This window comes from Pseudonocardia xishanensis (assembly GCF_039541715.1).
Taxonomy (GTDB): Bacteria; Actinomycetota; Actinomycetes; order Mycobacteriales; family Pseudonocardiaceae; genus Pseudonocardia; species Pseudonocardia xishanensis.
In genome coordinates this window covers 1-102457 of record NZ_BAABGT010000014.1, presented here as the reverse complement: position 1 = coordinate 102457, position 102457 = coordinate 1, and the positions used below count along the sequence as shown (strand labels likewise).

At 73.9% G+C, this 102457-nt stretch carries 107 protein-coding genes and 4 pseudogenes; 52 read left to right on the top strand and 59 right to left on the bottom strand.

Annotation, left to right across the window (positions count from 1 at the left end):
- Together ABD993_RS05010 and ABD993_RS05005 are read left to right on the top strand one after the other, a co-directional pair.
- Positions 1-199 (top strand): annotated as a pseudogene (locus tag ABD993_RS05010) (bifunctional 5,10-methylenetetrahydrofolate dehydrogenase/5,10-methenyltetrahydrofolate cyclohydrolase); the annotation flags it as partial.
- Between the two features lie 98 nt (positions 200-297).
- On the top strand, positions 298-2151 hold the full coding sequence (locus ABD993_RS05005) for an ABC transporter ATP-binding protein (RefSeq protein ID WP_345413172.1): 1854 nt from the start codon (positions 298-300) through the stop codon (positions 2149-2151).
- Between the two features lie 33 nt (positions 2152-2184).
- Here the strand turns inward: ABD993_RS05005 and ABD993_RS05000 are convergent, their stop codons facing one another.
- Positions 2185-3057, bottom strand: coding sequence for a TetR/AcrR family transcriptional regulator (locus ABD993_RS05000; RefSeq protein ID WP_345413170.1), 873 nt, complete (start codon positions 3055-3057; stop codon positions 2185-2187).
- Between the two features lie 141 nt (positions 3058-3198).
- Here ABD993_RS05000 and ABD993_RS04995 point away from each other — a divergent pair, with 141 nt between their 5' ends.
- Entirely contained in the window at positions 3199-4395 is a 1197-nt protein-coding gene (locus ABD993_RS04995) for an FAD-dependent monooxygenase (protein ID WP_345413169.1), read from the top strand.
- Positions 4396-4467: 72 nt separating this feature from the next.
- Here ABD993_RS04995 and ABD993_RS04990 read toward each other — a convergent pair whose 3' ends face one another.
- On the bottom strand, positions 4468-4965 hold the full coding sequence (locus ABD993_RS04990) for a bifunctional nuclease family protein (protein ID WP_345413167.1): 498 nt from the start codon (positions 4963-4965) through the stop codon (positions 4468-4470).
- Positions 4966-5051: 86 nt separating this feature from the next.
- Between ABD993_RS04990 and ABD993_RS04985 the strand changes: the two genes are divergently transcribed.
- Together ABD993_RS04985 and ABD993_RS04980 are read left to right on the top strand one after the other, a co-directional pair.
- The gene (locus ABD993_RS04985; RefSeq protein ID WP_345413164.1) at positions 5052-6155 is read left to right on the top strand and encodes a DUF2332 domain-containing protein; all 1104 of its coding nucleotides are present in this window, start codon (positions 5052-5054) and stop codon (positions 6153-6155) included.
- Positions 6156-6198: 43 nt separating this feature from the next.
- On the top strand, positions 6199-7425 hold the full coding sequence (locus ABD993_RS04980; RefSeq protein ID WP_345413163.1) for an MFS transporter: 1227 nt from the start codon (positions 6199-6201) through the stop codon (positions 7423-7425).
- Here the strand turns inward: ABD993_RS04980 and ABD993_RS04975 are convergent.
- Positions 7352-8299, bottom strand: coding sequence for an AraC family transcriptional regulator (locus ABD993_RS04975; protein WP_345413161.1), 948 nt, complete (start codon positions 8297-8299; stop codon positions 7352-7354). The genes ABD993_RS04980 and ABD993_RS04975 overlap by 74 nt on opposite strands.
- 136 nt (positions 8300-8435) lie before the next feature.
- Here ABD993_RS04975 and ABD993_RS04970 point away from each other — a divergent pair, with 136 nt between their 5' ends.
- From ABD993_RS04970 to ABD993_RS04960, 3 genes are all read left to right on the top strand, one after another.
- Positions 8436-9029 carry a Rossmann-fold NAD(P)-binding domain-containing protein gene (locus ABD993_RS04970; protein ID WP_345413159.1) on the top strand — a complete coding sequence of 198 codons (594 nt, stop codon included), beginning with the start codon at positions 8436-8438 and terminating at the stop codon, positions 9027-9029.
- The gene (locus ABD993_RS04965) at positions 9026-9445 is read left to right on the top strand and encodes an anthrone oxygenase family protein (protein ID WP_345413157.1); all 420 of its coding nucleotides are present in this window, start codon (positions 9026-9028) and stop codon (positions 9443-9445) included. The genes ABD993_RS04970 and ABD993_RS04965 overlap by 4 nt, the downstream gene beginning before the upstream one ends.
- 104 nt (positions 9446-9549) lie before the next feature.
- Positions 9550-9825, top strand: coding sequence for a hypothetical protein (locus tag ABD993_RS04960; protein WP_345413155.1), 276 nt, complete (start codon positions 9550-9552; stop codon positions 9823-9825).
- A gap of 53 nt (positions 9826-9878) precedes the next feature.
- Here ABD993_RS04960 and ABD993_RS04955 read toward each other — a convergent pair whose 3' ends face one another.
- Positions 9879-11624, bottom strand: coding sequence for a helix-turn-helix domain-containing protein (locus ABD993_RS04955; RefSeq protein ID WP_345413153.1), 1746 nt, complete (start codon positions 11622-11624; stop codon positions 9879-9881).
- A gap of 117 nt (positions 11625-11741) precedes the next feature.
- On the opposite strand from ABD993_RS04955, the gene ABD993_RS04950 reads away from it, so the two are divergent.
- Genes ABD993_RS04950 through ABD993_RS04925 form a run of 6 tightly spaced genes read left to right on the top strand, consistent with a single transcriptional unit; the run spans position 11742 to position 18184 of the window.
- Positions 11742-13226 carry an aldehyde dehydrogenase gene (locus tag ABD993_RS04950; protein ID WP_345413151.1) on the top strand — a complete coding sequence of 495 codons (1485 nt, stop codon included), beginning with the start codon at positions 11742-11744 and terminating at the stop codon, positions 13224-13226.
- Positions 13227-13245: 19 nt separating this feature from the next.
- Complete coding sequence (locus ABD993_RS04945) at positions 13246-14586, top strand: MFS transporter (protein WP_345413150.1); 1341 nt, start codon at positions 13246-13248, stop codon at positions 14584-14586.
- Positions 14586-15767 (top strand): FAD binding domain-containing protein, encoded by a 1182-nt coding sequence (locus tag ABD993_RS04940; protein WP_345413147.1) that lies wholly within the window; start codon positions 14586-14588, stop codon positions 15765-15767. The genes ABD993_RS04945 and ABD993_RS04940 overlap by 1 nt, the downstream gene beginning before the upstream one ends.
- A gap of 7 nt (positions 15768-15774) precedes the next feature.
- A complete protein-coding gene (locus ABD993_RS04935; protein ID WP_345413146.1) occupies positions 15775-16200 on the top strand; it encodes a cupin domain-containing protein in 426 nt (141 codons plus the stop codon).
- Entirely contained in the window at positions 16197-17141 is a 945-nt protein-coding gene (locus tag ABD993_RS04930; RefSeq protein WP_345413144.1) for an amidohydrolase family protein, read from the top strand. The genes ABD993_RS04935 and ABD993_RS04930 overlap by 4 nt, the downstream gene beginning before the upstream one ends.
- Positions 17138-18184 carry an NADH:flavin oxidoreductase/NADH oxidase gene (locus ABD993_RS04925; protein WP_345413142.1) on the top strand — a complete coding sequence of 349 codons (1047 nt, stop codon included), beginning with the start codon at positions 17138-17140 and terminating at the stop codon, positions 18182-18184. The genes ABD993_RS04930 and ABD993_RS04925 overlap by 4 nt, the downstream gene beginning before the upstream one ends.
- Positions 18185-18226: 42 nt before the next feature.
- Here the strand turns inward: ABD993_RS04925 and ABD993_RS04920 are convergent, their stop codons facing one another.
- The 11 genes from ABD993_RS04920 to ABD993_RS04870 form a co-directional block, all read right to left on the bottom strand.
- A complete protein-coding gene (locus ABD993_RS04920) occupies positions 18227-19228 on the bottom strand; it encodes a Gfo/Idh/MocA family protein (RefSeq protein ID WP_345413139.1) in 1002 nt (333 codons plus the stop codon).
- Positions 19225-20688 (bottom strand): peptide MFS transporter, encoded by a 1464-nt coding sequence (locus ABD993_RS04915; protein WP_345413137.1) that lies wholly within the window; start codon positions 20686-20688, stop codon positions 19225-19227. The genes ABD993_RS04920 and ABD993_RS04915 overlap by 4 nt, the downstream gene beginning before the upstream one ends.
- Before the next feature lie 89 nt (positions 20689-20777).
- Entirely contained in the window at positions 20778-20936 is a 159-nt protein-coding gene (locus ABD993_RS04910; RefSeq protein WP_345413135.1) for a hypothetical protein, read from the bottom strand.
- Positions 20937-20982: 46 nt separating this feature from the next.
- A complete protein-coding gene (locus ABD993_RS04905) occupies positions 20983-22293 on the bottom strand; it encodes an MFS transporter (RefSeq protein WP_345413134.1) in 1311 nt (436 codons plus the stop codon).
- A gap of 101 nt (positions 22294-22394) precedes the next feature.
- Positions 22395-23633 carry an alpha/beta fold hydrolase gene (locus ABD993_RS04900; protein WP_345413132.1) on the bottom strand — a complete coding sequence of 413 codons (1239 nt, stop codon included), beginning with the start codon at positions 23631-23633 and terminating at the stop codon, positions 22395-22397.
- Positions 23630-23878, bottom strand: a complete 249-nt coding sequence (locus tag ABD993_RS04895) for a hypothetical protein (protein ID WP_345413130.1) — start codon at positions 23876-23878, stop codon at positions 23630-23632. The genes ABD993_RS04900 and ABD993_RS04895 overlap by 4 nt, the downstream gene beginning before the upstream one ends.
- Complete coding sequence (locus ABD993_RS04890; protein WP_345413128.1) at positions 23875-24519, bottom strand: VOC family protein; 645 nt, start codon at positions 24517-24519, stop codon at positions 23875-23877. The genes ABD993_RS04895 and ABD993_RS04890 overlap by 4 nt, the downstream gene beginning before the upstream one ends.
- Before the next feature lie 130 nt (positions 24520-24649).
- Positions 24650-25360, bottom strand: coding sequence for a TetR/AcrR family transcriptional regulator (locus ABD993_RS04885; RefSeq protein ID WP_345413126.1), 711 nt, complete (start codon positions 25358-25360; stop codon positions 24650-24652).
- 22 nt (positions 25361-25382) lie between these two features.
- A complete protein-coding gene (locus ABD993_RS04880) occupies positions 25383-26105 on the bottom strand; it encodes a maleate cis-trans isomerase family protein (protein ID WP_345413124.1) in 723 nt (240 codons plus the stop codon).
- Complete coding sequence (locus tag ABD993_RS04875) at positions 26102-27736, bottom strand: (2,3-dihydroxybenzoyl)adenylate synthase (RefSeq protein WP_345413123.1); 1635 nt, start codon at positions 27734-27736, stop codon at positions 26102-26104. The genes ABD993_RS04880 and ABD993_RS04875 overlap by 4 nt, the downstream gene beginning before the upstream one ends.
- The gene (locus ABD993_RS04870) at positions 27733-29256 is read right to left on the bottom strand and encodes an FAD-dependent monooxygenase (RefSeq protein ID WP_345413121.1); all 1524 of its coding nucleotides are present in this window, start codon (positions 29254-29256) and stop codon (positions 27733-27735) included. The genes ABD993_RS04875 and ABD993_RS04870 overlap by 4 nt, the downstream gene beginning before the upstream one ends.
- Before the next feature lie 146 nt (positions 29257-29402).
- On the opposite strand from ABD993_RS04870, the gene ABD993_RS04865 reads away from it, so the two are divergent.
- The 6 genes and pseudogenes from ABD993_RS04865 to ABD993_RS04845 all read left to right on the top strand — a co-directional run bounded on the left by ABD993_RS04865 (position 29403) and on the right by ABD993_RS04845 (position 38292).
- Positions 29403-31499 (top strand): hydantoinase/oxoprolinase family protein, encoded by a 2097-nt coding sequence (locus tag ABD993_RS04865; RefSeq protein WP_345413119.1) that lies wholly within the window; start codon positions 29403-29405, stop codon positions 31497-31499.
- Positions 31496-33787 (top strand): hydantoinase B/oxoprolinase family protein, encoded by a 2292-nt coding sequence (locus ABD993_RS04860; RefSeq protein ID WP_345413118.1) that lies wholly within the window; start codon positions 31496-31498, stop codon positions 33785-33787. The genes ABD993_RS04865 and ABD993_RS04860 overlap by 4 nt, the downstream gene beginning before the upstream one ends.
- A 133-nt stretch (positions 33788-33920) precedes the next feature.
- A pseudogene (locus tag ABD993_RS36620) lies at positions 33921-34478 on the top strand (SDR family NAD(P)-dependent oxidoreductase); the annotation flags it as partial.
- A gap of 52 nt (positions 34479-34530) precedes the next feature.
- Positions 34531-35442: a thiolase family protein gene (locus ABD993_RS04855; RefSeq protein WP_345413117.1), complete on the top strand. Its 912-nt coding sequence runs from the start codon at positions 34531-34533 to the stop codon at positions 35440-35442.
- Positions 35443-35663: 221 nt separating this feature from the next.
- On the top strand, positions 35664-36482 hold the full coding sequence (locus ABD993_RS04850) for an MOSC domain-containing protein (protein ID WP_345413115.1): 819 nt from the start codon (positions 35664-35666) through the stop codon (positions 36480-36482).
- Between the two features lie 217 nt (positions 36483-36699).
- Entirely contained in the window at positions 36700-38292 is a 1593-nt protein-coding gene (locus tag ABD993_RS04845; protein ID WP_345413113.1) for an alkaline phosphatase family protein, read from the top strand.
- Between the two features lie 148 nt (positions 38293-38440).
- Here the strand turns inward: ABD993_RS04845 and ABD993_RS04840 are convergent, their stop codons facing one another.
- Entirely contained in the window at positions 38441-39199 is a 759-nt protein-coding gene (locus ABD993_RS04840; protein ID WP_345413111.1) for a class I SAM-dependent methyltransferase, read from the bottom strand.
- A gap of 89 nt (positions 39200-39288) precedes the next feature.
- Here ABD993_RS04840 and ABD993_RS04835 point away from each other — a divergent pair, with 89 nt between their 5' ends.
- Positions 39289-40005 carry a CDP-alcohol phosphatidyltransferase family protein gene (locus ABD993_RS04835; protein WP_345413109.1) on the top strand — a complete coding sequence of 239 codons (717 nt, stop codon included), beginning with the start codon at positions 39289-39291 and terminating at the stop codon, positions 40003-40005.
- On the opposite strand, the gene ABD993_RS04830 is transcribed toward ABD993_RS04835, so the two are convergent.
- Positions 39976-40986 carry a phosphotransferase family protein gene (locus ABD993_RS04830; protein WP_345413107.1) on the bottom strand — a complete coding sequence of 337 codons (1011 nt, stop codon included), beginning with the start codon at positions 40984-40986 and terminating at the stop codon, positions 39976-39978. The two genes, ABD993_RS04835 and ABD993_RS04830, sit on opposite strands and share 30 nt — an antisense overlap.
- Positions 40987-41086: 100 nt before the next feature.
- Here ABD993_RS04830 and ABD993_RS04825 point away from each other — a divergent pair, with 100 nt between their 5' ends.
- A complete protein-coding gene (locus ABD993_RS04825; RefSeq protein ID WP_345413104.1) occupies positions 41087-41653 on the top strand; it encodes a TetR/AcrR family transcriptional regulator in 567 nt (188 codons plus the stop codon).
- Between the two features lie 7 nt (positions 41654-41660).
- Positions 41661-42326: a type 1 glutamine amidotransferase gene (locus ABD993_RS04820; protein ID WP_345413102.1), complete on the top strand. Its 666-nt coding sequence runs from the start codon at positions 41661-41663 to the stop codon at positions 42324-42326.
- On the opposite strand, the gene ABD993_RS04815 is transcribed toward ABD993_RS04820, so the two are convergent.
- Positions 42323-42526, bottom strand: coding sequence for a hypothetical protein (locus ABD993_RS04815; protein ID WP_345413100.1), 204 nt, complete (start codon positions 42524-42526; stop codon positions 42323-42325). The genes ABD993_RS04820 and ABD993_RS04815 overlap by 4 nt on opposite strands.
- A complete protein-coding gene (locus ABD993_RS04810) occupies positions 42527-42748 on the bottom strand; it encodes a hypothetical protein (RefSeq protein ID WP_345413098.1) in 222 nt (73 codons plus the stop codon).
- Between ABD993_RS04810 and ABD993_RS36615 the strand changes: the two are divergent.
- Both ABD993_RS36615 and ABD993_RS04805 read left to right on the top strand, forming a co-directional pair.
- Positions 42651-43013: pseudogene (locus tag ABD993_RS36615) on the top strand (DUF6537 domain-containing protein); the annotation flags it as partial. The gene ABD993_RS04810 and the pseudogene ABD993_RS36615 sit on opposite strands and share 98 nt — an antisense overlap.
- Before the next feature lie 124 nt (positions 43014-43137).
- On the top strand, positions 43138-43320 hold the full coding sequence (locus ABD993_RS04805; RefSeq protein WP_345413096.1) for a VOC family protein: 183 nt from the start codon (positions 43138-43140) through the stop codon (positions 43318-43320).
- 2 nt (positions 43321-43322) lie between these two features.
- Here ABD993_RS04805 and ABD993_RS04800 read toward each other — a convergent pair whose 3' ends face one another.
- The gene (locus ABD993_RS04800) at positions 43323-44537 is read right to left on the bottom strand and encodes a cytochrome P450 (RefSeq protein WP_425568893.1); all 1215 of its coding nucleotides are present in this window, start codon (positions 44535-44537) and stop codon (positions 43323-43325) included.
- Positions 44538-44726: 189 nt separating this feature from the next.
- Between ABD993_RS04800 and ABD993_RS04795 the strand changes: the two genes are divergently transcribed.
- Positions 44727-45353, top strand: a complete 627-nt coding sequence (locus ABD993_RS04795; protein ID WP_345413093.1) for a TetR/AcrR family transcriptional regulator — start codon at positions 44727-44729, stop codon at positions 45351-45353.
- Here the strand turns inward: ABD993_RS04795 and ABD993_RS04790 are convergent.
- From ABD993_RS04790 to ABD993_RS04780, 3 genes are read right to left on the bottom strand one after another with little or no spacing between them, the layout of a single operon-like run.
- A complete protein-coding gene (locus tag ABD993_RS04790; protein ID WP_345413091.1) occupies positions 45346-46197 on the bottom strand; it encodes a 5-oxoprolinase subunit C family protein in 852 nt (283 codons plus the stop codon). The genes ABD993_RS04795 and ABD993_RS04790 overlap by 8 nt on opposite strands.
- Positions 46181-46780 carry a 5-oxoprolinase subunit PxpB gene (gene pxpB / locus ABD993_RS04785; RefSeq protein WP_345413088.1) on the bottom strand — a complete coding sequence of 200 codons (600 nt, stop codon included), beginning with the start codon at positions 46778-46780 and terminating at the stop codon, positions 46181-46183. The genes ABD993_RS04790 and pxpB overlap by 17 nt, the downstream gene beginning before the upstream one ends.
- A complete protein-coding gene (locus tag ABD993_RS04780; protein ID WP_345413085.1) occupies positions 46777-47532 on the bottom strand; it encodes a LamB/YcsF family protein in 756 nt (251 codons plus the stop codon). Before ABD993_RS04780 ends, pxpB begins: the two co-directional genes overlap by 4 nt.
- Before the next feature lie 116 nt (positions 47533-47648).
- Here ABD993_RS04780 and ABD993_RS04775 point away from each other — a divergent pair, with 116 nt between their 5' ends.
- From ABD993_RS04775 to ABD993_RS04755, 5 genes are all read left to right on the top strand, one after another.
- Positions 47649-48587 (top strand): 2-hydroxyacid dehydrogenase, encoded by a 939-nt coding sequence (locus ABD993_RS04775; RefSeq protein WP_345413083.1) that lies wholly within the window; start codon positions 47649-47651, stop codon positions 48585-48587.
- Complete coding sequence (locus ABD993_RS04770; protein WP_345413082.1) at positions 48584-49348, top strand: sulfite exporter TauE/SafE family protein; 765 nt, start codon at positions 48584-48586, stop codon at positions 49346-49348. The genes ABD993_RS04775 and ABD993_RS04770 overlap by 4 nt, the downstream gene beginning before the upstream one ends.
- A gap of 61 nt (positions 49349-49409) precedes the next feature.
- A complete protein-coding gene (locus ABD993_RS04765; RefSeq protein WP_345413080.1) occupies positions 49410-49769 on the top strand; it encodes a VOC family protein in 360 nt (119 codons plus the stop codon).
- A gap of 24 nt (positions 49770-49793) precedes the next feature.
- Entirely contained in the window at positions 49794-50573 is a 780-nt protein-coding gene (locus tag ABD993_RS04760; RefSeq protein ID WP_345413078.1) for an SDR family NAD(P)-dependent oxidoreductase, read from the top strand.
- A 205-nt stretch (positions 50574-50778) separates the two neighbouring features.
- Positions 50779-51330, top strand: coding sequence for a COG4315 family predicted lipoprotein (locus ABD993_RS04755; protein WP_345413075.1), 552 nt, complete (start codon positions 50779-50781; stop codon positions 51328-51330).
- On the opposite strand, the gene ABD993_RS04750 is transcribed toward ABD993_RS04755, so the two are convergent.
- On the bottom strand, positions 51317-51790 hold the full coding sequence (locus ABD993_RS04750) for a MarR family winged helix-turn-helix transcriptional regulator (RefSeq protein ID WP_345413073.1): 474 nt from the start codon (positions 51788-51790) through the stop codon (positions 51317-51319). The two genes, ABD993_RS04755 and ABD993_RS04750, sit on opposite strands and share 14 nt — an antisense overlap.
- A gap of 89 nt (positions 51791-51879) precedes the next feature.
- Between ABD993_RS04750 and ABD993_RS04745 the strand changes: the two genes are divergently transcribed.
- The gene (locus ABD993_RS04745) at positions 51880-52524 is read left to right on the top strand and encodes an FMN-dependent NADH-azoreductase (RefSeq protein WP_345413071.1); all 645 of its coding nucleotides are present in this window, start codon (positions 51880-51882) and stop codon (positions 52522-52524) included.
- Here the strand turns inward: ABD993_RS04745 and ABD993_RS04740 are convergent.
- The 5 genes from ABD993_RS04740 to ABD993_RS04720 all read right to left on the bottom strand — a co-directional run bounded on the left by ABD993_RS04740 (position 52521) and on the right by ABD993_RS04720 (position 55655).
- Positions 52521-53594, bottom strand: a complete 1074-nt coding sequence (locus ABD993_RS04740) for an NYN domain-containing protein (RefSeq protein WP_345413069.1) — start codon at positions 53592-53594, stop codon at positions 52521-52523. The genes ABD993_RS04745 and ABD993_RS04740 overlap by 4 nt on opposite strands.
- A 10-nt stretch (positions 53595-53604) precedes the next feature.
- On the bottom strand, positions 53605-53922 hold the full coding sequence (locus ABD993_RS04735; protein WP_345413067.1) for a hypothetical protein: 318 nt from the start codon (positions 53920-53922) through the stop codon (positions 53605-53607).
- A 71-nt stretch (positions 53923-53993) separates the two neighbouring features.
- Entirely contained in the window at positions 53994-54869 is an 876-nt protein-coding gene (locus tag ABD993_RS04730) for a cation diffusion facilitator family transporter (protein ID WP_345413065.1), read from the bottom strand.
- Positions 54866-55267, bottom strand: a complete 402-nt coding sequence (locus ABD993_RS04725) for a very short patch repair endonuclease (RefSeq protein WP_425568892.1) — start codon at positions 55265-55267, stop codon at positions 54866-54868. Before ABD993_RS04725 ends, ABD993_RS04730 begins: the two co-directional genes overlap by 4 nt.
- A gap of 4 nt (positions 55268-55271) precedes the next feature.
- Positions 55272-55655 (bottom strand): hypothetical protein, encoded by a 384-nt coding sequence (locus tag ABD993_RS04720; RefSeq protein WP_345413064.1) that lies wholly within the window; start codon positions 55653-55655, stop codon positions 55272-55274.
- Positions 55656-55767: 112 nt separating this feature from the next.
- Between ABD993_RS04720 and ABD993_RS04715 the strand changes: the two genes are divergently transcribed.
- Positions 55768-57009 carry a cation:proton antiporter domain-containing protein gene (locus tag ABD993_RS04715; protein ID WP_345413063.1) on the top strand — a complete coding sequence of 414 codons (1242 nt, stop codon included), beginning with the start codon at positions 55768-55770 and terminating at the stop codon, positions 57007-57009.
- Positions 57010-57031: 22 nt separating this feature from the next.
- On the opposite strand, the gene ABD993_RS04710 is transcribed toward ABD993_RS04715, so the two are convergent.
- Complete coding sequence (locus tag ABD993_RS04710) at positions 57032-57448, bottom strand: GNAT family N-acetyltransferase (RefSeq protein WP_345413061.1); 417 nt, start codon at positions 57446-57448, stop codon at positions 57032-57034.
- Positions 57445-58194: a pirin family protein gene (locus ABD993_RS04705; RefSeq protein WP_345413058.1), complete on the bottom strand. Its 750-nt coding sequence runs from the start codon at positions 58192-58194 to the stop codon at positions 57445-57447. Before ABD993_RS04705 ends, ABD993_RS04710 begins: the two co-directional genes overlap by 4 nt.
- A gap of 345 nt (positions 58195-58539) precedes the next feature.
- On the opposite strand from ABD993_RS04705, the gene ppk2 reads away from it, so the two are divergent.
- Together ppk2 and ABD993_RS04695 are read left to right on the top strand one after the other, a co-directional pair.
- Positions 58540-59346, top strand: a complete 807-nt coding sequence (gene ppk2 / locus ABD993_RS04700) for a polyphosphate kinase 2 (RefSeq protein WP_345413174.1) — start codon at positions 58540-58542, stop codon at positions 59344-59346.
- Between the two features lie 13 nt (positions 59347-59359).
- Entirely contained in the window at positions 59360-60250 is an 891-nt protein-coding gene (locus ABD993_RS04695; protein ID WP_345413056.1) for an LLM class flavin-dependent oxidoreductase, read from the top strand.
- Here ABD993_RS04695 and ABD993_RS04690 read toward each other — a convergent pair.
- The 3 genes from ABD993_RS04690 to ABD993_RS04680 all read right to left on the bottom strand — a co-directional run bounded on the left by ABD993_RS04690 (position 60231) and on the right by ABD993_RS04680 (position 63797).
- Positions 60231-60758, bottom strand: coding sequence for a hypothetical protein (locus tag ABD993_RS04690; RefSeq protein ID WP_345413054.1), 528 nt, complete (start codon positions 60756-60758; stop codon positions 60231-60233). The genes ABD993_RS04695 and ABD993_RS04690 overlap by 20 nt on opposite strands.
- Positions 60755-61027, bottom strand: coding sequence for a hypothetical protein (locus tag ABD993_RS04685; protein ID WP_345413052.1), 273 nt, complete (start codon positions 61025-61027; stop codon positions 60755-60757). Before ABD993_RS04685 ends, ABD993_RS04690 begins: the two co-directional genes overlap by 4 nt.
- 61 nt (positions 61028-61088) lie before the next feature.
- On the bottom strand, positions 61089-63797 hold the full coding sequence (locus ABD993_RS04680) for a LuxR C-terminal-related transcriptional regulator (RefSeq protein ID WP_345413050.1): 2709 nt from the start codon (positions 63795-63797) through the stop codon (positions 61089-61091).
- Between the two features lie 115 nt (positions 63798-63912).
- On the opposite strand from ABD993_RS04680, the gene ABD993_RS04675 reads away from it, so the two are divergent.
- Positions 63913-64488, top strand: coding sequence for a dihydrofolate reductase family protein (locus ABD993_RS04675; protein ID WP_345413048.1), 576 nt, complete (start codon positions 63913-63915; stop codon positions 64486-64488).
- On the opposite strand, the gene ABD993_RS04670 is transcribed toward ABD993_RS04675, so the two are convergent.
- Entirely contained in the window at positions 64485-65048 is a 564-nt protein-coding gene (locus ABD993_RS04670) for a hypothetical protein (protein ID WP_345413047.1), read from the bottom strand. The two genes, ABD993_RS04675 and ABD993_RS04670, sit on opposite strands and share 4 nt — an antisense overlap.
- Positions 65049-65178: 130 nt before the next feature.
- On the opposite strand from ABD993_RS04670, the gene ABD993_RS04665 reads away from it, so the two are divergent.
- Positions 65179-67176, top strand: a complete 1998-nt coding sequence (locus ABD993_RS04665; RefSeq protein WP_345413045.1) for an ATP-binding protein — start codon at positions 65179-65181, stop codon at positions 67174-67176.
- Positions 67173-67829 (top strand): response regulator transcription factor, encoded by a 657-nt coding sequence (locus ABD993_RS04660; protein ID WP_345413043.1) that lies wholly within the window; start codon positions 67173-67175, stop codon positions 67827-67829. Before ABD993_RS04665 ends, ABD993_RS04660 begins: the two co-directional genes overlap by 4 nt.
- On the opposite strand, the gene ABD993_RS04655 is transcribed toward ABD993_RS04660, so the two are convergent.
- Complete coding sequence (locus tag ABD993_RS04655; RefSeq protein ID WP_345413041.1) at positions 67808-68503, bottom strand: class I SAM-dependent methyltransferase; 696 nt, start codon at positions 68501-68503, stop codon at positions 67808-67810. The genes ABD993_RS04660 and ABD993_RS04655 overlap by 22 nt on opposite strands.
- A 282-nt stretch (positions 68504-68785) precedes the next feature.
- Here ABD993_RS04655 and ABD993_RS04650 point away from each other — a divergent pair, with 282 nt between their 5' ends.
- Complete coding sequence (locus ABD993_RS04650; RefSeq protein ID WP_345413040.1) at positions 68786-68989, top strand: cold-shock protein; 204 nt, start codon at positions 68786-68788, stop codon at positions 68987-68989.
- 128 nt (positions 68990-69117) lie between these two features.
- Here ABD993_RS04650 and ABD993_RS04645 read toward each other — a convergent pair whose 3' ends face one another.
- Genes ABD993_RS04645 through ABD993_RS04630 form a run of 4 tightly spaced genes read right to left on the bottom strand, consistent with a single transcriptional unit; the run spans position 69118 to position 70513 of the window.
- Complete coding sequence (locus ABD993_RS04645) at positions 69118-69783, bottom strand: alpha/beta fold hydrolase (RefSeq protein WP_486362893.1); 666 nt, start codon at positions 69781-69783, stop codon at positions 69118-69120.
- On the bottom strand, positions 69672-70076 hold the full coding sequence (locus tag ABD993_RS04640; RefSeq protein ID WP_345413035.1) for a DUF6790 family protein: 405 nt from the start codon (positions 70074-70076) through the stop codon (positions 69672-69674). Before ABD993_RS04640 ends, ABD993_RS04645 begins: the two co-directional genes overlap by 112 nt.
- Positions 70077-70130: 54 nt before the next feature.
- The gene (locus ABD993_RS04635) at positions 70131-70343 is read right to left on the bottom strand and encodes an RGCVC family protein (protein WP_345413033.1); all 213 of its coding nucleotides are present in this window, start codon (positions 70341-70343) and stop codon (positions 70131-70133) included.
- Complete coding sequence (locus ABD993_RS04630) at positions 70340-70513, bottom strand: DUF6307 family protein (RefSeq protein WP_345413030.1); 174 nt, start codon at positions 70511-70513, stop codon at positions 70340-70342. The genes ABD993_RS04635 and ABD993_RS04630 overlap by 4 nt, the downstream gene beginning before the upstream one ends.
- Positions 70514-70766: 253 nt before the next feature.
- Between ABD993_RS04630 and ABD993_RS04625 the strand changes: the two genes are divergently transcribed.
- Positions 70767-70892, top strand: a complete 126-nt coding sequence (locus ABD993_RS04625; RefSeq protein WP_345413028.1) for a hypothetical protein — start codon at positions 70767-70769, stop codon at positions 70890-70892.
- Here ABD993_RS04625 and bioD read toward each other — a convergent pair.
- From bioD to bioB, 4 genes are all read right to left on the bottom strand, one after another.
- Complete coding sequence (gene bioD / locus ABD993_RS04620; protein ID WP_345413026.1) at positions 70867-71529, bottom strand: dethiobiotin synthase; 663 nt, start codon at positions 71527-71529, stop codon at positions 70867-70869. The genes ABD993_RS04625 and bioD overlap by 26 nt on opposite strands.
- Entirely contained in the window at positions 71520-72761 is a 1242-nt protein-coding gene (locus tag ABD993_RS04615) for an aminotransferase class I/II-fold pyridoxal phosphate-dependent enzyme (protein WP_345413024.1), read from the bottom strand. Before ABD993_RS04615 ends, bioD begins: the two co-directional genes overlap by 10 nt.
- Positions 72762-72959: 198 nt before the next feature.
- Positions 72960-74237 carry an adenosylmethionine--8-amino-7-oxononanoate transaminase gene (locus ABD993_RS04610; protein ID WP_345413023.1) on the bottom strand — a complete coding sequence of 426 codons (1278 nt, stop codon included), beginning with the start codon at positions 74235-74237 and terminating at the stop codon, positions 72960-72962.
- Positions 74234-75319: a biotin synthase BioB gene (gene bioB / locus ABD993_RS04605; protein WP_345413021.1), complete on the bottom strand. Its 1086-nt coding sequence runs from the start codon at positions 75317-75319 to the stop codon at positions 74234-74236. Before bioB ends, ABD993_RS04610 begins: the two co-directional genes overlap by 4 nt.
- 55 nt (positions 75320-75374) lie before the next feature.
- Between bioB and ABD993_RS04600 the strand changes: the two genes are divergently transcribed.
- Positions 75375-75899 carry a TetR family transcriptional regulator gene (locus ABD993_RS04600; protein WP_345413019.1) on the top strand — a complete coding sequence of 175 codons (525 nt, stop codon included), beginning with the start codon at positions 75375-75377 and terminating at the stop codon, positions 75897-75899.
- Here ABD993_RS04600 and ABD993_RS04595 read toward each other — a convergent pair.
- Together ABD993_RS04595 and ABD993_RS04590 are read right to left on the bottom strand one after the other, a co-directional pair.
- Positions 75881-76522, bottom strand: a complete 642-nt coding sequence (locus ABD993_RS04595) for a response regulator (RefSeq protein WP_345413017.1) — start codon at positions 76520-76522, stop codon at positions 75881-75883. The genes ABD993_RS04600 and ABD993_RS04595 overlap by 19 nt on opposite strands.
- Complete coding sequence (locus tag ABD993_RS04590; protein ID WP_345413016.1) at positions 76510-78483, bottom strand: sensor histidine kinase; 1974 nt, start codon at positions 78481-78483, stop codon at positions 76510-76512. Before ABD993_RS04590 ends, ABD993_RS04595 begins: the two co-directional genes overlap by 13 nt.
- A gap of 110 nt (positions 78484-78593) precedes the next feature.
- Here ABD993_RS04590 and ABD993_RS04585 point away from each other — a divergent pair, with 110 nt between their 5' ends.
- Together ABD993_RS04585 and ABD993_RS04580 are read left to right on the top strand one after the other, a co-directional pair.
- Positions 78594-79403 carry a hypothetical protein gene (locus ABD993_RS04585; RefSeq protein ID WP_345413014.1) on the top strand — a complete coding sequence of 270 codons (810 nt, stop codon included), beginning with the start codon at positions 78594-78596 and terminating at the stop codon, positions 79401-79403.
- 228 nt (positions 79404-79631) lie between these two features.
- On the top strand, positions 79632-80156 hold the full coding sequence (locus ABD993_RS04580; RefSeq protein WP_345413012.1) for a DUF3558 family protein: 525 nt from the start codon (positions 79632-79634) through the stop codon (positions 80154-80156).
- A 162-nt stretch (positions 80157-80318) separates the two neighbouring features.
- On the opposite strand, the gene ABD993_RS04575 is transcribed toward ABD993_RS04580, so the two are convergent.
- The 4 genes from ABD993_RS04575 to ABD993_RS04560 all read right to left on the bottom strand — a co-directional run bounded on the left by ABD993_RS04575 (position 80319) and on the right by ABD993_RS04560 (position 84525).
- Complete coding sequence (locus ABD993_RS04575; protein ID WP_345413010.1) at positions 80319-81074, bottom strand: SDR family NAD(P)-dependent oxidoreductase; 756 nt, start codon at positions 81072-81074, stop codon at positions 80319-80321.
- 1 nt (position 81075) lies between these two features.
- The gene (locus tag ABD993_RS04570; protein ID WP_345413008.1) at positions 81076-82062 is read right to left on the bottom strand and encodes an LLM class flavin-dependent oxidoreductase; all 987 of its coding nucleotides are present in this window, start codon (positions 82060-82062) and stop codon (positions 81076-81078) included.
- The gene (locus ABD993_RS04565; protein ID WP_345413006.1) at positions 82059-83582 is read right to left on the bottom strand and encodes an acyl-CoA synthetase; all 1524 of its coding nucleotides are present in this window, start codon (positions 83580-83582) and stop codon (positions 82059-82061) included. Before ABD993_RS04565 ends, ABD993_RS04570 begins: the two co-directional genes overlap by 4 nt.
- Positions 83583-83691: 109 nt before the next feature.
- The gene (locus ABD993_RS04560; RefSeq protein ID WP_345413004.1) at positions 83692-84525 is read right to left on the bottom strand and encodes a helix-turn-helix transcriptional regulator; all 834 of its coding nucleotides are present in this window, start codon (positions 84523-84525) and stop codon (positions 83692-83694) included.
- A gap of 100 nt (positions 84526-84625) precedes the next feature.
- Here ABD993_RS04560 and ABD993_RS04555 point away from each other — a divergent pair, with 100 nt between their 5' ends.
- Together ABD993_RS04555 and ABD993_RS04550 are read left to right on the top strand one after the other, a co-directional pair.
- Entirely contained in the window at positions 84626-85603 is a 978-nt protein-coding gene (locus ABD993_RS04555; RefSeq protein WP_345413002.1) for an aldo/keto reductase, read from the top strand.
- Positions 85604-86436: 833 nt separating this feature from the next.
- On the top strand, positions 86437-87432 hold the full coding sequence (locus ABD993_RS04550) for a TerC family protein (RefSeq protein WP_345413001.1): 996 nt from the start codon (positions 86437-86439) through the stop codon (positions 87430-87432).
- 3 nt (positions 87433-87435) lie between these two features.
- Here the strand turns inward: ABD993_RS04550 and ABD993_RS04545 are convergent, their stop codons facing one another.
- The 3 genes from ABD993_RS04545 to ABD993_RS04535 are packed head-to-tail and all read right to left on the bottom strand — an operon-like array spanning position 87436 to position 89966.
- A complete protein-coding gene (locus tag ABD993_RS04545; RefSeq protein WP_345412999.1) occupies positions 87436-88209 on the bottom strand; it encodes a class I SAM-dependent methyltransferase in 774 nt (257 codons plus the stop codon).
- Between the two features lie 10 nt (positions 88210-88219).
- Complete coding sequence (locus tag ABD993_RS04540) at positions 88220-89314, bottom strand: sensor histidine kinase (RefSeq protein WP_345412997.1); 1095 nt, start codon at positions 89312-89314, stop codon at positions 88220-88222.
- On the bottom strand, positions 89307-89966 hold the full coding sequence (locus tag ABD993_RS04535; protein ID WP_345412995.1) for a response regulator transcription factor: 660 nt from the start codon (positions 89964-89966) through the stop codon (positions 89307-89309). The genes ABD993_RS04540 and ABD993_RS04535 overlap by 8 nt, the downstream gene beginning before the upstream one ends.
- A 76-nt stretch (positions 89967-90042) precedes the next feature.
- Between ABD993_RS04535 and ABD993_RS04530 the strand changes: the two genes are divergently transcribed.
- The 4 genes from ABD993_RS04530 (at position 90043) to ABD993_RS04515 (ending at position 93995) form a co-directional block, all read left to right on the top strand.
- Complete coding sequence (locus ABD993_RS04530) at positions 90043-90642, top strand: VanZ family protein (protein WP_345412993.1); 600 nt, start codon at positions 90043-90045, stop codon at positions 90640-90642.
- A gap of 10 nt (positions 90643-90652) precedes the next feature.
- Positions 90653-91630 carry an adenosine deaminase gene (gene add, locus ABD993_RS04525; RefSeq protein ID WP_345412990.1) on the top strand — a complete coding sequence of 326 codons (978 nt, stop codon included), beginning with the start codon at positions 90653-90655 and terminating at the stop codon, positions 91628-91630.
- Between the two features lie 139 nt (positions 91631-91769).
- A complete protein-coding gene (locus ABD993_RS04520; RefSeq protein WP_345412988.1) occupies positions 91770-92438 on the top strand; it encodes a GAP family protein in 669 nt (222 codons plus the stop codon).
- A gap of 81 nt (positions 92439-92519) precedes the next feature.
- Positions 92520-93995, top strand: coding sequence for a DUF2252 domain-containing protein (locus ABD993_RS04515; RefSeq protein ID WP_345412986.1), 1476 nt, complete (start codon positions 92520-92522; stop codon positions 93993-93995).
- A 2-nt stretch (positions 93996-93997) separates the two neighbouring features.
- Here the strand turns inward: ABD993_RS04515 and ABD993_RS04510 are convergent, their stop codons facing one another.
- On the bottom strand, positions 93998-95197 hold the full coding sequence (locus ABD993_RS04510) for an FAD-dependent monooxygenase (protein WP_345412984.1): 1200 nt from the start codon (positions 95195-95197) through the stop codon (positions 93998-94000).
- 143 nt (positions 95198-95340) lie between these two features.
- Here ABD993_RS04510 and ABD993_RS04505 point away from each other — a divergent pair, with 143 nt between their 5' ends.
- The 3 genes from ABD993_RS04505 to ABD993_RS04495 are packed head-to-tail and all read left to right on the top strand — an operon-like array spanning position 95341 to position 99778.
- The gene (locus ABD993_RS04505; RefSeq protein WP_345412982.1) at positions 95341-98142 is read left to right on the top strand and encodes an ATP-binding protein; all 2802 of its coding nucleotides are present in this window, start codon (positions 95341-95343) and stop codon (positions 98140-98142) included.
- A 59-nt stretch (positions 98143-98201) separates the two neighbouring features.
- Positions 98202-98993 carry an alpha/beta hydrolase gene (locus tag ABD993_RS04500; RefSeq protein ID WP_345412980.1) on the top strand — a complete coding sequence of 264 codons (792 nt, stop codon included), beginning with the start codon at positions 98202-98204 and terminating at the stop codon, positions 98991-98993.
- Positions 98990-99778, top strand: coding sequence for an SDR family NAD(P)-dependent oxidoreductase (locus tag ABD993_RS04495; RefSeq protein WP_345412978.1), 789 nt, complete (start codon positions 98990-98992; stop codon positions 99776-99778). Before ABD993_RS04500 ends, ABD993_RS04495 begins: the two co-directional genes overlap by 4 nt.
- 24 nt (positions 99779-99802) lie before the next feature.
- Here the strand turns inward: ABD993_RS04495 and ABD993_RS04490 are convergent, their stop codons facing one another.
- From ABD993_RS04490 to ABD993_RS04470, 5 genes and pseudogenes are all read right to left on the bottom strand, one after another.
- Complete coding sequence (locus tag ABD993_RS04490) at positions 99803-99955, bottom strand: hypothetical protein (protein ID WP_345412976.1); 153 nt, start codon at positions 99953-99955, stop codon at positions 99803-99805.
- 77 nt (positions 99956-100032) lie between these two features.
- Positions 100033-100851: a CE1 family esterase gene (locus ABD993_RS04485; RefSeq protein ID WP_345412974.1), complete on the bottom strand. Its 819-nt coding sequence runs from the start codon at positions 100849-100851 to the stop codon at positions 100033-100035.
- A 36-nt stretch (positions 100852-100887) separates the two neighbouring features.
- Complete coding sequence (locus ABD993_RS04480; RefSeq protein ID WP_345412972.1) at positions 100888-101166, bottom strand: hypothetical protein; 279 nt, start codon at positions 101164-101166, stop codon at positions 100888-100890.
- 186 nt (positions 101167-101352) lie between these two features.
- Complete coding sequence (locus ABD993_RS04475) at positions 101353-101985, bottom strand: amidohydrolase family protein (RefSeq protein WP_345412970.1); 633 nt, start codon at positions 101983-101985, stop codon at positions 101353-101355.
- A gap of 202 nt (positions 101986-102187) precedes the next feature.
- A pseudogene (locus ABD993_RS04470) lies at positions 102188-102457 on the bottom strand (methylase); the annotation flags it as partial.

Genomic DNA, 102457 nt, shown 5'->3' with positions numbered 1-102457 from the left:
GCCCGAGCACGTCAAGCCCGGCGCCACGGTGGTCGGCGGCGGGGTGCGGTACTCGGGCAAGCGCCTGCTGCCGGACGTCGACGAGTCCTGCGAGCAGGTCGCGGGCGCGATCACCCCCCGCGTCGGCGGCGTCGGCCCGACGACGGTGGCGATGCTGTTCCGCAACGTCATCGCGGCGGCGGAGCAGGCCACCACCTGAGCGAGATGAACCTCAGTGCTGTTCGATCATGGTCCGAACAGCACTGAGGTTCATCTCGGCTTGACCTGAAGTGCGGTCGAGGTCGTAGCGTTCCCGGCATGGACGTGAACACCTGGTCGGCGCTGCGCACCGCCTCGCAGGAGGCCGCGGTGAACCGCGCGCCCGTGCCCGTCACGCTGCGGCGGATCGCGGGGTTCGCGCGGCCGCACCGGCGGCGGATCGGGGTGTTCGTGCTCCTCAGCACGGTGGGCGCGGTGCTCACCGTGCTGACCCCGCTGCTCGCGGGGCGGGTGGTGGACGCGATCGACGCCCGTTCCGGGCTGAGCGTCGTGGCGGGCCTGGCCGGGCTGATCGCCGTCGTCGCGGTGGCCGAGGCCGGGCTCGGGTTGGTCACCCGGTTGTTCTCCGCGCGGATCGGCGAGGGCCTGATCCTGCAGCTGCGGACCGCCGTGTTCGACCACGTGCTGCGGATGCCGGTCGCGTTCTTCACCCGGACCCGCACCGGCGCGCTGGTCAGCAGGCTGAACAACGACGTGTTGGGTGCCCAACGGGCCTTCTCGGACACGCTGTCCGGGGTGGTCGGCAACGTCGTGACGCTGGTGTTGACGATCGTGGTGATGCTCGGGATCTCGTGGCAGGTCACGCTGCTCGCGCTGGTCCTGCTGCCGGTGTTCGTGATCCCGGCGCGGCGGATGGGCTCGCGGCTCGCCGCCCTGCAGCGCGAGGGCGCCGCGCACAACGCCGCGATGAGCTCGCAGATGACCGAACGCTTCTCCGCGCCCGGCGCCACCCTGGTGAAGCTGTTCGGGCGACCCGCCGAGGAGTCCGCGGAGTTCGCCGTGCGGGCGTCTCGGGTGCGGGACATCGGGGTGCGGTCGGCCATGGTCCAGTGGGTCTTCGTGACGGCGTTGACGCTGGTCTCGGCGCTGGCCCTCGCCCTGGTCTACGGCGTGGGCGGCGGGCTCGCGCTGTCGGGGGCGCTCGCGCCCGGCGCCGTCGTGTCGCTGGCGATGCTGCTGACCAGGCTCTACGCGCCGCTGACCGCGCTGGCCGGGGCGCGGGTGGAGGTGATGGGCGCGGTCGTGAGCTTCGAGCGGGTGTTCGAGGTGCTGGACCTCCCGCCCATGATCGACGAGCCTGCGGTGCCCCGCTCGCTGCCCACCGGACCGCTGGACGTCCGCTTCGAGGGCGTCGACTTCGCCTACCCCGCCGCGGACAAGGTCTCGCTGGCCTCCCTCGAGGAGGTCGCCACGCTGGACTCCCGCGGCGGCGACACCGTCCTGCACGACGTGTCGTTCACGGTGCCCGCCGGGACGATGACCGCGCTCGTCGGCAGCTCGGGGGCGGGCAAGTCGACCATCGCCCAGCTGCTCGCGCGGCTCTACGACACCGACTCCGGCGCGGTCCGGCTCGGCGGGGTGGACGTGCGCGACCTGCGGACCGCGGATCTGCACGGCGACGTGGGTTTCGTGACCCAGGACGGGCACCTGTTCCACGACACGATCCGGGCGAACCTGGTGCTGGCCGCACCCGCGGCGACCGACTCCGAGATCTGGGACGCCTTGCGTCGGGCTCGGTTGGAGCCGCTGGTCAGGAGCCTGCCGGACGGGCTGGACACGGTCGTCGGCGAGCGCGGGTACCGGCTCTCCGGCGGCGAGCGGCAACGGCTGACGATCGCCCGGCTGCTGCTGGCCAAGCCCCGCGTGGTGGTCCTCGACGAGGCCACCGCCAGCCTCGACTCGACCTCCGAGGCCGCGGTGCAGGCGGCGCTGGCCGAGGCACTGGCGGGCCGGACCGCCCTGGTCATCGCGCACCGGCTCTCCACGATCCGGGACGCCGACCAGATCCTGGTGCTGGAGCAGGGCCGGATCATCGAACAGGGCACCCACCAGGAGCTCCTGGCGCGGGAGGCGCGGTACGCGGACCTGCACCACACCCAGTTCGCGGCGTGAGGTGGTGCACGGTGAGCGGCGCTTCGGCACCACTCACCGCGCATGGGCCGCGAAGCCGCTCAACATCGCGCTCAGGCCGGTCTCGAAGATCTCGTCCTGGTCGAAGTCGATCTCCGCGCCCAGGAAGACCCGCGCCGAGTGCGGGAAGGCGCCGCTGTCCATGATCGACCGGGTCGCGGACTCGCGGGCGAGCAGCCACTCGTCGAGGGTCAGACCGGTCTCCGCCTCCTCCCGGCGCTCGGCTTCGAGGCTGCCCGCGGAGCCGTGGACGTAGACGAACAGCGACAGGTGCAGGCGGAAGATCGTCGCGTCGTCCACGCCGAGCTCACCGAGGGCCCGGATGTTCCACTCCGAGTACGGCATCTGGTTCGGACCGGCGTACGGCCTGGTCAGCGACGTCATGCGGGCCAGCCAGGGATGACGGCGGTACATCGCCCAGAGCCTGCGGCTGGACAGCTCCAGCTGGGCGCGCCAGCCCGGGGGCGAGACGGCGGGCAGCGGGAACCCGCCGAAGGCCGCGTCCCGCATGAGCAGCAGGAGCTCCTCCTTGCCGGGAACGTGCCGGTAGAGCGACATCGCCCCCGTGCCGAGATCGGAGGCGACCCGGCGCATGGACAGCGCGTCCAGCCCCTCCGCGTCGGCGATCCGCATGGCGGCTCGCACGATCCGGGTGCGGCCGAGCTCGGGCTCGGGTTCGCGCACCCCGCCCGCGACGACCGTCCCGACCCCCGGGAGCACCCGCACCAGCCCCTCCTGCCGCAGCGCCGCGAGCACCTTGCTCGCCGTCGCCATCGCGATCCCGAACTCCGCGACGATCTGCCGCGTGGACGGGACGCGCTCCCCCGGCGTGAGCTCGCCCGCCTCGATCCGGGCCCGGATCACCTCGACGACGTCCCGGTACGCCATGCACCCTCCCCGCACTAGTGCACCGGCGGCGCACCTCGGACGCGCACTAGAGCGCGTTACTACGGTCGATCGTATCCCCTGGTGAACCCCTTGCGAACACCTGCGTACGCCGTACTTTAAGTGCATCATCAAGGAGGACGCATGACGCGCACCGCACTCGTCTCCGGCGCAGGCATCGCCGGACCCACCCTCGCCTACTGGCTGGTCAGGCAGGGGTTCACCGTGACCGTGGTCGAGTCGGCGCCCGGCCCGCGACCCGGCGGACAGACCGTCGACCTGCGCGGGGCGGGCCGAACGATCATCGAGCGGATGGGGCTGATGCCCGCGGTCCGCGCGGCCTGCATGGAGCAGGAGGGCCTCGCCTACGTCGACGCCGAGGGCCACCACCTCGCCGAGATGCGCGTGGCGGACCTCGGCGGGGACGGGATCGTCAGCGAGCTCGAGATCCTCCGCGGCGACCTCGCGCGGATCCTGCTCGACGCCACGACCGACTGCGAGTACCTGTTCGGCACCCGGGTCACCGCGCTCGACGACGGCACCGCCACCCTCTCCGACGGCACCGTCCGGGAGTTCGACGTGATCGTCGGTGCGGACGGCCCGCACTCGGGCATCCGCAGGCTCGCCTTCGGCCCGGAGGAGCGGTTCGTCCGGCCCATCGGCGGGTACACGGCCTGGTTCACCGCGCCGGATCCGGTCGGGCTCGAGGGCTGGTACCGGATGTACAACGAACCGGGCCGCGTCGCGTCGGCCCGCCCCGACTCCGTGCCGGGCCGGGCGAAGGCGGGGCTGTCGTTCCTGTCCGAGCCGCTGGAGTACGACCGCCGGGACGTCGCGGCGCAGAAGGCGCTCGTCGCGGAGCGGATGGCGGGGATGGGCTGGCGGACACCGCAGCTCGTCGAGGGCATGCACGCCGCGGACGACTTCTACCTCGACCTCGTCGCCCAGGTGCGGATGGACCACTGGACGACGGGGCGGGTCGCGCTCGTCGGGGACGCGGGCTACTGCCCGTCCCCGCTCACCGGCCTCGGGACGAGCCTCGCGCTGGTCGGGGCCTACGTCCTCGCGGGCGAGCTCGGGCGGCACGACTCGGTCGCCGAGGCGTTCGCGGCCTACGAGGAACGGATGCGCCCGTACGTCGCGCAGGCCCAGGAGCTGCCGCCCGGCGGGATCCGGGGCTACGCGCCGCCCACCCACCGCGCGATCCGCCGGGGGATCGTGATGATGCGACTGATGGTCAGCCGCCCACTCCGAGGCCTGACGAAGCGGCTGTTCTTCAGCAAGGCGGAGGCGATCGACCTGCCCGACTACTCCTGCACGAACGGCACTTTCGTGCGGTAGGTCTGCACGAACGGCACTTTCGTGCGGTCGGGCGGTCGGTGGGGTCGGTGCGGTCGGTGGGGTCGGTGGGGCTCACCGGAAGTCGTCGGGGGTGACGTCCTCGAGGAACTCGCGGAAGTCCTTGAGCTGCTTCTGCGGGGGCGCGTCCGCACCGTCGGGGAAGAGGTCGTCGGTGGGTTGGCCCACCTCGTCGAGGATCTCGTCGGCCACTCCGATCGCCAGTCCCTCGCGGACGGCGACGGCCAGCGCGTCGCTCGGTCGCACGGAGACCCGGACCTCGGCGGCCTCGGCGTCCCGCAGGACCAGGTCGGCGGAGTAGACGCCGTCGACGAGCGCGGTGATCTCCGCCCCCACCACCCGCGCACCCAACGCACCCACCACCGGGACCAGCACGTCCTGGGCCTGCCCCTGGTCCTCCGCCTGCGCCCGCGGCCCGACCGCGATCACCTCCGCCTGCTGTGGCCGCAGGAACACCGGCAGGCAGCGGTCGCCCTCGACCTCGCCCAGCACCAGCACCGGCTGCCTGCTCTGGGCGTGGACGACGAGCCTGATCATCCGCATCGGCCGCATCCCGCCAGTGTGCTGGGTCACAGCGGGCGCGGGTGTCTCAGATCGAGACCGCTAACGACACCCGGCCCGGACCCGAACACGTCCACATGAGCACCGTGGCGGACGAGGCCCGCGCGATCGCGGACGCCTGGTCGGCGCCCGGGTCGCCGCCGAGCTGGTGGCTGACGGCGGCCCTGTTCACCGCGGTCGCCGAGGACGAGGTGCTGCGGGACATCGGCGCCGGGATCCCGGCGGACCGGCGGCCCGCGCTGCTGCTGTCCGCCGCGATCACCGCCGTCGTGACGACGGGGGCGGACCCGGTCCGCCGGTACTTCCCCGTCCCCGGCGGCCCCCAGCCCCCCGACGACGGCGGCTTCCGTCCGGCCTTGAAGGCGCTGGTCCGCGACCGGCGGGACGCGATCGCGGCGCTCTGCGCCGGGCACCGGTACCAGATGAACGAGGTCACCCGCAGCGTCGACGTGCTGCCCGTGCTGGGCGCCGTCGCCGCGGAGACCGGGCGGCCGCTCGCCCTCGTCGACCTCGGGACCGGGGCGGGCCTGGGGCTGCGGCCGGACCGCTACGCCTACGAGTACACGCTGCCGGACGGCACGGTCCGCGCGGTCGGCTCGGGACCGCTGACCGTGGGCTGCACCGTCCGCGGGGCGGTCCCGCCGTTGCCGGAGCGGCTGTCGGTCACCGCCCGGGTCGGCGTGGACGTCGAGCCCTCGGACCTGGAGGACCCGGTCACCGCGGCCTGGCTCGCCGCCTGCGTCCCGCCCGAGGCCGGCGCGGTCACCCGGTTCGCCGCCGCCGTGGACCTGGCCCGCGCCGAACCCGCGGAGATCGTGCGGGGGGACGTGCTGGAGGTGCTGCCCGCCGTCGTCGGGTCGCTGCCCGCGGACACCGCGGTCTGCCTCGTGGACACCTACGTGCACGTCTTCCTCGGGCCCGAGCGGCTGGCCCGGTTCCGCGAGCTGGTCACCGGGCTCGGCCGTGACCTGGACTGGATCTCCGTCGATCCGCTCGTCCCGCTCGGCCCGGAGGCGACCACGACGGTCCAGGGGCTCGACGTGCCGCCGCAGTGGCTCACCGAGAACCGCGAGGGCGGGGTCTTCGGGGTGATCGGACGGCTGTCCGTGCGCGACGGGGTCGCCTCGGCGCGGCTGCTCGGGCGGGCCCATCCGGGCGGGTCCTGGCTGGAGTGGCTGTAGCGGCGGGGTTCCGGCGGCGGGTGCGCGCGCCTACGGTGCGGGGGTGCGACACGGTGGTCGGGCCCGGGGTGGATCAGCGCTGTGGTTCGTGGTCTTCGCTGTCGCGTACGGCACCAACGTGCCCACCCCGCTGCTGCTGCACTACCGCGTCGACCTGGGCCTGTCGTCCACCGCGCTGACCGCGGCCTTCGGCGTCTACGCCGCGGGGCTGGTGCCCGCGCTGCTGCTGGCGGGGCCGCTGTCGGACCGGATCGGGCGGGCGAAGGTCGTGGCACCGTTCGTGGTGCTCGCGGCGATCACCTCGCTGGCGTTCCTCGCCGTGCCGTCCGCGGTGTGGACGCTGTACGCGGCCCGGTTCCTCCAGGGCGCGGTGTCCGGCGTCGTGTTCAGCGTGGGCACGGCGTGGCTGGCCGAGCTGTGGCCGGACGGGCGTCCGGCGCAGGCCACGGCCGTCGCGCTCGGCGGGGGCTGGGCGCTGGGACCGCTGGTCTCCGGGCTGCTCGGGCAGTGGGCGCCCTGGCCGTCCGTGCTGCCGTACCTCGTGCACGTGGCGCTGCTGGCGCCGGCGTTGGTGCTGGTCTGGCGCGTCCCGGAGACGCTGACGCACCCCCGGCCGGGCCCGCTGGTGAACCTCGGCGTGCCCGCGGGGGCGGGGCGGGCGTTCGGGCTGGTCGTGGTGCCGATCGCGATCGGGGTCTTCGCCTACGCCGCCACCGCCGTGAACGTGCTGCCGCTGGAGCTGGAGCCGGTCATGCCCGGCGTCGGCGTGGCCGTCACCGGGGTGGTCGCGGGGATCACGATGGGGACCGGGGTGGCCGTCCAACCGCTCGTCCGACGGCTGGGGACCACCTGGTCCGGCGCGGTCGCCCTCGCCCTCGGCGCGGCGGGCACGGCCGTCGGGCTGCTGGCGGACACGAGCGGGGTCTGGCAGCTCGTCCTGCCGGTCTCGGTGCTGCTGGGCCTGGCCTACGGGATCTGCCTGGCCACCGGGCTCACGCTGGTCGTCCGGCTGGCCGACCCGACCGCCCGCGGCGCCCTCACCGGCACCTTCTACGCCTGCTCCTACCTGGGCTTCTTCGTCCCGCTGCTGCTCGCGACGGTCGGCGGCGGCCGGTTCGGGCCCGGGCTCGCGGGGCTCGCCGCCGTCTCCGCCGTCGTGGCGGTGTGGCTGGCCACCCCCGCGGCGCGACGGCTGGTCAGCCCGCGAGGACGTCCCGCGCCCGCCGTGCCCGACGCGCCGCGCTCGGCGACTCCCCCACCACCCGCGTGAAGGCCCGGCTGAACGCCGCCTCGGACCGGTAGCCGAGCTCCGCGGCGATCCGCGCGACCGTCTCGCCCGCGCCCAGGCGGTCCGTCGCGACGTGCATCCGCCACCGGGTCACGTACGCCATCGCGGGCTCGCCGACCAGCTCGGTGAACCGCGCGGCGAAGGCCGACCGGGACATCGCGACCTCCGCCGCCAGCGCCGCGACCGACCAGTCCCGGGCCGGGTCGCGGTGCACGAGCGCGAGCGCCCGGCCGATCCGGGGGTCCGCCAGCGCGCCGAGCCAGCCGGTCCGCGGGGCGGTCTCCAGCCAGGACCGGATGGCCTGGATGACCAGGACGTCCGCGAGCCGGGTGATCACCGCCTCGCCGCCGGGCCGCAGCTCCTCGACCTCCAGCGCGATGAGCCGCAGGGTGTCCTGCAGCCGACCGGTCAGCGGCGAGACGGGCACGTGCACCAGCTCCGGCAGCAGCCCGACGAGCGTGCGCGCCGCCGGATGGTCGAACCGGACCGCCCCGCACACCATGGTCGCCTCGGGCCCTCCGCCGCCGTGGCGCAGCACCGCGTACCGGTCGTCCATGTCGTGCGGGATCGCCATGATCGACGGCGTGGACGCGGCCGGGTCGCTGCGCAGCACGTGCCCCTCCCCGCGCGGGACCAGCACCAGGTCGCCCACGCCCAGCTCCAGGACCTCGTCGCCGACCTCCAGCAGGCACCGCCCGGAGGTCACGACGTGGAACCACAGACAGCCCGGCATCGCGGGCAGCGTGAATCCCCACGGGACCGTCAGCTCGGAGCGGCAGTAGAAGGTGCCGCTCATCCGGAGGACGTGCAGGGCCTCGCCGACGGCGTCGGACCGGGTCCACGGCGGGTGCGTCATGCCGGTCAGCGTCCACCGCAGACGCCCCGAGGTCCAGTCGGTCTGGACGAATGAGCATGCAATGCGGACCCGAGGCCATTCTCCGTCCCGGATCCGGCCGCCAGGCTGGACCCATCGACGAGAGAGGGAGTTCGACATGATCACGAACACCGGCGGACGGCTGGTGGCGGCGGGGACGGCGGTCCGCGCCGTCTCGCTGCACCGCCATGGGCAGCGGCTCGCCGAGCTGGACGCGGAGGTGCTGTTCCTGCGGCCCGGGCTGTTCCTCGAGTCGTTCCTGCACAGCCTCGACGCCATCCGCGCGGGGATGCACGTGGACACGATCGACCCGGCCGTGCGGCTGCCGATGGTCGCCACACGGGACATCGGCGACATCGCGGCCGAGGCCCTGCACGCCCGTCGGGAGACCGGGGTGCGGGAGGTCGTCGGCCCGGAGGACCTCACGGTGCCCGAGGCCGTCGCGCACCTCGGCGCGGGGTACACGCGGATCCCGGACGAGGCGCTGCGCGGCGGGCTGCTGGAGGCGGGGATGCCCCCGGACGTCGCGGACCTGCACCTGGAGATGAACGCGGCCGTCGACTCGGGGCTGGTCCGGGCCCACCGGACCGGCTCGCGGTCGACGACCTCGGTGGCCGAGCGGGCCGCCACTGTGGGGCTCGCCGGGGTCGCCGGCGGCGGGGCGGGGGGTGGCCCGGCAGGCGCCGAGCAGGCCGCGGGGCGGTCGCGGTGAACGCACTGGTCACCGGTACCGCGATCGGCGCGGGCCTGCTCGGGGGGATCTTCCTGGCCTTCACCGTCGCGGTGATGCCCGGCCTGCACCGCAGGCCCGCCGCGGAGGCGGCCGAGGCGATGCGGGCGATCAACCGGGCCATCGTGAACCCGGTGTTCGGCACCCTGTTCGTGGGGACCGGGCTCGCGGCGGTGGCGCTCACGGTCTGGGCGCTGCTCGCCGGGTCCCGACCGGTCGCGGCGGGTGCCGCGCTCACGCTCGTCGGGGCGCACCTGGTCACCGTCGGTGTGAACATCCCGCTGAACACCCGGCTGGACCGGGGCGGGGAGTGGGAGCGGTTCGAGGGGCCGTGGAACCGGGCACACACCGTGCGGACACTGCTCACCGTGGCGGGGGCCGTACTGCTCGTGGTGTGACCGGACGGGGGGTGGTCCCGAGGGCGGGGACCGGGGAGAGTGGACAGCCGGTCCGCTTCCCCCGGGCCTCGCCCATCCGTTCAGCACGACCCTCGGGGGAACCGGTGCACCCGTACGAGCGCCGCCGCTACGCCGCCCTGCGCGCCGACCAGGAGACCATCGGCCGCGCCGCGGCCTGGCTCCGGCACGACACGATCCAGGCGGGCTACGCAGGCCTGACCCACCCGGAGTACGCCTTCGGCCTCGCCTCCCTGCTCGACGAGGTCGCGTTACGTCTCGCGGACGACGAGCGTCTCCGCGACCACGCCGTCCGCGTGTGCCGCACCATGCTCGGCGACCGCATGGACATGCCGGGAACGCGCCGCACCCGCCGCCGCTGACCGCCGAGATGAACCTCGGTGTCGCCGGGACCATGATCGAACAGCACTGAGGTTCATCTCGGCGGGTGGGTGGTGGCGACGTCGAGGACCACCAGGGCGGAGCGGGCCTCCACGACGGCCCGGGAGGACCGCAGGTCCAGGCCCGTCAGGGCCTCGATCCGGCGGAGCCGCTGGCTCACGGTGTTGGGGTGCACGGTCAGGGCCTCGGCGGTGGCCCGGCGGTCCAGATCGTGGTCGAGGTGGGTGCGCAGGGTCTCGACGAGCGCGGCCCCGTGCTCGCGGTCGTAGGACAGCAGCGGGCCCAGGGCCCGGTCGGCGTAGGCCCGCAGCGGGGCCGGGTCGTCGAGCCGCAGGAGCAGGCCCACGACACCGAGGTCGTCGAGCTCGACGATCCGGCGGCCGGGCCCGGCGAGGGCCAGCGCGCCGCGGGCGGTGCGGTAGGCCTCGACCAGCGCGTCCCCGGCGGCGGAGACCGCGACCACGGCGTCGACCACCCCGCGGGCGCGCAGCAGGGCGCGGCGCAGCACCTCGGCGGCGGCGCCGTCGCTCTCCGGCCACAGCGCCACGACGACCTCGCGGTGGGCCGCCACCAGCGGTCGCGGCCGCACCCCCGCGACCTCGCGGGCCGCCTCCGCGACAGCCCGCTGCACCACCGCGGGCGAGTCCGGGGTGACCCGGGCGACCAGCGCGCGGTGCGACCTGCCCAGGTCGTGGCCCAGCAGCGCCGCCCGGTCCCGGACCGCCGCGGAGCCGGGGTCGGCGCCCGCGAGCAGGTCCGACAGCAGCTCGCCCCGTAGGTTCTGCTCGACCTCCTGGGCGGTCCGCTGCCGCAGCAGCTCCAGCGACAGCACGATCGAGGCGTGCTCCAGGGCCCGCCGGTCCAGGGCGGCGAGAGTGCCCGCCCGGCCCGGCACGACGACCCGGGCGGCGACCTCGCCGGAGAGCACCACGTCCGCGACGACGTCCTCCCCGACCTCCCGGACGAGCGCGGCCCCGGACCGCCGGTGCACGTCGGGATCGGACGCGGGGCCGTCGGCCGGTGCACCCGCTCGCGGCCCCGCACCCACCCACGCGTGCGCTCCCGCAGGCGGTCGACCGCCTGCGGGAGCGGAGGCGAGCTCGTCCCCCCGGGCGTCGAGGACCTGGACCGGGGAGCCGAGCAGGTCGTGCAGCGCGGTCACGATCCCCGCGATCCCGCCCGCCCGCACCGCGACCCGGAGCAGCCGCTCGTGGATCTCCTCCGAGCGCGTGACCAGGTCGTGCTGGTGGCGGAGGTCCTCCAGCACCCGGGCGGAGGTGATCGCGATGGCGGCGTGCTCCGCCAGCAGGGCGAGCCTGCCGGTCTCCTCGGGGCCGAACTCGTGGACCGCCGACCGGTAGCTGTTCAGCGTCCCGATCACGCCCGACGCCGTGACCAGCGGGACCGACAGCATCGAGCGGTACAGCTCGCGTGCGACCCCTCCCCAGACGAAGTCCGGGTCGAGCGAGATGTCCGCGATCGCGAACGGCTCCCCCGAGCGGTAGGCGCGGCTCGACGGCGCCCCGACGGTCGCGTCCGCCTCGAGCGGGACGGGGCGGTCGGAGTTGACCCGCGCCACGTACTCCTCCGGGAGCCCGTCCCAACCCACGATCACGAGGGTGCGCTCGTCGGCATCCGGCACGAGGACCCCGCAGAAGTCCAGGCCGAGCAGCTCGCGGGCGGTCGCGGCGACCAGGTCCAGGACCTCACGCAGCCCCCGCCCCGCGTTGACGGCCGCGGTGAGCGCCCCGATCGCGGACAACCAGTCCCGCAGTTCCATCGGCGGAGTGTCCGCCGAGACACCTCCGGAGCACAAGGTGTGTCGCCACAGCCATGGTTCGGCGCCCCGGCGATCAGCAGACTCGGGTCCACTCGCTCGCACCACGAAAGGGCAAGGATGTCGACGACGACCCTCTCCCCCGAACCGGCCCGGACCGCCGCGGCGGGCCGCCCGGTCCTGGACCCGGCCACCGGCGCCGTCCTCGAGACGGTGCCGGACAGCAGCATCGCCGAGGTCGACGCCGCGATCGCCCGCGCGCTCACGGCCTTCACCGCCGGGCCGTGGCCCGCGCTCACCCGGACGCAGCGCGGCAGGCTCCTGCTCCGCGTCGCGGACGTGATCGAGGCCCGGTCGGAGGAGCTGTACCGGCTGGAGACCCGCAACAACGGTCGCCCGGTCACCGAGACCCGCGCCCAGCTCTCCCGGGTCCCGGAGTGGTTCCGCTACAACGCCGGGCTGCTCGCCGCGCAGCGGGACTCCGTGCTCCCCTCCGACGGCCCGTACCTCACCTACCAGCGCCGGGCCCCGCTCGGCGTCTGCGGGATCATCACCCCGTTCAACCACCCGCTGCTGATCCTGGCCCGCAGCCTCTCCGCCGCCCTGGCCACCGGGAACACCGTGGTGGTCAAGCCGAGCGAGACCACCCCGCTGTCCACCCTCGCGCTGGTCGACCTGCTCGCCGAGGCGGGCGTCCCGGACGGCGTGGTCACCGTCGTGACCGGCGGCCGCGAGGTGGGCGAGCGCCTGACCGGCCACCCGGACATCGCCAAGATCACCCTGACCGGCGGGACCGAGGCCGGCCGGGCCGCCGCCGTCGCCACCGCACGACGGTTCGCCCGGGTGACCGCGGAGCTGGGCGGCAAGACCCCGATCGCCGTCTTCGACGACATCGACCCCGTCGTGGCAGCCGAAGGTGCGGCCTTCGCGGCCTTCGTCGCGGCCGGACAGTCCTGTGTGGCCGGTTCCCGGTTCCTGGTCCAGGAGGGGATCTACGCGGAGTTCGTCGCGGCGCTGGCCCGCCGCGCGGACGCGATCCGGATCGGCGACCCCTCCGACCCCGCCACGCAGCTGGGGCCGCTGGTCAGCGCCGCGCAGCGGGACAAGGTCCGCGCGCTCGTCGAGGCAGGCCGGGTCGAGGGCGCACGGATCGCCGCGGGTGGCGGTGTGCCGGACCTGCCCGCGCCCCTGAACCAGGGCTTCTTCCTGCAGCCCACCGTGATCGCGGACGCGACCATGGACATGCGGGTGGCGCGCGAGGAGATCTTCGGACCCGTTGCCGTCGTCGTCCCCTTCCGCGACGAGGCGGACGCGATCGCCAAGGCCAACGACAACCGCTTCGGCCTGGGCGCGGGCGTCTGGACCCGCGACCTCGCCCGCGGCCACCGCGTCGCCGACGCCGTGCGGGCCGGGATGGTCTGGGTCAACGACCACCACCGCCTCGAGCCCTCACTGCCCTGGGGCGGGATCAAGGAGTCCGGCACCGGGCGGGACGCCGGGACCGAGTCCTTCGACGACTTCACGTGGATCAAGACCGTCGTCGTGCGCACCGCCGCCGACGACGTCGACTGGTACGGCGCCGACGCGCCGGGCCGCCTCAATTGACGGCAAGGGAGCCGATCCGATGTCCGATTCCCCCGGGTGGCGCACGGTCATCACCCGCACCCAATGGCTCGTGCTGGCAGGCACCACGATGGGCTGGGCCCTCGACGGGTTCGCAGGCAGCCTCTACTCCCTGATCCTGGGCCCCGCGATGACGGAGCTGCTGCCGCACAGCGGCATCGCCGTCTCCGGCGGCACCATCGGGCTCTACGGCGGGATCACCGTCGCGCTGTTCCTGTTCGGCTGGGGCACCGGCGGGATCCTGTTCGGGATCCTCGCCGACTACTTCGGCCGGGTGAAGGTGCTCTCCGCGGGCATCGTCACCTACGCGGTGTTCACCGCGCTGGCGGCGTTCGCGGACACCTGGTGGCAGCTCGGCGTGCTGCGGTTCATCGCCGGGCTCGGGTCCGGTGTGGAGGCCCCGGTCGGGGCCGCACTCGTCGCCGAGGTGTGGCGCAACAAGTACCGGGCCCGGGCCTGCGGCGTGATGATGTCCGGCTACGCGCTGGGCTTCTTCCTCGCCGCGCTGGCCTACGCGATCCTCGGCAACCACGGCTGGCGGCTGATGATGGGCATCGCGGTGCTGCCCGCGCTGCTCGTCTACTTCATCCGCCGCCACGTGCCCGAGCCGCCGGAGGTCGCGCACGGCATCCGCGCCCGTCGGGAGCGGAGGGCCGCCGGGACCCGCACCGCCGAGGACCGGTTCGTGCTGGCCCGCCTGCTCAGCCCGCCGCTGCTGCGCCGCACCCTGGTCGGCACCGCGCTGGCCACCGGCTCGCTGGTCGCCTTCTGGTCGGTGTCCACCTGGTACCCGCAGGTCATCCGGCAGGCCGCCGCGGCGGCCGAGCTGGACCCGTCGGTCGCCAACGGCCGCGTCGCGCTCGCCTCGATGCTCTTCAACGCGGGCGGCATCCTCGGCTACGCGACCTGGGGCTTCCTGGCCGACGCCATCGGCCGTCGCAAGGCCTTCGCCACCAGCTTCGCGATCTCCGCGGTCAGCGTGGCGCTGCTGTTCCCCGTCCACCCCGGCTGGGGCGCGTTCCTGCTGGTCCTACCGGTCGCCGGGTTCGGCCTCTACGGCGCCCTGTCCGGGATCCTGGTCTACGGCCCGGAGCTGTTCCCGCCGTCGGTGCGGGCCACCGGCATGGCGCTCTACAACGGCATCGGCCGCTACCTCACCGCCGCCGGTCCGCTGGTCGCAGGCGTGATCGCCGCGTCCTGGTTCAGCGGCGACCTCGGGCTCGCGACGACGTGCGTCGTCGCCGTCGGGATGCTCGGCGCGCTCGGCCTGTTCTTCGCCCCCGAGACCAAGGGGCAGCCCCTCCCGTCCGACGCCGTCCCCGCCCGCGAGGAGATCCACTGATGTCTCCCTACGAAGGCGCCCGCGCCGCCGTGCTCGGCGGCTCCATCGGGGGCCTCACCACCGCCCTGCTGCTGCGCGACCTCGGCTTCACCGTCGACGTCTACGAGCGCACGCCCACCCCGCTCGACGGCCGCGGCGGCGGCATCGTCCTGCAGCCGGACACCGTCCGCTGGTTCACCGAGCGCAGCACGCAGCACCCCGAGGCCCTGTCCACCGCCACCGAGTACGTCCAGTACCTCGACCACGACAACGGGATCCTGCACCGCGACGTCCGACGCTGGACCTACACCTCGTGGGGCACCTTCTACCGCGGGCTGCTCGCGGACTTCGGCACCGAGCACTACCACCTCGGCGAGTTCGCCTGCGGCGTCTCGCAGACCGAGGCGGGCGCGACGGTCCGCTTCGTCAGCGGGCTCCGGGTCGAGGCCGACCTGGTCGTGTTCGCCGACGGGATCACCTCGATCGGCCGGTCCCTGCTGGACCCGGCGGCCACGCTCGAGTACTCCGGGTACGTCGGCTGGCGCGGCACCGTGCCCGAGCAGGAGCTGACCGCGGACACCCGCGCGCTGCTGGGCAACGCCATCTCCTACAGCGTGATCCCGAACTCGCACATCACCGTCTACCCGATCCCGGGCGAGAGCGGTCCGCAGGACCGGCTGATGAACTACGTCTGGTACCGCAACGTGCCGCGCGGCTCCGAGCTGGCCGAGATGCTGATCGACAAGCGCGGGTTCACCGGCACCGTCTCGCTGCACCCGGGGCAGGTGCAGGACCGCTACGTCGAGGAGATGCGGTCGGCCGCGGCCGCTCTCGCCCCCGCCGCCGCCGAGGTCGTCGGCCGGACCGCCCAGCCGTACATCCAGGTGGTCTCGGACGTCCGGTCCTCGAGGATGGCCGACGGCCGGGTCGCCCTGATCGGCGACGCCGCCGCGGCCGCCCGCCCGCACGCCGCGGCGGGCACGGCCAAGGCCGCGGCCGACGCCTGGGCCCTCGCCGACGCGCTGGAGGCCGCCGACGGCGACGTCGCCGCCGCCCTCCGCAAGTGGGAGCCCGCCCAGCTGGAGCTCTCCGCCCGGCTGCTGGAGCGCGTGCAGGACATCGGCGCGCGCTCGCAGTTCCACAACACCTGGACCCCGGGCGATCCCAGCCTGCGGTTCGGCCTCTACGGACCCGGAAAGTAGGCCCGCCATGACGTACCTCGCCGATCTCCCCCTCGCCGGCACGCTGGTCGGCACCGACTTCGAGGGCTGGTCCCCGGAGCTGCGCGCCGAGTTCGAGTCCCACGCCTTCGACGCCGAGGTGGGCTCCCGGCTGCTGAGCGCGAACGAGCGCGTGCGGGTCTGGGAGATCCGGCTCGCCCCCGGCGAGCGCTGGCACGCCCACCGGCACGTCCTCGACTACTTCTGGACCGCGGTGAACGCGGGTCGCAGCCGCCAGCACACCAGCGACGGCACCACCCGCGAGGTCTCCTACCGCGCGGGTGAGACCCGGCACTTCACCTTCGCCGAGGGCCAGTACCTGCTGCACGACATCGAGAACGTCGGCGAGACGGACCTCGTCTTCGCCACCGTGGAGCACCTCGACAGCGCCAACGCCCCCTTGGACCTCCCATGATCGACGTCCACGCCCACTGGCTGCCCGCGGACCTGTTCGCCCTGCCGCCGGGCGCCCCGTACGGGCCGCTGCAGGACCGCGGCGGGGAGCTGCACCTCGGCGAGGTCCCGCTGTCCATCGCCCCCGCGGCGATGAGCGACGTGTCCGCGATCCGCGCCGACATGGCCGCCGCCGGGATCGAGGTGCGCGTGCTGTCCGCGCCGCCCTTCGCCTTCCCGGTCGGCGGGCCCGCGCCGGAGTACGTGGCCGCGTTCAACGCGGCCCTCGCCGACGTCGTCGCCGGGTCGGACGGCGCCTTCCGCGGGCTCGGTCTGGTCGACCTCGACTCGACCGACTCCGCCTCCGCCACGCTCGCGGCCCTCGCCGACGCTGCGGGGATCGCCGGGGTCGCGGTCCCGCCCGTGCTCGGGGGCACGTCCTTCGACCGCGGCGTGCTGCGACACGTGCTCGGTGAGGCGGCCCGACTGGGGCTGTCGGTGCTGGTCCACCCGATGCAGCTGCCGCGGCCGGAGTGGGACCACCACTACCTGCCGAACCTCGTCGGCAACCCGGTCGAGACGGCCACCGCGGTCGCCGCGCTGCTGCTCGGCGGGGTCAAGGACGAGCTGCCGGACCTGCGGCTCTGCGTCGTCCACGGTGGCGGCTGCACCCCCGGGCTGCTCGGCCGCTGGGACCACGGCTGGCGGACCCGGCCCGATGTCCGGCAGGACTCGACCCGCCCGCCGGGCGACGTCGTCCGGGAGCTGTGGTTCGACACCGTCACCCACGACCCGGACCTGCTCGCGCTGTTGACCACGCGGGTCGGCAAGGGGGCGGTGGTCTGCGGCAGCGACTACCCGTTCGACATGGCGCAGGCCGATCCGCTCGGCTTCGCGACGTCCACCGGTCTCGACGCCGCCGCGCTCGCGGCGAACGCCCGCGCCTTCCTGGGGGAGCCGTGATCTTCACGCCACTGGAGCTCGGCGGGGTCACGCTGCCGAACCGGATCGTGCTGTCCCCGATGTGCCAGTACAGCGCCGGGGCCGACGGGGTGCCCACGGACTGGCACCTCGTGCACCTCGGCGCCCGGGCCATCGGCGGCTTCGGGCTCGTCCTGACCGAGTCCACCGCCGTCTCGCCGGAGGGCCGGATCAGCCCGCGGGACGTCGGGCTCTGGTCGGCGGCGCAGGTCGCGGGCTGGCGGCGGGTCACCGACTTCGTACACGCCCAGGGCACGCCGATCGGCGTGCAGCTCGGGCATGCGGGCCGCAAGGCGTCGACCTACGCGCCGGGCGACGGGCGGGGCTCCATCCCCGTGTCCGACGGCGGCTGGCCCGCGCTGGGGCCGTCGCCGCTGGCCTACCGGGGCTACGCCGAGCCGGTGAGCGCGGATCCCGCGCAGGTCGTGGCCGAGTTCGGGGCGGCGGCCGTGCGGGCCGTGGAGGCGGGGTTCGACGTCGTCGAGGTCCATGCCGGCCACGGCTACCTGCTGCACCAGTTCCTCTCCCCGCGCGCCAACGAGCGCACCGACTCCTACGGCGGCTCCTTCGACAACCGGATCCGGCTGCTGGTCGAGGTCGTGGACGCGGTGCGGGCGGCCGGGCTCCCGGTGCTGGTGCGGGTGTCCGCCACGGACTGGGTCGAGGGCGGCTGGACGGTCGAGGAGACCGTGGCACTGGCGCCGGTGCTGCGGGACCACGGCGTGGCCCTGGTCGACGTGACCACCGGCGGCCTCGACCCGGACCAGGTCATCCCCGTCGGCCCGGGCTACCAGGTGCCGTTCGCCGCGCAGGTGCGGGCGAAGGGGGACGTCGCGGTGGGCGCCGTCGGCCTGATCACCGATCCCGAGCAGGCGGAGACGATCCTCGCCGAGGGCGCCGCGGACGTCGTGTTCCTGGCCCGGGAGGCCCTGCGGGACCCGAACTGGCCCCTGCACGCCGCCCGGGCCCTGGCCTCCGACACACCCGGGTATCCCGCCCAGTACGCCCGGGCCGCCCCGCGCTGACGCGCGGGTTGCCCACAGGGTTGTCCACAGCTGTGGATCGAACTAGTGTTCGAGATCGGCCGGGCCCTCCTGGACCTGCAGGCCCAGCTGGCTGGCGACCGCCGCCATGATGTCCTGCACCGCCACCGTGTCGGCCAGCGGCATCACCGTGCTCTCCACGCGGCCGGCCCGCACACCCGCGGTGACCTCGGCGATCTCGTGGGAGTAGCCCACGCCGAGGGGCCACAGGGAGAGCTCCTCTGGATCGTGGCCGTTGCGGTGCACCCGCAGCGAGACGGGGTGGTGGAAGCGGGGCGGGACCTCGATCCAGCCGCCCGTCCCGACCACCCGCGCCATGCCCGGGGACTGGCAGAGCAGCGAGGCGAACAGCGTCGCGCTGCGGCCCTCGGGGTAGGTGAGCAGCACGGACTCCTCGACGTCCACCCCGGTCTCGGCCAGCACGCCGTGCGCGTGCACGGCCTCCGGCGTACCGAGCACCATCTGCGCGAACGAGATCGGGTAGACGGTGAGGTCGAACAGCGCGCCGCCGCCGAGGGCCGGGTTGAAGAAGCGGTCCGCCGGGTCCGCGTTCTGCTGGGCGCCCAGGTCCGCCTGCACGGCGCGGACCTCGCCGATCGCCCCCTCCGCGATCAGCTGCCGGAGCTTCACGACGGCGGGCTGGAAGCGCGTCCACATCGCCTCCATCACGAACACCCCGTGCTCGGCGGCCGCGGCGGCGATCTCCCGGGTGGCCTCCGGGGTGACCGTGAACGCCTTCTCCACCAGCAGGTGCTTGCCCGCGCGGATCGCCGCCAGCGCCATGGCGCGGTGCTGGGGGTGGGGGGTGGCGAGGTAGAGGACGTCCACGTCCGGGTCCTCGAGGATCGTGCGGTAGTCGTGCACCGCCGAGAGGCCGAACTCGTCCGCGAAGGCCTGGGCCCGCTCCTTCGACCGCGATGCGACCGCCGTCAGCGCGGCCTCTGGGACGTGCGGGAAGTCCGCCGCCACCTTCCGGGCGATGCGCCCCGGCCCGACCACACCCCACCGCACGACTCGGTCGGTCACTTCACACCCTCCATGAGCCGCTTGAGCAGCGGCGTCGACAGCATCACGAGCAGGCCGACCACGATCGCGACCGCCCCGAGGATCCCGAAGTACGCGCCCTCGGACTCCTCGCTGTAGAAGCCTGCCAGGGTCCCGGACAGCGCGCTGCCCAGCGCCACGGAGAGGAAGAACAGCCCGACCATCTGCGCCCGGAAGGCGGCGGGCGCGAGCTTGGTGGAGATCGACAGCCCCACCGGCGAGATCATCAGCTCGGCGACGGTGAAGACGAACAGGATCCCGACGAGCCCGAGCAGCGGCGCGCTGTTCGGCCCGCCGCCCGCCATCGGCAGGAACAGCAGGAACGCCACACCCATGATCGCCGTCCCCAGCCCGAACTTGATCGGGGTCGCGGGCTGGCGGCTGCCCAGCTTGGTCCACAGCGCCGCGAACACGCCGGACAGGATGATGATGAACACCGGGTTGATCGACTGCACCCAGCCGACGGGCATCTCCCAGCCGAACAGGTTCCGGTCCAGCCGCTGGTCGGAGTAGAGCGTCACGACGGTGAACTGCTGCTGGTAGAGCGACCAGAAGGCGGCGCTGGCGATCCACAGCGGGATGAACGCCAGCACCCGCCGCCGCTCCACCGCGGTGACCTTCCCACTCGTCAGCAGGAGGGCGAAGTAGCCGACGGCGGCCACGATCGTCACCAGGATGACGGCGAGGTCGAGCCGGTCCGCACTCAGCACGCCGGTCAGCGCGAGCACCAGGATCAAGACGAGCGCCACGCCCGCGAGCACGATCATCCGCGTGCGCTCGGACCGGGCCAGCGGCGACGGGACCTCGTGCGCGGCCTCGGGGAGGTGCTTGCGCCGGATCGCGTACTGGACCAGCCCGACCGCCATCCCGACGGCCGCCAGCCCGAACCCGACGTGGAATCCCGCGACGTCCGCCAACCACCCCGTCAGCAACGGCCCGACCAGGGCACCCAGGTTGATGCCGAGGTAGAACAGCGAGAACCCGGCGTCTCGCCGCTCGTCCTCCGGCGCGTAGAGGGTGCCGACGAGCGCGGTCGCGTTCCCCTTGACCCCGCCGCTGCCGAGCGCGATCAGCACCAGCCCGACACCCACGCCGAGCATGCCCGGCAGCACCGACAGCGCGATGTGCCCGAGCATGACCACGACAGCGGCGTAGAACAGCGTCCGCTCGGCGCCGAGGACGCGGTCGGCGAGCCAGGTGCCCACGATCGTCGAGAGGTAGACGAGCCCGCCGTACGCCCCGACGATCCCCGTGGCGGTGGCCTCGGAGATCCCCAGCCCGCCCCCGGCCGTCGAGTAGTACAGGTAGATCAGCAGGATGCCCTGCATGCCGTAGAAGGAGAACCGCTCCCACAGCTCCACACCGAACAGGGCCGACAGCAGCGAGGGCTGCCCGAAGAAGCTCCGGTCGGTCGACGTCGTGACCGGGCGCGTGTCGCTCATGGACTCACCCTGTCAGCGCAGGTCGACGCCGTCATGACCCCGAACCGATGAGATTTCCCGAAGGTCGGTGGCGTCGGTCGCCCAGCCGGCTACGCCTCGCTCTGCATACTGGCGCGATCTCCGATCGCCTCGCCCAGGGTCACGTCGAAGCGCTGGGCGATCGCCTGCAGCGTCGCCTCGTCCGCGTCCGAGCGTCGCGCCTCGGCGAACTCGGCGATCAGCTCCAGCAGCTCGCGCGCGGTGGCCATCTCCCGTCCTTCCCGTGTGTCCGGTAGCGGTTCGAGCACTGCGGTGTCACGACGGACTCGCCGCAGTGGTCGGGTCGGTGGTCGGGTCGGTGGTCGGGTCGGTGGTCGGGTCGTCGGTGGTGTCGGCAGGCACTTCGGCGGCGTGCCCCCGCGGGATCAGGGCGACGAGGATCGCACCGAGCAGCGCGGGGGCGGCGAAGGCGTAGAACAGCACCGGGGTCGGGAGCTGCGCCGAGAGCAGGATCCCACCGTAGACCGGCCCGAGGATGCCGCCGAGCCTCCCGACCGCGAGCGCGGTGCCGATGGCGGTGGCGCGGATGCGGGTCGGGTACCGGCCCGCGATGAAGACGTTGATCAGGATCTGGGTCCCGACCGTGCCGACACCGGCGAGGACGACGGCGACGTAGAGCACACCGAGCGGCAGCGGGGAGCTCAGCACCGCGATGCCGATCACCGCGAGCAGGAACGACGCCGCCGTCGCGGGCTTGGAGCCGATGCGGTCGGCGAGGCGCCCGACCGCCACCGGCCCGAGCGCGGTGCCCACGTTGAGCACGATCAGGAAGGTCAGCGCGGAGCCGAGCTCGTACCCGGCGGAGCGCATGAGCTGCGGGAGCCAGGTGTAGAGGCCGAACAGCACCAGCAGCGACGCGAAGGTGGTCAGGCAGAACAGGATCGTCATCAGGGCGCGGTCGCGGGCGAACAGCACGGCGAACCGCCCGCGGCCGCCGGCCTGCTCCTCGACCGCGGAGCCGGCGGGCTCGATGAGGGCGGGATCGAGCCCGAGCCGGTGGATCCACCGTTCGGCGGCCTGGTCCTGGCCGCTCGCTCGCAGGTAGACGAGGGACTCCGGAAGGAAGCGGACCGCCAGGGGCAGCACGACGAGGGCGGCCAGGCCCCCGATGAGGTACTCGGCGCGGAAGCCGAGCGCCGGGACGACGGTGGCCGCGACGACGGCGGCGAGCGCCCCGCCGAGCCCGACTCCGACGAAGGCGAGCGCGGTGTTGAGGTTGCGGCGCTGCCGCGGCGAGTACTCGAAGACCAGCGCGGCGATCGAGGGCAGCACGCCCCCGACGCCGATCCCCACCAGGACCCGCCCGGCGGCGAACACCGGTACCCCGGGGGCGATCCCGCACAGCACCATCGCCAGGGAGAAGACCGTGACGCTGACGAGGACGAGCCGTCGGCGCCCGAGGAGGTCGGTGAGCAGGCCGACCAGCACGGCGCCGACCAGCATCCCGATCGGGGTCAGGCTGCCGAGCACCCCGGCCTGGGGCACCGTCAGGTTCCAGTCCTGGTCGGCGAGCATGGCAGGCAGGGCGGCGCCGTAGGCGATCACGTCGTATCCCTCGAGCGTCATGCACGCGAGGCAGAGCAACAGGACGCTGGTCGGGGTCCGCGACGCCGAAGAGGGCGCAGTGGAGGACATGGCGACAGTGCCTTTCGGTGGAGGGCCGCCGCTCAGGTCGGCGGTGCGAGGGGGAAGCGCTTGTCCAGCCAGCCGCGGATCTCCTCGGCGGCCAGCTCGTTGCCGGTGGGTGCGCCCTCGGCCAAGGCGCCGCCGAAGTGGAGACCACGGACGGATGCGACGGTGAGCTCCTCCGAGCCGAGGGCGGCGATCATGCGGCGGCCGTCGGCGGGGAACGCGGCCTGGTCGCCTGTCAGCTCGACGAACAGCGTCGGCGTGGTGACGCCGGGCGCGCACCGCACGAAGTCGGCCTTCGAGCTGAGCCCGGACCAGGTGGAGAGCCAGGCTTCGGGGGTGGTGAGCCGCCCGAAGCCGACCTGCCCGTAGTCGATCAGGTCCGGGCGCTTGCCGAACAGCGAGCCGTACGGCCGCTCGCTCGGATCGAGCGAGAGGTCGACGTTGCGCGGATCGGCGTCCGTGCGGAAGATCGTCATGATCGTGGGGGCCAGCGCGCGGCGGCGGTCGGCGGCCGCGCCGGACTCCTTGTGCGCCTTGCGGGCCGCGGCGGCGCGGGCCAACGCCTCGCGGGCGACCGCGTCGATCCGGGCGACCCGGTCGCGTTGCGCGGCACGGTAGCGCGCCAGGAACTCCGGCGAGTACGACGAGCTCTGCGGCGGCTCCGCGAACCCGTTCGCCGGGTTCCAGGGGTCCAGCTCGGGCACGACCGCTAGGGGGTCCCTCTCGTCGGCGACCGAGGGGTCGATGCAGGCCAGGAGCAGCTTGCCCTGGCCGGGGTGCGGGGCGAGGAAGATCGCGCCGTCCGCGACCGGCATGTCCGCGCCCGCGAGGTCGACCGGCCGACCGCCCGGGGTCCGGGACATCCGCGCAGCCGGCGACAGCGCCGCCTGCTCCAGGTAGTACGCGAACAGCGTGCCGCCGCCGGAGTGCCCGAGCACCACGACGTCGTCGTAGCGCTCGCGCAGGAACACCTGGCCTGCGGCGACGTCCAGCAGCGCCTGCTCGTGGACGAGGTTCAGGTCGTTGTTCACCGAGCGGGTGTGCTGCGTCCACACCGCGACCCCGGCCTGCAGCAGCAGCGGAACCATCGGGTGGTGCGTGACGTCCTGGCGTGGGTGCATCAGGCACACCGCGGTCCGCGCGCCGGGCACGGTGGTCAGCACCCCGCGCACTGTGGCACCGTCGGCCGTGGTCAGCTCGTGGACGGACGTCACCGTCGAGGCGGGTCGCTCCCCCGCGGCGAGATAGCGGCCCGTGCCCAGGCGCCCGGTCATGCCTGCTCCACGCGCAACGCGTCCTTGTCGTGTCGGGTGATCCGGGCGGTGCGGGCCACCCCGGCGACGCACGAGTACCAGACGGCGTGTCGGCAACCCGTGGCTCGCCGGTCGATCACGATCGGGCCGTCCGCACTGATCACGAAGTACGGGCCGACCTGCCCGACGGTGACCGCCGGGTCCTCCGCGGCGACCTTCGCGACGGCGGTGTTCTCCGGGACGTCGAGGATGTAGAGCTCGATCACCGGGCCGGCTCCGATCCCACCGGCTCCCAGCCGGGCGCCCGCTCGACGATCAGCTCGGCCTTGCGCGCCAACAGCTTTCCGAAGCTCGGCTCCGGCTGGTCGAGGACGTCGAGCAGCGCGTCGATGGTCAGGGTCGCGTCGAGGTCCTCCTGCGGAGTGACCGGCCGCATCGCCCGGGTGATCTCGAAGAAGTAGCCGTTCGGGTCGTGGGTGTAGATCGACTCGATGGTCTCGTGCTTGATCTGCATCTCGACCGGCCAGTCGCTCGCGTCCAGCCTGCGGCGGTACTCCAGCAGGTCCTCCTCGCCGTCGACGTGGATCGCGAGGTGCCGGGAGCGCACGAAGTACTCGGGGACCTCGGCGTCGAAGCGCCCGTAGACGTCCCCCTTGGCGCGGAGGTCGCCGCCGATCGAGGGGTCCGTGCCGAAGTAGTAGAAGAACGCGATGCGGTCGTCGTTGCCGATGTCGAAGAAGAAGTGGATGAAGTCCGGGTGGTCCTCCGGGCCCCAGCCCGCGGCGCAGATCGAGTGCACCACCGGGAAGCCGAGGACGTCCCGGTAGAAGCGCACCGTGGCTGCGGGGTCGAAGGTCGGGAACGCGACATGGTCGACCCCCCGGACCCGGTGGTCCAGCTCTGTCATCAGTACCTCCACGACGGTCTTGCGGTGGTCACCCACGACCCTACGCCAGCGTTGACGCTTGAGTCCAGAGTTTGACGATAAAGACGATCGGGCAGGCGCACGGGATCCCGGGAGCCGGCGGCGCGAGCCGTCAGAGGTCGAGGACGCGCTCGAGGTGGTCGAGGTCCTGCCGCAGGAGCTTGATCGCCGCGGCGGGGCCCTCGCCGCCGGGAACCTGATGGTCGGGGCGCTGCAGGGCGGCCACGGCCATGTCGGCGAGCTGCTCGATCACGCTCTCGGCGGTGTCGCGGCCACCGGGGTGGAACCACCAGGCCACCCAGTTGCACATGCCGAGCACGCCGAGCGCCGCGACCCGGGCGTCGACCGGCCGGAACACACCGGAGCGCACCCCGTCGTCCACCACACCGGCGATGGTCTTCAGCACCGCCCGGCGGCCCTCGTCGTAGGCCGCGGTCAGCTCCTCCGGCAGCTCGGCCTCGGAGCGGATCAGCAGCCGGAACCGCTCGGGTTGGGTCACCCGGCGGCGCACGAGGACCTCGACGATCCCCCGCAGGGTCACGATCGGGTCCAGGTTCCGCGCGACCAGCGCGCTGAGCTCGTCGAGCGGCCCGCTCGTCACCTCGGTGACCAGCTTGGACAGCAGCTCGTCCTTGCTCTTGACGTAGTAGTACAGCGCCGGCCGGGTGATGCCCAGGGCGTCGGCGATGTCCTGCAGGCTCGTGCCTGCGAACCCACGCTCGGCGAAGAGACGAGTGGCGTGCTCGTAGAGCTCGTTCTCCACCAGCTCGCGGCGGGCGGTGCTCGCCCCCCCGCGCTTGCGCCCGGTCCCGTTGCCGCTCATGTGCTGATGGTAGGGGCCGTCGTCACCGGCCTCCCGCGAGCAGCCGTCCCGCACCGGGCAGGACGGGATCGAGGCCGAGGCTCGTGAGCAGCGCGTACGCTCCGGCGGTAGCGGCGGAGAGCACCGGCAGCCCGAACTCCTCCTCGGCCGGGCCGACGAGGTCGAGCGAGGGCATCTGCACGCAGGCGGAGATGACCAGGGCATCCGCACCGGTGAGGTCGAGGCCCCGAGCCGCCTCCATCACCCGGTCCCCGGGGATGCACCCCACCTCGGTGTTGTCGCCGACCTCGAGCGCCGCCCAGTCGACGACGGTGAAACCCTCCGCCTCCAGGTAGGCGACGACCTGTTCGGCGAGGGGCCGCATGTAGGGGGTGACCAGGCCGATCCGGCGGGCCCCCAGTGCGGTCAGCCCGTCGACCAGCGCACCGGCGCTGGACAGGATCGGCGTGTCCGGGAGCTGGTCGCGGACGGCCTTCTCCACGCGTTGGTGCTCCCCCGGGCCCTGCGCCATCAACGCGACGAGGCAGGCGTAGAGCAGGCCGTCGACGTGGGCGTCGGCCAGCTCGTCGACGCAGCGCTCCCGCTGGGCGTTCATCGCCTTGAGCTCCTCCGGGGACACCTGGTGCATCCGCATCCGGCTGGAGTGGAAGGAGAAGCTCTCGGCGTGGCGGCCGAGCAGGGCCGGGATCTCGGTCTCGACGGTCACGTTGGAGCTGGGGACGATCAGTCCGATCCGGTGTGTCACTGGACGGCACTCACTTTCCGGGCGATGTCGGCGGCCAGGCGCTTCTTGTCCGTCTTGCCGACGAGGGTGCGGGGGATCTCGGGGAGGTGTTCGAGGCGTTCGGGCCATTTGAACTTGGCGACCTCGAGGGCGGCGAAGTGTTCCTGCACCTCGGACAGGGTCAGCTCCGCGCCCTCGACCACCACGTAGGCGCAGGTTCGTTCGCCGAGCCGCGGGTCCGGCATCGGCACGACCGCGACCGCCGTGACTCGCGGGTGCCGGAGCAGGAGCACCTCCACCTCCTCGGCGTTGACCTTCTCGCCACCGCGGTTGATCAGGTCCTTGAGCCTGCCCTCGATCGAGACGTACCGTTCGCCCTCGATCTCGACGAACGCGGCCAGGTCGCCGGTGCGGTAGAAGCCGTCCGAGGTGAAGGCGCGGGCGTTGTGCTCGGGTGCGTCGAAGTAGCCGGGGAGCGTGTACGGGCCGCGCGCGCAGAGCTCGCCGACCTCTCCCACGGCGACGTCGGCCTCCGAATCGGGCTCCAGGATCCGCACCTCGTCGAGCACGGACAGCGGGGTCCCCACCGTCGTCAGCCGCGCCTCCCGTGGCGCGCCGGGCCGGGTCGTCAGGAACAGTCCCTCGCCCATCCCGAACAGCTGTCCCGACCAGAGTCCCCGGGACTCCAGGGCCTCGAACAGCGCGGGCGGGATCTTGCTGCCGGACAGGACGAGCTGGGTCACCGCCTTGGTGGCGGCGTCGAAGTCGGGATGATCGACGGCGCGGTAGTGGCCGTGCCCGAGCAGGACGTGGGTGGCACCCTCGCGGGCCATCAGCGGGAGCGACTCGTCGAGGTCGGGGGTGCCGAGGACCAGACAGGCGCCGACACTGTGCGGGGCGTGGACCGCGCAGACGATGCCCGCGTTGTGGATGATCGGGATGAGGTGCGCGACCCGGGTCCGGGCCGTCCAGCCCCAGGACCGGGCGTACTCCGCGGCGTTGTACCAGTATTCCGCGTGGCGACGAGGGATCACCTTCGGCACCCCGGTGGTACCCCCGGAGAGCTGGTGGACGGCGACGGCGTCGGGGTCGATGTCCGCCTGGATCCGTTCGACCAGGGCGCGCGCCGCGGCCGCGTCCTGGCCGCGGCCGAGTGCGGTGAGCGACTCGCCGCGCGGGTCGTCGCCCAGGACGAGCACGTGCCTCAGCGTCGGGTGGTCGCGCCGCTGCTCCTCGGCGAACCCGACGAGGTCGAAGCCGCGCTGTCCCGCCTCGACCAGGTGGGCGACCGCGCCGACGCGGCGGCTGATCTCACCGATCTCGTGGCCGCGGTGCGCCGCGAGCGTGGCGACCGGGATGAGGCCCGCCTTGAGCACGCCGTACCAGGCGACCACGGCCTCGAGCCGGTTCGTGACCTGGAACAGCACGGGATCTCCGGGCCGCAGCCCCAACCCGGCCAGCCCCGCCGCGAGGAGGTCGGTTCGCCGATCGAGCTCGACGAACGTGAGCCGCCCCTCCAGCGCGACGACGGCGTCGCGACCCGGGTGGGCGCACGCGACCCGGTGGAACTCGGTCGCGATCGTGGCGGTACCCCACAAGCCGGTCTCGCGGTAGCGGCGGACCGCGGCCTCGGGGTAGGGGACGAGAGTCATGCGGTCTCCTCGGAGAGCGCCACCAGGTCGGTGCGGCCGCTGACCAGCCCGGCGGCGAGATCGTCGCGCAATGCGGCCGACCCCTCCACCGCGGTCATCGTGCCCGTCTCCAGCCGGACCCGCTCGGCCAGGTCGAGCCGGGTGAGCAGGGCCGGACGGGCTGCGGGGCCCGCGACCAGCACGCCGTCCGTTCCCCGGGCCCGTGCGACCAGCGCGTCCCCCTCCGGCGACCAGGGGTCGTGCAGGTCGACCCACAGCCGCTCCAGCTCGGGGACCGCGGTGCGGGTCGGGAACGAGCGGTCCCCGTGAGTGAGCGGTCGGTCCAGCACCCAGCCGACGAGATCGTCAGCGGGTGGGTGGCCGCCGCCGTACTGGCGCAGGGCCGCCCCGACGACGTCCGGGCCGGTCTGCGCGAACCGGTCCAGCGGGACGTTCCCGGCCCGGGACATGTAGGCCACCATCAGCCGCTCCACCGGCAGCCCGGTCCGCGAGGGGAACGACTCCCACCAGAGCTGGCTGCGCCGGGCGAGCTCCTGCAGCCGCTCCACGGCGGGCCTGCGGACCTCCTCGTACCGGGTGAACGCGGTGGTGACATCCGGACCCTCCGCCAGCGCGTCCACCAGGGCGATCGCGTCCTCCATCGCCATCTTGGTGCCGGAGCCGATGGAGAAGTGCGCGGTGTGCGCGGCATCGCCCAGCAGCACCGTGTTCCCCTCCGCCCAGCGATCACAGCGGACGGTACGGAAACGCAGCCACCGCGTCCGGTTGCCGATCAGCGGCCGACCCCGCAGCTGCTCGGCGAAGACCTGCTCCAGATACCGCAGGGAGGTCTCGTCCGAGGCCTCGAACGGCGTGCCCGGGGCCTCCAGCGACGCGGTCGTGGCGTCGAATCCCGCGCGCCGCCAGGTCTGCTCGTCGGTCTCGATCAGGAAGGTGGAGCGTCCGCCCGTGTACGGGTAGGCGTGGGTGACGAACGTGCCGTGCTCGGTCTCGACCGGCGCGAACACGGCGGCGTCGAGCGCGAAGTCGGTCCCGCACCACAGGTAGAGACCCCGGCCGACCTGGATCCGCCCGCCGAACGTGCCGCTCTCACGGGTCGCGCTGCTGACGCCGTCCGCGGCGACCACCACGTCCGCGTCGAGCTCCCCGGCGGTCCGGCGCGCGCCGAACTCCAGCACCACCCCGGCCTTCTCCGCGTGCCGCTGCAGCACGGACAGGAGCTCGGTGCGCGCGATGCCGATCAGCCGGTCGTTGTGCACCTCGGCGACCGCGTCGCCGATCTGCATCGTCATGTCGTGGCGCAGGCCCGCGGCGACGAGGTCCCGCAGCGTGTCCGGGTCGGCGGCCTCGAGCCTGCGCTGCGTGCCCGCAGCGAGACCGACGCCGAACCCGAAGGTCGTGTCGGGACCGCCCTGCTCGTACACGCGGACCTCGCAGGCGGGGTTCGCGAGCTTGAGCAGGCGCGCGGCGTAGAGCCCGCCCGGGCCCCCGCCCAGCACCGCGACCCGTCTTGGCTGCATCACCGAACCTCCGATGGCATCGATTGACTGTTGCGTTGACTATTCGACGGCAACGAACCACTGGAAGTCAAGGTTGACTCTCGTCTCCGGCGTTTAATAGTCTACGCAACCGTAAGACCCCCCCACTGCGCGAAGGAGCGCCAACCATGGCCTTTGTCATCGGCGTGGACGTGGGCGGCACGTTCACCGACGCCGTGCTCGACGACGACGCCGGGACCGTGCTCGCCGCGAAGTCCCCGTCCACCCCGCCGGACTACTCCCAGGGCGTGCTCGACGTCCTGCGGCTGTTGGCTGAGCAGCTGGGGAAGAGCCTGCCCGAGATGCTGGCGGAGACCCACCACATCGCGCACGGGACGACGTCGTCGCTCAACGCCCTGGTCATGGGCAACGTGCCCCCGGTCGGGTTCCTCACCACCAAGGGCCACCGCGACTCGATCTTCATCATGAACGTGGAGGGCCGGTACCTCGGCCGCTCCCCGCACGAGCTGCAACACGTCCTCGGGCAGGACAAGGACCACGCGCTGCTGCCCAAGCGGCACGCGCTGGAGGTCACCGAGCGGGTCGACCGCGACGGCACCGTCGTGGTGAACCTGGACGAGGACGAGGCCCGCGCGGCGATCCGTTCCCTGGTCGCCGACGGGGTCGCCGCCATCGCCGTCTCCCTGCTCTGGTCCTTCCGCAACCCGGTGCACGAGCGGCGACTGCGCGAGCTGATCGCCGAGGAGGCGCCGGACCTGTTCGTGGCGCTGTCCTGCGAGGTCAGCCCGCGGATCCGGGAGTTCGCCCGCAACGCCACCACGATCATGAGCACCCAGATCGGACCGGGTCTGCGCGACTACCTCGGCACGCTCGAGTCCTCGTTGCGCGACAACGGCCTGCGCGGCCCACTGCTGGTGATGCAGTCCAACGGCGGCGCGGTCGCGGCCAAGGAGGCCCCGGCGGCGGCGATCTCCACCGTCGGGTCGGTCCTGACCGGCGGGGTCGTCGGGAGCGTGGCGCTGGGCCGCCAGCTCGGCCACCGCAACATCATCTCCACCGACGTCGGCGGTACGACCTTCCTCGCCGGTCTGGTCGTCGACGGCGAGCCCGTGCGGGACACCACCACGGTGATCAACCACCACCCGATCAACGTCCCGACGCTGCGGGTCGACGCGATCGGCTCCGGCGGCGGGGCCATCGCCTGGCTCGACGCGGGCGGGAACCTGCGGATCGGGCCCCGCTCCGCGCAGGCCGTCCCCGGCCCCGCCTGCTACGGCAACGGCGGCACCGAGCCCACCAACACCGACGCGAACCTCGTGCTCGGCATCCTGCCCGAGAAGGGGCTGCTCGGCGGGCGCAAGCCGCTGTCGCTGGAGCTGGCCCGCCAGGCCATCGACACCCAGATCGCCAAGCCGCTGGGGCTGACCGTCGAGCAGGCCGCGGCGGCGATCTACACCGTGCAGAACGCCCAGACCGGCGACCTCCTGCGCAAGACCGTCGTCGAGGCCGGGCACGATCCGCGCAACTTCGTGCTCTACGCCTTCGGCGGGGCCGGGCCCGCGCACTGCGCAGGCTACGCCGCCGAGGTCGGCTGCGACGTGGTCGTGGTCCCGCTCGGGCCGGTCGCGTCGGCCTTCTCCGCGTTCGGGCTGGCGTCGTCGGACATCGTGCTGGCGGCAGAGCTGTCCGACCCGACCGGCGTCCCGTTCGACCCGGCCCGCGCCGAGCGCAACTTCGCCGAGCTGGAGCAGCAGGTTCGTGAGGGGCTGGAGCGGCAGGGGCTGCAGTTCGAGCGCGTCGAGCTGCACCGCGAGATCGACATGCGGTACTCGATGCAGCTCGCCGAGGTCACCGCGCCGGTCGCCGCGGGCGCCCTGGGCACGGCGGAGATCGAGGCCGCGGCGGACGCCTTCGAGAAGCACTACGCCGAGCTGTTCGGGAAGGACGCCGGGTTCCGCGAGGCCGGCATCCAGGCGATCACGTTCCGGGTCAGGGCGATCGGTGTGCTGCCGTTCAGCCCCGAGCTGCCTCCGGTCGCCGAGGCGACCGGTGAGGCCTCGCCGTTCACGACCCGGCCCGTGTGCCTGGACGCCGCCACCGGCTACGTCGACACCCCGATCTACGACTACCGCGAGCTCCGCTCGGGCCATGTCCTGCAGGGCCCCGCGATCGTCGAGGTGCCGACCACCACCGTCGTCGTCCCCGGCAGGGCCTCGGGCACCGTCGACCACCTGGGCAACCTCACCATCAGGAGGACCTCGTGACCATGCCGATCCCCGGCTCGGAGGCCTTCTCCAGCCGCCCCGTCGACCCCGACGAGCTGGCCCGCAGCCTGCCGTCGTCGCTGCCGGTCCACAGCGTCACCCAGGAACAGATCGACGCCCTGGACCCACTCACCTACGAGGTCATCCGACACCGGCTCTGGTCGGTGACCGACGAGATGGGCGAGGCGCTCAAGCGCATGTCCGGCTCGCCGATCGTCACCGACGCCAACGACTTCGACTTCGCCATCTCCGACGAGCTCGGCCAGGAGGTGCAGGTCGGCCTCTACAACACCATGCTCGTCGGCGCGGTCGACCTGGCCATCTACTGGACGCTGCGCAACCGGGCGGCGAACCCCGGCATCGAGGCCGGCGACATGTTCCTCACCAACGACCCGTGGGTCGGCGGCGGGCTGCACCAGAACGACGTCATGGTCTACCAGCCGGTCTTCTACGACGGGAAGCTCTTCGCCTGGACCAGCGCGATCGCCCACCAGCCGGACCTCGGCGGCGTCGGGCTCGGGTCGTTCTCCCCCGCCGCGCAGGACGTCTTCTCCGAGTCCCTGCCCACCCCGCCGGTCAAGGTGGTGCGCGGCGGACAGCTCCAGCGAGACGTCGCGGACCTCTGGGTGCGTCGGTCGCGGGTCCCGATGCTCGTCGGGCTGGACCTGCGGGCCAAGATCGGCGCCAACAACGTCGGCGGCGAGCGCCTGCACGCGCTGATCGCGCAGTACGGCGCGGACACGGTCAAGGCCGTGATGAAGCGGATGATGTCCGACGCCGAGACCCGGCTGCGCGACAAGCTCACCGCTCTGCCGGACGGCTCGTGGAGCGCCACCGGCTACCAGGACCAGTCCCACGAGGGCGACCGGAACCTGCACAAGATCACGGTCACCACCACCAAGTCGGGCGACCACCTGACCTTCGACTTCACCGGCACCGATCCCCAGGCCGGCGTGGTCAACTGCACCTACGCCGGCATGCGGGGCGGCGTCATGCTCGCGCTGCTGCCGATCCTGGCCAACGACATCCCGTGGTCGGCGGGCGGCCTGATGCGCTGCTTCGACCTGGTCACCGAGGAGGGCACGCTCAACAACGCGACCTTCCCCGCAGCCGTCGGCCGCGGGCCGATCGGACCCGCCTGGCTGACCGGCAGCCTGATCGCCGAATGCCTGTCCCAGATGCTCGACCGGGACCTGGAGCTGGGCAAGAACGTCCAGGCCACCTGCTGCGGCACCTGGGACACCGCCGTCATCGCCGGGCTGGACGAGCGCGGCGAGCAGCCCACCCCCTTCCTGTCGATCATGATGGAGCCGATGGCGGGCGGCTACGGGGCCCGCCCGCACGCCGACGGCATCGACACCGGCGGGTTGTTCTGCATCCCGATGGGCCGGGTCCCGGACGTCGAGATGACGGAGTTCCTCTACCCCCTCCTGACGCTCTGGCGGCGCGAGGTGCCGGACTCCGGCGGTCCCGGGCGGCACCGCGGCGGGCTCGGCGCGTCCCTCGCCTTCACCCCGCACGGCACGAGCATCCCCATGGGTCTGGTCCTGGCGTCGAACGGCAAGGCGGTCGCGCAGAACACCGGCCTGTCGGGCGGACATCCGGGCAACTCCGGGCTCGACGTCATGGCCCGGCAGAGCCGGATCGCCTCGCTGCTTGCGGCGGGCACGATGCCGTCGTCACTGGGGGAGGTGTCGGACTCCCTCGAGACCGGCCAGAACTACGCGTCGAGCTACCTCGCCCCTGGCGAAGTCTTCGCGATGACCTGGCAGGGCGGCGGCGGATACGGCGACCCGCTGACCCGCGATCCCGACGCCGTCGCGCGGGACGTGCGGGAGGAGAAGATCACCGAGGCGGCGGCGAGGTCCGTCTACGGCGTCGTCCTGGGCGACCGGGCCGCCACTCGGACCGAGCGGTCGCGGCTGCGGAACGCGCGTCGCGACCGTTCCCGGATCACCGGCGAGACCCGCGGCAAGGTGGACCTCGCGGCGACGAAGCGCATCGACGACAACCTCGTCGAGGTGGGCTCGGACGTCGCGTGCGGGCACTGCGGCGAGGTCCTGGGCGACACCGGTGACGGCCCGCTGGCTCTCGCGGTGTACGACGGGGCCCCCACGGACGCTGGCCCGCAGATCATCGCGACCGCCGCCGACTACGTCGACGCTCCGGTCGTGTTCCGGCAGTACTGCTGCCCGTCCTGCTGGACCGCCTTGTCGTCGGCGGTCGTCCCGGCCGACCACCCGGACGCCGCCACCACCCTCGGCAGGCTGACCGTCACCGCCGGCTAGCACGGGTCGGGGTGGGCGAGCCGCAGGCTCCCCACCCCGACCTCGTCCCCACCCCCGGGCGCCCCGACCACGTGGTGCTCCCGACCACGGAGAACAGTTCAAGACCCTCGACTTCACCGGGCGGGTCGCCGTCGTCACCGGGGCGGGCGGAGGCCTCGGCCGGGCCCACGCCCACGCCCTCGCCGCCCGCGGCGCACGCGTCGTGGTCAACGACGTCGGCGGCACCGTGAACGGCCTCGGCGCGGATCGCACCCCGGCCGAGGGCGTCGCAGCGGAGATCACCGCAGCAGGCGGCGACGCTCTGGCCGACTCGACCGACATCACCGACCCCACCCGGGTCGACGCCATGATCTCGCGAGCACTCGACCGCTGGGGTCGCGTCGACATTCTGATCAACAACGCCGGGGTCCTCCGCGACCGGACCTTCGCCAAGCCGGCCCTCGACGACTTCCGCCTCGTGCTGGACGTCCACCTCATGGGCAGCATCCACACCAGCAGAGCCGTGTGGCCGCACATGGCCGAGCAGAACTACGGGCGCATCCTCATGACGACCTCGGTCTCCGGCATCTACGGCAACTTCGGTCAGGCCAACTACGCCGCCGCCAAGAGTGCCCTCGTCGGCCTCACCAACGTCCTGGCGATCGAGGGCGCCCGGAAGGGTATCCGGGTCAACGCCCTGGCCCCGACGGCGGCAACGAGGATGACCGAAGTCGAGCCGGCGCCCGGAACGCCGGGAGCCCCGCATGAGGGAGGCAGTCGTCGTCTCGAGCGCCCGCACGCCGGTCGGCAAGGCCTACCGCGGCACGCTGAGCGACTCCAGCGGACCGAGCATCGCCGCTCATGCCGTCGCCGAGGCGGTGCGACGGGCCGGGATCGACGCGGGCGAGGTCGAGGACGTGGTCCTCGGCTGCGCCATGCAGGAGGGCGCCACCGGCTACAACGTCGCCCGACAGACCGCACTGCGCGCCGGTCTGCCGGTCACCGTGCCGGGGATGACGATCGACCGCCAGTGCGCGCCTCGGGACTCATGGCCGTCGCCGCGGCGGCCAGACAGATCGTCGTCGACGGGATGGACGTCGCCGTCGGCGGCGGTGTGGAGTCGATCTCCCTGGTCCAGAACGCGCACCGCAACTCCCACCGCACCCGGGACGACGTACTCGTCGAGCACGATCCTCACCGACCGCCGCCGAGCCTCCGTCACCGCGGGCAACGCGTCCCAGCTGTCGGACGGCGCCTCGGCCGCGGTCCTGATGGAGGCAGGCGAGGCTTCCCGACGGGGTCTCGTCCCGCTCGGTGTCTACCGCGGGGTGGCCGTCGCCGGCTGCGAGCCCGACGAGATGGGCATCGGGCCCGTGCTCGCCGTCCCCGCGCTCCTGAAGCGGCACGGCCTCACCGTCGACGACATCGATCTGTGGGAGCTCAACGAGGCCTTCGCCTCCCAAGCCGTGTACTGCCGGGATGCCCTCGGTATCGATCCCGCCAGGCTCAACGTCAACGGAGGCGCCATCGCACTCGGCCACCCCTACGGGATGACCGGCGCCCGGCTGGTCGGCCACGCCCTGCTCGAAGGGCGACGACGAGGTGCTCGCTATGCCGTCGTGACCATGTGCGTCGGCGGCGGTATGGGCGCTGCCGGACTCTTCCAGCTCCGCTGACCGGCTGCTGATGAGCGCGTCTCCCGGTCGGCGCCTGCAAGGCTCGGCGACCGGGATCCCCACCGGTGGACCGCTCCGACTGTCCTGGGTCGTCTGGCGACTCGGCCGTGCTCCTCACACAGGTGGCCGCCCCGCTCCGGCGCGGGTGCCCGGCGGTTCCACCGGCCGCTGACCCGTCCTCGGAGACCCGGTGAGCGGCGAACCGCCCGTACGATGATCCCGTGCCGCTCGTCGTCAGCTCCCTGCACCGCTACCCCGTGAAGTCCTGCCGCGGCGAGTCGGTCGCGGAGGCGGCGGTGGAGCCGTGGGGGCTGGCGGGGGACCGCCGCTGGATGGTCACCGATCCGGAGGGCACCTTCGTGACCGCGCGGGCGCGGCCCCGGCTTGTGCTGGTCCATCCCGTCGTGGACGCCGGCGGCCTCACCCTGCACGCCCCCGGCGTCGAGCCGCTGCGGGTACCGGTGCCGTCCATCGAGCCGTTGGAGGACGTGGTGGTCTGGCGCAACCGGATCAAGGCCACCTCCGCGGGGGCGGAGGCCGCAGCCTGGCTCTCGGCGTTCCTGGGCGCCGACCTGCGGCTGGTCCACCTCGACGATCCCACCCGCAGGCCCGTCGATCCCGAGTTCGGCACGGCGGCGGACCGCGTCTCCCTCGCCGACGGCTATCCGGTGCTGGTCACCTCCGAGTCCAGCCTCGCGGCGCTCAACGGCTGGATCGCCGAGGGCCCGAACGCGGTGGAGGGCCCGGTCCCGATGGTGCGGTTCCGGCCGAACGTCGTGGTCTCCGGCACCGCGCCCTGGGCGGAGGACGACTGGTCGCTGCTGCGGATCGGCGAGGCCCGGTTCCGCGCGGTCAAGCCGTGCGGGCGGTGCGTGCTCACCACCGTGGACGCCGAGACCGCGGTGAAGGGCCGTGAGCCGCTGGCCACCCTCGCCCGGCACCGTCGGATGGGCGCGATGATCGTCTTCGGGATGAACCTCATTCCGGACGATCCAGGCGCGGTGCTGCGGGTCGGGGACGAGATCAAGCCGCTCGCCTGACCGGAGCGTCCGCTCGCCGCCGGCGGTGAACCCGGCGGGGCTCCGCCACGTGTCCCCTGGTGTCGAGGCGGCGGGCCTCGACCCGTCGCGAGGAGTGCCAGTGGAGGAGCCGGGGGTGTCGGTGTCCGACTCAGCCGTCGGGAGTGGAGGACTCGCGCGGCCGCGGCCGGGCGACGATCCGCGAGTCCCCCACTCCCGACGCCCGAGTCGGACGCGGGTGGGCTCGGTCCTGCTCACGGTCGCGGCGGCGTCGCTCGTCCTGGGGGCATTGGTGGTGCCCTCCGAGGTGGCGCAGCTCGTGCCGGAGGCGTTCCTGCGCGTGCCGGGCGAGGCGCTGGTCGGGGCGGGGGTGCTGCTGGTCCTGCGCGGCCGGGCCCGCAGCATCGTCGCGCTGGTCGGCGGAGCGCTGATCGGGGTGCTGCTGATCGTGCGGGTCGCGGACCTCGGCTTCCGGGCCGTGCTCGCCCGCGGCTTCGACCCGGTGCTCGACCTCCCCCTGCTCGGCAACGCCGCGGACTTCCTCACCGAGTCCTACGGCCGGACCGCCGCGATCGGGGCGATGGTCGGTGCCGCCGTGCTGGCCGTCGCGGTCCCGACGGTCACCGCGCTCGCCCTCCGCAGGCTGGCGGGCGTGCTCGGCCGACACCGCCGGATCGGCGGCCGCACCCTCGCGGCGGTCACCGCGATGTGGGCGGTCTGCGCGGTCACGGGCGCCACGCTCGCTCCGCCGGTCCCGTTCGCGAGCCGCAGCGCCGCCACGCTGGCGTACTCGGTCGGCAGGCAGATCCCGGTCAGCCTGCACGACGAGCAGGAGTTCGCCCGCGTCTCCGCGAACGACGCCTTCCGCGACACCCCGTCCGACCAGCTGCTGACCGCGCTGGCGGGCAAGAACGTGGTGATCGCGTACGTCGAGAGCTACGGGCGCAGCGCCGTCGAGGACCCGCAGTACGCCCCGCAGGTCGGGGCCACCCTCGACGCCGGCACGTCCACCCTCGCCGACGCCGGGTTCGGGTCCCGCAGCGGCTGGCTGACCTCTCCGATCGCGGGCGGCGGCAGCTGGCTCGCGCACGCGACCCTGCTGTCCGGGCTGTGGATCGACAACCAGCAGCGCTACCGCAGCCTCACCACCAGCGACCGGCTGACGCTGAGCAAGGTGTTCCAGAAGACGGGCCGGCAGACCGTCGGGGTCATGCCGGGCACGACCGAGCCGTGGCCGGAGAGCCGGTTCTACGGCGTCGACGACTACTACGACGCCCACGGTCTGGGGTACCGCGGCCCCGGTTTCGGCTGGTCACCCATGCCGGACCAGTACGCGCTGGCCCAGTACCAGCGGCTCACCCAGGGCATGGCGGGCCCGATCGGCGGGGACATCACGCTGACCTCGAGCCACACCCCGTGGATCGCGGTGCCGACGCTGCGGCCGTGGGACGAGATCGGCGACGGGTCGACCTACGCCTCGGACGTCGAGGGGCTCGACAGCCCGGAGACGATCTGGGAGGACCCCGACCGGGTCCGCACCAACTACCGCGACTCCATCGAGTACTCGCTGAACTCGCTGGTGTCCTGGGTGCACGACTACGGGGACGACAACCTGGTGCTGGTCGTGCTCGGCGACCACCAGCCGTCGCCGATGATCACCCACGACAGCCCGAACCGGGACGTCCCCGTCTCCATCGTGACGCGTGACCGGCAGGTGCTCGACCGGGTCTCGCAGGCGTGGGAGTGGCAGCAGGGCCTGCGCCCCGGCCCCGACGCCCCGGTCTGGCGGATGGACGCCTTCCGGGACCGCTTCCTGGACGCGTTCAAGTAGTGCGCGCGTTCCGGCAGCGCATGTTCCGGTAGCGCACGTTCCGGGTAGCGCACGTTTCGTGCTCTGAGCGCTGTTCCCACCGCGCTGAGAGCACGACACCGGCGATCCTGCCGCGCTGAGCGCACGAAACGTGCATCCCCGGTGTGGCTCAGTGGGCGAGCAGATCGATGTGCGGGACGACCGCGCGCAGGTCGGGGTTCGCGAGGCGGCGGTGCAGGTAGGCCGCGGCGTCGGGGGCCAGGGCCGGGTCCTGCTCGACGGCCGCCGCGAGCCGGCCGCGCAACCACTCCTCCAGCAGCGGGCCCGCGACCAGCCGCCACGGCGACTCCGCGGTCTCGACCCGCGCCCCTCGGGACCGGAAGGCCTCGGCCGCGTACGCACCGGCGTCCGGACCCAGCAGGTCGGAGCGGCGCTGGTGGGCGTCGAAGGCCGCGGCGACGGCGGCGTCGAGCGGGTCGACGGGGTCCAGGGTCACGCCGCCGGTGACCGAGAGCGTGAACAGCGCCGCCGCGCCCGCGTCGACGCACAGGTCGACGAGCCGGTCCACCTCGGGCGCGGTCAGTAGGTCCAGCAGCGCGGAACAGGTGACCAGGTCCGTGCCCGCGAACGAGTCCACCGCCGCGAGGTCGCCGAGGACGGGGATGCCGCCGTCCCGCGCGGCGATCTCCAGCAGCACCGGGTCGCGGTCGTGCAGGTACCAGGGCCCGGTGGGCAGCAGCGGGCGCAGCCAGCGGCCCATCGACCCGGACCCGCACCCCAGGTCCCGGACGACGGCCAGGGAGCGTCCGCGCAGCGGCTCCACCAGCGCGGACGCGCGGGCGGCGGCATCCGCGGGCTCGCGCAGGGCCAGCCAGTCCGGCGCGCAGACCGGGTCGCCGGGGGTGCTGAATCGGGCGTCGAGGTCCATGGCTCCCGACCGTAGGCGCACCCGCGCGAACCTCCCGTGAACCGTTCCGGCCCGGCGTCCGTGTGGGGAGTGTGTACCTCCCGACCCCCATGACGGCGACCCGCACCGGCACCCTGGCCGACCGCCAGCAGGCCGGTGCCGGGCTGCTCCAGCTCGCCCTGCTCGCCACGCTCGGCGCGGCCGTCGACCTCGGCCCCGTCGGCTGGCTGGCCGGCGCGACCTTCGCGATCGGCCTGCAGCTCCTGCTGGCCGGCGCCGTGCGCACCGCGGGGGCCGACGCGCTCGGGCCCGCCGACATCGTCACGCTGGGCCGGGCGGTCCTGGTCGGCGGGGTGACCGCCCTGGTGGCCGACGGTCTGTGGACCGGCTCGCCCGCCGTCTCCGTGCTCGTGCCGCTGGCCACCGTCGCGCTCGCGCTGGACGCCGTCGACGGCCAGGTCGCCCGCCGCACCCAGACCGTCAGCGAGCTGGGCGCGCGCTTCGACATGGAGACGGACGCGTTCCTCATCCTGGTGCTCAGCGCGGCCGTCGCCGCCGATCTGGGCCCGTGGGTGCTGGTGATCGGCGGCCTGCGGTACGCCTACGTCGCCGCGGGTTGGGTGCTGCCGTGGCTCACCGGGTCGCTGCCGGTCCGCTACTCGGCCAAGGCCATCGCGGCGGGGCAGGGGATCGTGCTGGTCGTGGCCGTGAGCGGCCTGCTACCGCTCCTGGTCGCCGCACTCCTGGTCGCCGTCGCGCTGACCGCGCTGGTCTGGAGCTTCGCCCAGAGCGTGCTGCTACTGGCGCACCGCGCGCAGGCCCGCTGAGGCCAGGTCCGGCACCGCGCTGCCGACGGTCTCGAAGCCCTCACCCACCGTCTGGCCCGCCACGAACCGGGCGTGGATACCCTCCGCGATCACCGCGATCTTGAAGTACGCCAGACCCAGGTAGAAGTCCCAGTTCACGACCTCGCGGCCGGACGCCTTGGTGTACCGGGCCACCAGCTCGTCCGCGGACGGGAGCCGCGGGGAGGTGGCCGCCGCACCTCCGGAGAGCACCGGGTCGAAGGCCGGGTCCGAGTACACGACGTGCAGCGCGAGATCGGACAGCGGGTCGCCCAGCGTGGACATCTCCCAGTCCACGAGCGCCCGGACGTCCGTCGCGTCGGTCTCGCCGACGATGGCGTTGTCGATCCGGAAGTCCCCGTGCACGATCGACGCCCCGGACTCCTCCGGCGTGTGCTCGGTCAGCCACCGGTGCAGCGCCTCGACGTCCGGCAGCGGGCGGGTCGACACCCGGGTCCACTGGTCGTACCAGCGCCGGACCTGCCGCCCGAGGTAGCCCGCCGGCCTGCCGAACGAGCCCAGCCCCACCGACTCCGGGTCCACGGCGTGCAGCGCGGCGAGTGTGTCCACCAGCGCGTAGGCGCAGTCGTGGACCTCGGTGTCCGACAGGGTGTCCAGCTGGGTGCGGGTTGCGATGGTCCGGCCCGGCACGAACTCGACGATCGCGAACGGCGCCCCGATGATCCCCGGATCCTCGCTCTGCGCGATCGGCTTCGCCACCGGCACCCCGTGCCCGTACAGCGCCGCGACGACGGTGTACTCCCGCTTCATGTCGTGCGCCGACGGCGTGAGCCCGCCCAGCGGCGGGCGCCGCAGCACCCAGGTCGCCGTGCCGTCGGTCAGCCGGTACGTCAGGTTGGAGCGGCCGCCGTGCAGCAGCTCCGCGGACAACGTGCCCGTCCCCGGCACGATCTCGTCGACGTACGCCTGCAGCTTCGGCAGGTCGAGTCCCTGGACGGCCACGCGATGCTCCCCTGTGAGTCGGCTAATACTCGCTAGCCATCGGACCACACATCGGTCGAACTGTCACGTGTGACGGCTAACGACTGCTAGCCTCGCCGCCGTGACCACGCGCGAGGCGATCCGCGACGCCGCCCTGCGGTGCTTCGCCGCCCGTGGCTACGAGGCCACCACCATGGCGGACATCGGCGCCGCCGTGGGGATCCGCGGGCCGAGCCTCTACAAACACGTCGCGTCCAAGCAGGAGCTGCTCGCCGAGCTGATGGTCCGCACGATGAACGGCCTGATCACCCGCCACCGGGAGGCGCTCGCCGGGACCGCGGACCCGGTCGAGCGGCTGCGCCGGGCCGTGGACGCGCACGTCCGGTTCCACGCGCGGCACCGCGTGGAGGCTTTCGTCGGGGCCAGCGAGATGCGCAGCCTCGTCGACCCGCACCGCACGACCGTGCTGGGCATGCGCGCGGAGTACGAGAAGCTCTTCCGCGGCCTGGTCGAGGACGGGGTCGCGGCGGGCCGGTTCGACGTCGGGTCGGTCCGGCTGGCCTCCTACGCGATCCTGGACCTGGGCATGGGCCTGGCCACCTGGTACCGCGAGGAGGGCGAGCTCAGCGAGAACGAGGTCGTCTGGCAGCAGGTGGACTTCGCCCTGCGGCTCGTGGGAGCGGAATGATCGACGCATGCCCCGTGCGCTGATCGTGGTCCACGAGACCGACCCCGTCCGGCAGCGCCGGATCCCCGGCACGATCCTGCCCGCCCTGGAGGAGCTGGGGTTCGCCGTCGAGATCGACACGCACTACGGCGGGAACACCGTGCGGGAGGACGCCGACCTCGTCGTCGTGATGGGGTCGGCGCACGCGGCGTACGACGACTCGCTGCCCTGGCTCGCCGCGGAGCTGGACTTCCTGCGGCGCTCGACCGCCCCGGTCCTGGGCGTCTGCTTCGGCGGGCAGGCGCTGTCCCGCGCGCTCGGCGGCACCGTCGCGCGGGCGGCGCGGCCCGAGCGCGGGTTCGTGGACCTGCGGGGCGACCTCCCGGCGCACCGCTGGATGGAGTTCCACTACGACGCGTTCACCCTGCCGCCGGGCGCGGAGCTGGTGGCGCGCAACGAGACCGGGATCCAGGCGTTCCGTCACGGCCCGCACCTCGGCCTGCAGTTCCATCCCGAGATCACCACGGACGTCTTCGCGACCTGGCGCGAGTCCTGGTCGCCCGAGTTCGCGGCATCGGTGGCGGCCGAGGTGGACGTCGACGCGATCAGCGCCGAGATCTCCTCCCGCGCCGATGAACTCGCGGCCCAGTGCCGCGCCCTGCTCGCCCGGTTCTGCGCGCGCGTCCCGCGCTAACCGGCGGCGCGGCGGCGCCGGCCCTGGCTCGCGAAGAACGTCCCCTCGACGAGCTGGACGAACCCCTCGACGGTCGGCTCGGCGTTGGCCCGCCCGGTCAGCGAGATCGCCCCGATGCCCCACAGCATCGCCCGGTACACGCTGAGCAGCTGGGCCCGCTGCTCCTCGTGCTCCACCCAGGCCCGGAGCGCGGCGCTCACCTACGCCTCGACCGCCCAGGTGTAGGCGGAGTGGGACGCTGCATCATCGGCGAGCGCGGGGTGCGACGCCCTGGAGCGGGCGGTGGAGATCAACGGGGTGGCCGTGGAGCGCAACCTCGAGGCCCTGCGGTGGGGCAGGCTGGCGGCGCACGACCCGGCCGCGCTGCCCGCGCACGGGCCGGACCCGCTCGCCGTCGAGGAGGCCGCGCTGGAGTCGGTCACGGACCTGCTCACCCGGCGCGCCGCGTTCCTCGCGAAGTACCAGGACCGCGCCTACGCCGCGCGCTTCACCCGGACGGTCCAGGCCGTGGTGGCGGCCGAGCAGGAGCGCGTCCCCGGGCACGACGAGCTCGGCCGGGCCGCGGTCGAGGGGCTCTTCACGCTCATGGCCTACAAGGACGAGTACGAGGTGGCGCGGCTCTACGCAGCGCCCGAGTTCCGCCGTCGGCTGGCCGAGGAGTTCGAGGGGGACTTCACCTGGTCGGTCAACCTCGCCCCGCAGATCCTCAACCGGCGGGACGCACGCACCGGGCGGGCGAGGAAGTGTCCGCGGCGAAGGCCGAGGCCCGGGGGAGCAGCAGCTCGACCCCTTCGGCCGGACGGTGGCGTTCATGGTCGACGACGTCTCCGCCCACGCCGCGGAGCTGCGGGACAAGGGGTTGCGCCAGATCGACCTCGGCCCGAACGCCGCGGCGGCGTTCTTCCAGCCCGAGGACACGATGGGCATCCTGACCGAGCTGGTCGACGCTCGGACCATGGAGCGGCTCCACGAGACGGGGAGGCCGCCGGGCTGAGCTCAGCGCACGAGGACCGGGAGCTTCTCCACCCCGTAGACGATGCTGGCGTCCCGGTACTGCAGCTCGTCCTGCGGGACGGCGAGGCGGAGGGTCGGGAAGCGGCGGAACAGGGCCGGGTAGGCGCTGCGCAGCTCCATCCGGGCCAGCTCCGCCCCGATGCAGCGGTGGATGCCGTGGCCGAAGGCGTAGTGCGGGCCGGGGGTGCGGTGGGCGTCGAAGCCCCCGTCCTCCCGGTCCGCGGCGAGCAGCGAGCAGATGACGCCGTCGCCCTCCTTGATCGTCACCCCGCCCACGGAGACCTCGCGCCGGGCGAACCGCGGGAACGCCACCTGCACGACCGTCAGGTACCGCAGCAGCTCCTCGACGACCGGGGCCGCGTCCCCCTCGATCACGGTCCGGCGCGCCTCGGCGTCCTCGATCAGCGTGATCGCGCCGAGTGCCAGCATCGAGGCGGTGGTCTCGAACCCGCCGGTCAGGACGCCGTCCGCCAGGCCGGCGAGCTCCTCGTCGTCCACCCGGTCGCCGTGCTCACGGATGATCATGCCGAGCAGCCCGTCCGTGGGCGCGTCCCGCTGCTTCTTCACCTGCTCGCGCAGGAAGACCAGCGAGTCCGAGATCGCGCCGAGCGAGGCGCTGGCCCCGCCCAGCAGGTCGAACCGCGCGGTCGCGACCTCCTGGAAGGCCTCGCGCTCGGAGTACGGCACGCCCAGCAGCTCGCAGATCACCAGCGAGGGGATCGGCAGCGCGAACTCCTCGACCAGGTCGACGGGGCCGGACGCCGCCGCCATCCGGTCCAGGCACTCCGCGACGATCTCGTCGATGCGGGGGGTGAGCCGCGAGAGCCTGCGCATCGTGAACTCGGGGGTGAGCACCTTGCGCAGCCGGGTGTGCACCGGCGGGTCGGAGAAGCCGAGCCCGCCGGGGTTCTCCGACTCGGCCATCCCGATCGTGCGGGCGAGGTTGTTGAAGTCCGACGAGTAGTCGTCCACGGACGACAGCACCTGCCGGACCTCCTCCCGGCCGGTGACCAGCCAGACGTCGATCTTGAGCGGGAGCTCCAGCTTCGAGACCGACGGCACGGCGGTGAGGTCCGGAACGGGATCGAGCCCCTGCCTGCGCAACGGCATGAGGGCGGAGTCGGGGAGCAGGGACCCGAGGTCCAGCCCCTTGGCGTTCATCCGGGCCAGCTGGCGGCGGACGAACCAGGACGCGATGCGCGCGCGGAGCGAGGGCACGACACCGACCCTACCGACGCCCCGGAGGTGCGACCCCGGCGGAGCGCCGGGGTCGCACGGCCGCACCCGGAGGCCCGCACCGACCCCCCGGCGGGTGACCCGCCGGCCCGGCGCTTCCTAGCACGGCTGTACCACAACCTACCGCCCCCGCTGTGCTACACAAAGCCCGTGCCGCGCCGCGCCGACCACGACGCCCGCCGGGCCGCCATCGTCGAGGCCCTCTGGCGGGTCATTCGGCGCAGCGGACTGCACGGGGTCTCGGTGCGCTCGGTCGCCGCGGAGGCCGGGATGTCCCCCACCGCGCTGCGCTACTACTTCCCCAGCCAGCTCGCCCTGCTGGAACAGGCGATGACGGACAACGTGGACAGCGGGCGGCGGCGGGTGGTCCCGCTGCTGGTGGCCGCGACCGACCGCGCGGGCGTCGAGCGGATGCTCCAGGAGCTGCTGCCGACGGACGGCAGGCGGCGCTTCGACCAGGAGGTCTACCTCGCGTTCGCCACGTGGGCCCTCGCCGACCCGGAGCTGGCGAAGATCTCCGAGGCCACCGGAGAGGGCGTCCTGCGGCTGATCGCCCGGGCCGTCGAGGTGCTCGCGGCGAGTGGTGAGCTGCTCCCGGAGCTGGACCGCACCGCCGTGGCGAACTGCCTCGACGCACTGGTCCAGGGCCTGACCTTCCAGGGCTGCGCCCGACCGGGCACCACCTCGCCCGAGCAGATGCGCGCCACCCTGAGCGCCTACCTCGACCTGGTGTGCGTGCCGCGCGCCGATGCTCGCGGGCTCGGCGGTGTCAGGTGAACCGCACGCGGACGGACTGGCCGGGGCGGACCTGGCTCGCCCGGTCGACGTCGGCGTCTCGCAGGACGGCGATCACGGGGTAGCCGCCGGTGACGGGATGGTCGGCCAGGAAGACCACCGGCTCACCGCCGGGTGGGAGCTGGATGGCGCCGCGGGTGAGCCCCTCGCTGGGCAGTGAGCCGCCGCCGTCCGCCGTCTCCAGGGTGGCGCCGAGCAGCCGCATCCCGATCCGGTCGGTCTCCCCCGACGCCTGCCAGACCGTCCTGACCAGCGCGGACGGGTCCACCGCCGCGTCGGCGCGCGGGCCGCGGACGGCGTGCAGCGTCACCGTGTCCACCGGGGGGAGCGGGACCGGCGCCACCGCGACGAGGGGCCACGCCGCGGGCTCCGGGCCGACCGCCAGCTCCGTGCCCTTCGCCAGCGGCTCCGGCCCGATTCCGGACAGGGTGTCGGTGCTGCGGGATCCCAGCACCGGCGGCACGTCCAGCCCACCCCGCACGCAGACGTAGGTCCGCAGCCCGCAGGCGGGCGGGCCGAGCCGGACCTCCTGCCCCGCCCGCACCGTGACCAGCGTGTGGTGCCCGACCGGCCGCCCGTCGACGGTCGCGGGGGCCGGGGCTCCGGTGAGGGCGATCGTCACGGCCCGGTGCGCGACGAACACCAGGCCGCCGAGCAGCACCTCGATGGCCGCCGCGCCGTGCGAGTCGTTGGCGACCAGCCGGTTGCCCAGCCGCAGCGCGGCGCGGTCGGCGGCCCCGGACCGGCCCACCCCGATCGCCGCGTGTCCCGGTCGGCCCAGGTCCTGGACCAGCGCCTGCGGGCCCGTCTCACGAATCTCGAGCAACGAACCGCACCTCCGCCCCCGGCTGTAGCAGGGCGGGCGGGTCCCGGTCCAGGTCGAACAGCACGACGTCCGTGCGGCCGAGCAGCTGCCACCCGCCGGGGGACGACCGCGGGTAGACCCCGCTGTACTCGCCCGCCAGCCCCACGGACCCGGCCGGGACCTTCGTGCGGGAGGTCTCCCGCCGCGACACGGACAGCCGCGGGTCGCCGCCTGCGAGGTAGGCGAACCCGGGCGCGAAGCCGCCGAACGCCACCCGCCACGCCGTGCCGGTGTGTGCCGCGACCACCTCGTCCTCGGACAGGCCGGTCAGCGCGGCGACGTCCGCGAGGTCCGGTCCGTCGTAGACCACCGGGATCTCGACGGCCGCCACCTCGGCCGCCTCGACGGCCGCCACCTCCAGCGTCTCGACGGCGGCGCGCAGCCCTCCGAGGTCGGTGCCGGGTTCGGCGAGCAGCAGGACCGTGCGGGCCGCGGGGACCACGTCCAGCAGCCCGTCGAGACCGGACCGGCAGGCCTCGGCGAGCGGGAGCACGTCGTCGGTCTCCACCAGCAACGCCGAGTCCCCGTACGGCAGCACCCTCACGCGAACCCCCGCAGCTCGACGCCCGCCCGCTCCAGTCCCTCGCGCACCGCGGCCGCCATCCCCACCGCGCCCGGGGAGTCCCCGTGCACGCAGGCGGACTCGGCCTCGACCCGGACGTCGGTGCCGTCCACGGCCTTGACGAGGCCCTCGGACAGCATCCGGAGCAGGCGCTCGGTCACCTCGGTCGGATCGTGCAGCAGGGCGCCCCTCTCGTTCCGGGGCACCAGCGATCCGGAGGGCGTGTAGGCGCGGTCGACGAAGAACTCCGACACCGCCCGCAGCCCCCGCGCGGCGGCGGCCCGCAGCAGCGCCGACCCGGGCAGCCCGAGGATCGGCAGCGTGGCGTCGTACTCGGCGACGGCCTCCACGACCGCGCGCGCCTGCTCCTCGTGCTCCACCGTCGCGTTGTAGAGCGCGCCGTGCGGCTTCACGTAGCGCACCGTCGTCCCGGCCACCCGGCACATCGCCTCCAGGCCCCCGAGCTGGTAGAGCACGTCCGCGGTGAGATCGGCGGGCGGGACGTCGATGAACCGGCGGCCGAACCCGCCGATGTCGGCGTAGGCGACCTGCGCCCCCACCACGACGCCGTTCACCGCGGCGGCGCTGACGGTGCGGCGCAGCGTCGTCGGGTCCCCGGCGTGGAACCCGCACGCGACGTTCGCGCTGGTCACCAGGCCGAGCATGGCGTCGTCGTCGCCGAGGGTCCAGCGGCCGTAGGACTCCCCGAGATCGGAGTTCAGGTCGAGCCTCATGTGCACAGGGTCCCCATCGCGGGCCCCGCTGACCACTCGGGGTGGCGACGGATCTCACGGGCCGACCGGCCGCGGATGCGCGATCCTTGGGAGGACCGACCTCCGGAGGGGGAACCATGCCGCGCGTGCTGGCGCTGGGCAGGCTGAAGCCGTCGCTCGCCGAGGAGCTGGAGCGGACCTACGGCCTCGAGAAGCTCCCGGCGGGAGCCGAGCGCGCCGAGTGGCTGCGCACCCGCGGGGACTGGCCGGAGGTGCTGGTCAGCAGCGGCATGACCCCGGTCGACGCGGACCTGCTCGCCGCCGTGCCGAACGTGCGGGCCATCGTCAACTTCGGCGTCGGCTACGACCACATCGACCTCGCGGCGGTGCGGGAGCGCGGGATCGTCGCCTCGAACACCCCCGGCGTGCTGGACGACTGCGTGGCCGACACCGCGGTCGCCCTCGTGCTCGACGTGATGCGCGGGTTCAGCGCGTCGGACCGCTGGGTGCGGGCGGGCCGCTGGCCGGTCGACGGCCCCACCGGCCTGACCCGCCGGGTCTCCGGCTGCCGGGTGGGCGTCCTCGGGCTCGGCCGGATCGGCGTCGCGATCGCACGGCGGCTGGCCGCCTTCGACTGTCGGATCAGCTACCACAACCGGCACCGCCGCACGGACGTCGAGTACGCCTACGCGGAGAGCCCCGCCGCCCTCGCCGCCGAGGTGGACGTCCTGGTGGTCGCCGCCGCGGGCGGGTCGGGGACCGCGCACCTGGTCGACCGCGAGGTGCTCACCGCGCTCGGCCCGCGCGGGTACCTGGTCAACATCGCCCGCGGCAGCGTCGTGGACGAGGAGGCCCTGGTCGAGCTGCTGCGGTCCGGCGCCCTGGCGGGCGCGGGCCTGGACGTCTTCGCCCGCGAACCCAAGCTCCCCGAGGAGCTGTTCGCGCTGGACTCGGTGGTGCTGCTGCCGCACATCGGCAGCGCGACCGTCGAGACCCGCGAGGCGATGGCGGACCTCGTGGTGCGCAACCTCGCCCAGTGGGTGGCGGACGGCACGGTCCGCACACCGATCCCGTGACGGGCTGGCAGCTCGCGTTCCTGTTCGTGGCCGGGATCGGCGGTGGGCTCACCGGGTCGATCGCGGGGCTCGCGTCGCTGGTCTCCTATCCCGCGCTGCTCGCCGTCGGGCTGCCGCCGGTGATCGCGAACGTCACCAACACGGTGGCCATGATCGGCACGACCGTGGGCTCGGTCGCGGGCTCCCGGCAGGAGCTGCGGGGCCAGGGCCCGGTGCTGTGGCGGTTGTGCGCGGTGACGGCGGTCGGCGGCGCGGCGGGCGGCGCGCTGCTCCTGCTCACCCCCGGGGACACCTTCGAGGTCATCGTCCCGTGGCTGATCGCGCTGGCCTCGGTGCTGCTCATGGTCGCGCCGCGGCTGCGGGCCCGGGCGCTGCGCAGCGCCGAGGCGGGGACGACCGGCACCCCGCTCGGCCCGCTCACCCTGGCGACCGCCTTCGGCGTCGCCCTCTACGGCGGGTACTTCGGCGCCGCCGCGGGCGTGATGCTGCTGGCCCTGCTGTCGGTGGCGTGGTCGCAGAGCCTGGCCCGGTCGAACGCGGCGAAGAACCTGGCGAGCGGCGCGGCGAACCTGGTCGCGGCCGTCGGCTTCGCGTTCCTGGCGCCGGTGGACTGGGCCGCCGTCGGCGTGCTCACGGCCGGCCTGCTGATCGGCTCCCGGATCGGGCCGGCGCTCGTCCGCCGCGTCCCCGCGACACCCCTGCGCATCGCCATCGGGCTGGCGGGCCTCGGCCTGGCCGTGAGCCTGTGGGTCGGCCGCTAGACCGTCCTCACGGTTTCCGGCCCACCGATGACTTCCGGCCCGCGGGCCGGTCCACCCGCGTATGACCACCATCCAGCCGATCCTGATCACCGCCGACCTCGCGCGGCTGCTGCGCTTCTACACCGAGCTGCTGGGCGCGAAGGAGGTCCGCCGGACCCCGGCGGAGGGCGAGCCGTTCTTCGTCGGGATCGAGGTGGGCGGCGCGGAGCTCGGCTTCGTGAACGACGCGGACGCCCCCACGGCCCAGGGCCGGATCGTGCTCTCGATCGACGTCGCGGACGTCGACGCGCTGCTGCCCCGGGTCGCCGAGCTGGGCGGGACCGCGAGCGAGCCGAACGACATGCCCTGGGGCCAGCGGGTCGCGCACATCCAGGACCCGGACGGGAACGCCGTCAACCTGACCCGGACCCTGTCGTCCTGATCGATCGTTTGGTAAAGACGGGGCATGCCTCGTCTCACGCAGCTCAGCCGCTCGGTCGCCGACCGGGTCGTCCTCGTCACCGGTGCCGCGAGCGGGATGGGCCGGGCGACCGCCCACCTGCTCACGGACGAGGGGGCGAAGGTCGGGATCGTCGACCGGGACGCCGCCGGGCTCGAGGCCGTGGCCGCGGAGATCCGCGGGGTGGGCGGGACCGTCCACGCCGTGGTCGCGGACGTGGCCGACCCCGCGGCGCCCGCCGCGGCCGTTGCCGAGGTCCGGGAGGCGCTCGGCCCGCTCGACGGCCTGGTCAACAACGCGGGCGTGAGCATCCACCTGCCGTTCGACGACCCCGGCTTCCCCGAGGCCTGGGCCACCACGATCGCCGTGAACCTCACCGCGCAGACCCTGTTCGCCCGTGCCGCCCTGCCCGATCTCGTGCGGGCGGGCGAGGGCCGGATCATCAACATCGCCTCGACCGAGGGACTGGGCGCGACGGCGGGCATCGCCCCGTACACGTCGTCGAAGCACGGGGTCATCGGCCTGACCCGGTCCCTGGCCGTGGAGCTCGGGAGGACCGGCGTGACCGTGAACTGCATCTGTCCCGGCCCGATCCGCACCGGCATGACCGCTCGGATACCGGACTCCGACAAGGAGGTCTTCGCCCGCCGCCGCACCGCCCTGCGCCGCTACGGGGACCCCGAGGAGGTCGCCCAGATGACCGTGTCGCTGTTGCTCCCCGCCGCGTCCTTCACCACCGGCGCGGTCCTGGTCGTGGACGGCGGCCTGACCGTCCGCAACGCCTGAGCCGACCGCTCACCCGCCCGGCGCGGAACCTGAGAGTCGAGCTGAGAGCGGGTGGGGGCCGCCGCTGCTCCGGGCGGAGCAACGCGGAGCCGCTCGCCTCCGGTCGCGCACGGATCGGCGGCGCACGCGCAACCTCCCCTCAGACTCGCGCGTCCCGGGCGGTGTCGGGACCTAGCGTCTCCTCGTACCCGAGAGGAGACGTGTCATGCGCTCGAAGTCCCTGGTCCTCGCCGCGCTGGCGGCGAGCACACTGGCACTCTCCGCCTGCGGGTCCGCCGCGCCTGCGCAGCCCGCCGCGGCGCCCGTCGCCCAGGACGCCCCGCGGGACCAGGCGATGGACCACTCCGCCATGGGCGACATGGGCGGCATGCACCACGGCTCCGGCGGCGTCGAGCTGTGGGCGGTGCAGAGCGGGCCGCTGGGCACGATCGTCACCAACGCGGACGGGCACGTCCTGCACCGCTTCGACGGTGACTCCGCGAGCCCCTCGACCTCCACCTGCACGGACACCTGCGCCGCCCAGTGGCCCCCGGTCCTGCTGGAGGACGGCACGCAGCCCGAGCTGCTCGGCGTCGACCCGACCAAGGTCGGGGTCCTGGCCCGGCCGGACGGCACGAAGCAGGTCACCCTCGCGGGCTGGCCGCTCTACATGTACGCCCAGGACGACGGTTCCCTGACGACCACCGCGGGCCAGGGCACGGACGGCAAGTGGTTCGCCGTGGCTCCGGACGGCACGAAGGCCGTCACGCCCGCGTGATGTCCTCGGCGACCTGACAGAGGTTGCCCTCCACCTGCACCGTGGTCGCGAGGCGGGCGAGTAGCGCGCGGAGCTGGTCCCGCTCGGCGGCCGCCAGCGGCGCGAGCAGGTGCTCCTCGACCTCGCGCAGCCGCCGCTCCAGGTCGCACAGCCGCGCCCGGCCGGGCTCGGTGAGGTGGATCTGCCGCGCGCGGCGGTCCGCCGGGTCCGGCCTGCGCTCGACCAGACCCGCGCCCACCAGCTCGTCCAGCAGGTAGGTCATGACGGTCCGGTCCACCCCGAGCTTGCGCGCGAGCGCGAGCTGCGTGGGCGTGCCCTCGTTCGCCGCGGCCAGCACCTGGTAGCCGCGCGGCCCGCCGGGCAGTCCGGAGAGGACCTGCTCCGCGGTCTTGATGTGGGCGCGGGTGACCTGGCCCAGCGCCCAGCCGAGGTCGGCCTCGACGCGCTGCGGAGTGGTCACCGTCTCAGGATACGCACGTGACACGACCGTCTGCGTGAGAGATAGTCTGTGAAACAGAACATCTTTCCCGCCGCACACAGGAGACTCCCATGAGCCTGTTCCGCCTCGACACCAGCATCCGAACCGAGGGCTCGGTCAGCCGCGAGGTCACCGACACCCTGGAGAAGGCCTACCTCGAGCAGCACCCGGGCGGCACCGTCGTCCGCCGCGACCTCGGCACCCAGCCGCTTCCCGCCGACCTGTGGGGCACCGCCGCGTTCGCGGGCTTCACCCCCGAGGATCAGCGCTCGGAGGCCCAGCAGGCTGCGGTGGCCACCGCCAAGGAGCTGGCGGACGAGCTGCTCCGCGCGGACGCGATCGTCGTCGGCGCGCCGCTGTACAACTTCGGCATCTCCCAGCATCTCAAGACCTGGGTGGACGTCGTGATCACCGACCCGCGGTTCGCCCCCGGCACCACCCCGCTGGCAGGCCGGTCGGTGGCGATCGTCGTCGCGCGCGGCGGCGGCTACGGCCCGGGCACCCCGCGCGAGGGCTGGGACCACGGCATCCAGTGGCTGTCCCGCATCCTCGGGGACGTCTGGGGCGGCTCCGTCACCGTCGTCGAGGCCGAGCTGACCCTCGCCGAGAGCACCCCGGCCATGGCCGAGCTGCGGGGCCTCGCCGCCGAGGTCCTCACCCAGGCCCACGAGCGCGCCGCCGCCACGGGCAAGGAGTTCGCGCGCAGCGTCGCCTAGGCCGGGATCGACAGCACCCAGTCGCCGAGGTCGTCCGACCACTCCATGTCCACGAGCCCGCGGGCGCTCGCGGCCCGGGCGAAGGCGAGGAAGCCGCCGAAGCCGTAGCGCTTCTCGCTGAAGTCCGGGCTGCGCTTGCGGAGCTGGTCCTTCAACCCGGAAAGCTGCGGACGGCCGAGGCCCGCGACGACGTCGGTGAGCAGGGCGAACGCGCTGGAGTCCGGCCCGTGCTCGGGGAAGTCGACGGCCGGGTCGCCCTGCGCCGAGCCCTGGGTCAGCACGATCACACCCTGCTCGGCCAAGCCGCGCAGCAGCTCGCCGAAGCCCCGGTAGCCGTGGTCGGACTCGTCGAACGTGGGGTCCTTGCGCAGGATCGCGCGCTTGAGCCGGGAGCCGAGGACCGGGCCGTCCGCGGTGCGCTGCAGGCCCGCCAGGGTGCTCGCGACGAGCTTGGCCACGTCGACCCGCTCGGCGGGCGGCTCCTCCTCCGGCTCCGGCTCGACCGCGGCGACGGGCTCGACGGGCTCCGGCGGCGTCGACGCGGGCGGAGCCGCCGCGCGCTGCCTGCCGCGCCGGGGCACCGGCTTCGCGTCCACCCCGGGCAGCCGGTCGTAGAAGAGGAACTCGTCGCACGCGGGCGGCAGCAGCGCCGAGGTCGAGGACTGCACCCCGATCCCGATCACCCGCTTGTCCATCTCGCGCAGCTTGTGGACCAGCGGGGTGAAGTCCGAGTCCCCGGTGCCGATGGCGAACGTGGTGATGAAGCCGCGCTCGTAGGCCAGCTCGATGGCGTCCACGGCCATCTTGATGTCCGCGGCGTTCTTGCGGGCCGCGCCCATCCGCTGCGGCAGCTCGATCAGCTCCACCTGGTGCCGGACGAGCAGCCTGCGGTCCTCGTCGAAGTACGACCAGTCCGCGTACGCCCGACGCGTGACGACCCGGCCGCGCTCGGCCAGCGCATCGGCCACCGGGCCGAGGTCGAAGGGGGACACCCCCAACCCGTCCCGCGCTCCGATCGCCAGGTTCTCGTAGTCGAGGAACAGGGCGATGCGTTCGTCGTCGCTGGTCACCCGGCGCAGCCTACGAGTCGGCCGGGCCCTTGCCCGCCCGCACCCACCAGAACGCGGCCGCGCCCACCACGCCCGCCCCGACGGCCGCCACCCCGCCTGCGACCTTGGCCGCGTGCGCGGCCTTCGCGCCGAGCCGGGCGCGCAGGGCCCGCAGCCCGCGGTCGAGGTTGTCCAGGCTCTCGGCGAGGGAGTCCCGGGCCTCGGCGACCTTCTCCTCGCGCCCGTCCTGCAGCGCCTCGACCCGGGCCCGCAGCTCGGAGGGCGAGAGCACCGTGCCGTCCACGACGGGACGCTGAGTGGTGATCTGGCGCGGATGGACCTGGCCCACGGCGGCCTCCTCGGTGTCACCTGCATTCTCCGCACGTCAGCGGCTCCCTGCCACGGCCGTTCGGAGAGGACTCACACGATCCAACGGCGGTCCGCGGTGAAGCCGACCGTGAGCGAGGTCGTGCCGAGCCGGTCGAGGAGGGCGGCGCGGACCTCGTCCAGCTCCGCGACGGTGGCCGACGCCGGCACCACGAAGTCCACCTCGACGTCCAGCCGCCCACCCACCTTCGACGCCCGCACCACGGACTCGCCGTACCCCCGCTCGCCCGCCACGGCCGCGACCTCCGCCCGCAGCCCGGCCAGCACCTCGTCGTCCGGAGCCATGCTCAGCAGCTCGCGCACCCCTCGGACGACCAGCCGTGCCGGCACGGGCAGGAACGCCCCGGAGGCCAGCACGACCATCACCGGGTCGACGTACGCCGCCCACTCCGGGCGGCCGGTCAGCGTCAGCACCCACGCCACCGCGAACCCGACCAGCACGCCGACGCTGAGCAGGGTGTCCCCCGCCCACTCCGCGGCCTCCGCCCGGACCAGGTCCGACCCGCCGCGGGAGAGCCGCCGCAACACCAGCGTGATCGCGAGGCCCGCCACGGTGGACACCACGCCGTAGACCAGGGCGGATCCCACCGCGATCGGCGTCGGCCCGTCGACGATCTCCACCACCGCTCCGACCAGCGCGTAGAGACACAGCCCGGCCAGTGCGGCGGCCTTGAGGACCACGGCCAGCGGCTCCCAGGCCTCGCGGCCCCAGGGGTAGCGCTCGTCCGGGCCGCGGCGGGCGGTGCGCAGGGCCAGCACCGCGAGCAGCGTCAGGCCGACGGCGGCGAAGGAGTACAGGCCGTCGAACACGATCAGCCGGGAACCGGACAGCACGCCCCAGACCAGGGCCAGCACCCCGAACGCGGCCGAGGCCCAGACGGAGACGCGCAGGGCGCGCTCGTCCGTCATCGCACCGCCTCGCGCACGCGCCGGGCCGCCTCCGCCGGGTCCTCGTGCTCCCAGATCCGCAGGCTCCGCCAGCCCGCCTCGGCCAGCTTGGCGTCCGTGTCCCGGTCCCGACGACGGTTGTCGCTCACCTTCTGCGCCCAGAAGTCGCCGTTGGTCTTGGCCACGGTGTGGTGCTCGGGGCAGCCGTGCCAGAAGCAGCCGTCCAGGAACACGGCCACGCGGGCCCGGGTGAACAGCAGGTCCGCGGTCCGGCGCACGCCCTTCAGCGGCCGCGCGTCGACCCGGTAGCGCAGGCCGAGGGCGTGCACCGCCGAGCGCAGCGCGAGCTCGGGCTTGGTGTCGCGACGCTTGTTGGACCGCATGCTCCGCCGCACGCCCGGCGAAGAGGCCCAGGACATGGGGTCAGTGTCGCAACACCCGGGCCGTCGTGACCAGCAGGACCACCACGCCGACCGACTCCACGACCAAGGTGGTCAGCGCCAGGTCGTACTGCAGGCTGGAGCGGATCCCGAACAGGCCCACGGTCAGCGCCAGCACGAGCGCCGCCAGCGTGCCCGCCAGGAAGAGCAGGCCCAGCACCGTGGCGATCTGCAGCAGCAGGCCCCGGGTCGCGAGGATCGCGACGGCCAGCACCAGCGCGCCCAGGCCGTTGAGCGTGAACAGGATGCCGAGGATTCCGCCCGTGCCGTGGAACACCAGCCACACGTGCAGGCCGCCCATGGCCAGCAGGGCCAGTGCGCTGAGCACCTGCCAGACCACCGTGGACCGCGTCACCGCCGAGGACATGTCGCCCGCCTTCCGTCAGACCGCACCCTGCTCCCGACACGTCTGAAGAGCCCTGGAGGGTTCATCCCGATACTCGTGACAGACTCGTCGCGGGCAGCCCGGGGGGAGAACCGTGTCCGCGCTCGTCGTCATCATGCTGTTGCTGCTCGCGTGGGCGCTGGTCGCGGGTCGGCTGGCCCGCTTCAGCGTGACGATGCCGCTGGCCATGCTCGCCGCGGGCGTCCTGCTCACCGCGGGCTCGGACCCGATCTTCGTCTTCGACGTGGACTTCGAGTCCGGCGAGCACATCGTCGAGGCCATCCTGGCGCTGCTGCTGTTCACGGACGCGACCGAGGTCCGGGGCGGTCTGCTCGGCGGGGAGCCGCGGCTCACGCTGCGGCTGCTGCTGATCGCGCTGCCGCTGTCGCTCGCGCTGGCCTGGGTCGCCGGTGTCCTGCTGTTCCCCGGCGCCGGGCTGTGGTTCCTGCTCGTCCTCGCGACGATCGTGATGCCGGTCGACCTGGCCCCCGCCGCCGCGTTCGTGCGGGACCGGCGGGTGCCGGAGCGGCTGCGGGCGCTGGTCAACACCGAGAGCGGGCTCAACGACGGGCTGGTCGCGCCGGTCTTCCTCGTCGCCCTCGCCGTGGCGACCGCCGCGGGCGGGGACACGGTCGCCGAGGCCGCGCTCGACGCCGTCCCCGCGCTGGCCCTGGCGATCCTGATCGGCGGTGCGGTCGGGGCGGCGGCCGCGTGGATCCTGCGCCGGGTGCTCGACGCAGGCTGGACGCAGCCGTCGGCCCTGCGGATCGGGGTGCTCGCGCTGCCCCTGCTGGCGTACGGCAGCGCCGTGCTGGCGGGCGGGAACGGGTTCGTCGCCGCGTTCGTGGCCGGGGTGTTCTTCGAGCCCGCCGCCCGCCTGCTGCCCGCGGGCACCCTGCACCTGGTCGAGGATGTCGGCGAGCTGCTGTCGCTGGCGCTGTGGTTCGTCTTCGGCGCGGTCGTCAACCAGACGCTCGCCGGCGGCGCGATCACCTGGCAGGTCGTGCTGTTCGCGCTGGTGGCGCTGACCGTCGCCCGGATCGCGCCCGTGGCGGTCTCGCTGGTCGGCACGACCCTGTCCCGGCGGGAGCGGTTCGTCGTGGGGTGGGTGGGCCCGCGGGGCATCGCCACGCTGGTGTTCGGCATGCTCGCGTTCGTCCAGCTGCCCGGCGGGGACAACGACCTCGCCCTCGCCGTGACGGTCACGACGATCGTGCTGAGCGTGGTCGTCCACGGCCTGTCGACCGGCCTGATCATCCGCCGCTACGACGTGGATCCCGAACCGCCCGTCGAGCGGCGGGCCCGCCGCATCCCCCGGCCCCGCCGACCGCGCTGAGGCCGCGAGGGCCGGCGGTGCGCTATCCGCGGACCATCCGGATGTGCGGGATGCCGTCCTCGTCGAACTCGTCGCCGACCGCCGCGTAGCCGAAGCGCTCGTAGAACCCGCGGGCGTAGGCCTGCGCGTCCAGCACCGACGGGGTGTCCCCGATCTCGGCCACCGCGGCGGCCATCAGCTCGGCCGCCAGCCCTTTCCCGCGGGCCGCCGCCGCGGTGCACACCCGCCCGATCCGACGGGTGCCGTCCGGCTCGGTCAGCACGCGCAGGCAGGCGTCCACGTCCCCGGTCCAGGCGTGCCAGGTGGTCGACAGCGTGTCGCGGCCGTCGACCTCCTGGTACGCGCAGTCCTGCTCGACGACGAACACCGCGGTCCTGAGCACCAGGATCGCCTCGAGCTCGGCGGCCGTGAGCTCGCCGCCGCGTGCGGTGCGGATCACCCGGCCAGCCCGGCGTGCATCTCCCAGACCAGGATCTCCGCGGCCTCGGTGGCGGTGACGCCCTGTCCGCCGGTCGCGGTGAACCGCACCGCGTCGCCGGTCTCCAGCTTCCCGGCGCCCTCCAGCTCCACGGACCCGCGGGGCACGAAGAGGTGCAGGTACGGCGCCTCGGGCAGGGTCACCCGCTCACCCGGCTGCAGCCGCGCCGCGTGCAGGGCCGCGTCCTTGTTGGCGATCCGGATGGCGCTGTCGTGGCCCTCCATGCCCGAGGCGACCGGGATCAGGGAGCCGGAGAGCAGCTCGCCGTCGATCTCCCGCTGCTCGTAGCCGGGGGTGATGCCGTCCGCGTCCGGCACGACCCACATCTGCACGAAGTGGACCGGGTCGGTGTGCGTCTCGCCCTGCAGCCGCCAGGAGTCGTTCTTCTCGGAGTGCAGGATCCCCTTGCCCGCGCTCATCCGCTGCGCCAGCCCGGGGTAGATCACGCCGGAGTGGCCCGTCGAGTCCTGGTGGACCAGCGACCCGTCGAGCACCCACGTGACGATCTCCATGTCCCGGTGCGGGTGGGTGTCGAACCCGGTCCCCGGCGAGACGATGTCGTCGTTGTTGACCAGCAGCAGCCCGTGGTGGGTGTTGGCCGGGTCGTAGTGCCCGCCGAACGAGAACGAGTGGTGCGAGTCCAGCCAGCGCAGCCGGGTGGCGTCGCGGTCCGCGGCCCGACGGACGTCGACCTGAGTGGCGAGCATGGTGTGTCCCTCCGAAGTAGTTGCACCTGCAAACACCATCCGGGTGCGCACTGTTCCCGCAGGGCCGCCGCGGCCGGCTGCTCGAGGATCGGATCGGTGGTCCCGACGAGGGTGAGCATCGCATCCCCCGCGTTCGCGGCGCAGGAACAGCCGGGCATGTCCGACACGACGACGTCGAAGGCGTCCGCGGGGTCCGCACCGTGGGAACCGGGGTCGGTGAGCGGCGGGACCACGGCGCTGTACCGCCAGAAGGAGTCCGCGGCGGGATCGCTGCCGGCGATGAACTCCTCGACCATCGCGCCACCCTGGGCCTACCCTGGCGTGATCCACTCTGGACGAGGAGTCATGGCCAAGAAGAGCAAGCGCTTCCCCAAGGACGTCTACGAGGCCGAGCTGCTGCGCTTGCAGGGCGATCTCGTGCAGCTGCAGGAGTGGGTGAAGTCGACCGGGGCGCGCGTGGTGATCGTGTTCGAGGGGCGGGACGCGGCGGGCAAGGGCGGGGCGATCAAGCGGGTCACGGAGAACCTCAACCCCCGTGTCGCGCGGATCGTGGCGCTGCCCGCGCCCACCGAGCGGCAGCGGACGCAGTGGTACTTCCAACGCTACGTCGAGCACCTGCCCGCGGCCGGGGAGATCGTGCTGCTGGACCGGTCCTGGTACAACCGCGCCGGCGTCGAGCGGGTGATGGGGTTCTGCACCCACGCCGAGTACTCGCGGTTCCTCAAGCAGTGCCCGGTCTTCGAGGAGATGCTCGTCGAGGACGGGATCCTGCTGCTCAAGTACTGGTTCTCGGTCAGCCCGCAGGAGCAGGAGCGGCGCTTCCGCGAGCGGCTGACCAACCCGCTCAAGCAGTGGAAGCTCTCCCCGATGGACCTGGAGTCCATCTCCCGGTGGGACGACTACAGCCAGGCCAAGGACGACATGCTGGTGCACACGGACACCGAGATCGCGCCCTGGACGATCGTGGAGTCCGAGGACAAGCGCCGCTCCCGGCTGAACATGATCGCCCACCTGCTGGACACCATCCCGTGGAAGCCGGTCTCCCAGCAGGTGCTCACGATCCCGGAGCGCCCGCAGGGCCGCGGCTACGTCCGCCCGCCCCGCGAGCTGGCCCGCGAGGTGCCCGACCACGCGGCCAGCCTGCTGTCGTGATCTCCTGGGCGGCATGTCGCGTCTGACTGTCAGCGCCTGGTTGGGCACCACCTGGGCCGCGGAGGAGATCATCGCGGTGGGCCGGGAGGCCGAGGCCGCCGGGTACGACGGCCTGTGGGTCGCCGACCACTTCATGGCCGACACCGGCACCGAGGAGCGCTCGGACCGCGCGCTCCGGGAGTGCTTCGCCGTGCTGGCCGGGCTCGCCACCGCGGTGCCCCGCGTCCGGCTGGGCAGCCTGGTCGCGTCGATCACCTATCGGCACCCGGCCGTGCTGGCCAACACCGCGGCCACCGTCGCGGACCTCAGCGGCGGACGTCTGGTGCTCGGCGTCGGCGCGGGCTGGCAGCTCAACGAGCACGCGGCCTACGGCATCGAGCTGGGTCCGGTCCGGGAGCGGATCGACCGGTTCGAGGAGGGTCTGGCCGTGCTCGACGGGCTGCTCCGCACCCCGCGTACCACGGTCACGGGCCAGCACTACACGGTCGCCGACGCCCCGGCCGTCCCCGCCGCGAGCCGGATCCCGGTGCTGATCGGCGCCTCGGGCGAGCAGCGGATGCTCGGCGTGGTGGCCCGCCGGGCGGACGAGTGGAACTGCTGGTCCACCCCGGAGGTCTTCGCCCACAAGTCCGCGGTGCTGGACGAGCACTGCGCGCGGATCGGCCGCGACCCCCGCGAGATCCGCCGCTCCACCCAGGCGCTGCTGCAGATCGACGGCGGGCCCGCCCACTCGGCGGGCCCGGTCGTCGTGTCCGGGTCGGTGGCGCAGATCGTCGACACCATCGGGCGCTGGCGCGAGGCGGGCCTGGACGAGCTGATCGTCCCGGGCGTCCGCGGCGGCGCCGCGGAGGCCCGGGACCTGTTCGACCGGTTCGCCTCCGAGATCAGGCCGCAACTGGGCTAGCGACCCGCCTGTCCAGCGCCGCGACCCCGATCGCCACCCAGAGCACCTCCCACACCAGCAGGCCGACCAGCCCCAGGGGCGCGGGCGGGCCACCCGAGACGATGACCAGCGGGGTGAGCACCGCGAACACCGCGATGCCCTGGACGAGCGGGAGCCACCGCCGCCCGCCCGTCCAGACCCCCTCGCGGAGCACCGCCACCCCCGTCACGATCATGCCGAGCCCGACGAGGTTCGGCGCGATGGTGAACAGGAGCTCGTTCATCGTCGGCTCCGCGACGGCCATCATCAGCAACCCGATCCCGGCCAGCCCGATCCCGATCCGACCCCATGCCCCCCGACCCACCGCGCCGCCGAGCGCGAGCAGCACGGCGAGCTCGCCCAGGTGCACGACCGGCCGAGCCCAGGCGCCCCAGTCCGGATCGCTCATCCCCAGCAGCAGCGCGACGATGTAGATCGTCGCGACGGCGGTGACGATCGTGCCGACCACGGCCGTCGGCCGCGCGGTCACACCCGCACCGCCGTCTCGAACGCGGTGACCTCGGTCGTGGCCTCGGGGCGGATCCCGGCCCGCTCGAAGGCCGGGAAGAGGCGCTCCGCGGCGAACCGGTCCGCGTCGGCGCGGCTCTCCCACTCGTCGACGATCACCAGGGACCCGTCCACCACCCCCACGAGATGGACGAGCTGCCCGGCGAGCGGTTCGGATCCCAGCGCGCGCTGGACCTCCTCGTACTCCGCGAGTGTCATGTCCGGGGTGCGTGTGATCTGGCAGTAGCTCATGGCGGAGGACGCTAGGGACGCGGAGCGCCGCCTGCGTCGGGCGGACTACTCACTTCGGTACTCATCCCCGCGCGGCGACCCACGCGGCGATCTGGCTGCGGTTGGCGAAGCCGAGCTTGGTCAGGATGTGCTGGACGTGGTTGCCCACGGTCCGCTCGGACAACACGAGCTCACGCGCGATCTCCCGGTTGGACCGGCCGAGCGCGACCAGCCCCGCGACCTCGCGCTCGCGGGCGGTGAGCGGACCCGCGGTGCCGCCGAGCAGGCCGTCGATCCGCGCGGTCCACGGCACCATGCCCATCCGCTCCGCGGCCGGGCGCACCCGGCTCAGCAGCGCGCGGGCCGCGTCCGGTTCCCGCCTGCGCAGCCGGACCGCGGCGAGCTCACAGGCCGCCTCCACCGCCACGGCGGGCGCGCCGATCCGCTCGGCCGTGGCGAGGGCCGAGGTCAGCAGGTCGGCGGCGGCGTCGAGGTCGTCCAGGACGGCGGCGCAGCGGCCCAGCACCAGGTCGACGGGGCCCTGGTAGCCGGCGGGCCCGCCGCCGCCCACCACGTGCCCGCCCGCGAACCGGCTCAGGGTCTCCCGGAACCACGCGACGTCCGCGCGCAGGTCCAGCGGCACCGCGACCATCGCGCCGACCGCGTAGGCGAGCACCGTGAAGTAGGGCGGGACCTCCCAGTCCCGGGGCGGGCCCGCGAGCCGGTAGTGGTGGGCGGCCTCGTCCAGCCTGCCGGCGTCGGTGAGGGCGAGGGCGGGCCCGAGGCGGGTGAACAGGGTGGCGCGGGCCTCCCCGACGTCGCCGGAGCCCGGGTCGAGACCCGAGACCTCGGCGGGCGGGAAGCCGAGATGGTGCCCGACCGCGACCAGCAGGGACTGCCACGCCCCCGCCGCGGCCGGATGGCCCGTGCCCGCGACGAGCCGCACCGCATTCTGTCCGAGCTCCAGCGCGGTGGACAGCTCCCCGCGGGCCTGCGCCAACGCCGCCCGGGCGACGAGCAGGTGCCAGTCCGCCAGCGGGCTGCGCTGCTGCTCGACGCACCACCGCAGCCGGGTCAGCTCCGCCTCGATGCCGGCCAGGTCGCCCTGCTCCCAGAGCCGGTCGACGGTCCACAACCGACCCCACATCTCCACCGAGGGGCGGCGCAGCCGCTCGCCGAGCGCAGTCATCCGGGCGGCCAGCTCGGCCCGGACGGCCGAGTGCTCGGGTCCGCTGTGGGTCAGCTGGTTCGCGCGCAGGGCCGCGACCAGGGCGTCCGGGTCCGCGCCGTCCTCCGCGAGCGTCAGCGCCCTGGCCGCGGGCGCCCGGGCGCCCGCGGTGTCGCCGCGGTAGAAGCGGGTCTCGGCGAGCCGGGCCAGCAGCCGCGCGCGCAGCGCCACCTCGCCGGAGGCGCTCGCGCCGACGGATGCCTCGCGGGCGTCGAGCGACTCCAGCGCCCGCTCGCACCACCGCTCCACGGTCCGGTCCCGGTCCGTGCTGCCCACCGCCTCCAGCGTGAGGGCGGCGTCCGCCACCAGGTCCCCGCGGCCACACTCCTCCGCCAGGTCGACTGCGGTCCGGCAGGCCGCCAGCGCAGCGGTGAACCGGCCTGCGGCAGCCTCCGCTGCCCCCTGCGCGAGGTGCAGCTCGGCGCGGTCCGCGAGATCCAGGGAGGCGGCGCCGCACTCCAGCGCGGTGGCGTACCAGCGGGCGGCCTCCTCGTGGGCGAGTGCGCGGGTGGCGTCCTGCGCGGCCCGCCGGGACCAGGCGACGGCGGGGCCGCGGTCCCCGGCGACGGCCACCGCGACCCGGTGCCGCGCGATGTCCGCCGAGACCTGTGCGAGGTCGCCCCGGTGCAGGTCCTCCAGCGCCTCGGCGGCGCGCAGGTGCAGCACCACCGCCTCCTGCAGCGGGGTCTGCGCGGCCAGCACGGTGCGGACCAGGCCGTGGGCGAAGCGGAACCGGCCCGCGCCGGAGTCGGTCAGCAGGCCCGCGCCGAGGGCGGCGGTGACCGCGGGCAGGCAGGCGACGACCGGCTCGTCGAGCAGCCGGGCGACGACGGTGAGCTCGACGTCCTCGGCCAGCAGCGACGCCGCACGGACCAGCCGCTGGACGGGTGGGCCGAGCCTGCGGACCCGCGCCGCGATGAGCTCACCGACGCTGCCCCACGATCCGCCTGCGGCCCGGGCCAGCTCGCGTAGGTACAGCGGGTTGCCCCCGCCTGCGCGGACCGCCCGGTCGACCGTGCCCGGGTCGAGGTCTCCGCCTGCCGAGAGCACCAGGGCGGCCGCGGGCTCGTCCGGCAGTCCGCCCAGGACCAGCCGGTCGACCTCCGGGCCCCCGGCCAGCTCCGGCCCGATCCGCTCCCAGCCCGCGCCCGCCTCCCCGGTCCGGCGCGTGGCGCAGCAGACCAGCCCGCGGCAACCCGGGTCCCGCAGCAGCGCGCGGAGCAGGGACAACGACGGTTCGTCCGTCCACTGCACGTCGTCGAGCACGAGCAGGCAGCCGTCCGCGAGCACCTCCCGGACCGCCGCGAGCAGCGCGAACCGGTCCCCCGTCTCCTCAGGGCGGATCTCCGGGGTCAGCTGGCGCCAGAGGGCGAAGGCCTGGCCCCCGTCCTCCGCGGCGTGACACCACCGCACCCGGGCGACGCCGTCCGCGACCGCGCGCACCAGCGCGGTCTTGCCGATCCCGGCCTCGCCCTCCACCAGCACGAACCGGGGGCCGGGGGCGCGGACCAGGGCGCGCAGGCGCGCGGCCTCGGACTCGCGGCCGATCAGCCCGCTGGACACGCGGGCAGGCTACCGGCCGCCCCCGCGCCGACGGGGGATCATGACCCGCCGATGAGTTTCCGGCGGACCACCGGTCCTACCGCCGAGAACACCGACCGCGCTTCCCGGAGGACACATGAGCCGCCTGCTGATCACCACCGCCTTCATCTCGCTCGACGGCGTCGTCGAGGCCCCCGGCGGCGAGCCGGGGCACCGCTCGTCGGGCTGGACCTTCAAGGACATCGCCGAGGACTCCGAGAGCTACGAGATGAAGGGCGCCGAGCAGGACGAGGCCACCGCGATGCTGCTGGGCCGGGTGTCCTACCAGGCCTTCGCGCCGGTGTGGCCCGGGATGGACTTCTTCGCCGGGTACAACGCGATGCCCAAGTACGTCGTGTCGACCACCCTGACCGAGGGCGACCTCGTGGACGACTGGGGCGAGACGACGCTGCTCCGCTCGCTGGACGACGTCGCCGCGCTCAAGGAGACCGAGGGCGGCCCGATCATCGTGCACGGCAGCGCCACGCTGAACCGCAACCTGTCCGACGCCGGCCTGATCGACCGCTACCACCTGCTCGTCTTCCCGGTGCTGCTCGGCGCGGGCAAGCGGCTGTTCAGCGAGACCGACAAGGACAAGCAGATGCTCACCCTCGTCGACAGCCGGACCTACTCGAACGGGCTGCAGAAGCAGGTCTTCGACGTCGTGCGTTAGTGGACGGGCTCGGGCTGCGCGGACCCCACGCCGCGCAGGACCGAGGGCACCGCGACCAGGCAGCCGAGCAGCACCAGGTCCACCAGGACGGCGAGCCACCCGATGTTCGCGATCCGGGAGACGGGGAAGGCGAGCGCGCCCACCACGATCCCGGCCGCGCACCAGCGCGGCACCCGGTTCCACAGCCCGATCCCGGCCAGCAGCAGGGTCAGCGGCCAGAACAGGCCGAGCACCTTGAGGATCGTCGCGGGCCCGCTCGCGTCGATCAGGTCGAGCCCGCCGAGCCCCACGGTGATCGTGTTGAACCCGTACCCGACCACGCCCGCGGCCCCCAGCATGCCCACCACCAGCACCGCGGGGGCGAGCCGGTCGAGCCAGGTGACCACCCGCACGACCAGGATCCCGCCGAGCGCGCCGCCGACGATGTGCAGCAGCGCGGCAGGCGGGGAGTCCCAGCCCAGGAGGGCGTAGAGCACGGACGAGACCAGGGTGAGTCCGAGGGAGCAGGCGAGCGACAGGGTCAGCAGCCGGTCGAGGGTGGTGCCGGGGACGGTTCGCATGGGAGACGACGCTAGGAACCCGTGCGCGGGTGCGGAACGTGATCGCCCGCAGGATCCGCTGCGGGAAACCACAGCCCGGGTGGCGGTTCTCCCCCTCCCCAGACGATCACGCACCTGGGATGCTGCGCCGATGACGTTCCGCCTGCTGACCGCCTGGGGCGTGGTCGCGGCGGTCGTGCTCGCCGTCGAGCTGGTGCGGGCGGACGTGCTCGCCACGCTGGGCACCTCGTGGTCGCTGTCGTTCGTCGTGACCGTCGCCTTCGGGATCTGGGCCTGCCGCGCCGAGCCGGACAACCGGGCCGCGGTCCGGCTGCTGCTGTTCGGCTGCGTCGCGCTGACGTGGCTGGCGGTCTCGGTCGAGCTGATCGCGAGCGGGATGTCCGTGGCGCTCAACCTGCTCGCGCAGATGCTCGGCCTGGCGATGGTGACCGCGCAGGCCGCCGCGCTCGTCCGCTACCCGGACGGGAAGCCGCTGCTCGCGGCGGAGCGCCGGCTGGTCGGCGGGCTCGGTGCGCTCACCGTGCTGCTGCCGCCCGCTCTCCTGCTGACCCACGCCACGGTCGTCCCGACCTGGATCCTGCAGTTCAGCCGGGACTCCGATGGGCTCGTCCTCCCCGAGCTGCCGAGCCCCTGGTACGTCGGAGGCCCCGCCGGGCTCACCCAGGTCCTCGACGAGTCCCTGCTCGGCCTCGCGCCCCTGCTCGCCGTCGTCGTGCTCGCGCTGCGGTACCGGCGGCTGGACGCCGAGCAGCGGCCGCGGATGGCCTGGCCGGTCGTCGCCGCGCTGATCCTGGTACTCGGCCTGGTGGTGAACGCGCTGGCCGAGGCGGGCGCCCTCCCCCATCTCGTCGGGGACGGCGTGCTGATCGCCTGCCACGTCCTGCTGCCGGCCGCCCTCGGCGTCGGCATCGCCGCCCCGAGCCTGCTCGACGCGCTCGGAGCCGTCCGCCGCACCCTCCCGTTCGCCGTGCTGTCGCTGCTGATCCTGGGCACCTACGTCGCCGTGGCCGGGCTGCTCGGGATGACGGTCGGCGCCCGGAACCTGCAGGTCGCGGTGGTGGTGGCGGTCGTCGCGGCGCTCGCGCTCGAACCGCTGCGCCGCACCCTGCTGCAGCGTGCGCGGCGGCTCACGCTGGGGGACGAGGTCTCCCGGGACGAGCTGCTGCTGCGCCTCGGCGACACCCTGGAACACACCCTGGACCGGCGCGCACTCACCGAGTCCATCGCCGAGACCGCCATGGAGGGCCTCGGTGCCCAGTGGGTGCGGCTCGCCCCGTCCGACCTGCCCGCCGTGCACGTCGGACGGGAGCCGAGGCCGACCGAACAGAGCGTCACGGCCCGGCTGCTCCACGGCCGCGAGGACCTCGGGTCGATCTCCTGCGGCCCGGCGAGCGGCCGGGTGCGGGTCCAGCTCGAGACCCTCGCCCGCCAGGTCGCGATGGCCCTGACCAACGCCCGCCTGGCGGACGAGCTCAACGTCCGGCTCGCCGAGATCGAGGCCTCCCGGCAGCGGCTGGTCACCGCCGAGGAGACCGCCCGCCGCCGCCTCGAACGGGACCTGCACGACGGCGCCCAGCAGGACCTCGCCGCCCTGCTCACCCGGATCGCGCTGGCTCGCAACCAGCTGGGGCGGGCGGACGTCGGGAAGCTGGACCGGACCCTGGAAACACTCCAGGCGGACGCGGGTGAGGCCATGCGGAACCTGCGCGAGCTCGTCTCCGGCATCCACGAGGCGACGCTGGCCGACCAGGGCCTGGTCGCCGCCGTCGAGAGCCGGGCGGGCAAGTCCCCGATCCCGGTGGACGTCCACTGCGGGCCGGGGGTGCGGGACGGCAGGCTCGCCGCGGCCGTCGAGAGCACCGCCTTCTTCACCGTGTGCGAGGCCCTGGCCAACACGCTCAAGCACGGCGGCGCGCAGCGCGCCACGATCACCATGGTGCTGGACGCGGGGACGCTGCGGATCGACGTCACGGACGACGGCCGCGGGTTCGACCCGGCCCAGGTGGACGGCTCCACCGGGCTGGTCGGGCTGCGGGACCGGATCGCCGCGGTGGGTGGGCGCATGGAGGTCCGCTCGGCGCCCGGCAGCGGGACCACGCTGACCGCCCTCGTCCCGGCGGGGACGTGAGCCTGCGGGTGGTCGTCGCGGACGACCACTACCTGCTCCGCGAGGGTCTGCGCGCCCTGCTGACCGACGGCGGCGAGGTCGAGGTCTGCGCGACCGCGGGCTCCGCGCCGGAGCTGATCGCCTCCGTCGACGAGCTGGTCCCGGACGCGGTGATCACCGACATCCGGATGCCGGAGGGCACCGAGGGGATCGCGGCGGCGCACGAGATCCGCGGCAGGCACCCGTCGGTCGGGGTGGTGGTGCTCTCCCAGCACGCCGACGGCTCCTACGCCGAGGCGCTGCTCGCCCACGGCACGGACGGCCTGGCCTACCTGCTCAAGGAGCGGGTCGGAGACGTGGACGAGCTGATGCGCGCGCTGGGCGAGGTCGTCGCGGGCCGGACCGCGCTGGACACCCGGATCGTCGACGCGCTGATCGCGCGGCGGCGGGCCCGCACCCCGACCGTCCTCGACGCGCTGTCCGAGCGCGAGCGCGCGGTCCTGCAGGAGATGGCGCGCGGCCTCACCAACTCCGGCATCGCGCGGACCCTGCATCTCTCCGAGTCCGCGGTGGAGAAGCACGTGAGCGCGATCTTCGCCAAGCTCGGCCACGAACAGCCGGACACCCACCGCCGGGTGGCCGCGGTCGTGGCCTACCTCGGTGCGAGCCGGTGAACCCGCACGTCCGGGTTCGGCGTGGTCGTGGTGGTGATGTCCGCCCAGCGCTCGCAGCCGCGCAGGAACTCCCGCGCCGGCGGACGGCCCTGGTCGGCCAGCCACAGCTCCCCGCCCGCGGTGACCAGCCGGGGCATCAGCGCGCCGAGGGCGTCGAGGCCGTCGTGCGCGTAGAGCAGGTCGGCGGCCAGCACGAGGTCCCACGGACCGTCCGCGAGCACCGCCGCGGGATCCGCCCAGTCGCACACCGCGACGTCCAGCCGGAGCCCGTTGCGCCGGGCGTTGTAGGTCGCGAACTCGAGCGCGCCCTCGGCCCAGTCGGTGGCGAGCACGCGCGCCCCGCCCTGGGCCGCGGCCAGGCTCGGCAGCGCGAGACCGCAGCCGAGCTCGAGGACCCGGGCGCCCCGCACGTCCCGCGCGGCGATCGCCGCGGCGAGCTCGACGCCGCACGGCCAGGGCTGGGCCCAGTAGGGCGGCTCGTCGCCGTCCATGCCGAAGTTCTGCCGGTAGATCAGGTCCATGGCGTCTCGGGGGTGGAGGAGCTCGATCCGGCCGGTCGCGAGCTCCACGGCGCTGCGGCTCACCCCGAGCAGGCCCGTGGGGACCTCGGGGAGCTCCGGATCCAGGTCCGGGGCGGCGTCGTACGTGGTGAACCCGCTGTGGGCGGAGGGCATCGCGATCCTTCGGCTTGACGGGCGGGTGCGCCCACGATCGGGGCAGCCCCGACGCGGTCCGCCGGGTGCCGGGGTGCCACGCCCCGACCGCTGATGAGCACCCGACAGTACGCGCCCCTCCCGGCCCCCGGGCGGGCACAGTAGGGTGCTGACCGAGGTCGTCGGTTTTCGATGTTCGTGTTTCAGCACGCTCGCGAGAACTTCAGGAGACGGTCGCGACATCTGGCGCCACCAGGGCGCCGGGGCGCGCCGTCGGACCCGGGATCTGCGAGGAGCAGTCACATGGCACAGGGAACCGTGAAGTGGTTCAACGGTGAGAAGGGCTTCGGCTTCATCGAGCAGGACGGTGGCGGGGCGGACGTCTTCGTCCACTACTCCGAGATCGACAGCAGCGGCTTCCGCAGCCTGGACGAGGGCCAGCGGGTGGAGTTCGAGGTCGGCCAGGGCAAGAAGGGCCCGCAGGCCACCGGGGTCCGCGTCATCTGACGTTCTCCCCGTCGTGGTGAGGAGCCCGTCCCCGACTCAGGGGGCGGGCTCCTCCCGTCTGCGCCGGCGTGCCGTTCCTCAGCGCGGACTGCAGGCGCTCCCGGATCGTCCGCAGCACCGACCCGACCTCACCAGAAGTCGGCGAGCATCTCGGCGCCCCGCCTCGGGTCCTCCAGCATCCACCAGTGCCCCAGCCCGTCCAGCCGCGCGACCCGGGCGCCCGCCGTCGCGGCGGCGGCGAGGCGCTGCTCCTCGCTCCCGACGACGACGTCCTCCCCGGCGACGACGGCGAGGCCCGGTCGGCGCGCGGCAGCGCCGAGGTCTCGCCCCAGCTCCGCCAGGGCGGGCTGCGCGGCGGAGCGGTACAGCGCCAGCACGGCCCGGCCGGTCGACTCGTCGTGGGCGGCGGCGACCCGCTCCGCGACCGGCCGCGGGAAGCCCCGCCGGACCAGCGCCTCCGTCTCCCGCTCGGTGGAGCCGAAGAAGTCCGCGACGGCCCGCTCGCCCGCCCCGGGCGCCTGCCAGACCCGGGCGAGCTCGTGCCAGACGTGGTCCGGGTGCAGCGCCCCCACGGCGTCGCTGACCCAGCTGCGGATCAGGTCCGGCCGGGTGATCGCCACCCCGAGCACGTGCAGCCCGCCCCAGTCGTACCCGACCAGGTCGACGGGCTCGCCGATCGCCGTCAGCTCGTCGACCAGCCAGGCCCGGTACTCCGGCATGGTCGCCCCGAACCCGGCGGGCAGCGGGGCGCCGAAGCCCGGCGGGGACACGCACCGCACGTCCTCGCGGTCCAAAGCCGGCGTTGCCGGCCGCGCGGTTGCCCACGCGTGCCCTTCGGCCAGCCGATCGACTCGGCGATGCGGTCCGGGAAGGCCAGGTGCCCGCAGCCGACGATGAACGAGTTCACCCCGGCCAGCCACACCAGCGCGTTGAGCAGGCTGGTCTCGGCGAACCCCGACCAGCCGCCGGTGGCCGGCGCGACGACCTCGGCGACGACGAACCCCGCGAGCCCGACGTAGGTCGTCATCCCGAGCAGCCGCAAGACGATCGGGGGCGGGCCTGCGGTCTCCGGCGCGGCGTCGGTCATCACACTCTCCCGTCCCCGAGGTCTTCCTCGGGTTCGGGGAGGTGGGGTGGTTCGTTAGCCCAGCCGGGCCCGCGGCGCCGTCGCGCGACCCGTGACGGGCCCGCAGATGCAGCCCCGGTCGCGCGACATCGACACGGTCGCGGCACAGAACCGCAGGTCGAGTGTGGAGTGGTCGGCCACGGGGTGCGGGCAGGCCCGGCAGCTCTCGACCTCTACGGACTCGGCGGACTCGACGGACCCGGTCGCGGTGTCGGTCCGGCCGTTCATCGCACCGTCTCGGGGATGTGGTCGAGCGCGGCGAGGATCCGGACGGCCATGGCGGTCCCGGCCTTCTCGGAGATCTTCGAGTCCTCGCGCAGCGCCGCGGTGACGATCGCGAGCCGCCGGTCGTAGCCGGTGAGGCGAGGTGTGTGGGTGGCGAGCGGGACCGAGGTCATGCCGGTCTTCCGTCCCCCGGGCGGCGAGCCGCTCGGAATGGTGTTCCACCGGAGACGACGCCGGGCCGAACGCCCGTGTACAGGAATGCTCCCGGCCCGTCCCACGCTACGCCGTCCGACGATCCGCCGCCGATCAGCGCCCAACAGGCGTAGGGTTCCCCGCACAGGGTCACTTCGCGGTCACGGTCGAGGAGCTGCGCGAATCGTCGGCCCCGTTCCTCCCGCGCGTCACCGCGCAGATCCGGAGTCTCCCGTGTCCGACAAGTCCCCGCGCCAGTCCAGCAGCAAGAAGTCCACGAAGACCATCAAGCAGAAGCGCGCCGACAAGAAGTCTTCTGCCGCGCCGTCGAGCATCATCCCCACGGGCAAGGGGAAGTAGCGGGGCGGGTCCACCAGGTCGGGGCCGCACGGCGGAAGGCGGGCGGGGGTAGGCGACCCGCCCGCTCCGGGACCGCGCCGAGCAGGCCGTACCGCTCCAGGTGCGCGCGGTTGTCGCGGTCGATGGCGGTCGGCGCGGCCGGCCAGGAGCCGATCACGACACCCGCGCACTCGATCCGGCGCCGGGCCAGCGCGTCGACCGTCAACGCCGTGTGGTTGAGCGTGCCGAGGCCGCTGCGGCACACGACGACCACCGGCGCCGCCAGCGCCAGGGCGAGGTCGGCGAGGGTGTGGCCCTCCTCGGTCAGCTCCACCAGCAGCCCGCCCGCGCCCTCGACGAGCACGTGGTCATGGTCCGCGGCGAGGGCCAGGACGGCGTCCCGATGCTGATCGAGAGTCGGTAGCCGCACCCCCTCCCGCCGCGCCGCGGCCACCGGCGCCATCGGCTCGACCAGCCGGATCCCCTCGACCCCGGCGACCCCGCCGAGCCGTCGGACGACGTCGACGTCCCCCTCCCCGCCGTCGGTCCCGGCCTGCGTGGGCTTGTAGACGACCACGCTGCCGCCCAGCGACACCGCGAGCGCCGCGGTGGTGATCGTCTTGCCGACCCCGGTGTCGGTCCCGGTGATCAGCACCACCGCCCCCACCCCCGCGAGCCCTCGGCCCCGACGCGCGAGTCCGACACCACGGCCCCCGAGTCCGACATCACGCCGGTCCGGGCCGCGCTGTACTCCGCCGCCCGCACCGCCGACTCGACCGCACGGTCCAGGTCCAGACCGGCCCGCGCCGTCAGGCGGAGGCGGGAGACCCCGTCCGGGACGCTCGGGGGACGGAAGCAACCCACCACGATCCCCTCCGCCAGCAACCGCGCCGCCGCCTGCGCCGCCGCGCCCGGGGAGCCCACGAGGATCGACTGCACCGCACCGGGTGCGCGTTCCACCCCGGCCGCCGCCGCGATGCGCGCCGCGGCCTCGTGCACCGCATCCACCCGCTCCGGCTCGGCGACCACGATCCGACACGCCTCAGCGGCGGCCGCAGCCGCGGCGGGCGCCAGGCCGGTGTCGAACACGAAGGTCCGGGCGGTGTTCACCAGGTGCTCGCGCAGCAGCTCCGAGCCCAGGACCGCGCCGCCCTGCGCCCCGAGCGCCTTCGACAGCGTCGCCGTCACCACCACGTGCGGGGCCCCGGCCAGACCGGCCGCGTGCACCGCCCCGCGGCCGCCGCCCGCCACACCCACGCCGTGCGCTTCGTCCACGACCAGCAGCGCGTCGTACTCGGCGCACAGCGCGGCGGTGGCGGTCAGGTCGGCCGCGTCGCCGAGCACCGAGTAGATCGACTCGACGACCACGACCGCCCGCGGCTGCCTGCGTTCTCGCAGCAGCCGGGCCAGCTCGACCAGGTCCGCGTGCGGGCAGATCGCGACCGGCGACCGGGAGAGCCGGGCGCCGTCGACCATCGAGGCATGGACGTGGGCGTCGGACACGAGCAGGGTGTCCGGATCGCCCAGCGCGGTCAGCAGGCCGATGTTCGCGGTGTAGCCGCTGGAGAAGACCAGCGCCGCGGGCCGGCCCGTGAGCGCGGCGACCTCCCGCTCCAGCTCCACGTGCGCGCTGGTCGTGCCGGTCACGACCCGCGAGGCCCGCGCCCCGGCTCCGTGCTCGGCCAGCGCCCCCGCGGCGGCCGCCCGCAGCCGCGGATCGCGCCCCAGCCCCAGGTAGTCGTTGGACGCCAGATCGACCAGCCCGACCGCGGACCGCCGCACGTCCGTCGCCCGCAGGACGTCCGCGGCGCGTCGCCCCTCCGCCGCGGCGAGCAGCCAGTCCTGCATCGCGCCGCGCCCCACCGCGGGCGCACCCGTCCGCTCCCTCATCTCCGTCATCGCACGCGCCGTCCCCTCGCACTCAGAGCACGTTTCGTGCGTCCAGCGCTGCATGATCGCCGAGAACGTGCTCTCAGCGCTGCGGCCCCAGCGCAAAGAGCACGCTTCGGCAGCCCGGTGCCCCCGCCGCCGAGCTGCTCCTCGGCCGGCACCGCACAGAGGCCGTCGCACCCCGTCGCCGTCCCCATCTCAGCCGTGCACCTCCCCGATCGCCCCGACGATGCCCGCGCCGATCGCCGCGATGTCCGCGGGCAGGCTCACGAAGGGCGGCATCGTGTAGACGAGGTCCCGGAAGGGCCGCACCCACACCCCGCGCTCCATCGCCGCGCGGGTCACCGCGGGGACGTCCACCGGCCCGTCGAGCTGCACCACGCCGACCGCGCCGAGCACCCGCACCTCGCGCACCGAGCCCAGGTCCGCGGCCGGCTTCAGCACCGCGGTCAGCTCGGCCTCGATCGCCGGGACCCGCTCGCGCGAGGTCGGCAGCAGCTCCAGCGACGCCGACGCGACGGCGCAGGCCAGCGGATTGGCCATGAAGGTCGGGCCGTGCAGCAGCGCCCGCTGCGGGGACCGGGTGATCGCCGAGGCGACCCGGCCGCTGCACAGCACCGCAGCCAGCGTGAGATAACCGCCGGTCAGCGCCTTGCCGACGCACAGGACGTCCGGCTCGACGCCCGCCCACTCCACCGCGAACAGGGGCCCGGTGCGGCCGAAGCCGGTCGCGATCTCGTCCGCGACCAGCAGCAGGTCGTGCTCGTCCGCGATCCGCCGCAGCGCGGCGAGGCACTCCGGCCGGTAGGCGTGCATCCCGCCCGCGCCCTGCAGCACCGGCTCCACCACGATCGCCGCGGCCGTGTCCGCGTGCGCCGCGACGACCTCCTCCGCGGCCGCGACCCACGAGTCCACATCAGACGGCAGGGCAGGCGGACGCGGGAGGAACACCTGCGACGCGACCAGACCCGGGAAGAGCGCGTGCATCCCGTCCTCCGGATCGCACACGCCCATCGCCCCGGTCGTGTCCCCGTGGTAGCCACCGCGCAGCGCCACGAACCGCCGCCGCCCTGGCCGACCGGTCGCCGCCTGGTACTGCACCGCGAGCTTGAGCGCGACCTCGACCGACACCGATCCCGAGTCCGCGAGGAACACGTGCCGCAGCGACGGCGGGGCGAGCGCGACCAGCTGCTCGGCCAGCCGGACCGCGGGTTCGTGGGTCAGGCCGCCGAACATGACGTGGCTGAACCGGTCGACCTGGTCGCGGACCGCCGCGTCGAGCGCCGGGTGGCGGTAGCCGTGGATCGCGCACCACCACGAGCTCATCGCGTCGACGACGTCGAACCGCGCGCCGTCCGCCGCCTCCAGCCGCAGCCGCGTACCCGATGCCGAGGTGACCGCGTACGGCGCCGGACCGTCCAGCGCGGCGTACGGGTGCCACAGCAGCCCACGGTCCCGCTCGACGAGGGAGCTCACGCGTTCGGGGCCACGGTCGTCCCGGCCCCGCGCTGCCGCACCGCGAGCGATGCCGCAGGGGTGGTCGACGCAGGGACGTTCGGCGGAGCGAGCGCCGGATCCTGCGCACCCAGCACCCGGAACCCGGCGTCCTCGATCATCTCCAGGTCCGCCTTCGCCGCCTGCCCCTCGCTGGTCAGGTAGTCGCCGAGGAACAGCGAGTTGGCCAGGTGCAACGCCAACGGCTGCAGCGACCGCAGGTGCATCTCCCGCCCACCGGCCATCCGGACCTCGGTCGCGGGACAGGCGAACCGGGCCAGCGCGAGGATCCGCAGGGCTCGCAACGGGGACAGCTCCCAGGTCCCCGCGAGGGGGGTGCCGTCGAACGGCATCAAGAAGTTGATCGGGATCGAGTCGCTGGCCAGATCGCGCAGCGCGAAGACCGCGTCGATCAGGTCCTCGTCCGACTCCCCCATGCCCACGATCAGTCCGGAGCAGGGCGAGAGACCCGCGGACTTCGCCTTCGCGACCGTGTCGACCCGATCCGCGTAGTCGTGGGTGGAGCAGATCTCCGAGTACCGCGACTCGGCGGTGTTCAGGTTGTGGTTGTAGGCGTCCACCCCGGCCTCGCGCAGCCGCTCGGCCTGCCCGTCCTTCAGCAGGCCCAGGCAGGCGCACACCTCGACCCCGGGGTGCGCGTCCTTGAGCGCGCCCACCACCGACGCCACCGTCTCGACGTCCCGGTTGCTCGGCCCGCGCCCGCTCGCGACCAGGCAGACGCGGGACGCGCCGCCCCGGATCCCGGCGTCGGCCTGACGCACGGCCTCGTCGTCCTTCAGCCACGAGTACTTCAGGATCTCGGCGGTGGAGCCGAGGCGCTGCGAGCAGTACCCGCAGTCCTCCGGGCACAGCCCGGACTTGAGGTTGACCAGGTAGTTGACCTTGACCTGGTCCCCGAAGTGCGCCCGGCGCACCCGGCCGCCCGCCGCCACCAGGGCGAGGACGTCCGGGTCGGGGGCGGACAGGATCATCCGGGCGTCGGCACGGTCGAGCGTGCCTCCGGCGAGCTGGCGGTCGGCGAGGTCCTCGAACGGTTTGAACACCGTTCAAACGGTAGCCGCCGACCCCGCCGCCGAGCAAGACCGCGACACTGGACGGGTGGCACTGAGCAGGGAGCAGGTCGTCGTCGGGGCGTACTCGGTGCTGCAGGAGCAGGGGCTGGGCGGACTGTCGATGCGCCGCGTCGCCCAGCACCTCGGGGTGCAGCCGGGCGCGTTGTACTACCACGTGGCCAGCAAGCAGGAGCTGCTCGCGGAGATCGCGAGCCGGATCCTCGCGGACCCCCCGACCACGGATCCACGGCAGGCCGCCCGCGACCTGCGCGCCGCGCTGCTGCGGGCCCGGGACGGCGCCGAGGTCGTCTCGTTCGTCCACGCGTTCCGCCCGGACGCCCTCGCCGCGCTGCAGACCCTCCCCGCCCTGTTCACCGACCTGCCGCCGCGCGAGGCGGGCTGGGCCGCACGCGCCCTGGTCCACTACGTCCTGGGGTTCGTCGCGGAGGAGCAGAACCGCGCCGAGCTCGTCCGGCTCGGCGTGCTCCCCGACGACGCCCCGGACGCCGACGAGGCCTTCGAGTTCGGCATCGGCGCGATCACGGCGGGGTCCTACCTGGACCCCAGGTAGGTCACCACCGCCAGCACCCGGCGGTGGTCCTCGATCCCGTCCGCCAGCCCGAGTTTGGTCAAGATGTTGGTGACGTGGGTCTCCACGGTCCGGTCGGTGAGCACCAGCCGCAGCGCGATCCCCCGGTTGGTGCGGCCCTCCGCCATCAGCGCCAGCACCTCGCGTTCGCGGGCGGTCAGCCGCTCGAGGGGGTCCTCGCGGCGCCGGTGCCCGATCAGCCGCGTGACGACCTCGGGATCCAGGGCCGAGCCCCCGCGGGCCACCCGGCGGAGCGCCTCGAGGAACTCGTCGACGTCGAACACCCGGTCCTTGAGCAGGTAGCCGAAGCCGCCCTCGCCCACCAGCTCCACCGTCGGGTACGGCTCGACGTGCTGGGACAGCAGCATGATCCCCAGGTCCGGATGGTCCTGGCGCAGGTGCCGGGCGGCGTGCGCCCCGTCCGCCCCCCTGTGCGGCGGCATGTGGATGTCGACGACGGCGAGCTCCGGCCGGGTCCTCGCCACCGCGGCCACCAGCGCCTCGGCATCGCCGACCCGGGCCACGATGTCGTGGCCCGCGTCCTCCAGCAGCCGCGCGAGGCCCTCGCGGAACAGCAGGCTGTCCTCGGCGATCACGGTGCGCACGGCAGCACCGCCTCCACCGTGGTGCCCGCCGGACCCGCGGGGCCGACGGAGAGCCGCCCGCCTGCCGCGGCGACCCGGTCCACCAGCCCGGCCAGCCCCGATCCGGGTCGCGCGACGGCACCCCCACGGCCGTCGTCGCTGACCCGGACCACCACCTCGTCGGCGGCGCGCTCCACCCGGATGTCGACGGACCCGGCGTCCGAGTGCTTGACGACGTTCGCCAGGGCCTCGCTGGCCACGTAGTAGGCGGTGGTGGCGACCTCGTCCGGCACCGGGTCGTCGAGCACCTCGAGCCGGACCGGGATGGGCAGCGCGGTGGTCAGCGAGCGGATCGCGGGGCCGAGCCCGGAGTCGAGGTCCAGCGGGCGCAGGCCCTGCGCGATCGCGCGGAGCTCGGCGACCGCGGTGCCCAGCTCGGCGACGGCCTGATCCAGCAGGCCGTCGACGTCCTCGTCGTGCCCGGCCTCCAGGCGGCGCTGGGCCAGCCGGATCGCCATGCCGAGCGAGACGAGCCGCTGCTGGGCGCCGTCGTGCAGGTCCCGTTCGAGCCTGCGCCGCTCCCGGTAGCCCGCCTGCAGCAACCGAGCGCGGCTCTCGGCCACCTCGCGCAGCGCCTCGGTCAGCTCCAGCCGCGACCGGATGACCTCGACCAGCAGCGCGGAGCCTGCCGCGGCCTCGCGCAGCAGCTCCCGCGGAGCCGGGCCGCCGTCCGGCAGCAGAGCGCCGACCGGGGTGCCGGAGACGAGGACGGGGATCTCCGCGACCCCACCCGGGACCGGGAGACAGTGCTCGTCCACGAGGCCCGTCCGGCCCGGCAGCACGTACCCGACGCGCAGACCCGGATCGCGCAGCGCCGTCCGCAGGGTCTCCGGCAGGTCCTCCGGGCGGGCGAGCCCGGTGTCGATCCGGGCCTGCAGCGTGGCGAGTGCCGCCCGCAACGACCGGCGCAGTGGGTAGAGGCGCCGGTCCACACGGTCGGTCAGGCGCCTGCGCAGCGGGGCCAGGGCGAGCGCGCAGACCGCCGTCGCGACGGCTGCGGCCACCGGCGACTCCCGGCCGAGCAGCACGCCCGCCGCCACCTCGGCAGCGCCGAAGATCGCCAGCAGCACGGCGGTGACCAGCGAGTACGCGACCGTCGCGCTGAAGGCCCGGTCGACGTCGTAGAGGTCGTGGCGCAGCAACGCGATGGTGGTGACCGCCGGGATCGCCACGGCGGACAGCCCGATCCCGATCATCACCAGGTCCGGCCGGTCGAACAGCAGGTAGGACAGCCAGCAGAGCAGCAGCGTCAGCGGCAGGAGCATCGAGCCGAGGGCGAACCACCGCACCTGGGCGCGGGCCACCGTGCTCGACGAGTGCCGGTACCGCACGATCATCGCCACCGCGCAGGCGACGAGCAGCACCAGGAACACACCCACCAGGCCCACGGCGACCGCGCCCAGCTCCGGAGGCACCCGGTAGGCGGGCGGGAACACGTCGAACGGGGGGTCCTGCGGCGTCCCGCCCGCGAGCACGAGGAACGCGGCGGTCACCACCCCGACCGTGATCGGCGCCCAGCGCCAGCCGGGGCTCGGCAGCCGCCCGTCCGGGAACAGCAGCAGGAGCAGCGCGGTCGGCAGGTAGAGCAGCACCCACGAGCCCGCCCGGGCCGACATCGCCCAGGGTGTCCACCCGGGCGCCGCCGCCGGGTCGAGCAGGGCGAGGGCGCCGAACTCGTCCCCCAGCCCGACGACCAGCACGAGCATCGCCCCGACCAGTGCCAGCAGCGGCGCGATCCGGTTGCGCGGACGCTTGACGGCGATCACCACACCCAGCACGACCGCGGGCAGCGACAGCACGATCACGACGACGGTGGCCAGCACCCCGACCTCGGGATACCGGCTCATCAGCACCACGAGCCACCCGATCACCGCGGCCGAACCGGCGGCGATCAGCAGCGTCCACACCCTTGGCCAGGCCATGGCGCTCACGCTAGGGAGCCCGCTGCCGCGGGGCCTCCGTGCGAGCACGGAGTTCGAGTGCCGTGCCGCCTCGGATCCGCCGACGACCCCTGCCGACGACGCTCGTCGCCATGACTCCTCGCCTGATCACCGACGGCCGCCACACGGACGCCGCACCCGCCGACCGCACCCGGACCGGCCGCCGCACGACCGGCGCGCTGCTGACCACCGCCGTGGCCGCCGTGCTGCTGGCCGGGTGCTCCTCGGCCGCCGCACCCGCCGCACCGGCGGCTCCCGCCAAGGACCAGGCCGCCGCCTGCACCGCCGCGGTCGCGGTCGACTCCAGCATCCCACCCGGGATCGACCCCGACGGGCCCGCGCCGTCCGCCCAGGAGATGCAGGCCTGGGCCGCGACCGTGGCCCCGCACCTCGCCACACTGCAGGCCAACGCGCCGGACACGCTCGCCGCCCCGCTGAAGACCTACGCCGACCAGCTCGCCCAGGCCCAGGCGGGGCAGCGGCTCGACGTCTCCACCGACGCGAACGTGGGCGCCACCGCCACGCTCGACGGCTGGGTCTTCGACACCTGCGGCTACCAGACCCTCGACGTGACCAACAGCGCGGGCACGCTGACCGGCGTACCGACCGGCCTCACGGCGGGTCCGGTGGCGATCCGCTTCCGCAACAGCGGCGACCCCAGCGCCTTCGTGCTGCTCACGGCCCGGGTGAAGGACGGACAGACCGTCACCCCGCAGCAGCTGGACTCCGGTGCCGCGGACCTGGACGCCGCCGCGGACGTGGTGTCCGGCGCCCAGGCCGCGGGCACGGACGCCGCCTACAGCGTGGCCGTGCTGCGGCCGGGGAACTACGTCGTCTCGGCAGTGCTCGGCACCCCGCCGAACTTCGCGGGCACGACGAGCGGCGCCTTCACCGTCTCCTGACCGCATGGGTCCTCCCGGCCGGTACCTCGGCCCGGCCGGGCAGTCCGTTAACGGTCGGGACGGCCGCGCCCTGGCCGCCTCCCGAGGACGGCTACCGGACCACTCCACGTCCTGGTGACCGACCGGGTCGAGGCGGCGCGCGGCACGCTCGAACGGGATGGCCCGGGCCGGCGAGCGATCTTCCCGGAGCGACGTGACGGATCAGGGCCCTCCGACGAGTAGATGTCCATGACGCACTCGAAGGCGGGCCCGGCCGCCGCGGCCCTGCTCGGCGCCCTCCTGCTGGCCGGCTGCAGCAGCACGGTCGCCGGCACGCCGACCGCCCAGGACGGGCAGGTCCGCCCCCTCGACGAGACCCCCGCGGGCGCCGCTGCGGCGTCGGCCGCCGTGGACGGTTGCGCCCTGGTCACCGCCGCCGAGGTGAAAGCCCTCATCGGCCCGAACGACGGGGGCAGGGCCGGCGGCATCGACAGCGGTGGCGGGGGGTGCACCTGGGAGAACAAGGAGAACTACTTCTCGGTGACCGTCGAGGTCCGTAGCGTCGGGACCGCGCCGGGCGGGACGATCCCGCCCTGGGACACCTCGCTCGGGCCGGAGCGGAAGGTCGGCACCGACATGCGGGACATCAACGGGGCGATCGAGTTCGCGGCGGGCGACCGGGACTGCACGGTGCAGGTCGCGACCACGGACTTCGCCGTCAACGAGAAGGCCGCCCTGGACCTCATCCCGAAGATCCGCCAGCGGATCGGCTGAGCCACAGCAGGGAGACCACCACGGCGTCGTCGGAACCCGCGCGAGGGTCGCGCCGGGAGCGAGGACTCCCAGCCGGGTCGGGTACGCGGGGCCGAACCCTCGATGCGCTCCGCCGTCGGGCTCAGGAGGATCACCGCACCGCCTTCCCGGGCCACGACCCGCCTACAGCAGCGACGCCGTCAGGCCACCGTCGAGCACGTAGTTGCTGCCGGTCACCCAGGATGCCCGGTCGGAGGCCAGGAACGCCGCCACCTCGGCGATGTCCTGCGGGGTGCCGAGCCTGCCCTGCTTCTGCGCGACGAGGTCACCGAAGGGCACCTGCGTGGCCGCCTCGAAGTCCGGCACCAGCCGGTCCACCATCGCGGTGTCGGCGAAGCCCGGGCAGACCGCGTTGACCCGCACCCCCGTCGGCCGCATCTCGACTGCGGTGACCCGGGTGAGCTGGATCAGCGCGGCCTTCGTGGCGCAGTAGGAGCCGAGCAGCGGGCTGCCGCCGAGCCCCGCGATCGAGGCGATGTTGACGATGTTGCCCTTGGACTCGATGAGGTGCCCGATCGCCGCCTTCATCGCCACGAACGGGCCGCGCACGTTCACGGCGTAGATCTTGTCGAAGCTGTCCGTGGACTGCTGCAGCAGCGGCGAGGAGATCTCGATCCCGGCGTTGTTGACCAGCACGTCCAGCCCGCCGAGCAGACCCACCGCCTGCTGCACCGCGCCCTGGACCTCGGCCTCGTCCGTCACGTCGCAGTTCGCGACGCCCGCGGCGCCGATCGCGTCCGCCGTCTCCTTGGCCGCCTCGGCGTTGATGTCGCTGACCACGACCCGCGCGCCGCGCTCGGTGAACAGCGTCGCGATGGCCTTCCCGATCCCCGCCCCGCTGCCGGTGACGAAGACCCGCTTGCCCTCGAGCTCACCCATCTCAGGCCTCCACCTTCGGCATGATCTCTTCCTTGATGCGCTTGAGGTCGTCCAGTGTCTTGGACACCGGGACGTCCGCGAACGGCGGCCAGATCATCGGCATCGTCATCCCCGCCTCCCGGTAGGCGCGCAGCCGGTCGGTGATCTGCCCCGCGGTGCCGACCATCAGGTTGGTGACCTTGCCCGCCGGGGACTGGTCGACCTCCTCGTCGGTGATGACGGTCCAGAGCATGCTGCTGATCTCGAGGTCGTCGACCGAGCGCTGGGTGTCCAGCTGGTCCAGCTCGCGCTGGATCTCCTGGCGCCACGTCTTGATGTCCTCGGGCGAGTCCTGGATGCCGATCCAGCCCGCGAGGTCGTACTTGGCGATCCGCATCGCCGTCCGCTTCGGGTCCTTGAGACCCGAGAAGAAGATCGGCAACGGGTTCTGCAGCGGCTTCACCCCGAACCCGCAGGGCTCGAAGTCGGCGAACTCGCCGTGATACTCGAAGATGTCGTTGTTCCAGATCCCCTGCATGACCTCGATCGTCTCCCGCACGTGCTTGTGCCTGCGGGGGAAGATGTGTGCCGCGCTCGCGGCCGCGAACTCCTCGGGCATCCAGCCGGAGCCGACGCCGACGTTGAGCCTGCCGCCGCTGAGGTGGTCGATCGTCGCCAGCTCGGTGGCCAGCACGCCCGGGGAGCGGTACGGGGTGTCGATGATGCTCATCCCGATCCGGACCTTCGTGGTCTTCGCCGCGAGCCACGGGATCAGCGGGTAGCCCTGGAACCACTCGCCGCGGGCGGCGACGGGAAGAGCCTTGGGCAGGCCCTCCATCATCCCGAAGGAGTACTGCAGCTCCTGCCGGTCCGACGACTCCGGGACGACGATCCGGTCCAGCGTCCAGACGGAGTCGAAGTCCAGGTCCTCGGCGAGCGCGGTGAGGTCCTCCAGCTCCTTGATGGTCACCTTGGTCCGGAAGTTGGGGAGGTAGAGAGCAAGTTTCATGTGGCGGGGCCTTCTGTGAGTGTGATGCGGATCTCTTTCTTGAGGACCTTACCGATGGTGGAGCGCGGCAGGTCGGGCCAGATCTCGATCTGTTTCGGCGCCTTCACGCTGCCGATGCGGTCCTTGACGAAGGCGATCAGCGCGGCCGGGTCGATCTCGGCGTCCGACTGCGGCTGGACGACGGCGACGACCCGCTCGCCCCACTTCTCGTCCGGCAGCCCGATCACCGCGCAGTCCCGCACGGCCGCGTGGGCCATGAGCGCCTGCTCGACCTCCGCGCTGTACACGTTGAACCCGCCGGTGATCACCATGTCCTTGGCGCGGTCCACGATGTACAGGAAGCCGTCCTCGTCGAGGAAGCCGATGTCACCGGTGTGGTGCCAGCCGAAGGTCGAGGCCTCGGCGGTGGCCTCGGGGTTGCGGTAGTAGCCCGCCATGACCAGCGAGCCGCGGACGCAGATCTCACCGCGCTCGCCGCGCGGTACGGACCGGCCCTGCTCGTCCAGGATCGCCACGGTGACCAGCGGCGAGGGCCTGCCCGCCGACGACAGCCGGTGGGTCGCGATCGACCCGTCCGGCAGCCGGTGGTCGGCCGAGGACATGGTCGAGATCATCATCGGGGCCTCGGACTGGCCGAACAGCTGCGCCATCGGCCCGATCCGCTCCAGCGCCTCGGCCAGCCGGGCCGCGGACATCGGCGCCGCGCCGTACCAGAAGCACTGCAGGCTCGACAGGTCCGTGGCGTCGAGCGCCTCGTGGCCCAGCACCATGTAGATCAGGGTGGGCGGCAGGAACGTGTGGGTGACGCCGTGCCGTTCGATCAGCTCCAGGAACCGCGCGACGTCCGGCTTCGCCATGATCACGACCTCGCCGCCGCGGGCGAGGACCGGGAAGCAGAGCACGCCGGCCGCGTGGGTCAGCGGGGCGAGCGCGAGGTAGACCGGCCGCTCCTCGAAGGGGTAGCTCATCAGCGTGATCGCCGACATGACCTCGAGGTTGCGGTCGGTCAGCATCACCCCCTTGGGACGGCCGGTGGTGCCGCCGGTCCCGACCAGGGCCACCACGTCGTCCGGCTGGAAGGCCTCGGCGGACCCGTCGTCGCAGGCGGCGTCCAGCCAGCTCCGGAACTCGTCGCCGAGCCGGACCCGGGTCGTGAGCTTCGGCAGCTTCGGCGCGATCTCGGCGACGAGGTCGTCGAAGGCGGGCTGGTAGATCAGGGCGGCGCAGTCGAACAGATCGAGCAGCTCGGCGTTCTCCGCCGCGCCGTTGCGCGGGTTGATCGGGCACCACACCGCGCCCGCCCGGGCGATGCCGAAGACGCAGGAGAACGCCGTCGGGTCGTTGGCGGAGAGGATCCCGACCTTGTCCCCGGGCTGGACCCCCGAGCGTCGCAACGCCCGGGCCACATCGTGGGACAGCTCGACGACCTCGCCGTAGGACAGCGACATCCCATCGAGGGTCAGGCATGGCGCCCCGGGGTCCAGGGAGGCACCCTTGTCCAGGTAGAAGGTCAGCGACATCGGCGTCCTCGGGTCGGGCGTCAGCAGTGACGGCAGTCACGACCGTGGCCTGAACCTGGACGCTTGTCAAGATTCTTCTGGACAAGTGGTCAGGAACCTCGCCGAGGGGCTACGCGAACTCCTCGACCCCCAGCACCCACAGCAGCTCCAGCTTCTCGCGGGCCTCGGCGTCCGCCGGGGTGAGGACCAGCAGGAGCTGCCCCTGGTCGGGGGTCATCAGGGTCTCGCAGTCCACCCGCACCGGCCCCACCCGCGGGTTCGGGATGGTCTTCCGGTCGGCGCGGCGGACGGCGACCTCGTGCGCGTCCCACAGCGCACGGAACTCCGCGCTGGCCGCCTTCAGCCGTGCGACCAGCCCCTCGACGTCCGGGTCCCCCGCCCGCCGACCCGCCGTCGCGCGCAGGTCCGCGACCATCCGACGCGCCTGCCGGCCCCGCTCCTCGGCCGGGTGGTCGCGACGGGTGTCGTGCTCGGTGAACCAGCGGAAGGCGAGGTACCGCCGGTCGCCGGTGAACCCGGTGTGGTCGCCCTGCAGCAGGACGGAGGCGCGGTTCTGCGCGAGCACCTCGCCGAGGTCGGAGAGCACGAACGCGGGGGTGTCGCCGAGCAGGTCGAGCATCCGGATCAGCCCGGCCCGCGCCATCCGGGCGACGCCCTCGGCAGGCGGGGGCTGGTGGCCCGCCAGGTGGAAGAGGTGGTCGCGCTCGTCGTCGGACAGGCGGAGGGCCCGGGCGAGGGCGCCGAGCAGCTGGGTGGACGGACGGCTGCTGCGGCCCTGCTCGAGCCGGACGACGTAGTCGACGGACATGCCGGCGAGCATCGCGACCTCCTCGCGGCGCAGGCCCGCGGTGCGTCGGCGCGCCCCCTCGGCGATGCCGACCTCGGCGGGGCGGATGGCCTCGCGACGGCGGCGCAGGAAGTCGGCGAGCTCGTCACGCTGCATGGGTTCATGGTCCTCCGGCACCGCGACGGGAGCCAGGGAGCGGCTCTCCCACGATGAACGCTCCGTTCCGGCCCCGCCGGTCCGGCGGCACGGTGGAGCCATGCAGACACGACAGCTCGGCACGGCCGGCCCCACCGTCTCCGCCCTCGGCCTGGGCGCCATGGGCATGTCCGACGCGTACGGCCCCACCGACCGCGCGGAGAGCATCGCCACCGTGCACGCCGCCCTCGACGCGGGCGTCGCACTGATCGACACCGGCGACTTCTACGCCATGGGACACAACGAGCTGCTGCTCGCGGAGGCGCTGCGCGGGCGTCCCCGGGACTCCTTCGTCGTCAGCGTGAAGTTCGGCGCCCTGCGCGGACCGGACGGCGGGTTCGGCGGCGTCGACAACCGACCGCAGGCGGTGAAGAACTTCGTCGCCTACTCGATGACCCGGCTCGGCCTGGACCACATCGACATCTATCGCCCCGCCCGGCTCGATCCCGCCGTCCCCATCGAGGACACGGTCGGCGCCATCGCCGACCTGGTCCGGGCGGGGTACGTGCGTCACCTCGGTCTGTCCGAGGTGGACGCCGCGACGGTCCGCCGGGCCCACGCCGTGCATCCCGTCGCCGACTTGCAGATCGAGTACTCGCTGATCTCCCGCGCCATCGAGGCCGAGGTCCTCCCGACGCTGCGGGAGCTCGGCATCGGCGTGACGGCCTACGGCGTGCTCGGCCGCGGCCTGCTCTCCGGCCGCTGGCGCCCGACCCCCGGGGACTCGCGAGTGATGATGCCCCGGTTCGCCGAGGAGAACGTCGCCCACAACCTCGCGCTGGTCGAGGGCCTGCGGGCGATCGCGGACGCCCGGGGCTGCACGGTGGCCCAGCTCGCCATCGCCTGGGTCGCGGCCCAGGGCGCGGACATCGTCCCGCTGGTCGGCGCCCGCACCCGGGAGCGGTGGGCGGAGGCACTGGTGGAGGTCTCGCTGACCGCCGACGACCTGGCCGAGATCGAGAAGGCCCTCCCCGCCGGTTCCGCCCGCGGGGACCGCTACCCGACGGCGATGATGGACGGTCTGGGCGTCGGCAACTGATAGCAGTCAGGAACTGACCGCTGAGGCCGGCAGGGGCGTCTCCGCCAGCACGACGGACCCCGAGGTCACCCGATGTACGCACCCGCCCAGCACGACGAGGTCACCGGCCTGCTCCGCTCCATCGACGAGCAGCTCACCGCCATCCGTTCCGCCGCCTTCGGCCCTGACCGAGGCACAGGCGCGTGAGACGCCCTGCCGGAGCACCCTGTCGATCGGCGGCCTGATCGAGCACGCGGCGTACTGCATGCGGGGCGCCTTGACCCGGGGAGCACCACGACGGCCCCTCCCCGCCCCCCGGCACGGGATCGTCGACGCCCGCCCCATCCGGAACGCCACCAAGCCGGCTCCGTCGACGGGACGCGGGCAGCCCGTTTACGATCGCAGCGCCGGGCCGCGATCGAGACCGCTGTCCTCGAGCTCGACCAGCTGAGTGACGTCCACGAGCTGACCGTTCACCTCGCAGGCCAGGTCGCCGGTGTCTTCGACTGATCCAACCGACAGGGGCAGCGCGAACCCCGCCGTGAAGCTCGATGGCTACGTCCCGACCGGGGCCCTCGGTGAGGCCCCTGGCTGGTGGCCCAGGACTGCGCCTCCCGGAGCCCACAGGCGGGCGAGAGTGACATCGGGTCGTGGGCGGCCGGAAGCCGGGATCCTCGTCACACCCCCTGAGGAGGCGCTCACGTAAAGAGTCCTTTACCATCGGCTCGGTCCAGGGGAGTATCCCGTCACGACGCACGTCGTCAACACGATCGTGGAACGGCACGGTCCGGCGCGCTCGGCCCGCTCGCGGGTAGGGGGAGACTTGGTCTCCTCGACCTGCCTCCGGAGCGCACGTGAACATCCCCTTCTGGGTCTGGCTCGCCACCATCGGTGTGACGATCGCCTTCTTCGTCTTCGAGTTCGTGGCCCACGTACGCACCCCGCACGAACCCACCATCCGCGAGTCGGCGCTCTGGTCGGCCTTCTACATCGGCCTGGCGTTGCTGTTCGGAGTGGGTGTCGGGCTGGTGAGCGGCTGGAACTTCGGCGGTGAGTACTTCGCCGGGTACCTCACCGAGAAGGCGCTCTCGGTCGACAACCTCTTCGTGTTCCTGCTGGTGATGACCGGGTTCGCGGTGCCGAAGGCCTACCAGCAGAAGGTGCTGCTGATCGGCATCGTGATCGCGCTGGTCATGCGTGGCGGGTTCATCGCGGCGGGTGCCGCGCTGATCGAGAACTTCTCCTGGGTCTTCTACCTCTTCGGCGCGCTGCTGCTGGTCCTCGCCTGGCAGCAGCTGCGACACGACGACGGCGCGGACCCCGGGGACAACGCGGTGACCCGGTGGGCCCGCAGGGTCCTGCCGGTCACGGACGACTTCCGCGGGGACCGGCTGTTCTCGAGGGAGAACGGGCGGCGCATGGTGACGCCCCTGCTCATCACCGTCGTCGCGATCGGCTTCGTGGACCTGATCTTCGCCGTCGACTCCATCCCCGCGATCTACGGCCTCACCGAGGAGGCGTACATCGTGTTCACCGCGAACGCCTTCGCCCTGATGGGCCTGCGCCAGCTCTACTTCCTGCTCGGCGGGGTGCTCGAGCGCCTGGTCTACCTGGCCCAGGGCCTCGCCTTCATCCTCGCCTTCATCGGCGTGAAGCTGATCTTCCACGCCCTGCACGTCAACGAGCTGCCGTTCGTCAACGGCGGCGAGCCGCTGCTCTGGGTGCCGGAGATCCCGACCTGGCTCTCGCTCGTCGTCATCGCCGGGGCGATCACCGTGGCCACCGTGGCGAGCCTGATCAAGACACGGGGCGCGCTCACCGAGCCCGCCGAGGAGCCCTCGCAGAGCTGAGCCTCACGAGGCGGTGACCACGTACGCCGCCATCTCGCCCCGGACCTCACCCTCGCCGAGCAGCGACGTCATGACGGCGGCGACCACCCGCGTCGCCGCCGCGACGTCGCCCCGCTCGGCGAGCTGGGCGCGCAGCGGCGTCCCGGTGCAGAACCCCCGGGCCACCGCCTCGGCCGAGGATGCCGTGCCCTCCCGGACGACCCGCTCGACGGTGACGCCGACGAACCCGGCGTCCGTCAGGTCCGCCCGCATCCGGGCCGGGTCGGTGTACCCGTGCGGGACCGTCGACACGAACGGTGGCGGGTCGGCCGGGAACGCGGTGCGCAGGCCCTGTTCCAGGGCCGCCGCGAAGACATGGGTGTCGACCGTGTCCCAGGCGGTGAAGAGGAACCGGCCGCCGGGCGCCAGCACCCGACGCACCTCGGTGTAGGCCCCCACACGGTCGGAGAGGAACATCACCCCGAACCCGCACACGACCAGGTCGACCACCCCGTCCTCGAGGGGCAGCCGCGCCGCGTCCGCCTGCTGCCAGCGGGCCTGCGGGGCGCGGAGGGAGCCGACCTCCACCATGGCCGGGTTGAGGTCGGTGGCGAGGACGTCCCCCGACAGCTCGCGGGTGACCACCCCGGTGCCCGCCGCGATCTCGAGGACCCGCCCGGCACCCCGCGCACGGTCCGCCAGCTCGGCGGCGAAGGGGGCGAACACCGCCGCCTCCAGCCCCTCGGCGTACGCGGCGGGCATCGTGTCGGCCCAGACTCGGTCGCGCTCGGTCGCCATCGGCGGGACGCTACTCGGGAGCGTCCGGCCGGGCATCGGCCGAAAGACGCAGCAGCACGCTCACCCGGAGGCCACCGGAGGGCAGTGGCGTCAGGGTGAGGGTGCCGTCGTGCGCCTCGGTGATGCTCGCGACGATGGCCAGCCCGAGGCCGACGCCCGCATGGTCGGTGCGCACCCGCCCGGTGCCGCGGCGGAAGGGCTCGGCGAGGGTGGCGACCGACCGCGGATCGAGCAGGGCGCCGGTGTTCTCGACGACGAGCTCCGCGGCCCCGGGACCGGCGCCGGTGCGGATCCGCACGGTGCCGTGCTCGGGCAGGTTGTGGACGATCGCGTTGAGCACGAGGTTCGTCGTCAGCTGCAGCAGGAGCGCGGGCGAGCCGACGGTGGGAGCGGGATCGGTCACCGTCTCGAGGGCCACGCCGTGCCTGTCCGCGAGGGGGACGAGCGCCTCCGTGGCCTCCTCGGCCAGGAGCGACAGGTCCACGTCCTCGCCGGTGAAGGCCCGCTGGTCGGCTCGGCTGAGCAGGAGCAACGCCTCGGTCAGGTCGATCGCGCGGGTGTTCACCTCCCGCAGCCGTGCGAGGGGTGCGGGGTGGTCGGGATCGAGGCGGGCCACATCCAGCAGCGCCTGGGTGATCGCCAGCGGGGTGCGCAGCTCGTGGGAGGCGTTGGCGGCGAACCGGCGCTGGGCGGCGACGTGGGCGTCGAGCCGGGCGAGCATGGTGTCGAAGGCGTCGGCGAGCTCGCGGAACTCGTCGCGGCGCCCCGGCAGCCGGATGCGGTGGGTGAGCGACCCGGTCGCGGCCAGGCGGGTGGCGTCGGTGAGGCGGGTCAGCGGGGCGAGCATCCGACCGGCGAGGACCCATCCCCCGACCAGCCCGACCACGGTCAGGAACCCCAGGACGACGGCCGCCACCGGGACGAACGACAGCACGACGCCGTCCGAGAAGGGGTGCGTCGTGGTGATGATCAGGCCGTCCGGTCGGAAGAAGTAGCGCAGGGACACCCACAGCGCCGCGAGCAGCACGATCCCCGCCACCACGACGACCCCGGCGTAGCTCAGGGCGAGCTTGAGCCGGACGCTCGGCCCCGGCGGCCTAGCCATCGATTCGGTACCCGACCCCGGCCACGGTGGCGATGATCCCCGGCTCCCCGAGCCTGCGGCGCAGGGCCGACACCGTGATGCGCACGGCGTTGGTGAACGGATCGGCGTGTTCGTCCCAGGCCCGTTCCAGCAGCTCCTCGGCACTGACGACGCCGCCCTCCGCCGCGACGAGGACCTCGAGGACGGCGAACTGCTTGCGGGTGAGCGCGACGTACCGGCCCTCCCGGTGGACCTCGCGGCGGAACGGGTCCAGCCGCAGCCCGGCGACCTCCCGCACGGGCGGCCGGTGGTGCGCACGCCTGCGGTCGAGGGCACGCAGCCGCAGCACGAGCTCGCGCAGGTCGAAGGGCTTGGTCAGGTAGTCGTCCGCGCCGAGCCCGAAGCCGGAGGCCTTGTCGTCCAGCCGGTCGGCCGCGGTGAGCATCAGGATCGGCAGGCCGCTGCCGGACGCGACGATGTGCGCGGCGACCTCGTCCCCCGACGGTCCGGGGATGTCCCGGTCGAGGACGGCGATGTCGTAGGTGTTGAGCCGCAACAGCTCCAGCGCGGTGTCGCCGTCCGCCGCGAGGTCCGCGGCGATGGCCGCCAGGCGCAGCCCGTCCCGGACGGCCTCCGCCAGGAGGGGCTCGTCCTCGACCACCAGCACCCGCACGCTGCTCGATGCTACGAGCAGGCGCCTATCGCCGGCGTATCGGGAAATCGATACGCGCCGACGACACCGCGGCGGCTTGACTCGCCCTGTGATCCGCGGATGGCACGACCTCGTCGACACGTTCACCGGCGTCGCACTGCTGACGCTGGCCTGCCTCCCCGTGGCCGCCCTCGTGGCATGGGCCCTGGCGCACCGGCGCCGGGTCACGGGCACCGAGCCGGGGTGGGCGCGCCGCAGGTCCGTGGCCGAGGTCGGGATGGTCTACGGGACGGTCTGGTTCGTCTGGATGACCATGCTGCCCGGCAGCCGCCCGGGCGAGGTGCCGGGTCGGCTGAGCCTGGTCCCGTTGACCGACCTGCCCACGATGGGCTGGCCGGGGATCGTCGGCAACCTGCTCGGGCTCGCCGCGCTGGGGGCCTTCGCCCCGGTGCGGTTCACGGCGTTCGCCTCGCTGCCCCGCGTCCTGGCGCTCGGGACGGGGTGTTCGGTACTGATCGAGACCGCGCAGTTCGTGCTGCAGCTGGACCGGGTCTCCTCCGTGGACGACGTCCTGGTCAACACCGCGGGCGCCCTCCTGGGCGCCCTGGCCTCCCGCCGCTGGTGGCGGACCGCGACCCTCCCGGCCGGCGCTGCTCCCCGCGGGGAGATGACCGAGCCCGGGGCCTCGCGCCCGTAGTGTCCTCAGCGTGCTCGTCAACCTGCATTCGCACCTGGAGGGCAGGATCCGGCCCGCCACGGCGCTGGAGCTCGCCACCGCGCTCGGCCTCCCGGAGCCGCCCGGCGGGTGGGCCGGTGCGCTGGAGGTCGCCGAGCCCGGCACCCTGACCGCGTACCTCGACAAGGTCGGGGCGAGCTACCCGTTCCTCGCCGACCGGGAGATGCTGACCCGGGTGGCGCGCGAGGCGGTGGAGGACTCCGCCGCGGACGGCCAGGACTACCTGGAGCTGCGGTTCGGGCCCTCGACCCACGTGCGGCCCGGATTCGATGTCGACGACGTGGTCGACGCCGCGTGCGAGGGCGTGGCCCAGGGGGTGGCCGCCACCGGGATGCCGGCGGGCCTCGTGCTCGCCGCGCTGCGTTCGCACTCCGACGAGCGGAACCTGGCCGTCGCGCGGGCCGCAGCGCGCCGTGCCGGAGACGGGATCGTCGGGTTCGACCTGGCGGGGGACGAGCTGCGGTTCCCGGCGGTGGACCGCTACGTCCCCGCCTTCGGCATCGCCCGCGCGGCCGGGTTGGGGCTGACCTGCCACGCCGCCGAGGCCGCGCCCGCCGCGGCGGCCCTCGAGGCGATGGACCTGCTCGGGGTGACGCGGATCGGGCACGGGACCCGCGCGGCCACCGACCCGCACGTCCTGGCGGAGCTCGCCGCGCGCGGGGTGGTGGTCGAGGTGTGCCCGACGTCGAACGTGCTGACCGGGGCCTGCGCGAGCCTGGCCGACCATCCGCTGCCCCGGTTCGAGGCGGCGGGGGTCGGCGTGGTGCTCGGCGACGACAACCCGCGCCAGACCCGCTCGACCCTGTCGGCCGAGCGCGTGATCGCCGCGGAGCTGCTCGGATCCGACGAGGGCGCGCTCGCGGCACTCGACCGGCGCGCCGTCGGGTGCGCCTTCCTCACCGACTCCGAGCGCGCGCGGCTGTCGGCGGGTCTGCCCGCCTCCCCGTGACCGGAGGGCGGGTCGGCGGACCGGGCAGTAGCCCGTCGCGGGTGAGGCCGCCGTCCGTCACCGGTTCTAGCGTCCGGACCGTGACGACTCCGGCCGCCGAGCGACCCACCGCCGCAGGCAGCCGGCGGCTGAGCCTGCGGTGAGCACCGAGGCACTGCTGCTCGCCCTGACCACGGTCGTCCGGCCGACCACCGTGGCGGCGGTGTTCGCCATCCTCGCCACCCGGACGCCACAGCGGCTGTTGGTCGCCTACGTCGTGACCGGCGCGGCGTTCAGCGTGCTCGTCGGCGTCGTCGTGGTGCTGTTGCTGAACGGCCTGGCCGCGGCCACGTCGTCGTCGGCGCCGCGACCGGTGCTCGACCTCGTCCTCGGCGGGGCGGCGCTGGGGTACGCGGGCGCGGCCTGGGCGGGGTGGGCGCCGCACCGGCGCAGCGCACCACCGCCGGACGAACCGACCTGGATGCAGCGCAGGTTGCAGGGCCTGACGGTGCGCGGCTCCGCCGTGGCCGGGGTGCTGACCCACCTGCCCGGTCTGGTCTACCTCGCCGCGCTGAACGCGATCGTCGGGAGCTCGGACGGTGTGCCCGGCGCGCTCCTGCAGATCGGCGTCTACAACGCGATCTGGTTCCTGCTGCCCACGGTGGCCCTGCTGCTGTCCCTGCGCCGCGCCGAGCTGTCGCGCGAGCTGGTCGTGCGCCTCGGCGGCCTCGTCCACACACACCGACGGCTGCTCACCGTGCTGGTACTGGGCGTCCTCGGCGGCTACCTGCTGGTCGACGCCGTCCTCGAGCTCGCCCGCCACGGGTGATGCCCCGGCCCCGCCGCCCGCGCAGAGTGCGGGCATGGCAACCCTGACGGTATGGCGTCCCGACCCGGCCGCGGAGTCTCGGTGACTCGCAGCGACACCCGCCTGCGGCCGCGCACGACCGGTCCGGGCGGGGACGACGGGGAGCAGGCTCCCCCGACCGCCCCCGAGCCTCCGCGGCCGTCCCGCGCCGAGCGGGCCGCGCGCGGCCGTGCGCTGCGCGGCGACGTGTCCCGGGCCGGCCACGCCGAGCTCGGACCGGACGCGGACCGGGAGGACCCGCTCGACCTCCTGCGCGGCCAGGACACCTCGCGAGTACCCGAGCTGCTGCCCATCCGGTACGGCCGGATGGCCGTCTCGCCCTTCGCGTACTACCGCGGGGCGGCCCTGCCGATGGCGAGCGACCTGAGCCGGACGCCGCGGACGGGCCTGGAGGTCCAGCTCTGCGGGGACGCCCACCTGGCCAACTTCGGGGTCTTCGCCTCGCCGGAGCGGCGGCTGGTCTTCGACCTCAACGACTTCGACGAGACCCTTCCCGGCCCCTGGGAGTGGGACGTCAAGCGGCTCGCGACCAGCCTGGAGATCGCCGCCCGGGAGAACCGCGTCCCCCACCGGGCACGCACCCGGATCGTGCGCGCCGGAGTGGCCGCCTACCGGGCCGGGATGGCGGAGTTCGCCGCGGCCACCGCCCTCGACGTCTGGTACACCCCGGCCGACGTCGACGACGTGCGTAGGCGGTTCAAGCACGAGATCCGGGGCGACCGGGCCCCCCGGCTGGAGAAGACCCTGGCGAAGGCGCGGACCCGCGACAACCTCGGGGCACTGGCCCGGTTCGCGGGCGGGTCCGCGGCCGAGCCCCGGATCATCGCCGAGCCCCCGCTCATCGTGCCCGTCTCCGACCTCACCGAGACCGCGTCCGCGGCGGAGGTGTGGGCGAACCTGCACACGGTGGTCCGGGCCTACCGGGAGAGCCTGGAACACGAGCGGCGGGTGCTGCTGGACCGCTACCGGTTGGTCGACATGGCCCGCAAGGTCGTGGGCGTCGGCAGTGTGGGAACCCGGTCCTGGATGTTGCTGCTGCTCGGCGACGAACCGACCGATCCCCTGTTCCTGCAGGCCAAGGAGGCGGGCCCCGCCGTCCTGGAGCGGTACCTGTCGGCGAGCGCGTACGAGAACTCGGGGCAGCGGGTGGTGGTCGGCCAGCGGATGATGCAGGCCGCCAGCGACCTGTTCCTCGGCTGGGTCCGGGTCTCCGGCTTCGACGACCGGACCCGCGACTTCTACATCCGGCAGCTTCGAGACTGGAAGGGCTCCGCGGACGTGGCGCGGATGACGCCGAAGGGACTGGCGACCTACGGGGAGCTCTGCGGCTGGACCCTCGCCCGGGCGCACGCCCGCACCGGCGACCCGGCCGCCGTCGCGGGCTACCTCGGCTCCGGCACGACGTTCGACAAGGCCGTGGCCGAGTTCGCGAGCGCCTACGCGGACCGGAACGAACGCGACCACGCCGCGCTCGTCGCCGCGATCGGCGCGGGCCTGATCACGGCAGCGAGCGCCTAGGCCTACGGCGCGACCGACGAGGCGGTCGACGGCCGCGAGTCCGGCAGGTCGGCGTAGTCCGGAAGCTCGATGCCGTTGATCGCGCGGTCGGCCAGTGCCATCAGGGCCTCCATGTCCGGCTCCTCGTCCGGCGGCGGCCCCTGGAGGCTCTGCACGTGCACCCGGCCGATCTCCTGGTTGGCCTCGACGAACGCGCGCATCCGGGCCTCGTAGGCGGCGAACCCCTGCTCCGGGTCCCAGCAGGCGGCGGCGAGCTCGCCCGCCAGCAGGTACGCGCCGACCAGCGCCAGCCCGGTGCCCTGGCCGGACATCGGCGACGAGCTGAACGCCGCGTCCCCGAGCAGCGCCACCCGCCCACTCGACCAGCGGTCCATCACGACCTGCGCGACCTGGTCGAGGTAGAAGTCCGGGGTGTCGTCCAGGTGCGCGAGGATGCGCGGGGTCTCCCAGCCGAAGTCCGCCATCCGCTCGCGCAGCAGGCTCTTCTGCGCTTCGACGTCACGGTGGTCGACGTCGAAGTCGGCCGCCGGGAACGAGAGCATGGCGATCGCCTTCGAGGTGTCGCCCACGGGCCGCAGCCCCGCCGAGCGCCCCGCCTCCTGGTAGTCGATCAGCCAGCGGTCCAGGCCGAACTCGTTGGGCACGGTGTAGAAGGCCAGCACCAGCCCGAGGTGGCGGATGAACTCCTCGCGCGGCCCGAACACCATGCCGCGTAGCGCCGAGTGCAGCCCGTCCGCCCCGACGACCAGGTCGAAGCGCCGCCGGTCCCCGCTCGCGAAGACGACGTCGACGCCGTCCGTGTCCTGGGTGAGCTCGGCGATCCGGTCGCCGAAGACGTACTCGACGCCGTCCCGGGTGTCGTCGTAGAGCACCTGGGACAGGTCCCCGCGCAGGATCTCGATCTCCGAGATGTAGCCGTCGCCGCCGTCGTCGTCCGCGCGGTAGGTCTCGACGACGTTCCCGTCGACGTCCACCGTGTACGCGCCCGCGGTGTCCGTGCAGGCCGCGCGCACCTCCGCGTCCAGCCCCATCCGCCGGATGACCTCCTTGGCCACCCCGCGGGCGTCCACCGCCTGACCACCGGGACGCAGCCCGGGAGCCCGCTCCACCACGGTCACCTCGGCACCCCGCCGCCGCAGCCAGTGAGCCAGCGCGGGCCCCGCGATGCTCGCCCCCGCCACCAACACCCTGCTACCACTCACCGGAGCCTCCTTCGTCGACATCGAGGGGAAGACGCCGAGGAGGGCCGAAACTCATCGACGACCCCGGACCCGATGTGCGCGGCCCGGACGACGGACGGGACACACACTGGACTGCGCTCGGTGCAGCAAGCAAGCTTCACCGCGTGACCCTGCCCCCTCGCCCCGGCCTCGTCGGTCGGGACGAGGAGCTGCGGGCGCTGGTCGAGCGGGTGGAGGCCTGTGCCGAGGTCGGGGGTGTGGTCCTCGCCCTGGTGGGCGAACCGGGCATCGGGAGGACCACGGTGCTGGCCGGGCTCGCCGAGCGCATGCGCGGGGTGGGGTTCCGCGTGCTGGCCGCGCGGGGCGCGCAGTCCGAGGTCCACCTCCCGTTCGCCGGTCTGCACCAGATCCTGCGGCCGTTGCTGGGCGGCGCGGACCGGCTGCCCCCGCTCCAGCGCGAGGCGCTGCTCGCGTGCTTCGCGATGAGCGACCCGCCGGACGCCCAGCCCTTCTTCATCTCCCTGGCCGTCCTCGAGCTCCTGGTCGACGCGGCCGCCGAGGCGCCGGTGCTGCTGTGCCTGGACGACCCCCTGCTGGTGGACCAGCCCTCGCTCGACGTGATCGCCTTCGTCCTCCGGCGCATCGCCGACCAGCGGATCGCCGTGGTGTGCACCTCGCGCGGGGAGCCCCTCCCCTTCGCCGACGGCGACGCGCTCACGCAGGTGCACCTGGCGCCCCTGCCCGGGCCGGACTCGGCGGACCTGCTCGGGTCCCGGGCCCCGGGGCTGCCCCGGGACCTGCGGGACCGGATCCTCCGCGAGGCGAACGGCAACCCCCTCGCGCTCCTCGAGTTCGCCGCCGCCGTCGAGTCCGGGCGCGCAGGCGGCTCGGACGACGGCCTGCCCATGACCACCCGTCTCGAGCGCGCGTTCGCGGCGCGGGCGGACGGGCTCGACGCGCCGTCCCGGGTGGTCGTGGACGTGGCCGCCCTGCACGACGGCGAGGACGTCGACGACATCCTGGCCGCCGCGGCGCTGCTGGACCCGGCGGCGGGGCGGCGCGACGCGGTGGCCCCCGCCCTGGACCTCGGCCTGCTCGTCCTGTCCGGCGACGTCGTGCGGATCGCCCACCCACTCGTCGGGTCGGCGCTGCGCCATGCGATGCCGCCCGCGACCCGCCGCGCGGTGCACGCGGCGCTCGCCCGCGTCCTCGCCACCCGTCCGGACCGCGCGATCTGGCACGAGGCCTCCTCCGCGCCGGGTCCGGACGAGCGCATCGCGGCCGGGCTCGAGCGGGCGGCGGCGGACGCCCGCCGCCGCGGAGCGGTGTCCACGGCGGTGCTGTGGCTGGAACGGGCGGCCGCGCTGAGCCCGGACCCGCACGACCGGGCGTCCCGGCTGCTCGACGCCGCCGAGGCGGGCCACGAGCTGGGGCGCTTCGCCCAGGTGCAGCAGATCGCGGCACGGGTCGCCGACCTGCCGCTGCGCGCTCGCGACCGGTCCCGGTTGACCTGGCTGGAGGGCGCCTTCCACGACGGCGCGACGAGCGAGCCCGCGGAGATCCGGCACCTCGTCACGCTCGCGCGGCGCGCCACGACGGACGACGAGACCGACCTCGCGATGCAGCTGCTCATCGGCGCCGCCCGCCGGGTGTGGTGGCGGGACCCCGGCGAGCGGGTCCGGGACGAGATCGTCGGCGCCGCGCGCGAGGTGCCGCTGGCGGCGGAGGATCCCCGCCGCCTCGCCGCGCTCGGGCTCGCCGAACCGCTCGTGTTCGGCGCGGAGATCATGGACCGCCTCGACGGCTGGCCCGCGGACGCGCACGGCAGGCCGGACGTCGCCGGGGTGCTCGGCATCGCCGCCTTCTGCGTCGGCGACTTCGGCCGGGCCACGGCGTTCCTCTCCGCCCCCATCCGGCAGCTGCGGGCCGAGGGCAGGCTCGGGCTGCTCGCCGAGGCCCTCGCCCTGCGCTCGTGGGCCGAGATCAACCTCGGGGTGTTCGACGCGTCGCGCTCGGCCGACGAGGGCCTGCGGCTCGCGGAGGAGACCGGTCAGGCGGTCTGGGCGGCCACCGCGGGCGCCGCCGTCGCAGTGATCGACGCGGTGGCAGGCCGCTGGGACCTGCACCATCCGCTGCTCACGGACGCCGAGGAGACCGCGCTGCGGCTGCCGAACGCGAGCTCGTCGCTGCTCGCGGGCGTCCAGCTCGCCCGCGGGGTCGCCGCGCTCGGAGCCGAGCGTCCCGAGCCCGCCTTCGACGAGCTGCACCGGGTGTTCGTCCGCAGCGATCCCGCCCACCAGCAGGTGCAGCAGATCTGGGCCCTCAGCTACCTGGCGGACGCGGCGGTGCACACCGACCGGCGGGAACCGGCGTCGGGCCTGCTCGCGGCGATGGAGAAGCTGACGGCGAGCGCGCAGGCGGCGGGCTCGGCGATCCCGCTCGAGTACGCCCGCGCGGTCCTCGCCGACGACGCCGACCCGGAGAGGGCCGAGGAGCTGTTCCGGGCCGGGCTCGACGGCGCGGGCCGGGACCTCCCGTGGCACCGCGCCCGACTGCAGCTCGCCTACGGCTCGTGGCTGCGCAGGCAACGGCGGTCGGTCGACTCCCGCGGCCCGCTGCGGGCGGCCCGCAGCACCTTCGACACCCTCGGCGCCACGACCTGGGCGCACCGGGCCGACCGCGAGCTGCGGGCGACCGGCGAGCGGGGCTGGCGGCCCACGCAGAGCCTGCGCGGGCTGCTCTCGCCGCAAGAGACCCAGATCGCCGAGCTGGCCGCCCAGGGGCTGTCCAACCGCGAGATCGGCCAGCGGATGTTCCTCTCCCACCGGACGGTCGGCTCGCACCTGTACCGGATCTTCCCGAAGCTCGGGGTGACCAACCGCAGTCAGCTGGCGGGGGCACTCGGACAGTCGTCCGACGCTAGCCCCGCGCCCCAGAACCCGTCCCCGACGGGTCACGACGACTGAAGCCGCGCCCCGCCCGTCGTCCCTAGCGTTCGAGCCACACCGGACGAAGGACGACACCCATGGCCACACCTGTGCTCTTCATCCACGGCCTCTGGCTGCACGCCACCTCCTGGGACCCCTGGGTCGAGCTGTTCCGCGGGGCCGGGTACGACCCGCAGGCACCGGGCTGGCCGGGGGACGGCGCGACCGTGGAGGCGTCGCGGGAGCACCCCGACGCGATCGCCGACCACGGCATCGACGACGTCGTCGAGCACTTCGCCCGGATCATCGACGAGCTCCCGCAGGCCCCGATCCTCGTCGGCCACTCCTTCGGTGGCCTCATCGCCCAGAAGCTGCTGGGCCAAGACCGCGCCCGGGCGGCGGTGGCGATCGACGCCGCGCAGATCAAGGGGGTGCTCCCGGTCCCGCTCTCCGCGCTGCGGGCCACACTGCCCGTGTTCAAGAACCCCGGCAACAGGCACCGCGCGGTCTCGCTGACCGCCGAGCAGTTCCGGTTCGCGTTCGGCAACGCGGTGTCGGAGCAGGAGTCGGACGAGCTGTTCGCGCGGTGGACGATCCCGGCGCCGGGCAAGCCGCTGTTCGAGGCCGCGTCCGCCAACTTCGACCCGCACTCGCCGGCGAAGGTCGACACCGCCAACCGGAACCGTGGCCCGCTGCTGCTCATCGCCGGCGGCAAGGACCACACCGTCCCGGAGTCTGTGACCCGCTCGACCCTCAAGCAGTACCGCCACTCCGACGCCGTCACCGAGATCCGGAGCCTGCCCGACCGCGGCCACTCGCTGATCATCGACTCCGGCTGGCCGGAGATCGCGGAGCTCTGCCTGACCTGGCTGAAGGAGCAGGGCCTGTGAAGCTCGACCTCGCGGGCCGCACCGCGGTCGTCACCGGGGCGAGCCGGGGTATCGGGCTGGAGATCGCCCGTGCCCTGGTCCGCGAGGGCGCACGGGTCGCGGCCGGTGCGCTGAACGGGTCCGCCGAGCTGTCCGCCCTCGCGGACGAGAGCGAGATGATCGTCGTCCTCGACGACCTCACCACCACCGCGGGCTGCCGGACGCTGGTCGACCAGACCGTGGACCGCTTCGGCGGCATCGACCTGCTCGTGAACAACGTGGGCGGTGTCCACCCCCGCACGAACGGGTTCGCCGAGGTCACGGACGAGGACTGGGACTGGGCGCTGCGGGTGAACCTGATGTCCGCCGTCCGCGCCACCCGCGCCGCGGTCCCCCACCTCGTCCGGGCCGCACCGTCCGCGATCGTCACGGTCTGCTCGGTCAACGCCACCCTGCCGGACCCCGGAGTGATCGACTACAGCGCCGCCAAGGCCGCCCTGCGCAGCCTCTGCAAGTCGCTGTCGAAGGAGCTCGGCCCGGCAGGCGTGCGCGTCAACACGGTCAGCCCCGGCCCCGTCGAGACGGCGTTGTGGCTCGGCCCCGGCGGCGTCGCCGAGACGCTGGGGCAGGCGCAGGGCGCCGACCCCGCCGCGGTGCGGGCGGCCGCCGTCGCGGGTACGCCGATCAGCCGCTTCACCCGGCCGTCGGAGGTGGCTCAGGTGGTGCTGCTGCTCGCCTCCGAGACCGCGGGCACCGTCACCGGCACGGACGTGGTGATCGACGGCGGCCTGGTGACCACCCTCTGAGCCGGGGGGAGACACCGGCCGGGGTCACCGCACGGATCGCCTCCGGACCGCTCCGACGATGCCGGTGACCACGAACAACACGATCCCGACGATCGCCAGCCAGAGCAGCGACTTCACGACGAAGCCGACGACGGCGAGCACGACCCACAGCACGAGCAAGGCGATGATGATGCCCACGAGGACCTCCCGATCAACGGGCCGGGATTCCCCGTGGGCGGGGCTTGCACACCTCCGCCCTCGCGCGGTCCGGGGGCTCAGAGCGCGAACTGCTCCCAGAGGAGGGCGGTCGCGGTGTCGGGCCAGGCGTGACCCTGGCCCGACAGCACCTCGCGGGTGACGCCTCGGCCCCCGCAGGCCCAGGTGGTGCGGGTGCTGTCACCGTCGGTCGCGGTGGACCCGGTGCCGCACGCGTCGGCGGTGAGGAAGGGGGCGAGGGTGGCGTCGAGGGACGCCCACCCCCGCTCCGGGCGGCCCTGGAGGGGGACCCGGTCGTCGGCCGTCCCCGCGACGGCGACCACGGTCACCGGTGTCGGGCTCGGGCACGGGCCGGTGACCGCACCGGCGACCGGGCCGATCCCGGCGAGCGCGCCGCCCGCGCAGGCCCAGGTGTAGCTCATCATCGCGCCGTTGGAGAAGCCGACCGCGTACACCCGGCGCGGGTCCACGCCGTCCGCCCCGACGAGGGTCTCGACCAGTGCGGACAGATAGCCGACATCGTCGACGCCCGTGGACGCGGCCCTCCCGCAGCAGGCGCCCGCGTTCCACGTCCTCCCGACCCCCTGCGGGTAGGCCACGACCACGCCGTCCCGGGCGGCGAGGTCGTCGAACCCCAGGCTCCGCATGTCCTGTGCCGTGCCGCCGCTGCCGTGCATGACCACCACCAGCGGCGCGCCGGGCGCCACCGACGCCGGCCGGACGACGAGTGCCTCCCGCGGCCCCTCGGGGCGGGCGAGGGTCACCGTCCGGTCGGCGGCGGGCGCGGACACGCCCGGCGACGCGGGGGCGGACCCCGCCGAGGGCGCCGAGCAGGCGGTCACCAGGGCGAGCAGCAGGAGGGTGAGCAGGCGCCGCACCGTCGGCAGTATCCACCACCAGGAGGTGGGTGCGCCTCACCCGGTGTCGGGACGAGAGACCACCCGGCCACCGTGCACCACGAGCCGCCGGGGCGGGCGGGTCACGACGGTCTCCGCCGGGACCGCCCCGTCGACCAGGAGGAGGTCGGCGCGGCAGCCCACCTCGACGCCGTGGTCCCGTCGGCCGAGCACCCGGGTGCCACCGGTGGTCGCGGCGTCGAGGGCGAGCTCGATCTCGTCGTCGGCCCGCAGCGCCGCGCGGGTGGCGAGCTGGTGGGCCCGTGTTCGAGCATGTCGCCGCCGTACGGGGCCCACAGGTCGCGGATGCCGTCGTTGCCGAGCGCCACGGCGGCCCCGGCGGCGCGCATCCGGACCAGCGGCGGGACCGGGCGGTCGTACACCGCGGCCGTCGCGATCGCGACCCCGGCGTCGGCGACAGGGCGATCAGCCGGTCCTGCTCGGCGGCGTCCGCCCCGCAGAAGCCGAACGCCTGGCTGATCGTCACGCGGCCCGCCATGGCCAACGCCCGGGTCCGCTCGACGACCAGCTCCGCCTGCCACGTGCCGAGCGTGCCCGTGTCGTGCAGGTACACGTCCACACCGCAGCCGTGCCGGGCGGCGATGTCGAAGACGGCGTCGAGCGCGGACCGGGTCGCGGTCGTACCCGGCCGGCGTGCCGCCCGGCCGCCTCCTCCACCGCCTCGACGCGGGCCAGCCCGACCTCGGGATCGATCGACGTGTGGGTGCGGATCACCGCGGTGCCCCTCGCGACCATGTGGTCCAGCAGACCGGAGATCGCCTCGACGGACGGGATCCCCAGCTCACCCCGGCGGGCGCGTTCGTTGTCGATCCGGTCGGCGAGCGTCGGGCCCGCGGTGTTGGGCACCCAGCGGCCCCAGTACGTCTTGTCGACGTGGCAGTGGGCGTCGACGAGACCGGGCAGGAGCAGCGCGCCGCCGCCCTCCTCGACGGTGGCGCCCGCGGCGTCGAGGCCCGGGCCCACCTCCGCGATCCGGCCGTCCCGGACCAACACGTCCGTCTCGGCGGCGCCGCCCGGGCGGACGTCGCGCAGCAGCAGGTCGCCACCCCGCGTCGAGAGTCCGTTCCCCCGACCGCGCCTCGTGGGCCGGCTCATCGGGCCGATCCCGCGATCCGCTCGGCGGCCTCGACCACGGCCGGGACGAAGCGCGCGACCAGCTCCGGGACGTCCTGCCTGCCGCTGTGCAGCGACACGCTCGAGGCGGTGCACCAGCTGGGCGCCGTCGCGGGCCAAGACCACCGAAACCCGCTGGACCGACGGCCGCGAGACTCGACTGCGAGTGGCCAGGCGGCCGAAGTCAGGCGCCGGGCAGCCTGGTCCACGCGCTGATCAGCGGCGGCAGGAGGACGACGCCGTCGACGGCTTCGGCCTCGGCGCGAAGCCGCTCCGGCAGGCCCCCCAGGTCCGCGAGCCCGTCCCCGAGGTCCAGACCGAGCCGCTCGGCCACCGGGAACAGCGCGGTCCACACGCCCATGACGAACGCGAGCACGTCGGGCTCCGACATCGGCCCGAGACAGCCGCCCATGGTCAGCCGCGGAGCGGGCAGGCCCGCCTGCTCGAACACCCG

Coding starts and splice junctions, on each gene's coding strand:
- ABD993_RS05005 (WP_345413172.1), top strand. CDS start 298: ATGGACGTGAACACCTGGTCGGCGCTGCGCACCGCCTCGCAGGAGGCC.
- ABD993_RS05000 (WP_345413170.1), bottom strand. CDS start 3,057: ATGGCGTACCGGGACGTCGTCGAGGTGATCCGGGCCCGGATCGAGGCG.
- ABD993_RS04995 (WP_345413169.1), top strand. CDS start 3,199: ATGACGCGCACCGCACTCGTCTCCGGCGCAGGCATCGCCGGACCCACC.
- ABD993_RS04990 (WP_345413167.1), bottom strand. CDS start 4,965: ATGCGGCCGATGCGGATGATCAGGCTCGTCGTCCACGCCCAGAGCAGG.
- ABD993_RS04985 (WP_345413164.1), top strand. CDS start 5,052: ATGAGCACCGTGGCGGACGAGGCCCGCGCGATCGCGGACGCCTGGTCG.
- ABD993_RS04975 (WP_345413161.1), bottom strand. CDS start 8,299: ATGACGCACCCGCCGTGGACCCGGTCCGACGCCGTCGGCGAGGCCCTG.
- ABD993_RS04970 (WP_345413159.1), top strand. CDS start 8,436: ATGATCACGAACACCGGCGGACGGCTGGTGGCGGCGGGGACGGCGGTC.
- ABD993_RS04955 (WP_345413153.1), bottom strand. CDS start 11,624: ATGGAACTGCGGGACTGGTTGTCCGCGATCGGGGCGCTCACCGCGGCC.
- ABD993_RS04950 (WP_345413151.1), top strand. CDS start 11,742: ATGTCGACGACGACCCTCTCCCCCGAACCGGCCCGGACCGCCGCGGCG.
- ABD993_RS04945 (WP_345413150.1), top strand. CDS start 13,246: ATGTCCGATTCCCCCGGGTGGCGCACGGTCATCACCCGCACCCAATGG.
- ABD993_RS04940 (WP_345413147.1), top strand. CDS start 14,586: ATGTCTCCCTACGAAGGCGCCCGCGCCGCCGTGCTCGGCGGCTCCATC.
- ABD993_RS04935 (WP_345413146.1), top strand. CDS start 15,775: ATGACGTACCTCGCCGATCTCCCCCTCGCCGGCACGCTGGTCGGCACC.
- ABD993_RS04930 (WP_345413144.1), top strand. CDS start 16,197: ATGATCGACGTCCACGCCCACTGGCTGCCCGCGGACCTGTTCGCCCTG.
- ABD993_RS04915 (WP_345413137.1), bottom strand. CDS start 20,688: ATGAGCGACACGCGCCCGGTCACGACGTCGACCGACCGGAGCTTCTTC.
- ABD993_RS04910 (WP_345413135.1), bottom strand. CDS start 20,936: ATGGCCACCGCGCGCGAGCTGCTGGAGCTGATCGCCGAGTTCGCCGAG.
- ABD993_RS04905 (WP_345413134.1), bottom strand. CDS start 22,293: ATGACGCTCGAGGGATACGACGTGATCGCCTACGGCGCCGCCCTGCCT.
- ABD993_RS04900 (WP_345413132.1), bottom strand. CDS start 23,633: ATGACCGGGCGCCTGGGCACGGGCCGCTATCTCGCCGCGGGGGAGCGA.
- ABD993_RS04890 (WP_345413128.1), bottom strand. CDS start 24,519: ATGACAGAGCTGGACCACCGGGTCCGGGGGGTCGACCATGTCGCGTTC.
- ABD993_RS04885 (WP_345413126.1), bottom strand. CDS start 25,360: ATGAGCGGCAACGGGACCGGGCGCAAGCGCGGGGGGGCGAGCACCGCC.
- ABD993_RS04875 (WP_345413123.1), bottom strand. CDS start 27,736: ATGACTCTCGTCCCCTACCCCGAGGCCGCGGTCCGCCGCTACCGCGAG.
- ABD993_RS04870 (WP_345413121.1), bottom strand. CDS start 29,256: ATGCAGCCAAGACGGGTCGCGGTGCTGGGCGGGGGCCCGGGCGGGCTC.
- ABD993_RS04865 (WP_345413119.1), top strand. CDS start 29,403: ATGGCCTTTGTCATCGGCGTGGACGTGGGCGGCACGTTCACCGACGCC.
- ABD993_RS04855 (WP_345413117.1), top strand. CDS start 34,531: ATGAGGGAGGCAGTCGTCGTCTCGAGCGCCCGCACGCCGGTCGGCAAG.
- ABD993_RS04840 (WP_345413111.1), bottom strand. CDS start 39,199: ATGGACCTCGACGCCCGATTCAGCACCCCCGGCGACCCGGTCTGCGCG.
- ABD993_RS04835 (WP_345413109.1), top strand. CDS start 39,289: ATGACGGCGACCCGCACCGGCACCCTGGCCGACCGCCAGCAGGCCGGT.
- ABD993_RS04820 (WP_345413102.1), top strand. CDS start 41,661: ATGCCCCGTGCGCTGATCGTGGTCCACGAGACCGACCCCGTCCGGCAG.
- ABD993_RS04805 (WP_345413096.1), top strand. CDS start 43,138: ATGGTCGACGACGTCTCCGCCCACGCCGCGGAGCTGCGGGACAAGGGG.
- ABD993_RS04780 (WP_345413085.1), bottom strand. CDS start 47,532: ATGAGGCTCGACCTGAACTCCGATCTCGGGGAGTCCTACGGCCGCTGG.
- ABD993_RS04775 (WP_345413083.1), top strand. CDS start 47,649: ATGCCGCGCGTGCTGGCGCTGGGCAGGCTGAAGCCGTCGCTCGCCGAG.
- ABD993_RS04765 (WP_345413080.1), top strand. CDS start 49,410: ATGACCACCATCCAGCCGATCCTGATCACCGCCGACCTCGCGCGGCTG.
- ABD993_RS04760 (WP_345413078.1), top strand. CDS start 49,794: ATGCCTCGTCTCACGCAGCTCAGCCGCTCGGTCGCCGACCGGGTCGTC.
- ABD993_RS04755 (WP_345413075.1), top strand. CDS start 50,779: ATGCGCTCGAAGTCCCTGGTCCTCGCCGCGCTGGCGGCGAGCACACTG.
- ABD993_RS04745 (WP_345413071.1), top strand. CDS start 51,880: ATGAGCCTGTTCCGCCTCGACACCAGCATCCGAACCGAGGGCTCGGTC.
- ABD993_RS04730 (WP_345413065.1), bottom strand. CDS start 54,869: ATGACGGACGAGCGCGCCCTGCGCGTCTCCGTCTGGGCCTCGGCCGCG.
- ABD993_RS04725 (WP_425568892.1), bottom strand. CDS start 55,267: ATGTCCTGGGCCTCTTCGCCGGGCGTGCGGCGGAGCATGCGGTCCAAC.
- ABD993_RS04720 (WP_345413064.1), bottom strand. CDS start 55,655: ATGTCCTCGGCGGTGACGCGGTCCACGGTGGTCTGGCAGGTGCTCAGC.
- ABD993_RS04705 (WP_345413058.1), bottom strand. CDS start 58,194: ATGCTCGCCACTCAGGTCGACGTCCGTCGGGCCGCGGACCGCGACGCC.
- ppk2 (WP_345413174.1), top strand. CDS start 58,540: ATGGCCAAGAAGAGCAAGCGCTTCCCCAAGGACGTCTACGAGGCCGAG.
- ABD993_RS04695 (WP_345413056.1), top strand. CDS start 59,360: ATGTCGCGTCTGACTGTCAGCGCCTGGTTGGGCACCACCTGGGCCGCG.
- ABD993_RS04685 (WP_345413052.1), bottom strand. CDS start 61,027: ATGAGCTACTGCCAGATCACACGCACCCCGGACATGACACTCGCGGAG.
- ABD993_RS04675 (WP_345413048.1), top strand. CDS start 63,913: ATGAGCCGCCTGCTGATCACCACCGCCTTCATCTCGCTCGACGGCGTC.
- ABD993_RS04670 (WP_345413047.1), bottom strand. CDS start 65,048: ATGCGAACCGTCCCCGGCACCACCCTCGACCGGCTGCTGACCCTGTCG.
- ABD993_RS04665 (WP_345413045.1), top strand. CDS start 65,179: ATGACGTTCCGCCTGCTGACCGCCTGGGGCGTGGTCGCGGCGGTCGTG.
- ABD993_RS04655 (WP_345413041.1), bottom strand. CDS start 68,503: ATGCCCTCCGCCCACAGCGGGTTCACCACGTACGACGCCGCCCCGGAC.
- ABD993_RS04650 (WP_345413040.1), top strand. CDS start 68,786: ATGGCACAGGGAACCGTGAAGTGGTTCAACGGTGAGAAGGGCTTCGGC.
- ABD993_RS04640 (WP_345413035.1), bottom strand. CDS start 70,076: ATGACCGACGCCGCGCCGGAGACCGCAGGCCCGCCCCCGATCGTCTTG.
- ABD993_RS04635 (WP_345413033.1), bottom strand. CDS start 70,343: ATGAACGGCCGGACCGACACCGCGACCGGGTCCGTCGAGTCCGCCGAG.
- ABD993_RS04630 (WP_345413030.1), bottom strand. CDS start 70,513: ATGACCTCGGTCCCGCTCGCCACCCACACACCTCGCCTCACCGGCTAC.
- ABD993_RS04615 (WP_345413024.1), bottom strand. CDS start 72,761: ATGAGGGAGCGGACGGGTGCGCCCGCGGTGGGGCGCGGCGCGATGCAG.
- ABD993_RS04590 (WP_345413016.1), bottom strand. CDS start 78,483: ATGGCCTGGCCAAGGGTGTGGACGCTGCTGATCGCCGCCGGTTCGGCC.
- ABD993_RS04585 (WP_345413014.1), top strand. CDS start 78,594: ATGACTCCTCGCCTGATCACCGACGGCCGCCACACGGACGCCGCACCC.
- ABD993_RS04580 (WP_345413012.1), top strand. CDS start 79,632: ATGACGCACTCGAAGGCGGGCCCGGCCGCCGCGGCCCTGCTCGGCGCC.
- ABD993_RS04575 (WP_345413010.1), bottom strand. CDS start 81,074: ATGGGTGAGCTCGAGGGCAAGCGGGTCTTCGTCACCGGCAGCGGGGCG.
- ABD993_RS04570 (WP_345413008.1), bottom strand. CDS start 82,062: ATGAAACTTGCTCTCTACCTCCCCAACTTCCGGACCAAGGTGACCATC.
- ABD993_RS04565 (WP_345413006.1), bottom strand. CDS start 83,582: ATGTCGCTGACCTTCTACCTGGACAAGGGTGCCTCCCTGGACCCCGGG.
- ABD993_RS04560 (WP_345413004.1), bottom strand. CDS start 84,525: ATGCAGCGTGACGAGCTCGCCGACTTCCTGCGCCGCCGTCGCGAGGCC.
- ABD993_RS04555 (WP_345413002.1), top strand. CDS start 84,626: ATGCAGACACGACAGCTCGGCACGGCCGGCCCCACCGTCTCCGCCCTC.
- ABD993_RS04545 (WP_345412999.1), bottom strand. CDS start 88,209: ATGGCGACCGAGCGCGACCGAGTCTGGGCCGACACGATGCCCGCCGCG.
- ABD993_RS04540 (WP_345412997.1), bottom strand. CDS start 89,314: ATGGCTAGGCCGCCGGGGCCGAGCGTCCGGCTCAAGCTCGCCCTGAGC.
- ABD993_RS04500 (WP_345412980.1), top strand. CDS start 98,202: ATGGCCACACCTGTGCTCTTCATCCACGGCCTCTGGCTGCACGCCACC.
- ABD993_RS04475 (WP_345412970.1), bottom strand. CDS start 101,985: ATGAGCCGGCCCACGAGGCGCGGTCGGGGGAACGGACTCTCGACGCGG.